Below are 115,343 nucleotides of genomic sequence, written 5' to 3'. Positions count from 1 at the left end.
CACCATACTTTCCTTTGCGCGCCCCCAGCAGAAGAACCCCCGCCAGGGCAGCGGCCGCTCCCGCCATGTGCACGATACCGGAGCCCGCATAGTCGCTATAGCTCAGCGCTCCAATCAATGGCACATCTTTCTCGCCCCAGGTCCAGCCGCCTTCGATCGGATAGATGAACCCGGTCATCACGACAGCGAAGGCGAGAAACACCCAGAGCTTCATGCGCTCGGCCACAGCGCCGGAGACGATCGACATGGCCGTGGCAACAAACACCACCTGAAAGAAAAAATCCGACGCACTGGAGTAGACCGAGTCGCCGTCGAAGCCCGCGTCCGCTGAATCCACCAGCACCCGGGCGACCGCGGCATCATCCATGGCGGCAACCGTGGTGATACCGGAGAGAAAGAAGCCACCGCCATACATGAAGTGATACCCACAGATGAGATACATCGTGGACGCGACCGAGAAAAGCGCGACGTTCTTTGTCAGGATTTCGGTGGTGTTCTTGGACCGGACAAGCCCTGCCTCGAGCATCGCAAAGCCGGCTGCCATCCACATGACAAGGGCCCCGCAGACAAGGAAATAAAAGGTATCGAGGGCATACTGCAGTTCAAATATCTGGTTTTCCATGAAAATCACTCTCGCGTCGAAGTCACCGTTGTGGCCTGCCAAAAAGCGTCAGATCGCCTCTTCCCCGGTCTCGCCGGTGCGGATTCTGATCACCTGCTCCAGAGTCGCAACAAAGACCTTGCCGTCGCCGATCTTGCCGGTATTTGCGGCGTTGGTGATTGCCTCGAGTGTCTGATCGACCAGAGCTTCCGAAACAGCCACCTCGATCTTGACCTTGGGGAGGAAATCGACCACGTACTCGGCCCCCCGATACAGCTCTGTGTGTCCCTTCTGACGGCCAAAGCCCTTGACCTCTGTCACTGTGATCCCCTGCACGCCAATGTCGGACAATGCCTCGCGGACATCATCCAGCTTGAATGGCTTGATCACAGCCGTTATCAGTTTCATGCAGCTCTCCCGGATGTCATGTCGGCGGCGGTCCCGCGCCACGCTGTTCCTGCCTGGTGATCGCCGCGTTGTGGCAACGGACCGCTCGGGTGTTGTCGCGCAGGCGACAGATTCTCTCTCCGGGTGAGTATAAGCAGAAACTGTGCCATGATTTTTTAAATATTTATTATCAAGCGGATAACCGCTTTCAACCGGGTCTTGCCATTATCCGACGCCTGCGTCACAGGGCCCGAACGCATTGATTTGGTGCAATGCACCGAAAAAATGCATACCTCTACGCTGTGCGCGCACCGGCATCATCCACTACACTCGCAGGACAGCATGAAACGGATAGGAAGGCATGGCACTGAAACCGCCACCATTTGGCGACATGATCCAGCAGGTCAACCAGCTGGTTGGCGGCGAAGGACTGCGCAGCGAGGTAGACCGCAATGCCCGCCTGCTGGTGCAATCTGCACTGCAGCGGCTCGACGTCGTGGCGAGGGATGAGTTCGATGCCCAGACAGAGCTGCTGGCAAGAACGCAGGAGCGGGTGCGGACGCTGGAATCCGAGCTCGCCGCTCTGACCGCCGCCATCGACGATCTCGAGGCTCAGCAGAAACGTTAGCAGCGGACAGCAATGATGTAACGCGCACAGGATGTGTCGCGGATCAAAGACAATGAGGCTCAGGGACGAGCATGCAATACGCCTTGGTCTACAGCCGCGGTAGCGATGGACTGAACGCGCCCCTCGTACGGGTGGAGACGCACCTGTCCAGCGGTCTACCCGCTTTTCACATCGTCGGCATGCCCGAGACCGCCGTCAGGGAAAGTCGTGATCGCGTGCGCAGCGCACTGCTCAATTCCTGTTTCGACTTCCCGGATCGCCGCATTACCGTCAACCTGGCGCCGGCAGACCTGCCCAAGGGCGGCGGACGTTTCGACCTGCCCATCGCTCTGGGCATCCTCGCGGCCTCTGCACAGCTGCCGATGCGGGGTCTGCAGGCATTTGAGTTCATTGGCGAGCTGGCGCTGGACGGCGGCATTCGCGCCGTGCGCGGCGCAGTGCCGGTCGCTATTGCCAGCGCCGGGGCGGGTCGCACGCTGGTGGTTCCCGCCGCCTGTGCCGGAGACGCCGCGCGGGCTCCGGAGAGTCGGGTGATAGGCGCCACGGATCTGCTGTCGCTCTGCGCCGGACTTCGCGGACGGCGTGCAATGACACCGGCTGCGCCGAACGAGGACAGGGACTGCAGGGCGATGCCTGACCTTGCGGATGTGGTCGGACAGGGCACCGCCAGACGGACGCTGGAAATCGCGGCAGCGGGTCGACACCACCTGCTGATGCGCGGTCCACCCGGAACCGGCAAGACCATGCTGGCTAGCCGACTTGCCGGCATTCTGCCACCGATGGATGCCTCCCAGCGACTCGTCTCGCTGGCGCTGCACAGCCTGACCGTGGAAAGCACCATCACCGGCGGGCATCCCTTCCGCGCGCCGCATCACAGCGCCAGTGCCGCGGCGCTCGTCGGTGGCGGCAATCTGCCGGCACCCGGAGAAATTTCACTGGCGCACGGCGGCATCCTGTTTCTTGATGAACTGCCGGAATTCTCCCGCCGGACACTCGATATGCTGCGGGAGCCCCTGGAATCCCGCAGCATCACGCTGTCGAGGGCCCGTCGCAAGGTTACCTACCCCGCGGATTTTCAGCTGGTCGCCGCCATGAATCCCTGCCCCTGCGGCTATGCGGGCGACCCCGACCACAGCTGCCGTTGCACGCCCGACAGGATTCTGCGCTACCAGCAACGCCTGTCGGGCCCCTTGCTGGACCGGATCGACCTGCATGTTGATGTTCCTCGAACCGATGCCAGAACGCTGCTGCTTGAGGCGGGCAGGGCCGAAACCTCTGAGTCAGTGCGACAGCGCGTGACACGCGCACGACAGCGGCAGCTCGCACGCCAGCGCAAATGCAACGCCGATATTGCCAGCAGCGAATGGCGCTCAGCCTGTCAGCTGGAAAGCGCCGCGACGCGCAGGCTGGAAGCCGCCATCAGCCGACTGAGACTCTCCGCCAGGGCAGCGCACCGGCTGATCCGTGTCTCGCGCACTATCGCGGACCTCGAAGAAAGCCTGTCGGTAACCACACGCCATATTGATGAAGCCATCAGCTACCGCCTGCCGCTGTGAAGCCGGCGCAGTGGTTCCACGATGCGCGCGTTCATGCGACGATGCGCGGCCGTCACCGACAGCAGCCCGAGGCCCTACCCAGCGCATGTCACGTCTGAACCCCCAGCAGCGCGAGGCCGTGCGCTATATTGATGGTCCACTCCTGGTGCTTGCCGGCGCCGGCAGCGGTAAAACCAGCGTCATTACCGAAAAAATCGCCTTCCTTATCAAACAATGTGGCCTGCGGCCCGATCGCGTCGCGGCGGTGACCTTCACCAACAAGGCAGCGCGCGAAATGCGCCAGCGCGTCGGCAACCTGCTATCAAAAGAAGCGGCCGAAAGCCTGACCATCAGCACCTTTCACCAGCTGGGGCTGACCATCATCCGGCGTGAACAGGCGCAGCTGTCCCTGCGCCGCGGTTTCTCCATCTTCGACAACCAGGACACGCTGACACTGCTGCAGGAACTGCTGCGGCAGGAAAGCAAGGCGGCAGCAGAGCAGGCCGGCGCCGTTGCCCAGCGCATTTCCGCGTGGAAAAACACGTGTACAGACAGTGAGGAAGCGTTGCGCGAGGCATCCGGCCCGGCGGATCTGCTGGCAGCGCGGAGCTACCAGCGCTACAGCGACGCACTGCGCGCGTTCAATGCGGTGGATTTCGATGATCTGCTGATGCTGCCGGCGCGCCTTCTGGAAGGCTGTTCCGACACGCGGCAGCGCTGGCAGGAGCGGGTTCACTACATGCTCGTGGACGAGTACCAGGACACCAATGAAGCACAGTACCGGCTGGTTCGGCAACTCACCGGGCTGCGCGCGGCGCTGACCGTGGTCGGCGATGACGATCAGTCGATCTACGCCTGGCGCGGCGCCCGACCGGAGAACCTGGCCCAGCTCCAGGCGGATTTTCCGGGGCTCAGGATCGTCAAGCTGGAGCAGAACTACCGCTCCACGGGCCGTATCCTGCAGGCGGCCAACCAGTTGATTGCCAACAATGCCCACCTGTTTGAAAAGCAGCTCTGGAGCGGTCTGGGGCCTGGCGATCCCTTGCGGGTCATCGAATGCGCCGACGAGGATGCCGAGGCCGGCCAGGTGGTGGCGGAGATTCTGGATCACCAGCTGCGGCGCGGCACCCGTCTCGGTGACTACGCCATTCTGTATCGTGGCAACCACCAGTCGAAACTGGTGGAGCTTGCCCTGCAGCAGCAGGGCGTTCCCTATCAGATCAGCGGCGGCACCTCGTTTTTCGCGCGCAACGAGATAAAGGATGTCATGGCCTACCTGCGTCTGCTGATCAACCGTGATGACGACAACGCCTTTCTGCGTATCGCCAATGTTCCGCGTCGCGGCCTCGGTACCGCAACCCTGCAGGCCATTGGCAGCCTCGCCGCGCAGCAACACTGCAGCATGGCACAGGCCTGCAGTGACGTCGGCTCCGACATCATTAATCCCGCCAGCCTGCGCCAGCTGCAGACGCTGCTCGGGCATCTGGATGAAGCAAGGCGGGCCGGTGATAGCGGCAATATCGCGGGTGTACATCAGCTGCTGCGCAACATCCGCTACGAGGACTGGCTGCACAGGAACAGCTCGAGCGAGGACGTGGCGCAGCGGCGCATGGGCAACGTTCACTTTCTTCTGGACAGCCTGTCGCGTCTGATACAGCGCGAGCAGCGCACGCTGCCCGACGCGATTGCGCAGCTGGTGCTCCGGGACCTGATGGAACAGCAGGAAGAAGAGAAAAACAGCGATACCTGTGTTCAGCTGCTGACCCTGCATGCGGCCAAAGGACTGGAATTCCCCCATGTGTTTATCGTGGGGATGGAGGAAAAGCTGCTGCCGCACCGCAACAGCGTGGAAAGCGGCGCCGTGGAGGAAGAGCGTCGCCTCGCCTATGTCGGACTGACGCGGGCGCAACAAACCCTGTGCATGACCTGGTCACGCACGCGGCGCCAGTTCGGCGAGCGGGTGGATTGCCAGCCGAGTCGCTTTCTGGATGAACTGCCAAGGGAGGACATGGAGTGGCTTGGCGGGACCGAAAAGGATGTAGAGCGCAATCTCGCCCGCGGCAGGGAAACGCTCACCAGCCTGCAGGCGCTGCTGGATTGAGATTGATATGGGGCCGACTGCCGGGATGCGCCCGCTCGGGCGAATCCCGCGGCCCCGCTCGGCTTATTGGCTGTTGTCGACCATGTAGTCGACCGCGGCCATAACCTGCTCGTCCGACAGGTCCGCGCGTCCGCCCTTGGCCATCATGCTGGTGCCCTCGACACCCTGCAGACCGCTCTGGTGCAACGCATCCCGGCCCTTGGCCAGACGTTCGCTCCACTGATCTACCTGTCCCACAATGGGGGCTCCACCGGCGCCGGAGCTGTGACATGCCATGCACGCCTGGTTGTAGACCGCCTCACCGGAAATGTCGCTGCCGCCTGCGGATGAATCCGCACTCGCCATGACGGCGCCGGCGCAGTTGGAATCGCCGCTGAGGCAGAGATCGCCGTGCGGCTTCAGACGCGCTTCGATGGCCGCACGCTGCTCCTCGGTCAACTCGACCGCCTGTGCTGACAGCGCCAGGCTGCCAAGTATGAACATTGCTGATAATTGCTTGAGCACGCTATCGTCTCCTTTTGTCGGGGCGCGCATTATAGCCAGTATCCTGCGCCTGGAAAACTCGAGGCGGTGTCTCCCGCTCTGTCGAGACTGCCAGCGACGCCGACCGGCAAGCAACGGCATAGAACGTCTGCTACCCTTTGTCCACGTTCCCACAGCCACAGGCAACGCCATGCATCTTTACACCTATGATCCTGCGCCGAATCCTCGCCGACTCGGTCTGTTCCTCGCCTGGAAAGACATCGATATCGACACCACTCAGGTCGACCTCATGCAGCTGGAACAGTTGGGCGAGGCCTATCGCGCCATCTCCCCCTCAGGCACCGTCCCCACGCTGATTCTTGACGACGGTACGCTGATGACAGAGGTCATCGCCATGTGCGACTACCTGGAGTCACTGTACCCCCAGAAGCCGCTGATGGGGACCACGCCTCTGGCACGAGCGCAGGTGCTCGGCTGGGACCATCATATCTACATGAATGCGTTCACCGCTGTCGCCGAGGTACTGCGCAACGGCAATCCCAACTTTGCGGACCGCGCATTGCCAGGGCCGGTGAAAATCCCCCAGATTCCCGCTCTGGTAGACCGGGGTCGCGAGCGCCTGCGGCGCGGCTGGCAAGCCTATGATGATGCACTCAGCGGGCGGGATTTTCTGGTGGGAGACGCGCTCACTCTCGCTGACATCGATCTGCTGGTTTGCACCGAGTTTGCAGGCTGGGTCAAGGAAAGCCTCCCGGAAGACTGCGAGTCTCTGCTGGCATGGCGCGAGCGCGTCCGGCAGGCGCTAGACGCCGGCTGATGCGGTGGCTGCCGCCGGCACTGTTGGCTGCGCTCATGGCTGGCTGCGGCAACCCCGGCCCAGAGCAAGCCTTTGATACCTACCTCTCGCGGCTGGAGAGGCCCCTGGGGACAGCGGCCCCGCCCTGGGAAAGGGAACCTGTTCCACGCCCACCCCGCGCCGCGAAACTGCACATACCGTTGGCACCAGGACGGCTTGCGGCACTCGACTTCCTGGCGTTGCGGGGCTGCGAACTCCAGGTCACCGTCGGCAAACGCAACAGCAGTCTCGGCCGCCTGGCACCACCATCCCAGGAACTGCTGCTGGAGCTGGAGTTCCTCCGTCTGGCACCCGCCTGCATCAAGTATCTGAAGGAGGAGGACCAGGAGACCCTGGCATCAGCGTTGAGCGCGGCGCTCGACAGCAAGCGCCGGGAGTTGCCCAGCCGCATCTACAACGCGACCCTGGCGACGGATGAATTCCGCAGCCTGTGGCAGGCGCCACAGGCCCTTGGCGATTACCCCGAATCCACCAGCAGCGCGCCACTGTCGGCTCTGGACGGCATCAATGCGCTGGCATCACGCTGGCTGTCAGGCGACTATTCAGCCAACAACCGCGATTTCGAGATGCTGCTCAGCGACGTCGCGAGAGGCGATGCCGGCTCGCTGCTCGCGGCACTCAACCTGCAGAAGGCGGCGCTCGAGGGTGCCAATGCGATGCTGCGCGAGCACCGGGACGGTGGCGGGTTCTGTCAGGGCAAACTGCTTTCGCCCGACCTGGATATCTTCAAGAATGTGGTCGAGAAATTTTTTATTCGCGGAATACAGCCCTGGTCCGCGGCACTCAGCCAGCGACTTCACGGCCTTCTCCCGCCCGTCCGACAACTCGAGACCCAGCTGTCAGCGGTACTTCCCCCCGCCTACCGCGAATGGCGGCGACAGCGCGAGAACGTGCTCGATACCGTCAGCGACGCGCCGCGACAGCATGTGCAGCAGGTACAGCAAACGCTGGAGAGTTGCCGGACGCAGTCGCCGGAGACGCCGCTGAAAACAGCGGCAAGTCAGCGCCGGCAGGCCGCTAACGAGTGGGCCGCTAGCACATCTGCCGGAACATCAGCATCAGGCGCTTGCTGCGGGTGAGGTGGGTAAACATTTCGCGCGGATCGGCATCCCGGCTGAGAAAGTCCGACACCCCCTCCAGCTCACTGACATCCACACCATCCAGCTCGACGAAGCCCATCTGCCAATCGCCAAACTCGCGTTCGGCGAGCGGCTCCTCGAACAGCACCTCGATCCGGTGATGACGCGCATCGGCGAAAACCCGCTCGAAAATCGCGTGCACATCCTCTTCGCGCCCCTCCAGAACCTGAAAGAACGAGTCGCCGCGAAGCAGCAGCAGCCCGGTGACCCCACGGATTTCGTTACAGGCCCGGGCGACGCGCAGCAGTTCAACAACCTCTTCAGCGGCCATGGGTGACACCAGGGTGCTGACGTAGGCCAGGTGATACAGTTCATCACCCCGGTCGTCGCGGTGACTGTCCGGCGTGGAATTGGATGCTGAGCCTGTCATTGAACTGTCTCCTGCCTGACACAGAGGCAATCCCTGTGCTGTGATGCCGCCTGCCGGCAATTCACCTTGAGCATCACAGTATAGTCACCTATACTTGACATGTGTAATGTCTAGTTTAGTTTACACTGCAACGTTGCCCGCCACAGCGTGGACATGAATGAAAGAGGTTACCTGACAATGACAGATGCGACAGCCGCCACCCCCCCCTCGACCAAAGCTCGAACCGCAGAGCAATCCAAAGCGAAGGATACACTGCTCACGCCGCGATTCTATCGCACTGATTATGCCCAGCTCGAAAAACTGGACATTTCTCCCGTGCGCCGTGAATGGGACCAGATGATGGCCGAATTCGAGCGCGACGAGAACCGCGATCACTTCCGCAAGGAAGTCGATTTCGATGCCGAAGGTGTAAACATCCCCGAACATCTTCACGATGAGTTCATCGATTTCCTGGTGAGCTCCGTCACGTCGGAGTATTCAGGCTGCGTTCTCTACCAGGAAATTCAGAAGAACATCGACAACAAGGATATCGCCGACCTGATGGGCTACATGGCGCGTGACGAGTCACGCCACGCCGGATTTATCAATCGCGCCCTCAAGCACCTCGGCTTTGCTGTCGATCTCGGATTCCTCAAGCGCGAGAAAAATTACACGTTTTTCAAGCCCAAGTACATCTACTACGCGACGTATCTGTCAGAGAAGATCGGCTATGCCCGTTACATCACGATCTACCGGCACCTCGAGCGCCACCCGGAACACCGCTTCCACCCCATCTTCAAATGGTTCATGGAATGGTGCAATGACGAGTATCGCCATGGCGAGGCCTTCGCCCTGATCATGCGCTCGAACCCGCACCTCCTCAAGGGCGTCAACAAGCTGTGGATCCGCTTTTTCCTGCTGGCGGTCTACGCCACCATGTATGTGCGAGATCACACCCGGCCACAGCTCTACGAGGCCTTGGGCATGGATCCCACCGAGTTCGACTATCGCGTGTTCGACATTACCACGGAGATCACGCGACAGGTCTTCCCGCTGACGCTGGATACGGATAATCCGGTGTTCCGGCGCGGACTCGAGAAGCTGCGGCACATCAACGTTGCGATACAGGAAACACGTGCCCGCGGCGGCATGATCGCGGGCCTGAAGCGCGGCTGGCTGACAGTGCGCGGCGCCACAGTGTTTGCGCGACTCTATCTCCTGCCCACCAAGTCCAACCAGCTGCCCGACACGGTCTGCATGGCACCCGCCTGGTAGCAACGGTCAGAAGCCAGGGTGCAGCCCTGGTAACCGACGATAGAGGCGCCCGGAGTTTCCGCGGCGCCTTTTTTCATTCTTTGCTTTTTTGCCAGACTGTCAGTGTCACCGCGATTGCCCTGCGGCAGGCGTCCCTGCGGCAGGCGTCCCTGCGGCAGGCGTCACGGGGGCAGGCCCACCTGCGGGCAGTGGCTTTTGCAGACAATCAATCCCGAGGTCATACCTGGATCAACGCTGCCAGCGCAGAACCAGTTCAGTGAGATGCGCAATCAGGGCAACCACCAGCGTCAGCGCGACCCAGTAGACAGCCGCATCGGACAGCACCAGCCTGAGAGCGAGGAACAGGCAGCCGCCGGCGACAAGATTGGGCAGCAGGACACCCGGCGGAATGCCGCGACCGCTGACACGATAGAGCACCAGCAGGCCTGCACCCTCCGCAAGCACGGCCAGCAGAATCAGATCAATGACCGGTGGCGAGACCAGCACAGCAAGCAGTGACTCCACTGCGCAGGTCTGGCTCAGGTCCGCGCCATACCCAGCAGGTGTGCCATATCCTTGAAGAAAATACGCAGGTGCGCCACAGGTTTGGCGCGCACCAGTTTTTTCTGCGTATAGGCCTGCCAGGTCAAATACTGCACGTCGGGGTCGCGGCAGATGGCAACAAACTTTTCTCTGCGCTTGTCGCTGGAATACCAGAAGCGCTGCAGGATGCCGAGCACGAAAAAGACACGGCCGTGCTCGCGTAAAAACCGCTTGCGTGCAGAGCGCAGAGCCGCGGGATTTTCGCTATGCAGAAACTCTGCAACGGCTTCCGCGGCAAGCCGGCCACCCAGCATGGCGTAGTAGATACCCTCGCCGGACGCCGGGGCAACCACACCCGCCGCATCACCCGCCAACAGCACGCGACGTCCGTCGTCCCAGCGCTTCAGAGGCTTGAGCGGAATGGGCGCGCCCTCTCGCCGAACGGTTTTCGCGTCCTTCAATCCCACGGTCTCGCGCAGAGCCGCTACCGAGGCCGGCGCGGAAAAGCCCTTCTGCTCACTGCCCACACCGATACTGGCCTTGTCACCGTGCGGGAACACCCACGCGTAGAAATCCGGCGACAGACGGCCCTGGTACCAGACATCACAGCGCAGGGGGTCGTAGTCCGCGCCCGTATCGGCGGCAGGCGCCTCGACGATCTCGTGGTAGGCGAACACGCAGCGCATGCGATCGCCACCGGGAACACACTGGGCGGCCACGCGGGATTTCGCACCATCAGCACCAATGACGGCGCTGGCCGTCACACAGCGATGTTCACCGCTGCTGTTCTTGTCCAGATAGGTAACGCGCGCCTGCCCGTCCTCAAGATATTCGAGCTGCTTGAATGTCGCGGTGCGCACTTCTGCACCGGCGCCGCGTGCCCGCTCCCGGAGCCAGGGATCAAACACATCGCGGTCGACCATGCCGACGTAGGTGTCACCCACCGGCATATCGACACGCGCATCCTTCGGTGAAATCATGCGTGCAGACTTGATCTTCGCCACGATGAGATGCGAGGGGATATCGAAGTCCTCGATCGCCCTCGGCGGTATCGCGCCGCCGCAGGGCTTTATACGAAACGCCCGCTCCAGCACCAGCACCCGCTTGCCGAGTCGCGCAAGATCTGTTGCCGCAGTCGCTCCCGAGGGACCGCCCCCGACCACGACTACATCAAAGTGTTCTACTGACTGCATGACTACCTCCCGTGCAGTACTTCCACCATGGCAACGTCGCCGAATCCCGGCGCAGCGTGGTGATCATTGAATGTCGCGGTGGTCCCGGAGCGCACTCCAGCACCCAGTACCGCCGCGTACAGGAAAACCACAGCTTCGCAGGCAAATACCAGTGCGTACGCATGCACCGGCTCCTGCAGGAGCTGTCGTGTAATATCGATGGCAACCGTGCCCAGCAGTCCGCCGAGACCAAAGGCTATCGCCTGAGCGCCACCCCAGAGCCCCATCCGAAGACCATCGCGACCGTGGCTTCCCCGGCTTGCGAGGGCCATCATGGAAGCGATCGCAGCGACGGCAAACGCACCGTTGGCGATGCCGAGCAGAAAAACATTCAGACGCAGCGGCCAGTCTGCTGACAGCATGCCGCCAAAGGCGATACCGAACAGGGCCAGCGCCGAGGCAATGCAACCGCCAACCGTCCACAGACGGAGGGCGTCGACCCCGGAACGGCGCCTGCCAGTCCCGGTAGCAGCCACCAGCAGCATTCCCAGCAGCACACCGCCATGCTGCATGCCTGCCATTTTCGTGGATTCGCCCGGCGTCATGCCAAAGACGGTGCCCGCATAGGGCTCCAGAATCAGATCCTGCGCGCTATAGGCAAGCATGGACACGAACACAAACAGGGTGAAGCGCCGCGCCGTCGGCTCGCGCCACACCTCTGACAGTGCAGCCCGAAAATCCACGCCCGCAGCCGGCGTCTGTGCCGCGTCGGCGGCCGGGACCTGAGTTCGGGGTGCCACACCCTCAATGCCGCGCAACGCGACAAGGGTGAGGCAGACAGCCAGCAGGGAAACCGTGCCGGTGACTGCCACCAGCCGCTCGGGCGTAAACGGGTCGAGGAACTGGCCGGCTACCGTGGCGGTAATGGCAAAGCCGGCGATCATCATGATCCAGACAATGCTGGCAGCGGCAGCGCGCCGCTCTTTGGCAACACGCTGGGACAGCAGGGTGAGCAGTGAGGTCCCGGCTGCACCAACGCCAAGACCAATGGCGATGAACGACAGCAGCGCCACCGTCAGCCCGACGCCAGGGGCATTTCCGGCAATGGCAGTCCCCAGGGCGGCGCCGACGCCGCCCAGAGCCAGCACCAGCATACCGCCAATGATCCAGGGGGTGCGCCGACGACCGATATCCGAACGGTGGCCGAAGTGGGGCCGCGACATCTGCACAAGATGGTGAATGGCAACCAGAAAACCGGGGATCATGGCCGGCAGCGCCAGCTCTACCACCATCACCCGGTTTATCGTCGAGGTGGTAAGAACAACGACCGCGCCGATGGACGTCTGCACCAGACCCAGGCGGACAATGCCGAACCAGCCCAGCGCCGGCAGGTTCATGCGCCGACTCCCGGCAGACCGCGCACCGCGAAGGCGGCCACGAGCATGCCCAGCACGTAGAGCGTTACGCCCGTACCGTTATACCAGGGCGCGAGGCCCTTGGGATCCGTCAGTAATCGACGCATCGCCCAGAGCTGAAGCAGCATGCCGACGCCGATAGCGGCCGCAAAGCCGCCTTTGTCCCAGGACAGCAGAAGAAGAACGACCACCACCTGGGGTACCAGCATGACCACACAGGCGAGACGCGCCGCTCGATCCGGCCCCAGTTGTGCCGGAATACTGCGCACGCCCAGCTGCAGGTCGCCCTCGATGGCCTTGAAATCGTTGAGGGTCATGATGCCGTGGGCGCCGAGGCTGTAAAGCACCGCGAGAATCAGAATTTCGTTGGCCGGCATGGCACCGCCAAGCATCACTGCGGCGCCGGTCACCCAGGCAAGGCCCTCGTAGGAGAATCCGACAGCGGCGTTACCCCACCAGCCGTTAAGCTTCAGCCGCGCCGGCGGCGCACTGTAGGCCCAGGCCAGCACCAGACCAAGCACGGTTGCCCAGAAGACCACGGCTCCCAGCGTCGCCGCGAGCAGCAGGCACAGCAGTGACCAGATGATGGCGTAATACAGACCAATCCTGCCGGGGACACGGCCCGAGGGAATCGGCCTCTCTGGCTCGTTGATGGCATCGACATGGCGATCAAACCAGTCATTCACGATCTGACTGGCTCCGCAGACCATTGGCCCCGCAAGAATCACCCCGGCAACGATCGCCCAGGGCATCTGTGCCGGCGACATGCCGGATGACACCACGCCACAGCCGAAGGCCCACATCGGCGGGAACCAGGTAATCGGCTTGAGCAATTGAAGAAGGCCCCGTGGGTCGAGTCGGGTCGGTCTGGTGAGCGCTGATTCGGGCGATTGCATTGCCTGAATATAGAAGGCCAGCAAACAAGTGTCAATTATTAATGACACTTTTTGAGGATATTGGTGTCATCTCGAGTTTACACCCCTTGGCCGCCGGTAGCCGCCTCAGGGCGACACCGGATCTGACTCGAAGCCGGAGATTTCGTAACGCCTCAACTTGGCATAGAGGCTCTGGCGACTCAGCCCGAGCAGCTCTGCGGCAGACGCCCGGTTATCCTGGGTCAACTCCAGGGCTGCCCGGATGCACATGGCTTCAATGACATCGGTGGACTCCCGCACGAGCTCTTTCAGGGGCAGGCGCCCCACCCGATGGGTAATCTGCTCAATGGTTGAAGGCAGGCCTGAACCCCCGGCCTGCTGGGCGCTGACCCGCCGGCTGACGTCACGTATAAAGAAGGCAAACATCGGACGCTGCGGCGATTCCGCCAGTGTCGCGGATACCTCGACATCGGTATGCACGCCGGAGTCACCGCGCAACACCGTACTGAACAGCTTGACCACCCCGCGCTCGCGCAGATTGCTCAACAGCACGCTGAGATCCACGCCGGAACGGCCGAGCCAGCGATCGGCAACGATGCCTACCGTCTGCTCTTCGTTGACCACCTGGGAGAGGTCGACAAACGCGCGATTTGCCGCCAGGACGCGACCCTCGGTGTCGGTCAGCAGAACTGCATCCGGCGCCTTCTGCAGCGCGGGCGGCAGCAGGGCATCACTGCCAGCGCTGGCCAGCTGCTCATGCGCCATTCGCACCAGGAACCGCGCTTCGTTGGCCTGCCGCAGATAACTGATGACCACCGTCACCAGGCTGCCATCGGCCTCGAGCTGCAGGCCCGATGCATGGGCACGCCCCACAGACTGTGCCTCGAGCATCAGTGAATTGATGGCCTGCGCACTGTCATTGCGCAGACCGAGCGGAAACGCCTTGCCAACGACACGCTGACCCTGACTCCCCAGCAGCTCTGCCGCCGCCGGGTTGGCCTCCAGAACGCGGTGGCTGACCGCGTCGAGCACCAGAATGGACTCGGACACCAGGTCAAAGAGCTGGCGATAGCGCGTCTCCACCTGCCGCAGGCGCCAGTAATCCGCCTCCAGTGCCTGCTGCGCGTTAAGCAACTGCTGGCGCAGACTGGTAACCGCGCGCATGTCCCGACCCACGGCCAGAATGCGGGTGTCCCCCGTAGGCGCAACCATGCGGTACTGCACAGGCAGCAGCGATGAGTCAGCCAGCAGATGATTGACGTCGGCGCGGATTGGCGTGTCGGGCTCGTCAATGGCCGCCTGCAGATACTCCTTGATACGACCGCGGCTTTCCGGGGCTACCGTGTCAACAAGATCCGCACCGATCCAGCTCTCATCGATGTAGGCCTGCAATTCGTCGCTGCTAAGAGCCAACTCGACAATCTTGCCATTCCTGTCCAGAACAAGGGAAAAGTCCGCTACTTTCTCAAGCAGGCTCGCCAGCGCTGATATGTCCAAATCGACAAACATGCATTTGGATCCGAATAAAAAATTTAGTTTTAATTACCTTCGCCTCTAAGGGCGCAGCGCGACGATTATACACTTCCTTATACCTGCTTCAGTTTCCCCCGTCCGCAGTCGTAAGTTAAAGCCAGAAAGTGACATTTGTCAATTTAAGTGGACTATACTTTGTGTAAGGTTTAGTTGACATACGCTTTCAGTGCGTCTAACTTTGATCCTGACGACACGATAACGACGACCGGATGCCGCCATGAACAACCCGCAAACAGCACCCAGCACCCACTCTCTCTACACGCCCGAGGAGCGCGCCCGGCGCGATGCCTCGCGCTGGACCATCGTGCAGGGCGTTCTCGCGCCCCTGCAGTTTCTGGTGTTCCTCGTCAGTGTCGTGCTGGTGGTGAACTTCCTGGCCAACGGCAGTGGGCTCGGTGCCGCTACCGCCTCGGTAGTTACCAAAACCCTTCTTCTCTACGCCATCATGATTACCGGTGCCATCTGGGAAAAAGAGGTGTTTGGCCGTTACCTTTTCGCACCGGCCTTCTACTGGGAAGACATGGTCAGCATGCTGGTCATTGCACTGCACACGGCGTATCTGGTGAGCTGGATGTTTGATCTGTTCTCCCCCGCCGGCCAGATGTGGATCGCACTGGCCGCCTACACCAGCTACGTCGTCAATGCGGCCCAGTTCCTGCTCAAACTCGGCGCCGCGCGTCGCGAGTCTGCCGCGGTGGCCTCGACCGACGACGCCGCCTGGGCGGGAGCAGCAGAATGACTGGCGCGGTACTGGCCAGTGACACGGCCCGGCAAGCCCGGTTTCCGGTGCAGCAGGAGCGCGGCCAGCGCGCGGTATTCTGCGGCCTCACCTCAATCATCTGGCTGCATCGCAAGATTCAGGATGCCTTCTTCCTGGTGGTTGGCTCCAGAACCTGCGCCCATCTTATCCAGTCTGCCGCAGGCGTCATGATCTTCGCCGAGCCGAGGTTTGCGACAGCGGTACTGCAGGACAAGGATCTTGCCGGACTTGCCGACGCCAATGAAGAGCTCGACCGGGTTGCGGCACAGGTCATCGCAAGACGCCCCGAGATTCGCACCATTTTCCTCGTCAGCTCCTGCCCATCGGAGGTCATCAAGCTGGACCTTGGCAACGCAGCGCAGCGACTCGGCGAGATCTACGGTGGCCGCGTCAAGTTTGTCGATTACTCAGGCAGCGGCATCGAAACGACATTCACCCAGGGTGAGGATCGCTGCCTTGAGAGCCTGACGGCGCAATTGCCCGCAGATACCAGCGACAAGCTGTCCCTGATGGTGTGCGGCACACTGCCCGACGTTGTGGAAGACCAGTTTGCCCGGATTTTCGAGCAACTTGGCATTGGCCCGGTGCGCTTTTTCCCGGCGCGCAACTCGGATGACATGCCTCCGGTCGGCAGCAACACGCGACTGCTGCTGGCGCAGCCCTATCTGGGAGACACCGCCCGCGCACTGATCAATCGGGGCGCACAGCTGCTTGCCGCTCCCTACCCCTACGGCGCTGAAGGCACCAGCGCTTGGCTGCAGGCTGCAGCCACCGAGTGGGGCATACCCGCATCAACCTTCGAGTCGGTCACCGCGGCGCCGCGCGCCCGGGCGGAACATGCGGTCGCGGTGCAAACGCGGACACTTGCCGGCAAGCGCATCAGTTTTCTTCCGGATTCGCAGCTCGAGATACCCCTGGCGCGCTTTCTCCAGCGCGAATGCCAGATGGAGCTCGGCGAGATCGGCACGCCATTCTTCGATCAACAGATTCTCGCCGGCGAATTGCCGCTGCTTCCGGAGGGCCTACGCATTACGGAAGGCCAGGAACTCGACGATCAGCTCGATCGCGTGCGGCAGCTGCAGCCGGACCTCACGGTATGCGGCATGGGTATCGCCAATCCCCTGGAAGCCGAGGGCCTGCGCACCAAGTGGTCCATCGAACTGGTATTCACGCCCGTACAGGGCTACGACCAGGCAGGCGATCTCGCGGGACTGTTCACGCGTCCGCTGCTGCGCAAGGCACAACTGGGAGCACAGATATGGAACTGACTTTCTGGACCTACGAAGGTCCACCCCACGTTGGCGCCATTCGTATCGCCAATTCCATGCAGGGAGTGCATCTGTTGCTGCATTCCCCGCAGGGCGACACCTACGCCGATCTGCTGTTCACGATGATCGAACGCAACAATCATCGGCCGCCGGTCACCTACACCACGTTCCAGGCCCGGGATCTCGGTGGAAGCACGGCAGAGCTGGTCACAGACACGCTGCGCAAAACCGTTGCGCGCTTCAAGCCAAGCCTGCTGATGGTAGGTGACTCCTGCACCGCAGAAATCATTCAGGATCAACCCGGTGCACTTGCCGAGGGTGCGGGTCTTGACATACCCGTGGTACCGCTGGAAATGCTCGCCTACGCCCGCAAGGAAAACTGGGGGGCCAGCGAAACCTTTTACAGCCTTGTGCGCGCCCTGCTCGTCCGTCAGGCGCCACCGGCTGGCGCGCAGCGCCCGGAGCGGCCCGAAGGCAAGCGCCCCAGTGTCAACCTGCTCGGGCCCAGCTCACTCGGATTCCGCTGCCGCGATGACATTATCGAGGTGCGCAAGCTGTTCGACACGATAGGCGTCGACATCAACGTCACGGCACCGCTGGGTGCATCGCCCCAGGACCTGATGCGTATCCCCGAAGCCGACGCCAATGTCTGCCTGTACCCGGAAGTTGCCGATGCCGCCTGCTCCTGGCTGCAGCGCACCTTCAAGCAGCCCACCATCAAGACCGTACCGATCGGCGTTGGCGCCACTGCCGACTTCCTGCAGGAAGTGGCCGACACCCTGCAGCTCGACATCAGCCCGCAAACCGCGGACGCAGTGTGCCGGCTGCCGTGGTACTCGCGCTCTGTGGACTCCACCTATCTCACGGGCAAGCGCGTTTTCATCTTTGCCGACGCGACCCATGCCATCGCCGCTGCACGGATTGCGCGTGACGAAATGGGTTTCGAGGTGGTGGGGTTGGGCACATTCTCGCGGGAACAGGCGAGGGATGTACGGGCCGTGGCCAAGGAATACGGCCTGGAAGCACTGATTACCGACAATTATGCGGAAGTGGAGAAAGCCGCTACCGAGCTGCAGCCGGAAATGCTGCTGGGCACGCAGATGGAGCGGCACATCGCCAAGAAGCTCGGCATTGGCTGCGTGGTTATCTCAACCCCCGCACACGTCCAGGATTTCCCGGCGCGCTATTCGCCACAAATGGGGTTCGAGGGCGCCAACGTCATTTTCGATACCTGGGTACACCCCCTGATGATGGGGCTCGAGGAACATCTGCTGGCGATGTTCCGCGAAGACTTTGAGTTCAACGACAACGCGACGCCCTCACACCTGGCCTGCGTCGGCGGTACCGGACATCGGCCCGAGCAGGACAGCGTCGCAAATGGCGTTGCCGTCTGGGATTCGGATGCAGAAAAAGAACTGAAAAAGATCCCGTTCTTCGTGCGCGGCAAAGCGCGACGCAATACGGAACAGTATGCGGCAGAACGCGGTGTCGCCAGCATCAATGTGGAGACGCTTTATGAAGCAAAAGCCCATTACAGCCGCTAGCACGACGCCTCTGAGCTTCGTCCTGGTCACGCTGGACAATCACGTCACCAGCAGCGTCGAGCGCGCCGCCGTCAATCTGGCTGCGGAACTGCCGGGCGTTACCGTGAAAACCCATGCGGCCGCCGCCTGGGCCAGCGAACCGGAAACCCTGCAGCGCTGCATCGATGATATTGCCACCGGAGACATCGTTGTCGTGACAATGATGTTTCTGGAAGAGCACATCAACGCAGTTCTGCCGGCGCTGACGGAACGCCAGCCCGACTGCGACGCCATGATCTGCTGCATGTCCGCAGCGGAAGTCATGAAGCTCACGCGGATGGGCAAGTTCACCATGGAAGGTGAGGCCAAGGGACCTGTCGCCCTGCTCAAGCGACTGCGCGGAAAAACCGGCAAGGCCAAGAGCAGCGCCGGCGCGCAGCAGCTCACCGTGCTGCGCCAGCTGCCGAAAATCCTTCGCTTCATTCCCGGCACCGCGCAGGATGTCCGTGCCTATTTCCTGACACTGCAGTACTGGCTGGCGGGCTCGGAGCTCAACCTGCAGCGTATGATGGCCTTCCTGATCGATCGCTATGCCGCCGGCGAGCGAAGCGCACTTCAGGGAAGCCTGAAACCGGCATCTCCCATCGAATACCCGGATACCGGCCTGTACGACCCGGGCATGAAAAAACGCATCACGGAAAAACTCAATGACCTGCCGCGCGCGAAGGGCAAGGCAAAGGGAACCGTCGGCCTGCTGATCATGCGATCCTACGCGCTGGCCGGCAACACGCAGCACTACGATGCCATGATCGCCGGTCTGCGCAGCCGTAATTTCAATGTCATCACCGCTTTTGCCAGCGGTCTCGACGCCCGACCGGCGGTTGAGAAATACTTTATTGCCAACGGCGAGCCGGTGATCGATGCCGTCGTGTCACTGACCGGTTTCTCCCTGGTTGGCGGGCCCGCCTACAACGATTCCCGCGCCGCCGAGGACATGCTGGCTACGCTCGACGTTCCCTACATTGCCGCCCACGCCCTGGAATTCCAGAGCCTGGAACAGTGGGAAAATTCCGATCACGGCCTGATGCCCATCGAAGCCACCATGATGGTGGCCATCCCTGAACTTGACGGCGCGACAGGGCCCTCCATTTTTGGCGGTCGATCTGACAAGGCCGAAGAAAACAACCGCCACGACATGCGCGCCCACCCCGAGCGGATCGCAATGCTGGTCAACCGGGTGGAAAAGCTGGTTCTCATGCGCAATACGCCGCGAGCCAAACGCAAGGTCGCCCTGGTCATCTTCAACTTCCCGCCACACGCGGGCAACACCGGCACGGCAGCCAACCTGTCCGTTTTCCGATCGATCTTCAACACGCTGCAGGCGATGCAGGCCCAGGGCTACAGCATCGACATGCCTGCCGATGTGGACGCCCTGCGCAGCGCCATTATCGAAGGCAATGCGGCGCAGTACGGCGCCATGACCAACATCCAGGCAACGATCAGCGCGGATGACCATGTCGCCCGCGAGCCCTATCTCGATGAGATCGAGGCCCAGTGGGGCCCGGCGCCCGGCAAGGACCTGACCGACGGCCGCTCTATCTTCATCATGGGTGCGCAGTTCGGCAACGTCATGGTTGGCGTGCAGCCCGGCTTTGGCTACGAGGGCGATCCGATGCGGCTGCTGTTCGAGCGCGGCTTTGCCCCGACACACGCGTTCTCGGCCTTCTATCGCTATCTGCGCGAGGACTTCGGCGCCAATTCGGTCCTGCACTTCGGCACCCACGGTGCGCTTGAATTCATGCCCGGCAAGCAGACCGGCATGGCGGGCTCCTGCTGGCCGGACCGCCTGATTTCCGATCTGCCGAACTTCTATCTGTACGCCTCCAACAACCCTTCGGAAGGCCTGATTGCCAAGCGTCGTTCAGCGGCAACCCTGATCAGCTACATGACACCGCCGATCACGCAATCGGATCTCTACCAGGGCATGCTGGAAGTGAAGGCGTCCATCGATCGCTGGCGCAGCGAGCAGGATCGCGGCAGCGTGGCGCGCGATGACCTCGCCGCATTGATACAGCTTCAGGCCAGTGAGCTCGACCTCTGCCCGGCGTCTCCCGCCTGGACCGAGAACAGCGGTGATGACATCGAAGCCCTGCGTCGTGAACTGCTGGAAGTCGAGCAGACACTGATTCCCCATGGCCTGCATGTGGTTGGCGATCTGCCCTCGCGCACCGAGAAGTCAGACCTGCTGCAGGCGATTGCACATGCCAGCCACACGCTGACGCTGGACGAGAACGCCTGCGAAGCCCTCCTCGAAGGCGCGACGCCGGAAGCTCTGGCGTCCATGATCGATGCCGGTGAAAAGTCGGAAGAGGACCTGTTGACAGCCTGCCGCGAACTGGCGCACACCGCCACGCTGCTCGACAACAGTGGCGAACTGGAGGCCATCCTGCACGCGCTGGATGGCGGCTTTATCCGACCCGCACCCGGCGGCGATCTGCTGCGCACGCCGGACGTGCTGCCCACGGGCCGCAACGTCCATGGCTTTGATCCCTTCCGTCTGCCGAGTGCGTTCGCCATGCGCGATGCGCGCCGCCAGACGCAGAACCTTCTCGATCGCCACGCCGCCGAAGGCAACGGCCTGCCGGAATCCGTCGCACTGGTACTCTGGGGATCAGACAACCTGAAAAACGAAGGGGGTCCGATCGGGCAGGCACTGGCGCTGCTCGGCGCGGAACCGCGCTTCGACGGCTACGGCCGCATCTGCGGCGCGACGCTGACGCCGCTGGAGGAACTCGGTCGACCACGTATTGATGTCGTGATCACCCTGTCCGGCATCTTCCGCGACCTGCTGCCGCTGCAGACCCGCATGCTGGCCGAGGCCACGTACCTCGCCGCTGCCGCCGATGAGCCTGCGGAGCTCAATTTCGTGCGCAAGCACGCGCTGGCTCACCAGGCCGCCCACGGCGTCGATCTCGAGACCGCTGCCCTGCGGGTCTTCAGCAATGCCGAAGGCGCCTACGGGTCCAACGTCAACCTGCTGATCGACAACAGCCGCTGGGATGACGAGGGCGAGCTCGCCGATACCTATACACAGCGCAAGTGCTACGCCTACAGCCGCAGTGGCCAGGCAGCACCGCAGCCGGCGCTTCTGAATGACATGCTTTCCACGGTTCAGCTCGCCTACCAGAATCTCGATTCCGTCGAGGTGGGCATCACGACTGTGGATCATTACTTCGATACCCTCGGCGGTATCAGCCGGGCGGTCAAGCGCTCACGCGGCGAGGACGTGCCGGTCTACATCTCGGACCAGACCACCAGCAATGGCAAGGTCCGCACGCTGTCCGAGCAGGTCGCGCTGGAAACACGCACACGGGTTCTTAACCCCAAGTGGTACGAGAGCGTTCTCGAGCACGGCTTTGAAGGTGTGCGACAGATCGAATCCCACGTCACCAACACCATGGGCTGGTCGGCCACCACGGGGCAGGTAGCGCCCTGGGTCTACCAGAAAATGTCCGAAACATTCATTCTCGACGAAGATATGCGCAATCGGCTGGCAAGGCTCAATCCGGCCGCCTCCGTGAAGGTCGCCAACCGGCTGCTGGAGGCGCACGACCGTAAATACTGGAACCCTGACGAAGCCACTCTGGACGCGCTGCGCAAAGCGGGCGAGGATCTCGAGGACTGGTTAGAGGGTGTCACTGAAGAGGTAGCAGCATGAGTTTAAGTAATAGCATACCCGTACAACTGGTTGATCCGTCACCGACGGCACCGCCGGATGGCGAGGGCAGCGAGCAGGTACACCTCGATCCCGAGATCAACATCGGCAAGGCCAAGGTATTCGCCATTTATGGCAAGGGCGGTATTGGTAAATCCACAACCTCCTCCAACCTGTCGGTGGCATTCTCGAAGCTGGGCAAGCGCGTAATCCAGATAGGCTGTGATCCGAAGCACGATTCCACCTTCACACTGACCAAGTGCCTGAAGCCGACGGTCATCGATGCGCTGGAAGCGGTGGATTTTCACGCCGAGGAACTGCGCATCGAGGATTTCGTCTTCGAAGGCTACAACGGTGTGATGTGCGTTGAGGCGGGCGGCCCCCCTGCGGGCACCGGCTGCGGCGGCTACGTCGTGGGCCAGACCGTCAAGCTGCTCAAGCAGTTTCACCTGCTGGAAGACACCGATATCGTGATCTTCGACGTTCTCGGCGATGTGGTGTGCGGCGGCTTCGCCTCCCCCCTGCAGCACGCAGAGCGCGCCCTGGTGGTCACTGCCAATGATTTTGACTCCATTTTTGCCATGAACCGCATTGCCACGGCGATCGAAGCCAAGGCCAAGAACTACGGTGTGCGATTCGGCGGGGTCATTGCCAATCGCAGCGCCAAGACGGATGAGATCGACCGCTTCAATGAACAGGTGGGATTCAACCGTATTGCGCACTTCCCCGATCTCGACATCATCCGACGCAGCCGACTGAAAAAGTCGACTCTGTTCGAAATGGAGAACTGCGAAGGTCTTGAAGCAGTGCAGGAGGAATACCTGAGCCTGGCCCGCAACCTTCTGGCTGGCCGCGAGCCGACACCGGTAACACCGATGAAAGACCGTGACCTGTTCGATTTTCTGGGATTCGACTGATGCGCGAAAACACCTACGAAGAGCGCCGCTCGGAGATCGAGACCTACTTCGATCGAACCGCTGCGGACGCCTGGTCACGATTGACCTCGGACGCACCGGTCAGCCGGATTCGGCAGACCGTGCGCGCGGGACGCGACGAAATGCGCAACACATTGCTCAGCTGGCTGCCCGGGGATCTGCGCGGATTGCGGGTTCTCGACGCCGGCTGTGGTACCGGCGCGCTGTCTGTCGAGGCGGCACGACGGGGAGCGCACGTGGTTGCCATCGACCTGTCACCGACGCTGGTTGAACTGGCCCGCGAACGTGTGCCTGCGGAAATCGGCGAGGGCAGTATCGACTTCCGGGTCGGCGACATGTCCGAACTGGATCTCGCCGACTTCGATCACGCCGTCGCCATGGATTCGGTGATTCACTACAACGCCAGGGATGCGGTCAAGGTCTTGACCCAGCTGGCGTCCAAGGTGTCTACCAGCATCGTGTTCACCTTTGCACCGCGTACACCGCTGCTGTCAGTCATGCATGCAGCCGGCTCACTGTTTCCGCGGGGCGATCGTGCGCCTTCCATCGAGCCGATTGGCGAGGAGAAACTGTTCCGGCAACTGGATACGGCAGAGTCTCTGCGCGCCTGGCAACGCGGCCGCGGACATCGGGTAAAAAGTGGTTTTTACACGTCTCAGGCGTGTGAGCTTCGTCGACAATAGGACGGCAGAATGAAGCGCTCCGTCGCATTTACCCAGACCTTTCTGGCACGAGTCGGGACTCGCTGGCTGCCGTTTGCCGACGCCGTAACCGAAGATCTCCCGCTCGGGCGCCTGCTGCGGCTGTCGCTGTTCCAGATCTCCGTGGGCATGGCGTTCGTGTTGCTCAACGGTACACTGAACCGGGTGCTGGTACTGGAGCTTGGCCAGGCGGCCTGGCTGGTTTCACTCATGGTGTCACTGCCTCTGCTGTTCGCCCCGCTGCGCGCGCTGATCGGGTTCCGCAGCGACCATCACCGATCCGCACTTGGCTGGCGCAGGGTGCCCTATATCTGGCTCGGCACACTGGCCCAGTTCGGTGGACTGGCGATCATGCCCTTCGCCCTGCTGGTACTGGCCGAGCCCTTCCAGGGACCCAGCTGGGTGGGCCCGGCAGCCGCCGCGCTCGCGTTCCTGCTGGTGGGTGCGGGCATGCATACCACGCAGACAGCAGGTCTTGCGCTGGCGACGGATCTGGGTACCGAAAAGACCCGCCCGCGCGTTGTTGCGATGATGTACGTGATGCTGCTGGTGGGCATGATCGGCAGCTCGTTCATGTTTGCACTACTGCTGGCGGATTTCAGCCAGCTGAGACTGATCCAGGTCATACAGGGGGCGGCGGCGCTGACGGCGCTGCTAAACGCCACCGCCCTGTGGAAGCAGGAGCCGCGCGACCCCACCCGCAACCGGGAAGCCCCTCGCCCTCCCTTCGCCGTGGCCTGGGCACAGTTCCGGGAACAGGGTCGCACACTGCGAATGCTGGTTGCCGTCGGACTCGGCAGCGCCGGCTTCGCCATGCAGGACATCCTGCTTGAGCCTTATGGTGGCGAAGTGCTCGGCCTGTCGGTGAGCGCCACCACCGGCCTCACCGCCATCTTCGCCCTCGGCATGCTCGCGGCGTTCATCATCGCGTCGCGCCAGCTGAGCCAGGGTGCCGATCCGATTCGACTGTCGGCCTACGGCGCCGTCGCCGGCATTTTTGCGTTCGCGGCGGTCATCCTGTCTGCGCCACTGGATTCTGCCATGCTGTTCCGCAGCGGCACGCTGGTCATCGGCTTTGGCAACGGGCTTTTCGCCGTCGGCACGCTGACGGCGGCAATGAACCTTGGCCAGCAGGGGGGTGCCGGCATGGCCCTCGGCGCCTGGGGCGCGGTGCAGGCTACTGCGACCGGCCTCGCCATCGCGGCGGGCGGCGCGATACGCGACATCGTTACGCACATGGCCGACGCAGGCACGCTCGGGGTTGCCCTGAGCGGTCCGGCGACCGGCTATGGCGTGGTCTATCATCTTGAAATCGCGGTGCTGTTTGCCGCACTGATCACCATCGGCCCGCTCGTACGCGGTCCTGGCGAGCTGGCGGTAAGGCAGCCGGCATTTTACCTAGCGGAGTTTCCCGAATGACAAGAGTCCAACTGGAGGTCTCGATATGACAGGTGCAATCACTGGCTACATTGACGTAGCACAACTGGCGCTCTACGCCTTCTGGCTGTTTTTTCTGCTTCTGGTGCTTTACCTGCACCGGGAGGGTAAACGCGAGGGCTATCCACTGCTCACCGACGCTCACCGCAATGTCCGCGTCGTCGGTTTTCCTGACCTGCCGGACACCAAGGAATACCTGATGCCGCATGGACAGGATTCGGTCATGGCGCCGCGACAGGATCCGGCGGAATACGAAATGGCGGCAAGCCCGCTAGACGGCACCTTTGGCTCAGCGTATCACCCCACCGGGGACCCGATGCGTGACGGCGTTGGTCCCGGAGCCTGGGCGATACGTCCACAGGTGCCGGACATGACCATTGACGGCCAGCCGAAAATCGTCCCGATGCGTGTGGCGACGGACTTTGCCGTCAATGAGAAAGACCCGGATCCCCGCGGCAAGGCGGTCTATGGCCTCGACGGTGAGAAAGCCGGCGAAGTCGTCGATCTGTGGGTAGATCGCGCTGAACCGCAGGTGCGCTACCTGGAGGTTGCCTGCAGTGGCTTCCACGCCCCGGTTGCCGACACCGAAGGTTACGAGGGTACCGCTGAAGCAGGCCCCCGCCGCGTACTGCTCCCGATCACGCTGGCGCGTGTCAGTGGCAAGGACGGCACCGTACGCGTGCGTTCCATCAAGGCTGAGCACTTCGCCAACGTCCCGACGCTGGCCAATCCTGACCAGATCACGCTGCAGGAAGAGGATCAGGTCTGCGCCTACTACGGCGGAGGTACCCTTTACGCAACGGCTGAACGCACGGAGCCACTGATATGAACGAGTATGAAATCGAACCGGTAAAAGGCCTGCCCGAGGAACTCCCGGCCGGCGAGCACATGACCTGGCAGGGTTCACCTGACTGGCGCAGCATGGCGCGGCGAACATTCAGAGTCCAGCAGTTCGGGCTCTACTTTGCCGTCCTCATCGGCGCGCACCAGGTGATCCACTACAGCGGCGGCGGCGACGTCGCCGGCGGCATTGCCAGCCTGGCCTGGCAGGCCGGGCTGGGCCTGTTCACCCTGGCGCTCCTGTCCGGACTGGCCTGGCTGTTCGCACGCAGCACCGTGTACACGATAACCAACAAGCGCGTGGTATTGCGCTTCGGCGTCGCGATACCGATGATGATCAACCTGCCCTTCGACCGGATGCACGCTGCGGACCTGCGTGCATTCAACGATGGCAGCGGTGACATTGCCCTGCGGCTCGAGGACGGCGAACGGATCTCCTACTGGGCGCTGTGGCCCCACGCACGCCCGTGGAGCATGTCACCCGTCATACCGATGCTGCGCAACGTACCGGATGCCACCCGGGTTGCCGGGGAACTGGCTGCTGCCGTCGCGGCGCATCGAGACGACGTTCGCACCAACGCGGCAGTCAGTGTCTCGAAACCGACCCGACAGCCCGACTCGCGCGAACTGGAACAGGCGGGAGCGCTGGCGTGAGTCTGCGCCACTGGTCACCGACGCGCTGGCTGGCAACCCTGGTCGGCGCGATTGTTATCATGACGGTGGCAACGGTGGCCGCCATGCGGCTCTCCGGCTTTACACCGGACACAACGGTCGACAGTGAAGTGGTACACCAGGTCGCGCTGCGCTTCGTTGATGTTGGCGGTGGTGAAGTGCACGTTTTCGAACAGAGCACTGACAGCCATATCGCCACGCTGGAGCCCGCCGAGGACAGCTTCATCCGCGGCGTCATGCGCAGCATGGCACGCGAACGTCGCAGTCGCGATATCGACATGACGCCGCCATTTCGTCTGGTCTCATACGCAGATGGCAGCATGGTAATAGAGGATCCGTCAGTGGGCACGTACATAAACCTGGTGGCATTCGGTCAAACCAATATCGGCTCCTTCAACACGCTGTTGAACAAAGCCGTCGCAGCTACCCGATAGCGACCGGTCAATGTCCAGCTATCTGCTCGCTGTTTCAATTTCCCTGCTGGGCTGGTGGCTCAGCACTGGCATTATTCTCTACCTGAATCTGCTGCCCAGCCGCAGCCACGCCTGGAGCGTGGGCGGCTTTGCACTGCTGGCACTTGCCAGCCTCGCCCTGCTGCCCGGCATTGCCGGACAGCACTCCCAGTCTGCTGCAATTGCCGGTTTCGCGGTGGCGCTGACCGTCTGGGGCGCGCTGGAGATCAGCTACCTGATGGGCTTCCTCACAGGCAACAACAGCCAGCCCTGCCCCGCCGGCATTAACGGCTGGCAGCGTTTCCGACTTGCGGTAGCGACCAGCATTCACCATGAACTGGCTGTCATCGCCTGCGGGATCGCGATCATCGCCCTGTCCTGGGAGGCTCCGAATCAGGTGGCAGCGGGAACCTACCTGACACTGTGGCTGATGCGCTGGAGCGCCAAGCTGAATCTGTACCTGGGGGTGTCCAATTTCAACGAACACTGGCTGCCAGAGCGTAACCGCTACCTGGTCAGCTATATGCGCACCCGGGCAATGAACTGGCTGTTTCCCTTTTCCGTGGGGCTGGCAACGATCGCGGCCACCCTGCTCGCCCTGGAGGCCTCCGGCGCGGACAATGCGGTGGACCGTCTTGCGGCCTCGCTGGTCTGTACGCTGCTCGCGCTGGCCATTCTGGAACACTGGTTCCTGGTCCTGCCGGTACGCGACAGTGCACTCTGGCAGTGGGCGATCACGGCGGCGGACCGGGTTCGCGCCCGCACCAGCCAGCGAACGACTGCCCGCAAGCCGCCTGCCTGCAAGGTGGCCGCCATGCCGGGTGCCAAAGCGGCGACAAACACAACATCGGGCCAGGGGACTCGCTCTCCGGCCTTTTGAGCGCAACGCCAAACCCTGCGCCAGCAGGAATAGTGTCAATATTATTTGACAGAACTATCAGCGGCTTCTACTCTGGAAAGTGAAAACAAACAGAAACCGGAAATTAACGTACCCACTGTCTAAAAACTGTTATCTGACACCTCTCTGCACCAGCAGAGGAGTCACTGCCAGACCAGTTGTACCGCAGCGTACACTAGGAGGTGCTCGATGAGCCCACTGGTCAAATTACCTGACTATCTCGCACGCTCAAGCGGCGATCTCGATCAATTGCCGCCGCTATTTGGCTCTGTTCATGCTCCCGGGCTTACCGCCGGCGAATACGCCGACGTGCTGTCCTCCTGGAGCGCCACGGGCAGCAGGAATATCGCCATTCACATACGCCTGCCATTCTGTCCGTCCCGCTGCCTGAGCTGTGATCACCACACCACCGTGACGCACAACGGCGACACCATTGACGACTATCTCAATTGCCTCGAGCAGGAAATCGAGATGGTCACCGACCGCATCGGCCGTCATCTACCGTTAACGCAGTTGCACCTGGGAGGCGGGACGCCAAATTACCTGAGCGATACCCAGCTGTCCCGGCTGATGGATATCGTCGACAAGCATTTCGGCGTTTCCAGCGAAACAGAAACCTCACTGGAGGCCAGCCCCAAGCGCTGCTCACCATCACAGCTGGCACTGCTCAAGGGCCTGGGATTCAAGATCATCAACTTCCAGGTCCGCGATATCGACAGCGCGGTTCAGCTGGCGGTGGGCCGGTCACATTCCCTGCCCATGCTGCAGGATGTACTCGGCAGTGCCCGCAGCGAGGGCTTTGACACCATCGGCATGGATCTGGTGTACGGGCTTCCCAACCAGACCCTCGGCAGTATTCAGGAAACCGTCGGGCGCATGGTAGAGCTAGCGCCGGAACGCATCGTCTGTCATGCATTTTCACGCAGGCCGGATATTTTCAAGCATCAGCGCGCTATCGATACCTCCAGCCTGCCGTCGCTGGCCGACAAGGTGGCCATGTTCAACAGCGCCTGTGAGGCCATGCTCGAGAACGATTACGACTGGGTAGGACTGGACTGCTTTGCACACCGTGACGACCCCCTGTCCATCGCCCGACTCGACGGCAAGCTTCACCGCAACTGGGTAGGCTACACGGCACAGCACGCCGGCGATCTGTTTGGATTCGGCGCCGACGCCATCAGCCAGATCGGTTCCGCCAACGTCCAGAATCAGGTGCAGCTCGATGATTGGCGACAATCCATCCAGAGCGGCAATCTGCCACTGCAGTCGGGAATGCTTGTCAGTGAGTCCGAGCGCAGACGCCGCCAGGCCATGAACGATCTCATGTGTAATCTGCAGCTGTCAGATTACCGCGATCTGCTGGAAACCAACGGCGAAACCAACACACTCGCGGAACTTGAGCGCGATGGACTGGTGCAGGTCACCCCGGAAAAAATCGAGGTGACGGAGTATGGTCGCTTTGCGCTTCACCAGCTCTGGGGCGATGCCTCACCGCACTTTCGCGGTCTCGCCGTCCTCTGATCGGGCAGCCATCGAGAGCCGTCTGCGCAGCACGTGCGCAGGCGGTTTTTTTATGCCTGTGATAAACGCGGCGGCTGCCCGGATATATCCGGGCGGCCGCAAAGACTCGCCGACGCTCTACTCACCGACGGCGTGGGGTCGTGAAGTCGAATTCCCAGCATCAGTAAACAGGGATCTGATATCTGCCGCATGGCGACCCCGCAGCTGCTGCCACTCGAGCTTGAACCAGGGTGTGAGCGTTTCCGGCGACGCTGCCAGCCACTTGTCCACGTCATCCACATGGAACCAGTCCCACCCAGAGATCTCACTGCGATTGACACGCAGCTCCTGCTCGTCGTCAAGCCTGCCGATATACACGGAACACAGCTCATGTTCAGAGCCGAGATCGCCAAAGGCTGCCTGATACTGGAAGCGGTAGAGATAGCGCAGCTCCGCCGACACGCCCAACTCCTGCTCCAGCCGGCGTGACGTGGCGATCCTGTTGCACTCGCCCCGCCGGGGATGACTGCAGCAACTGTTGGTCCAGTAGCCGGGCCAGAGAGGCTTTTCCGCGCTCCGCCGATGCAGAAGAACGTGTTCGGAATCGCGGAAAAGAAAAATGGAAAACGCGCGATGCAGCTTACCGGCACCCGCGTGAACATTGAGCTTGCTGTCGAAACCACAGGGTTCGTCCCGGGCATTGACCAGGATCAGGGGTTCCTCAGCAAAAGAGACCTGCTGCCATCGTGGCTTTTGCATACAGGGACTCCGCGCCGCATTGCGGCTTGAGAAATGAAGAAGCCCCGGCGTGTGACAGTCTGGTCGACACGCCGGGGCAGTAATGGGTCAGGAGTTGTGCCCGTCATCATGTGACGACGGGCCATACTCCTGAGTGGTCCCATGGGGACCGGTCTTTTAGCTAACTACGCGTCGCGGGAAGCGGCGCCATTTGCTGTGCAACCTGCGAACCGGCCGTCGGTCCTTCGATCCAATTGAAGCGCTCTGTGCTCAGCAGGATGAAGTGAATCAACAGTGCCAGCGTGAACAGGAACGCCGCAGTTGCGACCAGAATTCGACGGGGGTCAAAAAGCAGCCAAAGTCTGTACATATCGTTCTCCTAATTTTCGTTTGCGGTTCACCGGAACCATTTCCGGCTTTTCCGCCAGGTTACTACCGTGGTGCTACTGACTCAGCCGAGCCAGGGGCGCCACATCCACACCAGAATGTGAGCTACTACCGCTACAGCGGTGAAACCCAGAAATCCCTGCATGAAGAAAGTGTGGAACTCTTTGGCTTCGTCAGCAGAGAAGCCCGATACGCTTGTGTTGTCACTCATGGTTGTTTCTCCCAAGTGAGTTTTCAATTTGAGCACCCGATGCGGAATCGCCCGGGATACTCTCCACACCTGCCTGTCGATCCGTAGATCCTGGGCCGGTGATTACCCTTGACCCGGGCCGGCTGCGCCACGTGTGCGCAACTAACTCAGTAAGGATTTCCTGTAGACCAGCGGCGCGGTGCTGCCGCCACTGGCCGTTGCCGGGCAACATTGCCGGCATCATAGTCATCTCAGCCACCCTGCTTGTGCATGTCGACCGCAACACCGGTCTTCTTGCTCAGGCTGGGGAACTGGTCAATCATCTGCGCACCGTACATCGGCTTGTAGGCTCCCTGGTGACAGGTCTTGCAGTTCACCTTGAGGGGATCACCCAACGCCCCCTTACGGGAATCCGGCAGCCAGTCAGCCGTGGAATCGATGTAGGCATTGTTCATTTCACGAACCATGCGGATGGCGTGCCAGGCCTTCAGGCGTGCGGGTGAACTCTGCTCCCAATCCGACCATGCACGACTGTTGTGGCAGTACGTGCAGTTCGCATTCAGCGAGTCCGAGAAGTGCATCATCAACCCATAGGTCCACTCGGTCTGCTTGATCGACGTCCGGTTGCCGTTCGGCAATGCCGTATCCGAGGCCACGCGAATGTCATAGTCCTGGGACAGGAACGGGGTCAGCGGATCATAAGGCAGCGACGCGTAAGCGACCGTCGCCTTTCCGGCAATGTTCTGCTCAGCCCGGGCCAGGCCCTTGGCATGCGGACCACCCGGATCTTCCGCCCAGACGTACTCCGGTACCGGCTGTCCACGGTGACAGGTGTAGCAGGTCACGCCTGTCGGCGCGACGTGCTTGCTGCCCCAGTCCTCATTGGCACGCTGGGTCATGGCAAACATCACCCGTGAGACGCGCTTTGTGTAAGGCGCTTCACTGGCAAAGTTGTTGCCCTCGTGACAGTAGGCGCAACCGGCTTCCGGAGACACCCACTCGGTGATGGAAGCCATCACCCGGGTGAACTGCCCGACACTCAGGTCGCCGAGCACCTGCACGTTCTGGTAGATGTCACCTGCCCGCGGACCATCATCATCCGCTATCTGCGGGATAATGTCCGGCGGCATGTTTTCGGCAACACTCCTGGCGCGTTCGTCAGGATTGATGACCAGTTCCATACCCACACCGCGGTAGCCGCGCTGCACAGTGTCTACCGGTGGCGGCTCACAGGCCGCCAGGGTGAGCGTGGCAAGCGCAGCGCCGACCACAGGTAAACGAAGGTTAGGTTTCATTTTCATTGTCCAGCTCCCGTTGTCAGGGGATCTTGCAGCGGCATTGCCTCAAGCGCAGGGTAGGCCGGCGCAATACCGTGTTTGACACCCCAGAGATACCAGTTGTCCACAACCGTGCCGGTAAGCAGGATGCCGATACCACCGGTAATCACTGTCAGTACCGCGAACCAGAGACCCCAGCGGTGAATGGACTCCATCGTCGCGTTGAAGCCCATGGTCCAGCGCCAGAACAGTCCGGCACGCTCGGAGGCGGTACCACGGTAGGTGATCTGGTCGATCTCACGGTCACCACCGTAGCGGCTCGTTGCCAGAATAGTCGCACCGTGCATCGCGAAGAGCAGAGTCGAGCCATACAGGAAGGCAATCGAGAGCATGTGGAACGGGTTGTAGAACAGGTTGCCGTAGCGGATTGAGAATGCTGCAGTCCAGTCCAGGTGCGGGAAGATGCCAAAGGGCACTGCCTCACTCCAGCTACCCATCAGCACCGGCCGGATGAAGCCCAGTACCAGATAGAGCCAGATGGCACCTGCGAAGGCCCAGGCAATGTGCGTGCCCATGCCGTTCTTGCGAGCCAGATTGTAGGTTCTCACCCACCAGAGCAGGATCGATGCCGTCAGGAAGAAGCCCGCCATCAGCCACCAGCCACCATCGTGCAGCGGCGGAATGCTGAGACCGTACTCCGGCGGTGGTGGCTCAAGCGCCAGCCAGAACAGCTGCCGTATGAACTGCACCGGATCCCAGTTCACCGACGCCAACATGTTGAGGCCGATGATTTCAATGGCGATGAAGCCGAAAAGTATCGACAGTACACCCGTGGGTCCGAGATAGATCGGGCCGAGCTGGGCGTCACCAATCTTGCCAAGCCAGTAGTTTTCCGTAGCACCCGTGCGGTTGCTGGCGTCACTGCCGATGTCGGTACCCGAGTAGATCGGGGCCGTCACCTGGACGCGGGTAAAAATGTTTTGATATTCAGCCATGCTGTAATCCTCCGCTTAGTTCCAGATGGGCAGTTCGAGCCACCAGTTCCACCATTCCGGCCAGCCTCGGGTCCAGAAGGGTCCACTGATGATGATGCACACCGCACTCCAGAAACCGGCCGACAGAGCCAGGAAGAGGCCCAGACGGTGAATGCCGAGGGCACCGATGGAATAGCCGATGTCGTCGCGGAAGAACGAGTTTTCGTGCTCCGCTGTTTTGACTTGCTCACCCTTCTTTGGATTGGTGACTGACAGGATCAGGCCACCGTGCATGGACAATGCCAGCGTGGTCGTGAAGAAGAAGGTGATGGCGAGCATATGCGCCGGGTTGTAATGGAAGTGCAGGTACTGGTAGCCGACGTTGGACACCCAGTCGAGGTGGCTGAGAATCCCGTAGGGAAAACCATGACCCCAGGCACCCATCAGCAGCGGGCGGAAGATCACCAGCGTGAGATAGGCGAACACCGCGACGCTGAAGGCGAAGGGGATATGCAGCCCCATGCCGAGCTTGCGCGATATCTCTACCTGACGCAGCGCCCAGGAGATAAAGGCCCCCGTGGCACAGATGGTAATGATCTGCCAGAGACCGCCCTCCGCGAGAGGCGCCATGCCGAGGCCATAGCTCAGGTCCGGCGGCGCGATATTGATCTGCCAGATGTTCCAGGTCGTCCCCATGGACGCGCCGTAAATAATCAGAAGCGTACCGAGAATACTGAAGAAGGCCGTGGTCACGCCAAAAAAGCCGACGTAGAATGGACCCACCCAGAAGTCGAAAAGGTCGCCCCCGACGAGGGTCCCCCCCCTGACCCGGTATTTTTTCTCGAAACTCAGCATTGTCATAGTTTTTCCTCCGGCCCAGAAGCGGGACCTGCTAAATGAAACCAACACATCACCGGGACCCCGTCCCGACACCTGGCGTCGGTCATAGCAGACTGACACCGCCTGTTTTTTCTTGATCTTTGCATGAGCGCCTCCCCGGCCTTAACGCATGAAAGCGTAGGGAATCACCGTGTAAGCCGTGCGTCTGGCCTCGGCGAACAGGGACTCTCCACGGGCGGCACGGGATGACAGCGGCCGCAACTTGCGCGGCAGCAGTCGGCTCACCGCCGCCACTACCAGGAACCACAACAGCGACACCGCGATCAGCAGCCGGAATTCGATCCGGTCGTGCAGAGGCGTCGCATGGGATACGGCTTGCGTAGACGTCGACGTTTTCATAATGCTCCCCTGGCCCTGCAGTGAGGGCTCTTCGATACCCGGTGTGTCCAGCCCGACAGGGGGCGTCACACCATCAATCCGTGTTCTTGCAATGACAGTCATGCCACAACTCCGGCTGACAACACCTGCCGCGCAGCCTGCAGATGGCTGAGGGTGACCTGTTCGGCACCGCTGCCCCGCGCTGCATTTTCGGCAGCATCCCGCAGGCGTTTTGCCGCGGATATCCGCACCAGAATCGGCTCGGCAGCAACCAGCTTGTCGAGCTCGAGCTCCGCTGCGACTTCCCAGGCAATCGACGCGCGTTCGCGTGTCGGCGTCGCTGGTGCCCGATCGAGATCCGAGCCCAGCGGCAGGATATTGAACAACGCGTCAAACAATGCGTTGCAGACTTCCTGAATGAGATAACAGGCGCCGCCATACCCCATGAACGGTGTCCCGGTGTGCCGGCGGATCACTGTGCCGGGCAGCGATGCGGGGATATACACCCCACGCACGCCGGTCTCGGCCATGTACATGCGCTCGTTGTAGCTGCCGAACAGTATCAGCGGTGACTTGGTCTGCACCGCCTCTCGAATGGCGTTGTTATCCGGCTTGACGCCGGCGCGGCGCTCAAAGGCAAAGTTGCAGGGAAGCCCCATTTCCTCTTCCAGGAAATGGCGAATGCCGCGGGTGTATGTGGCATTCGCTGAAATACCGAAGCTCGCAGTGCCGAAGAAATCCTGGGTGACTGACCGCCACAGATCCCAGATCGGCTTGATCGTGGTGTGCTTCTCGCGCTCAATAAAGGGAGCCGGATCAAGATCCAGCAATTCACCCAGCTTCTCGAGAAACTTGGTGGTGCTGTGCAGGCCGATGGGCGCCTGCAGATAGGGACGGTCCAGCTCTTCGCAGAGCAGCCGACCGAATTCGCGATACATGCAGACGTTGACGTCGGCATCTGCGAGCTTGTAGACGTCATCAACGTGGCAGCCCAGTGGGAATACCATGTTGACTTCGGCACCGATGCCTTCAATAAGACGGCGGATTTCCGCGACATCGGACCAGGTATTGAACATGCCGTAGATCGGGCCGATGATGTTGACCTTCTTGGTCGCCGCGGCATCGGCTTTCTTTGCCTTGGCCATTTTCTTGGCTTTCTTGGCGCCGAAACGGGTCCACAGCCAGTTCATCGCGCGGTCCGCGCTCTGCCACTGGTCTTCATCAATCGTGCGCGGCAGAAACCGCTCAATGCCGGTGCCCTGGGGCGTGACACCGCCACCGATCATTTCGGCGATGGAGCCCGTGACCACGACACTTGGCTGATCCGGATCCAGCGTTTCGTGGGCCCGGCGCATGGCACCCTCGGTACCGTGCTGCCCGAGTTCCTCTTCACCGAGACCTGTCACCACCACCGGCAATTCGTGTGGCGGCAGCGCATCGGTATAGTGCAGGACAGAAGTCACCGGCAGGTTCTCGCAACCCACAGGTCCGTCGATGATCACCTGCAGACCCTTCACAGCCGTGAAGACGTAGACCGATCCCCAGTAACCACCAGCCCTGTCGTGATCAAGCACCAACATCAGGCACCTCCCGCAGACGCTGCGCGGCCGACCGGCGCATGCTTGGCATCGAGCATTTCCGGCTGCCAGATGCCGGCGTTGTCGCCGCTGCCGACACCGTGAAAAAACGCTTCCATTTCGTCGAAACGCGACTTGTTTGCCAGTGCCGCGTTGATGACCTCGGCAATGGAGCCGGGTCCGGCCGCGCCCATCAAGGGACGAGCCGAAATCAGGTTAGTGAAGTACAGGCTGGGAATCGCCAGCTCTTTGGCCTTCTGCACAACCGGCGTCGTACCGATCGCGATATCCGGCTTGTAGTGATGCATGGCGGCAACGTCGTCCTCGAGGGAGGCACGGAATTTCACCTCCACTCCACGCGCCTCAAGCCACTCACGATCAATCTCGGCCCAGCGTGTCTTCGGGCATGCGGAACCGACGTAGCAGAGCTCGGCGCCACTTTCGACCAGCAGGCGCGCGACCAGCAATTCGGAACCTTCGTAACCGGACAGCGTAATGCGGGCATCGATACGCGCGGTTTCCAGCGCGGCCTTGATCGCGGGCAGAACAGCGTCCTTGGCGGCATTGAGCCTGTCGTCATCAATTTTCAGCAATTTTGCGAGTGATTCCAGCCAGGCTTCGGTGCCCTCGTAGCCGACCGGCGCAGAGCCGACGCCAGGCCGACCCGCTGCTTCGAACTGACGGTAGCTGGCGGTGTAGAAAGGATGAATCATCGCCACTGCGGCGCAGTCGAGTGCGGCGTACAGTTCGCGCCACTCGCGCGTCGGGACCGTGGGACCCGCGCACAGACCCATCGGGGCCAGCAGTCGGGAAATCGTCATCGCGTCGACCGGAAACATTTCGCCGACCAGGGCTACTGAAGGCAGCTCGCTGCGTCCCTGCTCGGGTGCGGCAACCGGCCCGTTCTCGACCTCGGTGCGCGCATAGCGCAGCATGGCGCCGGCCAGGATGTCCTTGGCCTCGGCGTGGGTCGGCACACCAAACCCGGGAACGTCGATGCCGATAATGCGGACACCGTTAATGGCTTTCGGCAGCAGGTCCAGCGGAACGCCGGATGCGGTAGGCACACACAGGTTGATGATCACCACCGCATCGTACTTGTCGGGGTCGGCCAGTGTGTGGACAGACTCGCGGATATCCTCGAACAGCTTGCCGGTCACCAGCGTCTCGGAATCGAAGGGCACATAGCCCACCGTGCGCCGGGCGCCGTAGAAGTGCGAGGTGAAGGTCAGGCCGTAGACACAGCAGGCCGAACCGCTGAGAACCGTTGCCGTGCGTCGCATCCGCAGGCCCACGCGCAGTGAGCCGAAGGCCGGGCACATGCTCTGGGGCTGATCGTGCGGGCCCACCGGGTAATCTTTCTTGTACTGCTCGAGCACCGCACCCTTGCCGGACAGCGTCGCCTCGGCCTGCATGCGATCGGCACCGGCGTGGCAGCCGGCACCGGATTCCACGGCCTGCTCGACATCCGCCAGCGGAATGTCACCCGCAGGCGCGGATTCCGGGAGTCGCTCGGCACCGTTCAGGGCCGGTTTCTCCAGCGTGGCGTCTGTGTGATCAGACGGTGTCATAAATCACCTCCAGGGATTCCTTGTTCAGCACGGCTGCGCTGCAGAGATCTTCCTGGGTGGCGGGCTGCAGGACGACGTCGCGTCCGGTAGTGTCGCTGGAGAACAGGTCCAGCAGGCCGTCCGGCGTCAGCGGCGTCGGGTGGTGCGGCGGCGATTCGGCAACGTTCTTGGCGAGAAGGCCAAACAGCGACCCCCACTCACCCTCGGGGTAGCCGATAATCTCGTAGTTGGCGCTCTTTTTCCGGATGTCGTCGTGGGCAGGAATGCTGGCGAGCTCGGGAATGCCGACTGCCTTGCAGAAGGCCTGTGCCTCACCGGAACCGTCATCCTTGTTGGTCACCATGCCGGCGACACCAACGTTGCCGCCCAGCTTCCGGAAGTACTCCACCGCCGAGCAGACGTTGTTGGCCACGTAAAGTGACTGTAGGTCGTTGGACGCGACCACAATCACCTTCTGGCACATGTCCCGTGCGATGGGCAGACCGAAGCCGCCACACACCACGTCACCCAGGAAGTCGAGCAGCACGTAATCGAAGTCCCAGTCGTGGAAGCCGAGCTTCTCCAGGGTTTCAAAACCGTGGATGATGCCACGGCCACCGCAGCCACGGCCGACTTCAGGACCGCCGAGCTCCATCGCGAAGACGCCGTCACGCTTGAAGCAGACATCCTCGATGCGAACTTCCTCACCGGCTTCCTTCTTGCGCGAGGCGGTCTCGATAATTGTCGGGCAGGCCTTGCCGCCGAACAGCAGCGAGGTCGTGTCACTTTTCGGGTCACAGCCGATCAGCAGCACTTTCTTGCCCTGCTGGGCCATCATGTAGGACAGGTTGGACAGCGTGAAACTCTTGCCAATACCACCCTTGCCATAGATCGCGATGATCTGCGTTCCAGGACCATCTTTCGAGCTGGCAAGCATGTCGGTATCGTCAAGGGTTCCGTCCTTTTCCATATCCGGCGTAAACTGAGCGACAGACGCTTCCGTCATTTCGCAGACCTCCAATCCAGAATCATTTTCAGGCAGTCCGCATCCGCGAATGCCTGTTCGTAAGCCGGCTCGGCATTCGCCGCCGGCGAGCGATGTGTAATCAGTCCATCGAGTGACAAAGCGCCACTGGCGAGCAGTTCGGTCACCCTGATCAGGTCTGCCGGCTGCCATTCCGCCGAGATGCGAAGCTGTGCTTCACGCATGAACGCGGGCGGGAAGGCAAACGACACGGGCTCCTGGTAAAAGCCTGCGAGAATGACGCAGCCGCCGGGAGCCAGTCGCGCAACGAGCGTATCGAGCAGACCCGGCGCGCCGCTGGCGTCGCAGATCAGGCGGTAGTCGCTGCGCGTATCGGTCTCGGCGTCAATGACGCTGTAGCCCTCGGCGCCAGCGCGTCGTGATGCCTGATTTTCCCAGACAATCGGCGCCGCGCCGCCAAGCGCGAGAACCGTGCGCGCCGCGAGTCGGCCGAGGACGCCGTGGCCGATAATCAGATCCGGCAGGGACCCCTCAGGTCCGCGGGTAACCGCGCGGTACGCTGTTGCCGCGAGCGCCAGAAGGGTCGCTTCCTCGCCAAGGCTCTCGGCGAGTGGCGTCACACGTCCGCCATCCACGACCAGCCGCTGGGCAGCACCACCGAAAAGCCCCTGCACGTCCGTGAACCCTCGTGAGCCAGGCACGAACACGCGCTGGCCAAGCTGCAGGGCACAGTCGCTGCCTACCGCGCTGACGCGGCCGACAGACTCGTAACCCGGCACCAGAGGATAGGCGAGGCCGGGGAAAGCCGGCATGCGACCCAGCCAGAGCAGTCGTTCTGTGCCCGTGCTGATACCACTCCACTCGACATCCACGACGCAATCACTGTTACCCGGTGAGGCAAGACCCACGCTTCGTACGGCCAGTTCCCCAGGCTGCTCAAACACGACGGCGGCAACGCGATCTGTCATTGGGCGCCTCCGATACGTGTCTGCTGCAGGGAATGAATGACCATGTGATTTCTCGTTTCCATGGGTGTCAGTTTAAGTTTACATTCTGAGATGTCAAGTTTAATTAACAACATCAGCACCAATTTCTGCAACCAGCACCCGCACCAGCATCGGCTGTGATGTCTTGAGCTCACGGACGCCCTGGAATCCCGCGTCTCTCAGCATCGCGGAGAGTTCCTGGGCGCTGCGCGGACGACCGCTGCCCATGGCCAGCAGGTAGAATCCGAAGTAGCCGTCACCCACCGGCTCTGCGCCCGGCGTCTGCGCCATGGGCTCGGCAATCATGACCCGACCACCGGGACCCAGCGCCGCATGTGCGCGCGACAAAAGTTCCCGCACCGGCCCGTCGTCGTGATCGTGGAGAACGCGAACGAAGGAAATCAGGTCGGCACCTGGCGGCCAGGCATCGGCAAACATATCGACGGACGCTGCCGTGGCTCGCGCCGCCACGGCAGCGTCAGCCAGCCGGGTCGCGGCGCGCTCCGCAACCGCCGGCAGATCCATCACGGTGCCCTGAAGGTGCGGCCAGCGGCTGAGTGCGGCGGCGAGGAACACACCCTCACCCCCGGCAACGTCCAGCAGACGGGTCGCGGACTTCATGCTTACCGCATCGAGAATGTCGCTGGACAGCATGGCCTGAGAGGCCGCCATCAGCTCGCTGTAGGCAGCGACCTCATCGCCGCCGATGCCGCCGCGATTCTCATTGCCGGCATACGGCCAGTAGGCCGCCAATCGGGTTTCTCCGGGGTTCGCCAGCAGAGCCAGCGGATCCGTGAGGTCGGCATACAGCCGCTCGTGATGGTTCACCATGGCCGCGATGGAGGGATTGCCGAGCATGACGGCGCCGAGATCGCCGAGGCGGTAGTCGTCGCCAGCGGGCTGCACCAGTCGCAGGGACGCCGCCGCCCGCAGCAGGGTCAGGGCAGCGGACTCCGGCAGATCGATGGCACGCGCTATGCTGGCAACGCTGCGCGGTCCGTCAGCAAGCGTCTCGAGCAGACGCGACCGTACGCAGGCGAAGAGAATCTGTGAATAAACGAAACCGGCGCTTACGTCGAACAGGGTCCGGGCCCGACGCCGCGCCAGGGGGCGCGTCAGCGGAAAACGTGCCGCGGCGCGCTGGAACCGCGGACTGCCCAGAAGGCGATCACGCCAGGTGAGCATCCATTCCCCCATGCCGCGTAACCTTTGCTGCGTCGTTTCTGAGGAACCCTCCCCGGCACTCACCTCTGTACGCATCAGGCCGCCTGCACCACCAGCCCCTTGGGCAGAAAGCGTCGCGACTGATTGCGCACCAGCGCCTGCAGCTGCTCCCGGCCGGGGCAGGCGGGCACCGCATCAACACTGGCATCGACCAGCTCACGCAAGTGCTGTACCGCACCCTCGAGACCGAACTGACGCACCGCACTGGGCCTGTCCAGCGCGACATCCTGCCCGGTCGGCTTGCCGATAACGCTGGCATCCGCTGCCGCATCCAGAATATCGTCGGCAACCTGGTAACTGTGTCCGATTGCATCACCCAGCGGTCGCCACAGCGCAGGATCCGCTCCGGCAACCGTCGCACCCGCACAGGTAGCCGCAATGAACAGGGCACCGGTCTTGGCCTGATGGTAGCGGGCGAGGTCTACCTCCGGCTCACATTCCCAGGCCTGACCGGCACAGATCCCCATCGGCGCACCGACGCCGCCGGCGATGCAGGCCATCAAGGCCGGCAGTCGATGCGCCTGCTCCGTGGCCACCGCCGCTCGCGTCAGACTGCTGAAGGCCTCGACAATCAGCGCATCACCGCAAAGCAATGCCAGCTGTTCGCCGAATTTGTGATGCACGGATGCCTTGCCGCGACGCTCGTGCGCGTTATCGAAACAGGGCAGGTCGTCATGCACCAGCGACGCGCAGTGCAGCAGCTCTATCGCGGCCCCCGCCGCACCGGCCAGGCCGGCATCGTAATCGCCGGTAGCAGCCGCAACCGCCAGGCACAGCTGGGGACGCACCCGCGCGCCACCCGGGAATACGGCATAGTGCATCGCTTTTGCAAGACGTGGTGGACAACCCTCCGCCGTGGCGTGATCCAGTGCAGCATGCAGAGCGCGCTCGTACACCGGGAGAGAGGAATTTCCGCTTGTCGTTATACGAGGTTCAGCCATGCGATCCACCTGAATTGCTGCTCCTGCAAGGCCTTTGCAGATTACCTGCAGGACCCACCGGAACATCGCCTTATGTCTAATTTATTTGACACCTTTATATGTAATTTAGATTAGACACTGATAAACTGCAAGCGACTTTGCGGACTTTTCACCCCGGCCGCGCCGAATTCCAGGCGGAACACGACATGCTCCAATCCGAAATCCTGCCCCACTCACCCAGCACTGGCTTTGCCGGCGCGGTAGGCATCAATGGCTACCAATGGTGGTATATCGATGCGCTGAGCGACGACGGGCGATTCGGGCTGACGATTATTGTCTTCGTGGGCAGTGTCTTTTCGCCCTACTATGCCGCGGCCAGGCGCCGGGGCCCCACCGACCCGGGTAACCACTGCGCGATCAACGCCGTGCTCTACAACCCGGGAGGTAAAAAGGTGTGGGCGCTGACCGAGCGCGGTCGCAGGAACCTGATCCGGGATGAGACGCACCTTCAGGTGGGTCCGAGCGCGATACACTGGGACGGCAAGCAGGTGTCTGTCGCCATCGACGAGATTACGGTCCCGCTGCCGCGACGTCTGCGCGGCCAGGTGCGCCTGACGCTGCCGTGCATCAGTCGCGAGGATTACGCCATTGATCACCATGGGCGGCACCGCTGGTGGCCCATCAGCCCGGCGTGCCGGGTGTCGGTGGAGCTCGAGGCTCCCCGACTCTCGTGGCAGGGCGAGGCCTACTTCGACAGCAACCGTGGCAGCGAGCCGCTGGAGGCCGGATTCACGGACTGGGACTGGTCCCGGGCAACCCTCGCCGACGGCAGCAGTATTGTGCAGTACCACACGCGCCCACTGGACCCGAGCACAGCCGCAACTGCCCTGGCCCTGCGGTTTGATGCACAGGGGAACGTACAGCCGATCACGCCGCCGCCGGGGATGACACTGCCCACAACCGGAATCTGGCGCATTCCCCGCCAGACCGGGGCAGACACAGCGAGCGGGACACGGGTGCGACGCACCCTGGAAGACACACCTTTCTATGCCCGGTCCATGCTGGAGACACAGTTACTGGGAGAGACCGTCACCGCGTTCCACGAAAGCCTGTCGCTGGATCGCTTCCGCCAGCGCTGGGTACAGACCTTGTTGCCCTTCCGCATGCCTCGAAACACACGCCCTGTCCGGGGCGGTGCCGGCTGAAGCCCGACATCCGGACGAGGAAACCGCGGGATCAACCGCTGCCGACTCCCTCAGCCGGCCGCTGAACGGCGCTCGTTGTCGCGGGCATCCAGTGTGCCTGACGATCGTTCGCGGCGCTCCAGGTCCTGAAGCAGTGCCAGCATCCAGGCAACCTTGCCCTCATGCTCGACCAGTGAGCTTACGCGGGGACCGGGGTGCGAATTGACCGCCTCCACCAGGAAACGGTTCTCCCTGAGGACAGGTGCCGACACCGCGCCGGCGTCCAGCAACGGCAGGCCCGCGAGTCGCGTAAGGTGCCAGAGCTTGCGCTGTGGCGGGACCACAGCGCGCTGGTTAACGCTGTCGTAATCCAGGCGCTGCACCTCATTGCCAATCGCCGAGTACAGCAGGCGCGCCGCGTACATGCCGGGGCGGCAGCGCAGCGGCAGACAGGTCAGGCCGGCATCCGCGCGCCGGTAGAGCTTGTCGGCCACGGTAAGAACACGGCGGGTTACGAGAGTGAGCCCGGCACTGTGCTGTGGCGCCCGGACAAACGCCGCCGGATCGATTCCCGCCTCGCGCAGCCACGACGCGGGCAGGTAAAGCCGTCCGTTGCGGGCGTCCTCGCCCACGTCCCGGCTGATATTGGTCAGCTGCATGGCGACACCCATGTCCGCGGCGCGCGCCAGAACGCTGGCATCACGTATTCCCATGATGACCGCCATCATGACACCGACAGAGCCGGCTACCCGCGCCGCATAGTCGAGCACATCCGACAGCGTCTCGTATTCACGCTCCGCCGCATCCCAGGCAAAACCCTCCAGAAGGGCATCGAGCAGGCCCCGGGGCAGACCGTAACGCACAACAACGGAGGCGAGCGCGCGATCCGCAGCGTAATCTTCGGGAGCGCACGCGTAAATGGCGTCGAGGCGACCGTGCAGCATTTCCAGTGCCAGATGCGGGGCGCCGCTGTCGTCGACCGCATCGTCCGCCTGGCGACAGAATGCATAGAGCGCGGTGGCAGCGTCACGACAGTGGTATGGCAGAAAGCGGGATGCCGCGTGGAAGGAACGCGACCCGGTCTTCAGCAGGCCGCGGCAGGCGGCCATGTCGGCTTCGCGCAGCGGCGGTGGGGTATCAGCGGAAGGTATTGACATGCGGCACAATGGTATCAAGAACACGTGCAGAGGACAGTACGCCGGGCATTCCTGCACCGGGGTGGGTGCCTGCACCCACCAGGTACAGATGCCTGACATCCTCGCTTCGATTATGCGGCCGGAACCAGGCGCTCTGCCAGAGCACCGGCTCGAAACTGAACCCGGCACCCCGGAAGGACAGCAGCCTTTCTTCGAAATCCAGCGGCGTCATGACGCGGGACGTCACAACAGCGTCGCGCAGACCGGGGAGCATTGTCTCCTCCAGCCGGGCCTCCACCGCCTGCCGATAGGTTTCCGCATGCTCCCTCCAGTCGACGTCCGCATCCAGATGCGGCACCGGCGCCAGCACGTAGAAACAGTCATGCCCCTCCGGCGCCATTGACGGATCGGTGGCACTGGGCCGGTGCAGGTAGAGGCTGAAGTCCGCGGTGAGCTTCTTGTGCTTGAACACGTCTTTCAACAACGCCTTGTAGCGAGGACCGAGCACAATGGAGTGGTGCGGCACCTCCGGGTACTGCCGCTTTGTGCCGAAGTACCAGACAAACAGCCCGTTGGAGGACCGCGAGCGCTCGATACGCTTGTTGGTCCAGTGACGGCGGTGCTGCTCCGGCACCAGGTGCCGATAGGTCCATGCCGAATCGGCATTGGAAACCACCAGATCTGCCGGGACGACCTCACCGGAACGCAGTCGCACACCCTTTGCAGCGCCCTCCTCCACCAGAATCTCTTCCACCTCTGCATTCATCCGCAGCTGGTTGCCCTGTCCGCGAATCAGGTCGACCATTCCGTTGATGATGCTGCCGGTGCCGCCCATTGCGGAGTGCACGCCCCACTGCCGCTCGAGAAAGGAAATAAGCGTATAGACAGACGTCACGGCGAAGGGGTTACCGCCAACCAGCAAGGGGTGAAAACTGAGCACAATGCGCACGTAGGGATCGCTGACGTGTTTTGCTACCTGGCCATACACGCTGCGGTATGCGCGCAGATGCAGCATGTCCGGCAGAAACTTCAGCAATTCGGCGAAAGTATCGAAAGGCAGGTGCCCCACCTTCTCGAAACCGACCGCATATGCCTCTTCGCTGGCTTTCATGTACGCGTCATAACCCGCGACGTCGTCGGGGTTGAAGCGCGCAATCTCGGCTTTCACGGCCTCCGGATCGCCGCCGTAATCGAACACTTTGCCGTCGTCAAAACGGATGCGGTAGAACGGCGACATCATGCGCAGATCGACATCGTCCTCGAACCGGCGACCACACATGTTCCACAGTTCGCGCAGCAGGAAAGGCGCAGTGACAATTGTGGGGCCGGCGTCGAAAGTAAATCCGTCCTGGCGGAAAACGTAGGCGCGGCCGCCAGGGGCATCCAGCTTGTCGACCACGGTAACGCGAAAGCCTCGCGCGCCAAGGCGTATGGCTGCGGCCAGGCCGCCAAAACCACTGCCGATAACAACGGCGTGGGGTGCATCGGGACTGGCAAGCGGAACTCGTGGCGTTTCAGGAAGAGGGCTGGTCATGGGCTAGGCACTGCATCGTACGGAGTCGGGAAGAGAATAGCAGCATGGTGCGGGGTTTCACACCCGGTTTGGGCTGGGGCGTAGCTCCCGGGTATTTTTGCGCCCTGCCGCCGCCCTCTCACGCGCCCTCCCGGGTATTTTTCGCTCCGATCCTGGCGTCTCACGCCGTCCCCCTTTTCCCGCGGACTCGCCGAAATCCCATCCATGGGGGCTCGGCTGCGGCCGTCCTGGCCGCAGACGGTCCGCGGGAAAAGGGGGACGGCGTGAGACGCCTGACACGGTGCAATGCGGGGCTGCATGTGCTGAAGTTGGAGTTGCCTGCCACGGAAGCGACGCGCAGCGGATGCGAATCCAACGTGCGGGCGTGAGGTCTGGCGGGGGCGGGGCGGTGGACCGCCCGATCAGGTCGCGGGTTGCGGCGGGGACGATGGCGGGGGTTTCCGCGAGCACTGTTCGAGTCCCGGCAATCGCGCAGCGATTGCGGTCGAGTTGCGCAGCGGCCGTCATCGTCCCCGCCGCAGCGACCCGGGCAGCCCACCGCCCCGCCCCGCCCCGCCAGACCGGGAACAGTGCTCCACAACCTGTAAAGCAGGGCATCAGCCCAGCAACCCGACTTCCGCCGCCGCCTCTTCCACAAATCCGACAAACTGCGCCGGATCCTCCTCGTGCCCAAGGTGCCCCAGCTCGTGCACGATACGCAGACGGGCACAGGCAAGGCGCGCCTTGAGAAAGCGAGCCTGCGCAGCGGGCACCGCGCGGTCGTTCACGCAGGCCACCAGGTACAGTGGCGTGTCGAGTTCAAGAAGATCCTGCTCCAGCGTCGCGAGGTCCCAGTTGGCCATCATCGCGAGCACCCCGCGTATGTGACGCGGCGACTGCGACAGGCTCTGGTAGTGAACGAGGTCCAGCGAGGCGCTCTGTGAGCCGGTCTGCTCAATCAGCCTATCGACCATCGGTGAACGCCTGGCGCGTCGTGCCAGCAATCCCGGCAATATGGGCAGGGCGGCGAGCGCGCGTGCCGCGCGCGGGAATACCTTGCCCATCAGGCCTTCGAAGGGCAGTAAGGCACCGTTGAATGACACGATCGCGGCGGGCCGAATCAGACCATCCAGCGTCATGCGGATCAGGACTGCCGCGCCGGCCGAGTGCCCGACCACCAGCTTCGGCTCCACTCCCAGCGCATCGAGCAGACTGGCCACCAGCGCGGCCATGCCGGGCAGTGACTGCTGTCCGCGCGCGGCGGGATCGGTGTAGCCGTGTCCGGGAAGGTCCGGCGCGATCACGCGAAAGTGCTGCGCCAGCAGTGGCGCCATGCCCGCCCAGGAGTGGGTGGCAGCACCGGTACCGTGCAGCAGCAGGAGCTCGGGGCCTTCGGTGCCGAGCTCCTGCACATGCCAACGCAGTCCACCCGCCTCCACGTAGCGACTTGCCGTGCGATTGGGCCACTCATCGTGAATCTCGGCGAGATCCCCGCTCATCGGCCGGACGCCAGCTGCACGCTGTCGCGCAGCATCGCTGCGTCTGCATGGGGCAGCGGCAGGTAGCGGCCATCCAGCGCGCGAGCCAGGGCTGCGGCATTCGGGTGCGGACGCGGCGAGGTATCAATCACCATGGTCGGGACACGGTAGCTGCGTAACACCGCGGCAGCCGCCAGCGCTTCCTCAAAGGCCTGCTGACGGCCCGGTTTCCCGGCGCGGGTAATATTGGCGCGAGCATCGGTGAGCAGAACCACACTCGGCGTGCCGCCGCGTCGCTGGATCTGCACGGCGAGTTCACCCGCCGCGTCAATCGCACTCGCGAGAGGAGTGCCGCCGCCTCCCGGCAACGCCGAAAGATTGCGCTTGGCGCGAACCAGCGATCGCGTGGGCGGCAGCAGCATCTCGGCAACCTCGCCCCGGAACGCAATCAGGGCCACCTGATCGCGGCGCACGTAACAGTCATTCAACAGAAGTTCCACCGCACCCTTGGCTTCCGCAAGGCGATGCAGCGCCGCGGAACCGGAGGCGTCCACAGCAAAGATAATCGTGCTCTCGGTTCTCTCGCGGAATCGGGTGACACGGAAATCCGAGCGCCGCACGATGATCCCGGGACCCTCAGCATTGGCCGCGGCATCCTGTTCGGCGCGACGCAGGCGCTGCCAGGGCGCCGCCGTCCTCAAGGTGTCGATCAAACTGAGACGCGCGCCGCTGCGTGGATCGCCAGGCATGGTACCCATGGGACGCCCGCGGGCGTTGGAGCGCTGCTGGACACCCGAGCGCCCTGAGGTCGAGTTGCCGCGACTGCGCTGCACCAGCCCGGATTCAATGCTGGCGAGCAGGGCCGCAGGGATGGCCGCCGTTGCGGCCTCGAGAATACGATCCTCCAGCGGCTGCTGCCCGGGCTGGTCGTCATCGTTTTCTCCGTCACTGTCCTCGTCATGGTCCTGATCATCGTCATCCGGGTTTTCTGGATCATCGGCCGAGTCATCAGCAGGATCGTCCTCCGGCGGCTCGGGTTCCGGCGGCGACTCATCCGGCTGTTCCTCCTCTTCATTTTCCTCTGGCGGCGGCGCAGGAGCCCGCGTCGCACGTGGCGCCAGCACAAGGCGCGCCGCGGCGTCGAGATCGCTGGCCTCGACGATTTCACGATCCGACAGCGCCGCGACCGCGCGCGCGCACGCCAGCGCAAACTGACAGGCCCGCAGGGAGTCGATGCCCAGCATGGCGGCGGTGGCGCAGATGGCTTCCAGGGCGTCATCGTTGACCATGACCCGGGGATAACGCTCACGTGCCTCGGCGATGGCCTCGGCACTGAAGCCCGAGGCGTCGAGGTCCCGTATGCTCAGGGGCGTAAGATCAAGGTGGAACGCCAGGCGATCGCGCAGGACGGGAGACAGCGCCTCGTCATCGGCCTGGCCTTCATCCAGGGCAATCAAGGCGAGGCGAGCCGCGACGTCGCCGTTCACACCTTCACGTGCCAGCGTCAGCTCGCCCCGGTCCAGCGCGGTTGCCAGGTGGGCAACGGTGCTGCGCGTCGCGCGCTCGGCCATTGCCAGCAGAGCGAAGCCGCCATCACACTCGGCGAGCAGGCCGCGTTCGGACACCGGCAAGCCGGCCCGCAGCGTCGCCGCCAGGTCGAGTCCGCCAAGCAGCCGGGATTCCGCGATATGCAGGGGAATACGCCGCACCGGTCGCTCCGGCGGCAGGCCCTCGCGCCAGGCTTCCAGCCAGGTATCGCGAACCGGGCCCGGACAGGCGCGCAGGGCAACGCCCCCCAGGGTATTCGGTGCCACTGCAGTGGCGGCGGCGGCAAGCACGGCGTCTTCCCACAGCGCCGCCATCCCGGCGGTGGGCGTCATATCGGGCTGACTGGGAACTGCCGCGGTCACGCTGCGAACAACTCCTCCATGGCGCGGGTGATGCGGGCACCGGAACCGGCCTCATCCAGCGGGTCGCGGCGCAGGCGGTGGCGCAACACCAGCGGGGCAACGGTCTGCAGATGCTCGGAAGTCACCTCTTTTGCCCCCTCAAGAGCGGCCAGCGCGCGGGCGGCGCGTATCAAAGTCAGCTCGCCGCGAAGCCCGTCCGTGCCCAGCGCAATACACAGGCGCGCCGCCAGCTCGACGACGCTGTCGGGCAACTCCACCTCACCCAGATGCTCGCGGGCATTCTGTATCTGCTTGCGCACCTTGCCTTCCTTGCGCTGGAAACGCTTGATGAAGGCCGCCCGGTCGCGATCGAATTCATCGCGGGAGCGCACAATGCTGATACGGGACGTGAGTTCTGTCGGCGTCGCCACATCCACCGAGAGACCAAAGCGATCCAGCAGCTGTGGCCGCAGTTCGCCCTCTTCCGGGTTGCCGCTGCCAACCAGGACGAAGCGGGCCGGATGGCGGATGCTCAGGCCTTCGCGCTCGACCACGTTCTCCCCGGAAGCCGCCACATCGAGCAAGGCGTCGACAATGTGGTCCTCAAGCAGATTGACCTCGTCGATATAAAGAAAGCCGCGGTGGGCACGCGCCAGCAGCCCTGGCTCAAAGGCCTTTTCACCGTCGCGCAGGGCGCGCTCCAGGTCCAGCGCGCCGATAACGCGATCTTCCGTGGCGCCCAGTGGCAGGTCGACCACCGGCATGGGTTCGCTGCGGACTTTTTCCTTCCCTGCATCCTCACCCGGCCGGCACTGTGCACACAGCCCAGGGCGCTCTGCGTCGGGAGCGCAGTTATAGGGGCAGCCCCCCACTACGTCCATTTTTGGCATCAGTGCCGCGAGTGCACGAATCGCGGTGGATTTGCCGGTGCCGCGATCACCGAACACCAGAACGCCGCCGACTTCCTGGTCGACCGATGCAATCAGCAGCGCGCGTTTCATATCGTCCTGGCCGACAATGGCCGAAAAGGGGTAGGCAAGCGCCATAATAGAAAGAGTATCCCTGTTGCTTGTGACTGAAGCCGTGGTGTATTGGCCGGGTTTCCGCCATGCAAGGTGGCGATTCCGGCAGCTCGGACTGTCAACCTGGCGCAACACCCCTCGGCGTCCTGATCTTTTACCCGCAGCGCCGCCGAAACTCAAGCGCCGTCGGCAAACATCGGCGTTTTTCCCTCACACGGAAAATCCCATGCGGGCCCGAAGGTTATTATTTGCTATCCTGTTGAGTTCACTGTGTCCAGGTTACGCCCAATGTCAGAACCGCTGCCACCCGCATTCGATGCCGACACCAGCGACTGGACGTCGCAAGGCTGTGGACGCGTTTCCTATTACAGCGACACGTCTGCCCCCGCGGGCAGGCCTTTGCTGCTGTTGCACAGCATCAATGCGGCGCCGAGCGCGATGGAAATGAAGCCGCTGTTCGAGCACTACCGGGGCAGGCGTCCGGTCTACGCACCGGATCTTCCCGGCTTCGGCCAGTCTGAGCGCGGAGATCGCGACTATTCCCCGGCGCTTTATGCCGACACTATTCGCGGCTTTCTTGCTGAGGTCATCGGTGAGCCCGCGGATGTCGTGGCGCTGTCGACCAGCTCGGAATTCGCCGCTCGCGCGGCGCTGGCCAGCAATCACGTGAGGAGTCTTGCGCTGATCTCTCCCACCGGCTTCGGCGCCCGCCCGCGTCCCTCAAAAAAAACCCGCGATCGCCTGTTCCGTTTTTTCAGCACACCGATTGTCGGCAGCGGGCTGTACAAGGCGCTCACCGTCAAACCCAGCGTGCGCTATTTCCTCAACATGGGGTTTGAGGGGCGGCCCCCTCGAGAGCTCGTCAACTACGCACACCGCACCACCAATGTGGCGGGAGCGCAGTTTGCGCCGTTCTGCTTTCTCTCCATGCGCCTGTTCACCGATGATGCCCCAGGCACGCTGTATCACCGTATTGCCGCGCCGGTGCTCGTACTGTACGATCGCGACCCGAATATCAGCTTCGAGCGCCTGCCCGAGGTGCTGGATCAGCACGACAACTGGCGCTCAGTACGCATCAGTCCGACGCTGGGACTGCCGCACTGGGAGCAACCTGAGCAGACCTTCAACGCGCTGGACGAATTCTGGAATACCCCCGCGGGGGAGTAGACGCCCCGGTGGCCCCCACCGGGCAGATCGTGCAGGACATCGCTGTAATGCGATGCTAGGCTTTCGCATCGACCCGACCGATCCGTCCGTCAGAGATCTTCCATGACAGCACAGCTACCCGGCTCGCCGCAGCGACAGCAGCGTATTGCACTGAGCAACGAATGGCATGCGCGACCCAATCTCAGCCTGCCACCGCCCTTCCGCTGCGCCCACGTTGTCGCGTTGCGCAGCGAGACCACCATCGAAGAAAGCCGCCAGGCGTTCGGAGCGTTCTGCAGTGAGCACGGCCAGGGCCAGCCCGCGGCAGACAGTCGGCACCACTCCGTGCAGATCGGTTCCTGCCTGATCAAGTGGGAGGGCCACACAGAGGCTAACAGCCATACCCTGCTCGTACCGGGAAACGGCCAGCCACCTTTCTCCGAATCCGCGATCGACTTCCTTGACGGCGGCAAGCGTCGGGAATTGCTGGAAAACATGTTTATCGGCGTCAAGATCGAGGTGCTGGGCAGCGGCGCCGGCGATGGCAAGGACAATGTCGCACTGGCGCAATCACTCCTCGGGGCGCAGTCAATCTATGGCGGCGCCATGGCCGAGAGCTGTGCCGAGGTATGGTCGGCCTTCCGCCTTGATGCCGAGGGCTTCGTACGCATCGTGGTTATCGACCGCGGGATCAGCGAGGAGCGCCTGGCGCGCCTGCTGCAGCGCCTGCTGGAGATGGAAACCTACCGCATGCTCGCCATGATGGCCCTGCCCCGGGCGCGGGAGGTGATGGCGGCGCTGGGCGACCTGGAGCCACAGCTTGATGACGTCATGCGGCAGCTGGCGCGCAGCACCGTGGACGATACGCAGGAAGAGCTGCTGCGGCGAATCACCACGATCTCTGCACGGGCAGAGCACATCGCCGCAGCGAACGCCTACCGCTTTGCCGCAGCAAGAGCCTACTACGGTATCGTCGATCGGCGTATCAGGGAAACCCAGGAGCAGAAGCTCGGCAGCCACCAGCGCTATTCGAACTTTCTGTTGCGATCCCTGCAGCCCGCCATGCGCACCTGCGATGCCGCCGAGCGCCGCACCCATGAAGTGGCGGAACGCGTCGCGCGGGCAGCCAATCTGCTGGGCTCCATGGTCGACATGGTGCAGAAAAAGCAGAACCAGGACATCCTGGAAACCATGGCCGAGCGTGCCACGCTGCAGCTACGGCTGCAGCAGGCGGTGGAAGGCTTCTCGATCTTCGCGATCAGCTATTACGCCGTCGGGCTGCTGAGTTATGCCCTGAAATCCGCCAAGTCGGTCGGTGTGAAAATCGACCCGGATCTCGCCACCGGCATTGCCGCACCGCTGGTCTTTGTCGTTGTCTGGCTAACCGTTCGCCGGGTGCGGCGCCGTCTGCACAATAACGCATGAAAACCTGCGACGTTCTGATTGTGGGGGCCGGCATCATCGGCCTGTCCATTGCCTGGCAGCTCCGCCGCCGCAGCCACCTGCGCATTGTTGTGTGCGATCGCGGACCGGGGGTTGGCGCTGGTTCGACCGGCGCCTCCTCGGCGATCTGCCGCTACCGCTACTCTGCCGACAACATGGTGCAGCTGGCGCGGGATGGCATTGGCGTTTATCAGCAGTGGAATGCCTACCTCGGCCAGACTGACACGCGCGCCATATTCCAGCGGGACGGCGTTCTGTGGATGCCCGGCGAGGACGCCGGCTGGGCCGAGCGGGAACACACGCGACTGTCCGCACTCGGTGTGCGCACGCGCATGCTCAGCGACCGTGATCTGCAGACGATGTTCCCCGCGCTGAATCCCTGCCCCTTGTGTCCCGACCTCGCTACCGCGGAAGCCCACGACTGCAAAGCGGGCAACCGCCATCTGCTGGAGACTGACGGCGGCTGGATGGATCCCGTGAGTGCCGCGCAGGACACCGCCGACGCCCTGCGCCGCGCCGGTGTCGGGCTGCACTACAACACAGAAGTCACCAGTATCCGCTCGCAGGGCGGCCGCGTGACCGGCGTCACTCTCGGCGACGACGAGAATATCGACACCGATCTCGTGATCAACGCCGCCGGCCCGTGGTGCAACGCGGTCTACCGGGCAGCGGATGTAGAGGCTCCCATGCAGATGGATCCAGTGCGCATACAGGTTGTCCACCTCGACCGACCGAAAAGTCTGGCGGGCAAACTGCCGGTCACCGTGGACATGGCAGCGGGCATGTATTTCCGCACCCAGAACCGGGGGCAGCAACTCCTGGTCAGCTCGGTGCGCGAGGAGGACGAGCGGGAAACCGTCGACAACCCGGATGATTTCCTCACCGTCGCTGACGATCGCTTTCGTGCGGAAAAGGTTCACCTTCTGCAGCACCGACTGCGCGGTTTTTCGGTCGACGGCAACGTCCGGGATTACTGCGGCCTGTACACGGTCAATCAGGTGGACGTGCATCCCGTGGTCGGGCCCTGGGCGCTGGATGGTTTCTGGGTGGCCAATGGCTTCAGTGGCCATGGCTTCAAGCTGGCGCCGGCGATCGGAGCACTTGTCGCGCGCGCACTGGTCGGCAGCTGCGGCGACTTTGACTGCGCGATGGACCCGGCATACCTGTCACCCGACCGCGAGCCGATCCGGGCGGATTCACGCTCGGTGCTGGCCTAGGCAATCCCGACACACCTCGTTCGCAGAGACCAGCGAGGCCACCTCAGCGCACCACAAAAACCGACAGATCCGTGTGGCTGGCGAGCCAGCCGGCATTCGAGGCAAACACATAATCGCGCAGCCCCGGAACATGCGATGCGACCACCAGCAGATCAACCTCCAGCTGGTGGAACGCGGCTGACAGAGTCCTGTCGAGCTCGACCGCCGGATCATCGCAAACGCGGACATGAGGCGTGAATATGACACCATGGCGGGCGCTGCACTCGTCGGCATAAGCGGTGAGGCGCTCGGCAAATGCCTGCGGGTTCCGTGCCACGGCGCCGGGCGATGGCGAGGTCACGGCCACCAGATGCAGCGACGCGCCGAAGGCGCTCGCCAGCGTCGACGCCGTGGCCATGGCCTTGGCCAGCGTTTCCGGATGCTCGAGATCCACGGGGACGCCGATGCGTTGATACACGGCTCATGCCCTCCCGACGGGGTCAAGCAGCTTCAGCTCTGCGCGCAGTCCGCGATGCAGACTCACCACCATCAGCAGCATGATCGCCGCGAACGGAAATGCCGACGCGAGCGCCAGCGCCTGCAGGGAGCTGAGCCCGCCGCCAAGCATCAGCGAAACCCCCAGCAAACCGAGAAAAATGCACCAGAAAATTCGCTGTCCTACCGGCGTTTCGATCTTTCCGCCCGCCGTCATGGTATCGACGATCAGCGAGCCCGAATCCATGGAGGTCACAAAGAAGATAATGACCAGCACAACGCCAAGCAGGGATGTGGCCAGGGTGAGCGGAAACTCCTCGAGAAAAACGAACAGCGTCAGTTCAGGCTGGAACTCCCGCACCGTGGCCGCGACCTCCTGAAGACCCTCCAGAAAGTACTGGTCCATGGCGGTCTCGCCGAAAATCGTCATCCACAACACGAATATCGCCGATGGCGCGAGCAGGGCCGCGACCACAAACTCCCGCACGGTGCGTCCGCTGGAAATGCGCGCGATGAACATGCCCACAAACGGCGAGAAGGCGATCCACCACGCCCAGTAAAACGTCGTCCAGTCGTGCATGTAGTAATTGTCTTCACGGCCTACCCAGTTGCTGAGCTCCGGCAGATAACGCACGTAGGCAGCGCCGTACTGGAAAAAACCACCCAGAATATCCCCGGTCGGCCCAAGCACAAGGATATAGGCACCGAGAACACCCGCCGCCAGCATGTTCAATTCACTCAGCCGCTTGATGCCCCCGTCGAGCCCCCTGAGGATCGAAATTAGCGCAATGGCCGTAATAAAGGCGATAACGGCTACCCGCAGCCAATTCTCGTTGGGCAGGCCAAAGAGATAGGCGATGCCACCGGAGGCCTGCTCGGCGCCAAAGCCGAGCGATGTGGCCAGCCCGAACAGGGTCGCGAGGACCGCCAGCACATCAATCATGTGCCCGGGCCAGCCCCAGATGCGATCACCGAACAGGGGGTATAACGCCGAACGAATCACCAGCGGCAGACCCTTGTTGAAGCTGAAAAATGCCAGCGACAGCCCCACCAGTGAATAGATGGCCCAGGGGTGAAAGGCCCAGTGATAGATGGTGGACGCCATCGCCAGCTCGCGGCGCGCGCCTCCGGTAATGCCCTCGGACGACAGCGGCGGCGTCAGCGCATGGCTCATGGGCTCGAGCACCCCGTAAAACATGATGCCGATGCCGATACCGGCGGCAAACAGCATTGCAACCCAGCTCGGATAGCCATAGCGAGGACGCGCCTGCGGGCCACCGAGGCGGATGGAACCCAGCGGCGAGACCACCAGATACAGACAGAAAAGCAGCGCAAAGTTGGCAACTGCCATGAAAAACCAGTCCAGCCGCGTGGTCAGCGCGATGCGCCACTGCCCGAACAGCTCCGCCGCGAGCTCGGGGTACGACAGCGCAAAGGCAACGAAGACCACAATGGTCGTGCCAGACACGGCGAACACCGGATTGTGTACATCGAGGCCGAAAGCGCGGATGTTGTCCTCGCCCACGCGATGATCGGAGGTGTAATCCGCGACCCCCTCGGCCCGGGCAATCGCGGAAATCTTTTCGCTATGCAGCATATACGGGGCGCTCTTTGTTGCGAACCGGTGCCCACGATAGCGGTTTTTTTCCAGCGCGGCGATTCCGACCAGAAAGTTCGGTATTCAACTGACCTGGCAGATTGCGGCACCTGGCAGCGATCACAGATTGATAGGGGAGTGCGGGGTTTTTCAGAGAAGCGGTGAGCGCGGGGGTTGCCCGCGCTCATCAACTGCTCAAGTGTTGTTACTTATCCGTTACTGACGATGGACACCGTAAAGACAGCAGTGGTCCCGCTGACCTCATTGCCCACGATCAACAAAGGCTCGCCACTCGGACTGTCATCCGCGGAAATAAACTTGATAGCCTCAGGGCCGAGGTCACCGACAGCGCTTAGGTTTCCGGCGTCCACTTCCTCCTCGATGTCTAGGCTGAAATCGCGTGTATTGATATATTGTACAAACGTAGCCGCTTCCGGGTTGGTGATATCGTAGACCATGATTCCGCCAACACGCTCAAGACCAATGAAGGCATAGGTACGGCCTTCGAGGGTTGCGATTTCCACGGCCTCCGGCTCAGGACCCTTGTCGTCAGAGCGGTCATCCCCCTCGTTATCATCGTTACTGGCGTTGAAGCCCTCACCCAGACGCTGGGCCGTGATGGTCTCGAAGTCGCTGCCGCTGTCGAAAACCAGTTCCCCGGTTCCACCATTCCAGATACTGAATGAGCGCGCACCGTAGGAATACAGACCCTCGTACACACATCCCGGCCCGGGCTGGCCGGTTATAGCAATGGAGTTCCCGCTGCAGCCAGTAACACCGAGATCCCCCACTACCTTGATGCGCCCCAGATTCTCATTGGACACCAGAGTCTCAAGATCCGGCGCAAATCGTGTGAGGTTAGGCAGGTCGATGGTGGCACCGGTGTCGAGAATATCACCGACACGGATCTCATCGAGGTAGTGAAAGCAGTCGCCATCATCGAAATCGAAACCACCCTGCGCGTTGCATTCAGCGAGGTCTGCAGCATCCGTGAGGTACTCGCGCGCATCACCCTCGTTGGCCGTCACCAGATAGGTGACGCCGGCATATTCATAGCTGTCAAAACCGTCAGGCATGAACACGCCGCGCAGGGGCCATTCGCGAATATTGATACCGCCATCGCGATTGCTTGCATCGAGTTCATTACCCAGCAGTGCATGGTCCTTGAAACCCAGCCCGAGCACGGCCGTGATTTCACGCCCCGGGATATCGATAACCGCCAGTGCATTGTTTTCCTGGAGAACGGCCCACGCGGTTGTGCTGTCAGAGGACACCGAGATGTATTCGGGCTCCAGATCCTGGGCAACGCTCGCCGCTTTGGCGGCAACTCTGACATTCGAACCCAGAGACTTGCTGCCACCCGAGTTGAAATCCGTGAAACGCAGGTGAGTGACATTTGCCGCGGTCAGGGCGCCCTCACCGCCAGAGACGTCAATCAGCGTAATGGAACCCTCGGGATCAACGCTGTAATCGCCGTTGGGCTCTCCTTCATTTGCCACGAGCACGGTATTGCCGTCGGGGCTGTAGGTCACCATGTCAGGCAGCGCGCCGGCAACCACGGCACTCAGGAAAGTACCATCAGTCTGGTAGAAAGCCACATAACCGTTGTCCTGCCTGTTAGCTGCCTCTATCGCTACCGCTAAGGCGTCGCCATGCACGGCAACACTGTTCACACCGCCCAGGGCAGGGACAGTTCCCGAATCACTGTTGTCAGCGATGTCCGCGGCTACGTCCAGCGAACGCGCGAGTGTCGGCGTGCTCGGTGACGACAAATCCAGGATATCCAGACGTCCTGAGTTGGCGTTGACCACAAATACCTGTTCCGTCGATGGGTCATAATCGATAATTTCCGCCGCCGACTCGTCGAACTCACCAGTCTCGTAGCGGCCGAGAAATCGCAGAGCAATCGTCGAGACTGTCGCGTCAGTGCCGGAGGCTCCTGCAGGTCCCGCTGGGCCCGCAGGCCCTGCCGCACCGTCCGAGCCATCGTCACCCTCGCAGCCAGCGAGGATAAGGGAAAGGGCAAGTATCGATCCAAACAGCATTGAGCGAAACAGGGTCGTCATCGTGCATTTCTCCTCGGTGCGGTAACGGCTATTGCCACAGTGATGCCTACGATGTGTCAGCAATATTACGAGTGCATGAAGGAAACATGACCGTTAAATGAATAAATCGTGACAACCGCACGAAGGCCTGCCTGGCGCTGGTGTCTACCCCGATGGATGTCGCCCAGTTTTCCCGAGGCCGTGAGGTCAAGCCCCTGCAACACGGTGGTGAAAAACCCAGTACCATTGTCGCGGGACCTTCACGCGACACGACTATTATGCTCATTGAAGCCAGCAACCTCAGCTACGCCTATCGGGAGGCCGGGCAGTCTCACAGCGTTCTGCAAGACGTCTCGGCGGCAATCGCGGCAGGCGAACGCGTGGCTCTGCTGGGCCGCAGCGGCTCGGGCAAGTCGACGCTGCTCAATCTGCTCGGCGGCATAGACCATCCCACCTCCGGACAGGTGACGCTGAACGGCGAGCCCATGGGTCTTCTGCGAGAGCCGGCGCTCACTCACTTCCGCCGACGCCATATCGGCTATGTCTACCAGCGCTTCAATCTCGTCCCGACACTGACCGCGGCCGAGAATATCGCTCTTCCGCTGGATCTCGCCGGCGTATCGCGTAAGGAACAGGACGCGGAGGTACTGCGATGGCTGGATGCCGTGGGCCTCGCGGGGCGCGGCAATACGTTCCCCGATCTGCTGTCCGGTGGTGAACAGCAGCGCGTCGCCATTGCCCGTGCACTGATTCACCGACCCGCCCTCGTACTGGCAGACGAACCCACTGGCAGCCTTGATGCCCAGACCGGCGAGCAGGTGCTGGAACTCCTGTTCAACCGCGCCGGCGACGACCAGCAGGCATTGCTCGTGGTGACCCACAGCGATGACGTCGCCGCACGCGCCGATCGCGTCCTGGTGCTGGAGGACGGTCATCTGCGCAATAACGGGGAAGAGCCGCCGGCATGAGTCCACTGCTGCTGCGCTCCAGCCGACGATTCTTCATTCGCCATCCGTGGCAGCTTGGCCTCACGCTGCTCAGCATCGCCCTGGGCACCGCGGTCATGGTCGCCGTGGATCTCGCCAACAGCGCCGCAACCCGCTCCTTCGACCGCTCTATCGATGTCCTCTCTGGGCCGATGAGCCATGAAATCACCGCGGCGGACGGAAGCATCGCGGAGGATGTCTACCGGACGCTGCGGCTGGACCGGCGTCTGCGTCGCACGCTGCCGCTGGTGGAGGGACGGATCGAGATCAACGGTGACAGCCAGGAGGTCGTCGGCACCGACCCCTTCGCCCTCACTGGCATGGATCTCGGCGCCAGCGCACCGTCCGGACTGGAGGGAGACACGCTGCGGACGCTGCTGACAGAGCCCGGCGGCGTGGTGATACCGCAATCCCTGGCCCGGACCCTCGGCATTGGCAAGGGCGATACACTGACCGCCACCACCAACGTCGGGACTGCCCGGCTCCGCGTTCTCGCCATCACAGACCCCGGCCCGGGCAGCTGGCTCGCTGATCGCATCCTCGCGGACATCGCCACGGCGCAGGACGTACTGGGAAAGCCGGGCAGCCTGAGCCGCATACAGCTGAAGCTGACGGATGCAGAAGCGGCAGCGCTTGACGACAGCCTGCCGGCTGCACTGCAGCTGGAGGCCTATCAACAGAAGCAGGCGACGTTTGCCGAGATGACCGAGGCCTTTCGCGTGAATCTCGCGGCGATGAGCCTGCTCGCAGTGCTGGTGGGCGTATTCCTTGTCTATAACACCATGACCTTCGCCGCGCTGCAGCGGCGCCAGGCATTTGCGGTTATGCGCATGACCGGCGCGAGCGGCGGCCAGCTGTTCCGCCTGCTGCTGGTCGAGGCGGGCGCCCTCGGTCTTATCGGCAGCGCTATCGGCGTGGCTCTCGGCATGGCCCTCGGCCAGGGTCTGCTGGTGCTGGTATCACGCACTATCAGTGACCTTTACGTGGAAATCTCGCCGACTCAGATCGACCTCGCACCGGCAATGGTCCTGCGCAGCGTTGCCATCACCCTGTTCGCCGTCCTTGCGGCGACACTCGTGCCCGCCCGGAGCGTGGCGCGCGCGGCTCCGGTCATTGCCGAACGACGCTCGCAGCAGGAAACCGGCGGACGCACGCCCTGGCTGCTGCTGTCCGCGGGCGTGGCGGGCATGCTGGCAAGCCTTGTGCTGATCGCGCTATCGGGCCAGTCGCTGGTGGCTGGCTTCAGCGCCCTGTTCGTTTTCGTGGTTGGCTACAGTCTGTGCATACCGCCGCTCATGCTGGCCCTGCTGCGCGGCTGTGAACCGCTGCCGCTGTTTCGTCGCAGCATCGGGCGGCTCGCCCTGCGCGGCGTGCAGTCTTCCCTCAGCCGGACCGGCCTGGCAACGGTCGCGCTGGCCATCGCCGTGTCCGCCACGGTGGGCGTCGGCCTGATGACGGGCTCTTTCCGTGCCAGCGTCGCCGACTGGCTGGATACCACCCTGGGCAGCGACCTGTACGTATCCGCAGCCGCCGACAGCCAGGGCGAACGACGACTCGATACCGCGTGGCTGAAGGCCGCGAACAACGTGCCCGGCGTCAGTGACGTCAGCACCGGCAGCAACCGCGACCTGCAGATCAACGGGGAAACCGTTCGCGCCCTGGTGCTGGGCGCCGCCCGCCACAGCGCGCGCGGCTTCGAATTCATCGGCGGCAATCCCGAGGCCGCCCGGCAGCAGTTCAGCGAGGGCAGGGCCCTGATTGTCTCGGAACCCCTGTCCTATCGCCAGGGCATCAGCGCCGGTGACCGGGTACGCGTGCGCAGCGTGACATCGGGTAACATAACGCTGCCCGTGGCCGGTATCTATCGCGACTACAGCTCGTCCCGCGGCATGGTCGTCCTGCCCCGTCTGCTCTACGAGCGTCACTGGCCGGACCGCGACGTCAGCAACCTGGGTATCTCGCTCGCGGCGGATGCCCGCATCGATGACGTGATCGGTGCCCTGCAGGCGCTGGCGGCGCGATTGCCGGGCGATGCAGAGGTCATCTCCAACCGGGCGATTCGCGACAGCTCACTGGCTATTTTCGATCGCACCTTCGTGATTACCGATGTGCTGAAAGTCCTGGTTATACTGGTCGCTTTTATTGGCGTATTCAGCGCGCTCATGGCGCTGTTTCTGGAGAAGGGTCGCGAATTCGCCGTGCTTCGAGCCACCGGCATGACGCCGGGTCAGCTGCAGCGCCTGGTGCTGAGCCAGGCAGCGCTGGTGGGTCTGCTGGCCGGACTGCTTTCGGTTCCGTTGGGAGGGGTTCTGTCGGAGATTCTCATCGACGTCATCAACCGGCGCTCCTTCGGCTGGACCATGCAGAGCCATTTCTTCCCCGCTATCGCCCTGGAAGCGGTGCTGCTGTCCATCGTCGCCGCACTGCTCGCCGCCCTTTATCCCACCCGACGTATCGGTACGGCGTCGCTGCGCGACCGGCTGGCAGGCTTGTGATGCGCGGTCGCATAACACATCTCGCCAGGTTGACGGCGCTGTTGCTGACGGTGCTGTTTGCCGCCTGCGACAACAGAACAGCGGAGGATTCCATGGCCGTGGGCGATGCCCTCGGCGGCATTGCGGCAACCGGCTTTGCCCGTGCGGACAGCCCACGGCAGTTCGTGTTTCCCGGGGATCACGCGGCCCACCCCGATTTTCGCAATGAGTGGTGGTATTTCACCGGCAACGTTGAGGCGCCGGATGGCGATCGCCTCGGCTATCAGCTGACGCTGTTTCGTATTGCACTGGCGCCGGGCTCCCCCGAAAGCCAATCGGCCTGGGCGACGCATCAGGTCTGGATGGGCCACGTTGCCGTCACCGACGTCGCCACTGCCGACCACCGCCATGCCGAGCGCTATGCGCGCGGTGCCGCCGGGCTGGCCGGCCAGTCAATGCAGCCCTTCCGTGTCTGGCTGGAAGACTGGCAGATACGCGGCGATGCAGATGGCAGCTTCCCCTGGACCATTGACGTCGATACTGGCGAATTCGCCCTGCAGTTGACCGTCGACCCTGTCCGGGAGGTCATTCTCCAGGGTGACAAGGGCCTGAGCCAGAAAAGCGCCGCCCCCGGCAATGCCTCCTACTACTATTCAATCACCCGCCTCGCCACACGCGGCGAGATCCGCATCGACGACAGCACCCGCGCCGTCTCCGGCATGAGCTGGCTGGACAGGGAGTGGAGCACCAGCGCCCTGGGGAACGATCAGGCCGGCTGGGACTGGTTCTCCCTGCAGCTCGACAGCGGTGAAGACCTCATGGTCTATCGTCTGCGGAAAACGGATGGCAGTACGGATGAGCACAGTGCCGGGGCCTGGGTTGACGCACAGGGGGTGTCCGAAACCCTTCAGGCAAGTGATTTCAGCCTGCGCGAGGAACGCTTCTGGACCAGCGGCTCCGGTCGCCGCTACCCCGTGGCGTGGACGCTGGAAACTGGCGGCCGCTCACCCACCTTGCGCATCGAGGCCCTGCTGGACGATCAGGAGATGCGCACCAGCGTACGCTACTGGGAAGGCGCCGTGCGCATTGAAGCGGCCGCAACCGGCGAGCACCTTGGCCGCGGCTATCTTGAAATGACCGGTTACTGAGGCTCACGGCATGCGCAGGAAGCGAGCCACCCGGTCACGCCCATCGCCGGCCCGAGAAGCGACAACGGATAGCGGCGGCATTCGCATAGGCGATGAATTCACCGGTACCGTACGCGACATCAGCGCCGCTGGCAGCGGTGTTGTGGAACACCCGAGTGGACGCGTGTTCTTTATTCCCGGCGTGTGGACGGGCGAACAGGGACGGTTCCGGGTTACCGACCTGAAGGGCCGCTTCGGCCACGCCAGGCTTGTCCAGCTTACTGAGGCCTCCCCGCATCGCGTCGCGCCAGACTGCCCACATCATGGCGTTGGCGCCGGGGATTGCGGCGGCTGCCCCTGGCAGTTCGTCGACTATAACGCCCAGTGCGCGGTCAAGGAGGCGCGCGTGCGTGGCGCCATGCAGCCACTTGGCGCCGGTGACGCGGTACAGCCGCTGTGGCCGTCGCCGCACAGCTACGGCTATCGCAACCGCGCCCAGTTCAAGACGGACGGACAGCAACTGGGCTATGTCGCTGGCGGATCGAATACCCTGGCCGCCATCAATGACTGCCCCATACTGACGCCGCCGAACCGGGATACCCTGCAGGCGCTCCTTCGGCGACTGCCGGAACCGGCGTGGAAGCCGTCGCGCAAGCACCTCTGGACGAGTCTTGATATCGACGAGCAGGTGACTGCGGCAGGCGTCGTCCCCAACCAGCGACGCCCTTTCCGCCAGGGCAACACGGCACAGAACCGGCGCATGCAGGAATGGCTGTCAAGCGCGCTGCAGCCCCTCGATCGGGACGAACCTGTACTCGAACTGTTTTCCGGGGACGGCAACTTCACAACCGTGATGGCACAGCTGGGCTTCAGCCACATCACCGCCGTCGACAGCGCCGAGGATGCGATTGCCACACTGGCGGCACGCGATCTGCCCGGCATTACAGCCATTGCCCACAACCTGTATGCGGAAGACGCCTATGACAGCTTGCGCCTGTCGCTCAAGCAGGCGACTGTCCTCGTGCTGGACCCGCCAAGGGACGGCCTCCGGCATATCGATTCACTGCTCAGGCACGGCCGACGCCTGCGCCACGTTTTCTACATTTCCTGCGACCTGGCCACCTTTACCCGCGATACCTCACGCTTTCTTGATGCCGGTTTCAGCGTCAACACGCTGCAGCCACTGGACCCGTTTCCGCATACGCCACACATCGAACTGCTCGCGCATCTGGCAAGGTGAGACGTCTGCCGCAAGGCAAACCGGTACTTTTTCCTGTTACCCTCCCCGCCTTCGTGCTAACCTCCGCCGCCCTTTTCGACGTACCGTGGTGTCCACCGCGTATGGACCACAGTCCTGCAGGGATGTGTGCTCCCGCCGCCTTGCGCCTCCCATAATGCCGACGCGCTGGCCTGCGTACTGGGTAACCAGAGCCACAGGGCCCCGGCATCCAAAGAGGAAAACTCTGGCATGAATACCCTCAAGCAGGAATGGCTGTCCAACGTACGCAACGATCTGCTCGCGGGGTTGGTCGTTGCGCTCGCGCTGATCCCCGAAGCCATTGCGTTCTCGATCATTGCAGGCGTCGACCCCAAGGTCGGCCTTTATGCCTCGTTCTGTATCGCCACCATAACGGCCATCACGGGCGGGCGGCCGGGCATGATTTCCGCCGCCACGGGCGCGATGGCGCTGCTCATGGTCATGCTGGTGAAAGAGCACGGCCTGCAGTACCTGCTTGCGGCAACCGTCCTCACCGGCATACTGCAGATCATCGCCGGCTGGATCCGCCTCGGCACCCTGATGCGCTTCGTCTCGCGCTCGGTGATTACCGGTTTCGTCAATGCGCTTGCCATACTCATTTTCATGGCACAGATACCGGAACTCACCGGCGTCACCTGGCATGTCTATGCGATGACCGCCGGAGGCCTGGGCATTATCTATCTGTTTCCCTACCTCACCAAGGCCGTGCCGTCACCGCTGATTGCGATTGTGGTGCTGACCGCCATTGCCGTGTATCTGGGTCTGGATATCCGCACGGTAGGCGATATGGGGGACCTGCCGGACAGCCTGCCGGTATTCCTGCTGCCCGACGTACCCCTCAACTTCGAGACGCTGCAGATTATCTTCCCGGTGGCCGCGACGCTTACCGTGGTCGGCCTGCTGGAATCGCTGATGACCGCCTCGCTGATCGATGATCTCACCGACACCGGTAGCGACAAGAACCGCGAGTGCATCGGCCAGGGCGTAGCCAACATCACCTCCGGTTTTATCGGCGGCATGGCCGGCTGCGCCATGATTGGCCAGTCGGTGATCAACATCAAATCCGGGGGACGCGGGCGCCTGTCATCCTTCTCTGCCGGCATCTTCCTCCTTGCCATGCTCATGCTCGCCGGCGACTGGGTCGCACAGATCCCGATGGCGGCACTGGTCGCCGTCATGATCATGGTCTCGATCGGCACGCTGAACTGGCAGTCCATTCGCGAACTCACGGTGAACCCGAAAAGCTCCAGCCTTGTCATGCTGTCCACGGTGGTCGTAACGGTAGCCACGCATGACCTCGCCAAGGGCGTTCTCACGGGCGTATTGCTGTCAGGTTTCTTCTTTGCCCACAAGGTCGGTCAGATTCTCGTTATCCGCTCGCACTCCGAAAACGAAGGGCGCGTACGCACCTATCACGTGGTGGGTCAGGTGTTCTTCGCCTCGGCAGACCGCTTCAATGCCTCCTTCGACTTCAAGGAAGTGATCGAGAAAGTGGTCATTGATGTCAGCCGCGCGCACTTCTGGGACATCACCGCCGTGAGTGCGCTGGACAAGGTAGTGATCAAGTTCAGGCGCGAGGGTACCGACGTCGAGGTGATCGGCCTGAACGAGGCCAGTTCGACGCTGGTCGACAAGTTCGCCATCCATGACAAGGATGGTGCCGAAGACCTGATGATGAGCCACTGAGGGAGGTCGCAATGAAGATTGAGGAAAAAGTCCTCGCCTGTGTCGACCAGTCGCATTTTGCGGACCACGTCACCGATTACGCCGCCTGGGCCGCACGTCGCATCGAAGCGCCACTGGAACTGCTGCATGTCATTGACCGACATCCCGAGATAGCCACCAACACCGATCACAGTGGCGCCATCGGTCTCGGTGCGCAGACACAGCTCCTGCAGGATCTCTCGGAGCAGGATGAATCGCGCAGCAAGGAAGCCCGCGAGCGCGGCCGCCTGTTTCTCAATCGATTGCGTGAACGGGCGATGACCGCCGGCGTTGCGGAACCCGACATGCGCCAGCGTCTGGGCGAGATCGAGAGCACGCTGACGGAACAGCAGGACGACGTTTGCCTGTTCGTCCTCGGCCGGCGAGGCCGTTCCGCGGAGGCGACCCAGCGCGACCTCGGCCGCAACGTGGAGCGCGTGGTACGCGCCCTGCGCAAGCCGATTCTTGCGGTTACCGACAATTTCACCGAGCCCAGGCGTGCCCTGTTCGCCTTTGACGGCGGCAGCATCACCCGCCGCGGCGTGCAGACCATCGCCGCCAGCAGGATGTTCCGGGACATGCCGATTCAGCTGCTGATGTCCGGCAAGGAAAACAAGGACTCGGGTAAGCAGCTGGAGTGGGCGGGACGCACGCTGACAGAGGCGGGCCTGGACGCCACCACCACACTGATCCCGGGGGATGCCGAGCGCATCATCGGCAGCCAGGTAATGGACAACGGCATCGACATTCTCATCATGGGCGCCTACAGCCACTCACCGCTGCGCACGCTCCTGCTGGGCAGCAAGACCTCCGACCTGCTGCGATCGGCGCGGGTGCCGACCTTGCTGCTGCGCTGACGGATGCTGACGTCGGCCTTTCGCGACAGATTGACAGTCACTGTACTGGCAGGCGGCGGGCTTTCAGGCAGGCAAAGCGCAACGGCGGCGAGTGCGAAAACCCAGCAGCAGCAAACCCAGGGCAAACGCTGACAGGGTTGATGGTGCGGGGACATCCATGAATCGGTAGTTGTTGAACTGCAGGGTGTAATCCCCGGTGAGCGCTCCGTTTTCGTTTACAGGGCGTAACAGCGAATTGCTGATGAAGTTTCCGTCAATATGGCCATTGAAGGCCGTGACATCAGCCCGCGGGGCGAGAATGCTGCCCTTGAAGCCGATGCCGCTCATCGTGATTTTCGTTGCATTGACGAAGTTGAACAGTATCCGGTTGGTCAGACTTCCATCGTGGCGAAACACATCGGGGTCGTTATCCGGCATCTTGTTGTCGCCACTTCGTAACTTCCCATCCGCGTCGACACCGGCAATCGCCATATGGTGGAAGCCGAGGTTGCTCAGATTCACCTCCTGATCGAACACATTGATGACTGCCGTCGTATAGCGCGGCATATCAAACAGAAAGCTGCTGACGTTTGCCAGGCGACCCAACTCCAGATTGAAAACTGCCTTTTTGCCCGCGCCGGTAAACTGTACGTTGCCGTAATCATCGCGTGAGACCTCGCCACTGCTCTGCCAGGTTCCCCAGTCACTTGACTTCGCTTTCAGCTCATCACCGATAGCTGAAAAATTCAGGGGGAGCGCACCGACTCTAGCATTGCCCGATGCGTCATCAGGATTATCACCGTTGTAGAAACCGACGTTTTCAGGGTGGATTGCATTGGTGCCGCCAATGACGGCGTTGCCGCTATACATCCTGCCATGCTGGAAATCTGCGCTACCGCCGACAACAAGGTCATCCCGTGCCCCACGTGAATTGCTGAGCTGCATTCCGACGGCATAGTGTTCCAGCGTAAGGTTGCCACCCACCGCCAGGCGACCCTCGACGTCCGAGTGATAACCCTGCATATCGCCCAGAATAAAAGCGTTGAACGTACCCGCAACACCAAGATCCGGCATCATGAGCGTTGCGTGCTCTGCTGCGCAATATCCTGTTATGGCGGGTACGGGTCAACGAGCAGGGGCCGGCAGTCTCCGGAAATGCGAGCTGCGCCACACCTTTGCGGCCACAGCGAAGGGGAAGTACATCCTGATCCGGCAATGAAGGCAGAGAAGGTGCGCAGCGAAACAGGCATGGGGAGCTGTTACGGCTACATGCTATTCTTCATCCCATGTGGTCACAGCACACACTGCAAACGCGAACCCGTGGACGAGGCACCTATGACGTCACGGCTGAGATTGACCAGGGCATCGCCGACAGTGGCATCACCACCGGTCTCGCGCATGTCTTTCTGCAGCACACGAGCGCATCGCTCATCCTCTGCGAGAACGCGGATCCGGATGTCAGGCACGACCTTGAGGGCTTTCTGTCGCGCCTTGCACCCGATGGAGACCCACATTACCGACATGACCAGGAGGGGCCGGACGACATGGCTGCGCATCTGCGCACCGTGCTGACATCCAGTTCACTGACACTCCCCATCGCACAGGGACGACTGGCGCTTGGGACCTGGCAATCTGTCTATATCTACGAGCATCGCACGGCGGCGCACACGCGATCTATCGTGATCACCCTGCAGGGAATTGGCGACTGATATCGCTTCAGACGTCTTCCAGCCGGAAGGACAGCGTGGACAGACCTCCCGGCGCTTCCCGCTTGCCAAGGCCGATGTAGCCATTGCGAAGCAGCGGCAGTTCGCCGCGATGCACCTGCACAGGCGACTGCCCTTCCAGCGCGAGCCAGGTACCGTTGGTAGATTGATCGACCAGAACATAGAAGCCATGACGGAACTCAATGCGGGCGTGATGCCGGGATACACACTCCCCGTCCACGACGATGCTGCTGTCCGCGTCGCGGCCAAGGGTCACCAGGGAAGCGTGGTCCGACACGGTCAACTGAACTGCCGCATGCTCCAGAACCAGCTGACGGGGAACCACTGAGTGCGCTGCGGCTGGACCCGTGGGCACTGCCGTCACGTCGGAGGTATCCTGCTCCCAGGTAACGCTGACAATGTCCAGCGGCGCCTCGCGTCCGGGGATGGACGTAGCACCAAGGTCACGACAGCGCTCCTGAAGACTCATACCCACCGCATCCCGGGTGCTGCGACTCGTGACAATCTGCCCACTACCGGCGAGTGCAACCATTCTGGCAGCCGTGTTCACGGTACTGCCAAAAACGTCGCTTTCCTCCGCCAGAACATGGCCATGATGCAAGCCTACGCGCAGCCCCAGGGCCTGCTCGCACATTTCCCGATCATCGTGAGCCCAACGCTGCATGCCGATGGCCGCATGCATGGCGAGATCGGCGCCTGGAAAGGTCGCCATGACCTCGTCGCCAATGGTTTTGACGACCTGACCCTCATGCTGAGCGATAACGTTTGCGCAGCTGTAAAGCGCATGCTGGATGATCTTGCGCGCAAGTTCATCGCCGCGGCCCTCAAACAGGCGTGTGCTGCCGGTGACATCGGCGAAGACAACAGTGCAGTGTTCTTTGATCATGCCGCAGGATGATAGGCCATCGGGGCGGCGGGCTCCACAACACGGGTCGACGTAGCACCTGCCAGTATTGAGGGGTTCCCTGCGCTTTGCTATTCTTTACCAGGCGTCGACAAGGTTTTTTGGGCCTCTGTCTCGTCTCATTCCTCGTCGTGTTTTCCGCCCGTAGCTCAGCTGGATAGAGCGCTGCCCTCCGGAGGCAGAGGTCGCAGATTCGAATTCTGCCGGGCGGGCCATGTTTTCGGGTCCGGTGTGACGAGGCCCCCGGCCATGTAGAGGTCCCGTAGCGACCCCTGTAGGCACCTCAGATCGGCACCATAACCACCGCAAGTCACTGATATCATTGCCGATGTGGTTAAACCCATATAGACGAGCGGTCTCCGCCGTGGTATCCTGCTGGCATCGTCGAGCGACATAGACGACACACAAAGGCATAGGCAAGGACGCCGCCGCCGCATGACCGGATTAGTGGATGCTGGCTACGAGCCATAAGCCGTCCTTTCGTAATTGTTAGCACAGCCGACTCTTACGCTTGCGCTTCCGGTATACAAGAAAGCGTGAAGTCATGCTCAGGACTGCTGGAATGGCAGTTCGTGGAGACTTCGAACCCTTACTTTTAAAAGTTTGGGGGAGAAGTCTCTGCATCTAGAAAACACGGGCTCTCCCCCGCCGTTAACAGGAGAGATTCGTGATGTATGATGCTCAAGATTTCGGGCTCATTGATTTTAATGCCCTCCCCCTTCGTGTTGTAGCCAGTCAGCTAGTTAGAGCAGCGCAAGTTGGCGACAACTATGAGCTCTCCCGCCGCACGTTCTATCGAATGCTGCATAACGGGAACATCCTTCCCCCGCAAATGAATCAGGGAACAGGCCGAAACCCGGTTTATACCTGGTATCGCCCCATGTTTGAGGATCACGTTAATCTGCTGATCATCAAAGATGCCAACGGTCGCTGGTACGACGTCCGCAATCCTGACCGTTACATTCCGATTGCCCCAGGCTTTCGCCCGAAGAACGAATGCGAGGCTCACTTGCGAGCCTACGACGACGTAGCGTAAGGGAGGGGGCAGACATGATTCAGTATTTAAGACTCACAGTCGTAGAAATCTATGGTTCAGGTCCAGAAGCACCCGCAGGCGCAGTGGTTATGCCCGAAAAGGTGGCAGTTCACATTAGTCGGGTTTGGGTTTGGCGTCCGATTAGTGAAGAGTACCGCAGCAAATTCGGGGGGAAAGCAGATAGCTATTTCGCTACCGCCCGTGTGGCTGAGGGCACCTTCCGCGAAGGCACAATGCTAGACCAGCCAACTTGGGTAAATGATGGAAAGCCTTCGAGGGGGATTCACTGGTGGCTGACAGAAAGCCAGTATGACTACCTCATGGAGGTGACCCTATGAACCCGAAACCCATTGAAGTAGTGGGGCCCGACCGGGCCCCATCTAACAATCGCGAATTCCTCGAATTTATCTTCGATACAGGTTCATGGGTTTGGGGTTGTTCTTTCTCGTCGGACCCGCACGGCGTCGATGCCAAGTTCAAAGGCAGGTTTGCACAACTGCCTGCGATGCCGATCAAAGATAACGCGCACCTCTGCAATACCTATTTCTGCGTGTCGCAAATTCGAGAAAAAGGAGGTCAGCGGCAGCGCCAGGAGTCTTTCTTTGATGGCTTGATGGTGCTGGTGATCGACGACGTAGGCGAGAAGGGGCGAAGCCTCGAGGAAATATGCCGAGTTTTGACGCCAACTTATGTAATTCACACAAGCGACAAGCTCGTAGGAGAACGCACGGTCGCCTCTTATCAAGTCGGATACGTGTTCAAAGAACCGGTGACCGATCCAGATACAGCGAAGCTACTGCTCAAATGGATCGCCGCCAAGGAGGGCGACAAATCCGGCCACAACCTAGTGAGGGTTGTCCGACTTCCGTATGGAATGAACACCGCTGGTAGTGAACCAGCGCAAGGCCAGTTAAAGCGGCAGCCCAACAAAGTCAGGCTTCATGACTGGAGCGGCGTGAAGTACTCAGCTGAGGACCTAACTGATGCCTACGGAATCAAGGAACTCCCCGACAACGTAGCCCCGCTCAGCGTTACCGCATTTGGAAAAACAGTGGCAAACCGCAACGGGCCTGGACGCGGTAATGAAGAGGTAAACGAGTCCGACGTTTATCGCAAGCTCTCCCTGGATGAAATCGAGGAGGCCCTGAGCTTCATTGATCCAGGCCAGCTTCCTTATGACGGAAACGATCCTGATCACGAGGATAGCGCGCCGCACTGGCTTGGCATTCTTATGGCAATTCACTCCCAATACCCTGGTGCGGACGGGAAAGCGGTTGCCGATGAATGGTCGAAACGCGGCGGTGGTAAATACGTCCCCGGCGAGGTTGATAAGCGCTGGGGCGGATTCGGCAACAAGCAGGGTTTCACCATTGCGACGCTGATCAAGTTCGCCAGAGAGGCAGGGTGGCATCCAAAAAAGGGGCTCACTGAGCGGGACCAGTTGCTCGCTCAGTGGGGCGCGCCTTACGCCGTGGTTCAGGTTGGCAATAAGGTGCGCATTCTTGAAGAAAACGTATCGGGGCGACATACGCCTGAACAGTCTCCCTACAATCTTCCGACCGTTGAAGACTTCAAGAAATGGACGCATACGCAGCGATTTGTCGATCCTCAAGACAGCAAGGAGAAGCGCTATGCGGACGCCTGGTTTAACTGGCCGTACCGGCGGCAGTACCGTGGCATCGGTTGCTACCCGCCCGGCGCCGGGCCGCCGCCCACCGGTTACTACAACAGCTGGCGAGGCTTCGCGGTCGAACCAATACCGGGCGACTGCTCACTATGGCATCGCCACGTCCGCGACGTTTACTGCGACGGCAACCATGAGCACTACGAATGGGTCTTGAAGTGGCTTGCCGCACTGGTGCAGTACCCAGGAAAGCCGGTGGGGACCGCACTTGCCTGCCGGGGAGAGGAAGGCACAGGTAAAAACGCTTTCTGGCACCCATTTATAAAGATCTTTGGCTACCACTGTGTCCAGTTTACCGACCAGCAACACATGGAGACTCAGTTTACCGGCATTCTCGAAGGCAAAGTCCTGGTGCTGAACAATGAAGCCTACTGGGGCGGAAACTCCAAGACGGCAGGCAAGTTGAAGGGACTGATAACCGAGCCCTATGTCGTATCGGAACGCAAGGGCATTGAAGCATGCACGGTGTTCAATCCGCTCTGGTTCGGTTTTATGTCCAACAGCGAGTATTTCATCCCGGCAGATAAATCCTCGCGACGCTTCATGGCTACCGAAATTAGCGACTGTCACAAGCAGGACTCGGAGTATTTCATCGCGCTCTTTGACCAAATGAACTCCGGCGGCACTGAAGCCTTGCTGTATGAACTGCTGTCTATGGAGCTGTCGGAGGAGGACCTGCGCAATACCCTGAAAAACCCGCCAACGACCAAGGCGCTATTGAAGCAGGGCAACCGAACCCATGAGGATTTCGCTAGCTGGGTGCAGCAACTGGCGCTTGAAGGAAATATACCCCATAGGTCAGGCGAGGGGGCTACCTACTTCTTTTATCCGAGCAAGCAAGCATTCGACGACTTTGTGACATTCCGAAAAGCTGCGGGGCTCTATCCTGCCACCGTGGGCCACGCTGGTTTCGGAAAATTGGTACGAGCTCTTGGAGTCACGCAAGCAAAACCGCGTATCGATGGCTCGCAGATGCGCTGCTACAAGTTGCCACCGTTGGGCGAATTTCGGCGGAGAGTGGTAGAAACCTACCCCTGCGACGAGCTTGAAGAAGTCGATGCCGACGAAGAGTGGCGCGTACCGGGGGAGGGGTTTACCAATGAGGTCTAAACAACTCGGCTGGTCGCGACAGACGCATAGCACCCAGCAACGTGGTGCAGAGAACTTCCATCCCGGGACGGGTGAGACGACCGCCACGGGGGTACCCGTCTCGTCTAGAGGCCGCGTCCGACACGGGCTGGGACGGGTGAGACGTATGAGACATATAGAAAAAAATAAAAAAATAAAAAAGTACCACCGGACCATGGGGGTAAAGGTGGAGGTATCCCCACCCCGCGCGAGCCGCGAGCCATACGTCCCACCGTCCCACCCGTCCCACGCGCCTCGGCGGCTGTCTCTGATAGCGCACACCGGAGGCATTCGGAGCGAACAACGACGGCACAGCCAGCGAACAGCGGCGAGCCCACTTGTGGCAAATCTACCCGTCCCACGTACCCGTCCTAGACAACAAGGAGCATAGTCATGTTTCCAAAACCCGTACCAGCCACCCGTCTTGCGGAAATGCGAGCAGCGGAGAAGGAGCGCGAAGAGCAAACGCGCATCGAATCTCATGCACCCTCGTATGGGATTTCCAAGGCCATGAAGAGGCAAAACCAGGAGCGTTGGTTGGAGCTGTTTGGCAAATGCTTGAGCCCAAAACTCGCCTGCAAGCAGGCTGGGATTTCTATGGCAACGTATAACAAGTGGCGTACCAACGATGTTTGGTTTGCAGAGCAGTTAAACCAGGTTATGGAAGACTGGCGGTCCGAACTACTGTCGTCCGCCGTCACCCGAGCTATCGGTTACGTTCAGCGCGACGAGGACACCGGGAAGGTTGTCACCGACGCCGACGGCAAGGTGGTTTACCACGGAGCATCCGACTCGCTCACACGCGCCTTGTTGAACATGGACCAAGCGGACGCCACCGGAGCCGGGGCGAACGTCAACGTGACCATCAACCTCAAGGCATTTGGACTGGAAGAGCAGTCGATGGTCGATGCGGAGTGGCGAGAAGTAGACGCGGGGGCGTCGCCGGGGGACCCATAATGCCCGATATATCTCCGGTCGCACGGGAGGCCCACGACGGGCCGCGAGACGGTGCCCCGCACATCGGTGGCGGGTCGGTCCAGCGTGTCTCCCGTGGCCGTCCGTGGCCTCGGAGAGGTGGTGATAGCGCGCTTTGCTCAAAAGATATCGAAGCTACTATCTGACACTATAAACGTATAGACCTCCTCAGCGAATTCACTGGGAGGTTTGCCTGCAGCCTTCGCCGCATTGATGCTGTTGAGCATCTTTTTGTTGCGAGCCCGTCCGTAACGAAGTTCCAAAATACCCATGAATGTTTCGACTACTCGGTTGGGTGTGCCTTGCGCCTCCATGGCACCAATAACTCGTTCGATGTAGGATTTGCAGCGCAGGTAACCAAACAAATTCCATAGCCACACGATACCGAAGACAACTGCGCCCACCCAAAGTATCGAAATAAGAATGTCCATCCTTCCTCCACCGGTACTTTAAGCGTGACTCTGAATGCGGATTTCTTTCAGCTGCGCCATATCTACATTTCCTTTCTTCACAGAAGCGCGGATTCGGTTTCCTGCGTTCATCCGCTGCTGCCCTGGATTTAGGTGCCCGTAGCGCTGCATGTGGTAACCCTCGCCAGTTTTCAGCACCTCGTCTGCCAGATTACAGACCTCCTGAGGTTCCAGCCCTCGAAGTAGGCTAGCAAGCTCGTCGCCGCAGTCCATGGTGATCTCCCCGGACGAAAGCTTTACTCGCTGATAGCGCGTTTTCGCCTCGGCCATTTGGTTTTTGAGACAGCGTTCACGCAGCAGGGAGACGTCTTTTATCCTGGCCTTGGCTCTCGATCCGTCTTGGTCGAGGAGTGTTAGCCAGCCGCGCTTGATTTCAATGATCGTGTACTGCTGGTCCTTGAATTTAACTTCCTGGTTTACTCGGTAGTCCATTTTCAAACCCTCTGATTTCCACGGCTCATGCCGTAAGAAAATTAAAACAGGGCAGAATATGGGGCCACAATTATTGCCGACTTATAACGAAAGCGACCTGCATTTTTCGACAAAATGGTCACTGTTCCCAACACTAGACAAGGCACTATTGGTGCGCAAGGACGTGGAGCAGACGTCTGCAGACGGGCCTCATATTATGGTGGTCAGTGCATTTTCGAGCGCTGAACGCGTCTCACGGTTTCACGGGTAATCGGATGGGGAACCAGGTCCCGGTGTTCAGATGCTATGTGTGAAACCACTGGGAACACTTCTCTATGGTTCCCGCCCTGCGAGCCGGAGGTTCCGGCTGCAGCACACAAAGAGCAACTTGTCGCTGCCTTATATGTTGGGTCCTCCCTTGAACGTTGGTTCCAGGGGTATTATTAGTAGTACGACCCGCGATTTTCGCGGGTCCTCCCTCGTCACCTCGTCCTCATTCCACGCCGAGCGAGACAAAATGACGTGGCCCCAGGTTACCGGCAGACAAATTTTCTCTTTGTGTATAAATCCTTGTTTCAAGTTTCGTCGCGTCGGTTTATTCGACGAGTGACTTACAGATAATTGACGAAAAATATCTCGCCGTGTTTTCCTTTTTCTGTGGACCCTCGTGGCCACTCGTTCATTGTCTGCCCCACAGGAATGAATGCCAACCCTCCGTCTGTGGGAGTTCACTATCTCCCGTGGCCGGAGGGTTTTTTACGTTATGGAGAAATCTATTGAGACCCGGCCCTGCAGCAGGTGTGGCATTCGTAAACCGCTCGCCGCGTTTACCCCGCGTCATGATCGCCCCAGCGGTTACAAGTCACAGTGTAAATCCTGCCATAGAGAGGCAGTACGCAGGTACCGATCTTCGAAAATATCTGAAATACGAGGAATAACACAATGACGATTCTAGAAAGCATGGCCAACGAGCGCGAAATACAGGAGCACCTTTCGATTGTTCGGCAGCGAATCGAGTCGGAAGGTTTGTCTCGACTGGAACTGAAGCTACGCTACCGACAACTCGTAGAAGAGCACCAGGATAGTGGACTGACAGATGACGCTCGCGAACTTGCGCGAGCGGAATCGGAGTTGGTGCGTGAAATTATCCACGAATCCACACCACCGCAGCCGACACCCGCTGAGGTGGTGGAGCGGCTGAAACACGAGAACCCTGCGGCGGCAGAGTCGCTGGACTGGCAACTGAAACTTGAGGCTAAACGAAATACCGTTGCGGAGGCTGAAGCTGCTCTCGCGGAGGCTGAAGAGCGAGGCTGGGCAATCGATTCGGAGGGGTATCGGCGGCGTGCGGCTGCACTTTCCAGCGCCCAGGAGGCACTGGGTGAGATGGAAGCCAGAGTTCCGCCTATGTTAGAACGTGAAGCTCAGGCAATCAGCTACGAGCAGGAAGCGACTGAGCTCATGTATTCAGGCAGTATGCTTGAGAACAGCGCTGATGACGGCGTACAGCGTAACGCACAAAAAATGCTCGGACGTGCCGACGAGCTTTTCGAGAGGGCGGGGCAACTTCGAACGGCCAGACCCTTCAGTAATGAGAGTGCCGTATCGTAAACTCTGTCGGGAATTATGATGAATTAGGAAGGGAATGTTATTACATTAGTAATTTGAATTTTGAGAGGTAGAAGTCATGAAAAGATGGGTGGCGAGTTGTATTTCAAATGCCTAGTTTAATGAGGCCTTGAGTATTGCGGCTGCCTGCGTCGAGAGCCACAATCTGTTAAATTTACGAAACTAGGCCTGCGAGCGACTCACCGTGCTTGTCACTTATATTGATGATTGTGGACAAAAGCACCGACATACGATAGCAGGCCTTGGAAAACTCCGCGGTTACGGTGCTCTAATTTTCGATATTAATAAAGTCCGCGAGCTTGAGTTAAGTGTCGCAAAGCTCCTTGAATCAAAGGGGTTAGACGCTGAAACAGAACTGAAGTGGTCACCCGATGCAGGGTCTCGGCTTAGAACATTTACGGGTCGCGAGCATTTGTTTCGCGAGGTTATCGAGCTTTACGCTGCTGAGGGCGCAAAAGCTATAGTCGTGATTTGGGACGAAGGACACGGCACGCTTGAAGGCGAGAGCGCAAACGACGAACTGATGAAATACCTGTTTGAGCGTATTGTTACGCACATGGGCGCAGAGCGGAAAACACTGGTGATATGCGATCAGCCGGGTGGTGGTCATAAGAGCATTTCACGGCTTATCGAGAAGTTCTCGTTTAACTACCTCCAGGGCACACCTTATGTTCGGCCTGAAGCATGTGTCCATAACATCCTGACTACCCCAAGCCATCTTTGCAGAGGAGTGCAGGTTGCAGACCTTATAGGTGGTTCTACTCTACAAATGGTTGCGGGCAATCACACTTACGCATCGGTGCTTTTCCACTCTGTAAAGCCCATGTTGATCACAAACTGGGCCGGCGTGATATCAGGGTCAGGACTTAAGCTGGGCCCAGACGTTATCAGGAATCTGTATCATTGGGTGCTCGGTGAGGAGTGGCTGTATCGCGGTGGCACTGCATGTCACTTACCCGTCGCATCCTGGCCATTCTCTGAAGATCCATATAACCCTTAGATGTGAACCCATCGGCCACTATGAGGCTAACCTCACGTAGCATTAACAGGCGTGATCGATTCACAGGAGCGCGCAAGCTCCTGATCGGCTCGGAGATCGGAAAGCTCGATGGTCTTCATGATTCGGTCCGTTTCTGCCAATATTTTCAGGATACGTTGGTAATGCCTGATATCATCAAATGATAAGCTACGACCCTTGCGATCCTTCAGCCATTTTTCGGCAGGTTGATACCCACCAATAAAAAAGCCCCACGCGACCTCTGGCGCGTTATCGAAGTACTGAGTTTCGTTTATCCATACTTTGCCTTCATTAAATGCTGGCTTCATAACAACACCACTACCCTCCCCAGTAAAAGGGTAAGGCGTTTCGCCAACGGTAGCACGATCCATTAAGTGAAGATTTCGCAGTTCGGCCCCCTTGGATGAGAGATCCCAGAAATCTTCAGGTGATATAGGCCATGGGATTCGCGGAAAATCAGACTTGAGGAATTCGGCATAAGTCTCTCGGTAAGCGGGGCAGTGCAGGACCCCATATACGTAATCGAAGATTGCCACCTCATCGGGAATGCCTTTATCGGGATGTGAGCCGAGTTCCTGCATATGCGCAAAAATCTTTCGGTCGAAGTTTACTTGGCGGGACTTATCGAAGCCTTCATCGTCGGGATAGATGTAAAGGGGATAGACAGCATTTTGCTCCTTGGTGCGATTAGAAATCGCGCACATTTCTGAAATAGTATTTGTCACAAGAGCATGTTTGTAAGGAAGGGTCGCTAGCTGCCTTGGGAAAAGAATAGCTAAGTTTTCATGGCGGAGAAACTGAACCATTATTTTCTCTCGCGGCCAATCAAGGAGCTCTTTGGAGAAGTAAGTGAATCGCAGATCAAATGGTCGGTAATTGATTGCAACTAATAACTCTGGATTTTTTCGCACATCGATCTTCTTTCGCGCCGCCGAAAGCGACCACCCTCTGCTATCGCCCGGAAGATACTTGCCTGCCTTTTTGTGCCCAAAAAATCGCCAACGAATCTCATCGTCCGAAGCTTTAGGGTCACAGAAAACCTTCAAGCGCTCTTCCAATTCGGTTCTAGTATGTGCAATTGCAAGGGCGTCTCTGCTGGTTTGAACGCCCATTGAGCCTTCAACGAAGAGGTCGGTTACTTTGAATCCGCCTGAATAAGCTTCAGTCTTACTGGCTGACTGTGGGATGAAGGCGTATTGTGGTGCGGCGCAGGCTACTCGCTCAGTGATCGTAGTGCTAACGCAACCTCTATCCAGAGTTTCATATTTGGCGTGGCGCGTACCTCTTAGATCACCATGCCAGACCTCAGCCAATCGTTGTTTTTTTGTACCTGTCTTCGCAGCGATAATAATCGCGACACCCTGCTGGATGTCGAATACGTTCTTGTCGCTCTTGCCCTCCTCCGTTAATTCTTTCTTTTTGACGCTGCCGTGCAAGTCGAGTACGTAAATACGATCAAATGTATTTAACAGGTGCCATCGCATGCCTCGAAACGTTGGGTTGTCTAAATAACCGTTATTCGTGATGAACCCTAAAATACCTTCTTTATTCTTCTCGATTAGGGTCTCTGCAAATCGCATAAACTTCACGTAGTCATCGTGAAGCCAGTGCTTTCTTTCACCGAAGTGCTGCCCATCAACGTATTTGTAATCCTCAATTAAGCTGGAGATCCAATCTCCCATGTTCTGCGAAACGCCGGAGTATGGCGGATTGCCGATTACACACATGATGGGCATGTCGCGCTTGATAGAGTTTGCACCTTTTGCCTCGCGGCTGATCCACTGGGAAAAAGGAAGCTCCTGGTTCGGTGGCTCACCTTCCTCTAGGCTATTGGTCAAATAGACGGACAATCTAGGCGGGTTCTTGGTGGGTATATAACCAAGTTCGCTGAGAATCATTTCGAGCTTCATGTGGCACATTGCGTAGGATGCCATCAATAGCTCGAAACCGTGTAGCCGAGGTATCAGTTCCTCTTCAATATACTGCGACCAGTTACCTGGCGCGACCTTGCGCACCTTGGGTTCGATCTGCTTCATTACCTCCGCTAGGAAGGTGCCGGTTCCCACGGCCGGATCGAGTATTTGAACCTTGTGAACCTCGCGCTTCTCTATTAAGTTACGGCCGTCTTTATAAAAGTGGCCTTTGCTCGTCCGCTTTCGCTGACCAGTATCCCAATTAATTGCCACTCTCGAAGTATCGGCCAAGCCATCCGGGAGGCCGAATTCAGTTTGCAAAACCTCGTCTACGGCCCTGACTATAAAGCTCACAACTGATTCTGGTGTGTACCATACCCCCCTAGCTTTCCGTTTTTTAGGGCTGTAAACGGAGAGAAAGGTTTCATAGAAGTGGAGGAAAGGGTCACTGCGGCCTGTGAGCTTTCCAAATCCTTGCATTAACTTCGCCACATCACAAGCTTGAAAAACTTTGGCAAGATCATCAATGATCCATGATATTCGGTCGTCGAGGTTGTAACCTGCGACATATGTGAAGAGTGATTTAAGGAAAGGGTTGGATTTCGGGAGAAGCTCTAGTGCTTCCTGGCGACTGAACGTATCAAGAGTCTCATCGTGCAGTCGGGCGGTGAACATGCCATAGGCAATAGTTTCCGCGTAGACATCGGCAAACTCTCCTGGCGTTGTATCGTGAATTAGGTTTTCTTTAAAACCTTCATACTGCCCTTTTAGATCGGGATCGGGGTCTGTCTCGTCAATAAGTATCTTATGCAGAACATCTTTAATCAGCCGAGCTTTACCCGCCATTCGAATCGCGAGGTCACGCGGGCTAGTGATAGTTTGCGGTCGTTGAACTGCGAATTCTGAAAGTAGATTTAGGAGTGTCCCGTACTGGCTAGGGTCGGTTATTAAGGTCTTTTCGAGCGTCGCGATATCTACTGATGCAACGAGCTCTCTGTCGCGGTAGAAGTCCCACTCTAGGCAGTTTGTATAAATTAGGTTAGGCAAAGCATCGCGGTACCGGTCGCGCTGCTCCTTATTGTTTCCTTTCAGGCCGCGCACTGAGACGCTAAGGTCTTTAGCCTCAATATGCCCGATAACAATATCCCCAACAGACACGATGAAGTCGGGCGCACCACATTCGACCCGCTTTGGCTCGTTTAGCGCCTTCACCCCGAGCCCATCGAAAAGCGACTCTATTGCAGACCGGTAGGAGTTTTCGGTTGCCTTACCAGTGTCGTGAATGGCCTGTACGGTTGCAATGAAGTCTTCGATCAAAGCCAAGGCGGACTCTTCCTTGTGGTTTCTACTGCACTCTGATCGTATCTTTGTTTTGTGTTGGTGCCCAGTCTTCGTGGTTATTTACGGCAGGTATGGCGCGATCGCTGTAGCCCCTCAGCGCGTCACATAAGATTTCATCCCAGGCGTCAGCAACCACTTTCAGCTCCCGGACCCGGTGCGCGCGGTCGTATGCCTTGGTGCCAATACCGCTGACCGTTTTAATGTGTCGCTGGTGCGCGAGGTCGATCAGGTGACGGTCGATGCCGTAGTTACCAAGTTCTGTGACCGCGCAGGCCCTGCAGTAGCGTGGTGAAAAGTCGCCCATTTCAGGGTGATCCTCTCTTACCTTGCGAGCAGCCGCTCCGAGGGCGATCAGCGACAGGGGCGTCTTGGTGCCGGTCCGCTGCGGGAACACGCATTCCTGATGACTAGTGTAGTCGTGCACCTCGTCGAGAACTTCCAAGGCATGACGGGTTAGGGGGATGATCTGAGGTTTACCAGATTTGGTGCGGCCCTCCGGTAGCGAGATGCAAGTGATGCCATCGACGTCGATGATTTCTTCCCATCTTGTGTACAGTGTATCTTTGACTCGTCTGCCGTACATCGCGATGTGAAACCTGATCGCTAGCCAAGTCACGGGGCTGTTGTACTCGGGAATGTGAGTCCAGGCTGCGGCAAGATTTTCCATCGTCAGCCTTACCTCTGCTGGCCTTTCCGCCGCACTGATCGGCTTGATATTCCGGAGTGGGTTGTCCTTCACCCCAAAGGACAGGTCTCGGTCGCGGGTGAGGTCGTACTCAACGTCTATGCCGAAGTTCCAGATTGTCCGAAGGTATGTCAGCACTCTATTAGCCATCGTCGGTGTTGCCTTTGCAATGGGTCTCAGCACTTCGTGGCAGTCGTCGATGGTGACATCGCAGGCAAGCTTCTTCTCGAACCAAGCTGGTACCTTCTTTCGATATGACTTCATGAGCTTGTAGGACTTGGCTTCGGTTTTCGAGGCCATGTACGCGTCAATTAATTGCTTGACGGTAGATGCGTCCGCCTTCGGTCTCGCCCTCGGGTTTTCGCCATTCGCGATGCCGGTTTTCTTCTCCCTTGCCTTGTCACGTGCGGCGGCTATACCGAGGGCTGGCCACTGGCCAAGCTTTAGATATTTTCGTTTGCCGCGCTCGTCGCGGTAGCGAAGCGTCCATGCCTTGTTGCCGCCGGGGCTGATCTGGATATTTAGCCCTGGTACCAGTTCGTCCGAGATTCGGTAGGGGCCGCTGCTCTTAGGCTCAAGGCCGTTTATCATCTTTACTGTGAATGCCATCATTCATCTCCTAGTGCTCTGTGTAGTGCCTCGCGCCCCGACACTCGGGGACACAGGGCGTACACAAAAGGAGAACACCGCGATGTATGGCAGCACAATATAAAGCCTTGTATCTTAAGGACTTTTAGGCGCAGCTGGTCACAGTAGTGTCCCAGCCATGACACAGGTAGAGTCGGCGACTAGGATGCCGGGCGGGCCATTAACATCAAGCATGCGGGATTTTTCAACCTTCCGCCTCTTCGCACAATCTCCTGCTGAGTCCAGATCGGATCTAGCTTTGATCGCTGCTCGCGCTCGCGAGATGCTCTAGCTGCTCCTCGAGCTCGCCGCTCAAGACGGAGAGTCATGGTTTTGGACGTAATACGCTCAGCGTTGAAACCCGACATAGATTCAGGGCACGTCTCCGCGGAGACGCTGATTGACCGGTCGCGCGCTGATCCTATGGTCAGAGCAACGAGCGCTTCCTGGCGGCATCACTTGCCCGGGCAATCCCGACCCCCCCCACCTTGCGTCTGCCCTCGGCAGAACGTACCGTCTCCAGGATGTCAACGCACGTCACCGGACAGCGGCAATGCTCGTAGGCGCCACGATCGGCTTCATCGAACGCGCGATCATTATTCTGATCGTGATACTCACCGTTGGCGCCGTCGGCCTGGAGGTTCTCAATATCTGGGATCGCCGGACCATCGTGATTGCCGATATTCTGCTGCTGTTTCTCTACACCGAGGTCATTTCCATGGCCAGCGTGTTCTACACCAGTCGGCGTATTCCTGTGGTCTATCCCCTGCTGATCGCTATCACGGCGATCTCCCGCCTGATCGTGCTGCAGAGCAAGGACATGGATCCGGTTTCCATCCTGTATGAGGCAACCGCTGCCTTGATTCTCGGCGTGGCGGCTGTCCTGCTGACATGGTCGGAGCGGACCGCAAAACACAACACAGACCACACCCCTGACAACGACAACAGCTGAAGCCCGCGGATTCGGCGCGACTTTCGCCTATCACGGATAAAAAGCACGGATAGAAAACACGGATTCGCTGTCCAAGGATGCATGACACAAGCTCAGATCATTCATGAAGACCCGCTCAACGATCGCCACAAGCCGAACGGCTTTTCGGACAGGGTCGCCTTTTCACTCACCCGTGCGCTGCGTTTCGTGGCCGACAGCTTTTTTGCAAAACGCTACGGCCATCGTGCAGTAGTGCTGGAGACAGTCGCTGCGGTACCCGGCATGGTTGGCGGCATGATGCGGCATATGCGCTCCCTGCGGCGCCTGGAGGACGATCGCGAGTGGATACACACGCTGTTGTCCGAGGCCGAGAACGAGCGTATGCACCTGATGACGTTTATTGAAATTGCGCGGCCCAGCTGGTTTGAGCGCATGATCATTCTCGGAGCGCAGGGAATCTTTTTCACCAGCTTCCTGCTGCTTTACATCATCTCAGCGCGCACGGCACACCGGCTGGTTGGTTACTTCGAAGAAGAGGCTGTCTACAGTTACAGCGAGTACCTGCGTGAAATCGACAGTGGCCGCCTTGAGAATGTCCCTGCACCGCGCATCGCCATTGACTACTGGCAGCTGCCGGAAAACGCGACCCTGCGCGACGTCGTGATCGTCGTCAGGCAGGACGAGGCCGGCCATCGCGATGTCAACCACCGGCTTGCCGACAGCTTTGATGAGCCTACGGACTAAAGTACGCGCTCTTCCTCAGTCATGAAGAAAGCGGTTTTCTCCATGTCGGCAAACTTGAATTCGTCGGGCTGCACCTGCGCCAGGTAGTCAGGGTCTGAAAAGAACGCATTCTTGTCTTCCACAGAATCGAACCAGAGTTCGGCAGTGCCGTCGTAAGCCGGCTCGCCCTGCGCGTATTCGGCGGGCAGCGTGTGGAACTGTGAATACCGGCGCACATATCTGTCGCTTGCGGCAATCGCTCGCACCTTCGCGGAGTGGCTCTCGCGCCAGTAGGCGTGAAAGGCTTCCGGAGTCATGTCAGGATGTCTTTTTACCGCTACAACCAGCTTGATCATCGTTTTTTGGCTCTCCTGCATTCATTCATATAGCGCTCCATGCGGTCCAGCGCGGGGGCCAGCACCTCGACCGGCTGACACAGTGACACACGCACGAATTGACCGCAGCCCGGTCCGAACCCGGCCCCAGGGAGCACAGATATGTCATGCCGGTCGAGAAGTTCTCGCGCAAACATCGCGCCATCGCGGCCACTGCCCGACACATCCATCATCACGAACATGCCGGCCTCCGGCGTGACACAGCTTAGCCCTTCCACGGCGTCTATGCGTCCGCAGAGGTAGTCGCGACGCTTGCGGTATTCGTCGCGAACGTCGGCAATATAGGCTTCGTCGTTGGTCAGGGCAAACGCTGCGGCATCCTGGACAAACTGACAGCACCCGAAAACCGTGGCGCTGGTGAAGTCCAGCAGGCGTTCCGCCATATCGAGACTGGATACGGTCCAGCCAAGCCGCCAGCCGGTCATGGCGTGTGACTTGGAGAGGCTGTCAATTACCACAACGTTATCGAGCGCTGCCGCCGCACGCCGCAGCGATACGTGGCGGCGCTCGAAAGTGATCATCGAGTACACCTCGTCACACACCAGCCATAGCCCGTTGTCCCGGCACCAGGACGCCAGCGATGAGAGGGTTTCCGCGTCAATCATGTTGCCCGCCGGATTCCCGGGCGTATTTAGCAGGACAGCGCGGGTGTCTGAGGTGACTGCCGCCTTTACCGCCTCCGGGTCGAGACGAAAGCCGGCTTGGGCGTCCAGCGGAACGACAGATTTCGCAATACCCAGCGCCTTGAAAATACCGTCGTAGCCAACATACATCGGTTCGGCAACCACAACGGCGTCGCCGGGATCGGTGATACAGGCCAGCGTGGTGTAAATGGCGTTTGTGGCGCCGGGAAAAATGATGATCTCGTCGGGATCACAGGCCCGGCCCGAAGCGCGCGCCTCGATATCGGCAATCACGCGCCGCAGCCGCAGTTCTCCGCGCCCGGGCGCGTAATGCGTACGTCCGTCGCGCAGGCTGTCGATGGTGGCTTCAATCGTGGAAGGCAGCGTGGGCAGGTCCGGATCACCGATTGACAGCAGATAGATGTTCTCACCCTTCGCGTGTCGTTCGCAGGCGGTGTCGTGCACGGCCCAGACACCATCTTCATCGTCGGCAAACGCCCTCATACGGTGGCTGAAGCGGGCGGCAAAGTGTTCGGCTGGCATCAGCACGTCGTTGTTCCTTCTCATCCAGGGTAACGCAAGGGGCATGGCTGATGGACCACGCTACCTGCAGAGTCTATCAGCCGCAAGAAGCTGAAGGACGTGCCATACACCGGCTCCGACTTTCGCTCAGCGCCTCGCGGGGCCAAAAAAAACTGGCACACTGTTAGCCTCATGCGTCAATCGGATCTGACAGGACACAGGGACTATCATCATGCGCGTTTTCTTTGGCATTGAGCCGGGCCTTGAGGCCCGTCAATCCATTGCCGACTGGCGAGATCGCTACGGACTTGCCGCGGGCAGACCCATCCCGCCTGCGAATTTCCATATCACGCTGGCGTTTATCGGCGACATCAATGATCGCGATCTGGAAATGCTGTGTAACACGGTCGATGAGCACCAGCGCGGACAGGAGTTTGTCGCCGGTGCGCTCGCTCTTGATCGTGTGGGCTACTGGCCCGGCCCCGACATTTACTGGATCGGCACGTCGCGGGAAGCGCCGCAGATCAAACGACTCGCACGAAAGCTGCAGTCCCTCGGCGGGCGGGTCGGCGCACGATTGACCAAAAAAACGTTCACGCCACATGTCACGCTGTATCGCAACTGCAGCGAGCCGCCACCTGCGCCGGTCGTCCTGCCGGACATCGAGCTTGCCTACAGGCAGGTCACACTGTTCGAATCGAAGCCGGGACGCGCGGGCGTCAGCTATCACCCGCTGGCCGAGTGGGACCTTGGCCGGGCGCTCGGGTTACCATAGATCGCCACGCTGTCCAGACTTTGGGGCCAGGTCCGAATCGGACCTGGCCCCGGAAGGACACCACCGGCAAAAAGAGAAGGAAACGACAGATGACCAACGCCATCATACCGTTACTCGCCGCAGGCGCCATGATCGTTACACTCAGCCATGCCGTCGCGGCAGACACCGGGCAGAGCAGATCCGGGGAGGATGCCAACCGCATCACCCAGGCGAAGGAGATCCTCGAGCGCGTGCCACTGTTCGACGGCCACAACGACCTGCCTTGGCAGTACCGTGGCCGGGTAAATTACCGCTTCAGCGAACTGGACGTTCGGGACACGACAAAACAGCCCGCGGACTCCACCGACAACCCGATGCACACGGATATCACCCGTCTACGGGAGGGAAAGGTCGGCGCACAGTGGTGGTCCGTGTACACCGCAGCAAACACCAGCGAACCGGAAGCGGTGCTGGCCACGATGGAGCAGATTGATTTCGTCCATGGCATGATTGGCCGCTTCCCGGAAACCTTTGCCCTTGCACTCACCGCCGACGATGTTGAAGAGGCCTTCGCCGACGGCAAGATCGCGTCATTGATGGGCATGGAGGGCGGTCACTCCATCGCCAACTCCCTCGGCGCACTGCGCATGTTCCACCGGCTGGGTGCCCGCTACATGACGCTCACCCACTCGCGCACCCTCGACTGGGCGGATGCCGCTGGCGACGATCCGCAGCACGACGGCCTCACCGCCTTTGGCGAGGAGGTGGTACGGGAAATGAACCGTCTCGGGATGGTCGTGGATATTTCCCACGCAGCACCGGCAACCATGCGCGATGCCATGGCCATCTCGGAAGCGCCGGTAATGTACTCGCACTCCAATACGCTGGCGCTAAACGGACATCCGCGCAACGCACCGGACGATATGCTGGAATTGCTGAAAGAGAATGGTGGCCTGATCATGGTCACCTTTGTCGAGAGCTTCACCTCGGAGGAGGTCAGACAGGCGGGTGCCGACCGCAGCGCGGAGCTGGCGCGTGTTACCGCCCTGAACCCCGGTCGCCCGGCGATTATCGAAAAGGCCATGGCGGACTGGGACGCCGCCAACCCCATGCCAAAGGCAACACTTTCACAGGTGGCGGATCACATTGACCACATTCGCGCCCTGATCGGTGTGGATCATATTGGCATCGGCGGGGATTTCGATGGCGTCTCAACACTGCCGCTCGGCCTTGAGGATGTATCCACCTATCCGGCGCTGTTTGCGGAGCTGCTCAAGCGCGGATATACCGAGCAGGAGCTCGAGAAAATCGCGGGACGCAACATGCTTCGCGTACTGCGCGGCGTCGAGAAAACGGCGGCAAGACTGCAGAATGAGCGGGAGCCGTCCGAAATGGTGTTTGAGGACTGAGAACACTCCGGCGCCTCAAGGGCGCCTTTCACTGAAGACAGCATCGCCTAGGGCACCCGAATGGATTAGGATGGGGCTTCGGTGAATTGACGAGACCGCGAGACGGTCCATGGGGTAGTCATCATGAGTTACCGGAAAAACCTCCAGCCAGCGCTGCTGGCCCTCTTTCTTGTGTGCATGGCGCAGGCAGCCTCAGCCCACCACGGCTGGTCCGGCAACACGGCAGGCGAGATAGAAATCACCGGCGTTGTGGAGACCGGCGTCAGCCTGTCGGGACCCCACGGCACTATGCAGATCCGCGACGACGAAGGCCAGCTCTGGGACATCACGTTGGCACCAGGACCGAGAACACACCGGTCGGGGCTGAAGGAAAGCACGGTGCCGCTGGGGGAGACCGTCACCGTGCAGGGCCAGCGCAACGAAGACATGGAGATGTACGAAGCCAAGGTGCGTCGCGTTATCTGGAACGGCAAGGAATTCGACGTTTATCCGCCGAAGTAAGGTCGCAACCACCGCCTCATGAGGGCCGCACATGTATGAACTGATGGCGTGGCTCGAGGCTTCGGCCCTTGCCGAGTTTCTGCGCGGGCTCGGTGTCTGGACTTACGGCCTGGTGAATCTGGTGCACATCCTGGGCATTGGAACACTGCTGGGATCGGTCCTTCTGCTGGACCTCCGCCTTCTCGGCGCCTGGAACAGCATCCCCCTGCCGACGATCGCGCGGCCTACCGTGCCACTGGCGGCGACCGGGTTCGTGCTCGCGGTGTGCAGCGGCGTCGCCATGCTGTCGTTCAACACCACCGAGTACCACGGCAATCCCTTTCTTTACATCAAGCTCCCGACGCTTGTTGTTGCGCTGGCGAATGTCGCCATTATCCAGCGCCTCTCTGCCTGGCGGCGCGGCATGGCCGGCAACGCCTCACAGCCGGGAGACCGGGGCGTACTGGCTGTTGCCGGTGCTGTCTCCCTGCTGCTGTGGCTGACGGTTGTCGCCTGTGGCCGCATGATCGGCTACTGGTAACCGCCGTCACTCAGGTTTCAGTCGTCCCGCGTACACAGCGCCTGACCGTCCTCGAAAATATGCACGGCGTAGTAAAAATGCCCGCCGTCGAACATATAGCCCCAGCGATACATCGCGGGCTCGCCCGCAATTTCATCACCATCCTCCGCCGCCCGGTCCTCCAGTGAGGTACTGCTCCAGAGACAGCAGCCGTCCAGGCTTATCGGCTCGCGAATCCCGGACGATGACTCAGGATCGTACAGCGCCTCCAGTTCAACCAGCGTCGGTAGCCGCCAGTCGTCGTGACCACCCAGCGACAGATCAGCGCAATACGTCTCTGCCTCAGGCCATTTGATATCCGTGCCATTGGTGACCGTCGCCCACTGGCGATTATCCAGCGTTACGGTGTCCGGTGGGGGGACGTCCAGCGCGTTTGCGCATACGCTGATGAAACCGGACATCAACAGAAAGGCGGCGATGACGCGGCGCGTTGCGAGAGATTCAGGCATGGGGCAATGACTCCATTAGCAGAAAGTCGAGTATCGAGTGCGTTTTGAGTATACGCCGCCTGTAAGAACCTCGCACCGATGCTGTCCAGCTCAAGGCGCCATGGAACGGCTAAGCATTTCCAGCGTATACCCGACAAGTGCATCCGGCGCAGGGTGCCCCGGATTGATCTCAGACAACGACCGGCACTGCATGATGACGCCGTGTACCGCGCCACGCAGGTAGTAGGCTGTGGTCATGGGATCACTTACACGCCGAGCGCAGAGGCTGCCTCGGCGAAGCCGCGCTGAAGTGCCGACACCATCAGTCGCATGGTCTGGGCCGCGCTCTTTCCCAGTTCGGCATCGATCGATTCCGGCGCGTGTCGATGGTTCATGCTGCTGGCATCTGTCATGGCGTCGACGGTCATGACACTTCTGGTGATACCCGCTGTCACCCGGCTGTGCCTGCACGAGGCCAGAGCATGATACGGTTATGCCTAAGGCGTTGAGACAAGGACAGATAACAATGCGTCACCCGACTTTCTCGCACTCCCACCTGTTCCGCTCACGTGCAGCGGGCACGCTCTCTGCCCTGCTGCTCCTGCTGGCCAGGGCGACGATGGCCGCCGACGGCAACCCGCCCTGCGAACCCGCCGGAGGATTTACCCCCATCTGTGGCGTTGTTGCACCCGAGGACCTGGTGCGCGCCCCGCAGGACGGACAGATCATTTTTGGCCAGATGGAGAACCCCGGGGGCATTTACCTGCTGTACACACGGGAGCCGCGTGTAGAGCCCCTGTTTGCGGCGGCCACGCGCGACATCGAACCCACTCCTGGCTGGGGCAGCGCGGACTGCCCGGCCCCTGCCACAGCGCTGCACGCCCACGGCATCGACCTGCACAGGCTCCCGGATGGTCGCTGGCGACTGCTGGCGGTGAACCACGCCGGCCGCGAATCGGTGGAGTTTTTCGAGCTCACCTACCGCGATGAGACGCCGACGCTGGTCTGGCGTGGCTGCACCGAAGCCCCGGACGATGGCAATTTCAATGACGTTGCCGGCCTCGCCGACGGCGGCTTCCTGGTCACCCACATGGGCAGTCGCTCCCGCGGCACCTGGGAGGCGATACTGGCGCGGCTGGGTGTCAGGACCGGTGTCGTCTATCACTGGCGGCAGGACCGAGGCTTCAGCGAGGTACCCGGAACCGCTAGCCGCTTCCCGAACGGACTCATTCTGTCGGCGGACCAGCAGACGCTCTACCTCAACGAATACTTCGGCAAACGGGTGCTGGCCATTGACTGGCGCAGCGGCGAGCGCCTTGGCGAGGCCCGCGTGGAAAAACCGGACAACCTGAGCTGGACCCGTGACGGCCAGCTGCTGGTGGCATCGCACCACGCCGGTCTTCTCGCGCTGGCCCGATCCCTCGATCAGGCACCAGAGACGGTGAGCCTGCTGCCCTATTCGATTCTCGCCATCGACCCGGTAACCATGGCCACACGTACCCTGTTCAGACACGAGGGCTCACCGATGGGTGCCGGTACCGTCGCCCTCGACGTGGGCGATCGCCTTTATATCGGCTCTTACCGCGGCGACCGTATTGTGCACACTGCCCTGCCCGAGTGACGCCCGTCGCCGGGCGGCCATCGGCGCCGTCGTCAAGCTGGCAGCGACAGCGTCCCAGACAGGAACAGCTGGCATTTCCCGGACAGCCGCACGCGGTCACCCTTCGCTTCACAGCGCACCGTGCCGCCGCGGCGGGATGCCTGGAAACCCACCAGCGACGATCGCTGCAGCCGCTCGGCCCAGTATGGCATGAGAGTGCAGTGCGCGGACCCGGTAACGGGGTCTTCATCGACGCCCTTGAGCGGCGCAAAGAATCGCGAGACAAAGTCGTGTCCGGCGCCCGGCGCACCCGGCGCACTGGCGATCAGCCCCCAGGCCTCTGCAGCTTCAAGAGCCGGCACCAACGCCGCGGAGTAGCGCAGCGCGCGCAAGGTCTCCTCGCTATCGAAAACTGCCAGCAGATTCACCGCCCGATGTATCTCCAGCGGCCGGTGGCCAAGCGCCGCCTCGAGGGCGCCGGCGATGACGGACGCCTCGTCACCCCTCAGCTCGCGTGCCGGCCAGGCGGGAAAGTCCATGCGCAGGGCGCTGCCTTCGGTCCGGGTTACCGTGAGCTCGCCGCTGCGGGTGTGAAAATGCAGCGAGTCACCCGCGTGCGCCAGCACCTCGAAAATCACGAAGGCCGAGGCCAGCGTGGCATGCCCGCAGAGGTCGACTTCCGCGTCCGGCGTGAACCAGCGCAGGGCGAAGTGATCGGCACGCTGGCTGTCGGCGACAAAGAATGCGGTTTCGGACAGGTTGTTCTCGAACGCGATCTGCTGGAGGAGCTCGTCATCGAGCCACTCCGCGAGAGGACACACTGCTGCGGGATTCCCGGTAAAAAGTCGATCGGCGAAGGCGTCAACCTGGTACAGCGCTATCGGCATGACAAAAAATTCCTGTAGAGGGCGACGGCTGCTTCAGTCAGTAGCGCTGGCAAAGTACTGCAGCGAGAAATAGCCGCGCGGATCCGTCCACACCTGTCGGCGCTGCCAGCCCGCCTCTGCGGCAAGCGCGGCGAAGCTATCGAGACTGAACTTGTAGGAGCACTCGCTGAGAATGTGCTCACCGCGGGCGAAGTGAAAGCGGCATCCGCCCACCTGCACCTGCTGGTCCGACTCGCTCACCAGATGCATTTCAATTCGGCTGTCCTGCGCATTCCACAGCGCACGATGGCTGAACTGCGACAGATTGAAGTCCGCCGACAGTTCGCTGTTGATACGCTGCAGCAGGTTGAGGTTGAACGCTGCCGTAACGCCCGCAGCGTCGTTGTAGGCGCGCTCGAGAACCGCCGCGTCCTTCTGCAGATCGACACCGACAAGAAGCCCGTCGCCGGAAGCCACGGTGGCGCGCAGGCTGGCGAGTAGCGTCACGGCGTCGGGAGGCGAAAAATTGCCGATGGTGGAACCCGGGAAGAATATCACCCGTTGCCGCGATGGCTGCTCTGTCTGCGGAATGTCGAAAGGCGCGGTAAAATCGGCACACACCGGAAGCACCGGCAGGTCGGGAAAGGCCTCGCGCAGACTGTCCACGGCCTCCATGAGATGCTCGCGCGAAATCTCCACCGGGACATAGCCGGCGGGATCATCCAGCGCGGCGAGCAGCGTGCGTGTTTTCAGGCTGCTGCCGCTGCCGGGCTCGATGATCAGCGCGCGGGAGCCCACCACGGCAACAATCTCGGACAGCCGGGTATCGATGATCTCCAGCTCCGTGCGCGTGGGATAATACTCTTCCTGCTCACAGATACGGTCAAACAGCTGCGAACCCGCCGCATCATAGAAGTACATGGGGGACAGCCATTTCTGGGGCGCATCCAGACCTTCCAGCACATGCGCCAGAAAGTCCTGCTGGTCGGGCTGCTGGTCACTGAGCGGTTCTGCCTGCGTCATTCTGTGAATCCCCTAGTGCGCGAGCCGGATACCGGAAAACTGCCAGCGGTCCGACGGATAAAAGAAGTTGCGATAGGTCGTGCGGGCATGGCCGTCCGGCGTTGCGCAGGAGCTTCCCCGCAGCACCATCTGATTGCACATGAATTTGCCGTTGTACTCGCCGATGGCACCGGCGGGAGGCCTGTAACCCGGGTAGGGACTGTAGGCGCTTGCGGTCCACTGCCAGCACTGACCGAACAGCTGCTGCATGCCGGTGCTGTCGTCACCCCCCGTGGGATGCCAGTCGCCGGTATCGAGCCCGAGGCCGCTCTCGGGCAAACTGGCGGCGGCTGCCAGCTCCCACTCGGCTTCTGTCGGCAGTCGGGCTCCCGCCCAGCGGGCATAGGCATCAGCTTCGTAAAAGCTCAGGTGGGTTGCCGGTGCATGCGGATCAATCGGCTGGCGTCCGGCCAGGGTAAACTCGGTTTCCAGCAGGCTATCCCAGTACAGCGGCCGCTGCCAGCCAGCGTCACACTTCAGCGCCCAGCCGTCGGACAGCCAGAGGGCGGGATCGTCGTAACCGCCATCGCGAATAAAGTCGCGGTACTCGGCGTTGGTCACCAGGCGGTTGGCCAGCCTATGTGAGTGCAGGAACACGCGATGCCGCGGACCCTCGTTGTCAAACGCAAAGGCGTCGCCCGCATGCCCTATCTCGCAGACACCCTCGGGGCCATCGAGAAACGCCAGCGCCGGCGGTGGCGTCGATACCCGAGGCGCATTGCGGGTCCGTAGCGCCGGCTCCAGGGGATTGGCCGCGAGAACCTGCTTGATGTCCGTCAGCAGCAGCTCCTGATGCTGCTGTTCGTGATGCAGACCGAGTTCGACGAGCTGTCGCAGCGCCGGTGTCAGCGGCGACGCCAGCAGGTCCTGCAGGGCGTCGTCGACATGCTGGCGGTAGGCAAGCACGTCGTCTATCCCCGGCCGGCTGAGAAATCCTCGCTGCCCGCGCGGATGCATGCTGCCCGCGGTCACGTAATACGAGTTGAACAGGTAATCGAAGTCGGCATGAAACACCCGATAGCCCGGGGTTTCCTGCGTCAGGATGAATCGCTCAAAAAACCAGCTGGTGTGTGCGAGGTGCCACTTGGTAGGGCTGGCGTGCTCCGCTACCTGCACCTGCATGTCTTCCGCGCTGAGCCCGCGGATCAATGCCAGACTGCGCTGGCGGACGCGATGGGCGCGCTCTGACAGCTCACAACTGTCCACTGTCGCCCGTGCGGCGGTCGTCGGCATTGCCTGTCCTCTCTTTTCAGGGAGTGGCGGGGCCGCATGGCGGCACCGCCGGAATTACGATAACCGGACTGACCGGCGGGTGCAAAACCCGATAGGCTGTCTGCGACTCGCCATCACGATTCAAGGGCGGCGAGCACCGCGGCGGCAAATTCGTCAACCCGGAAGGAGTCGCCGCCGGCCATGTCGTAACCGCGACGCACAATCACCAGATCCCTCGACGGCACCACCACGAGAGACTGTCCACGGTTACCCAGTGCGGCAAAGGTATCTGGCGGTACGCCGGGCGAGTTGTCGTACAGCCACCACTGCGCCCCGTAGCCACGCCGTGCGCGGGTCTCACCCTCCGCCGGCGGCGGCTGCGAGGAGGCCGGCGTGGCCACGTAGTCCACCCAGCCTTCCGCGAGTATGCGCTCGTTCTCCCAGACGCCATCGGCGAGGTGCAGCAGGCCCAGCCGCGCCAGATCCCGCGATGTCGTCCAGACCTGGCTGGAGAGGATGAAATCTCCGCCCCAGTCTGTTTCCAGCCGGGTGTGCGTCATGCCGATCCGGTGGAGAAGCGCCTCGAAAGGAAATCGCAGGAAGGCCTCCTGCGAGTCGAAACGTTGGCGCAGCGCATACACCGCCAGCATCGTATCGTTGTTGGCATACTTCCAGCGAGCGCCCGGCTTGGCCTCGAGGGAACCCGATATCGCGTTATCCCGGACCAGTCCGCCGCCCATGTACACGCGATCAGTGCGGTTACCCGCCGCATTGCTGTCAAGGCCGGACGCCATCTGCAGCAGATTCTCGACGGTGATCGTGCCCCGCGGGTCCGCCGGCTGCGACCACTCGGGTAGCCCTGCCGGGTCCGTGACATCGAGCATGCCCCGATGCACGGCGGCGCCGATCACGCTGGCCGCAATACTCTTGGCGACGGACCAGGTTCGCTGGGACGTCACTGCGGTGTAGCCTTCCACATAGTGCTCCGCCAGGATGGCGTCCGGCGACGCGATAAGCACAGCCGTGGTCCTATCGTCGCCGCCGAAACTGCCGGAGAATGCGTCCTCGATCACTGCATCGAGTGCGGGATTGCCGGAGGACTGATTGACGCCGATGCGGGTTTTCCAGGGCCGCGCATCGTCGATGGCGCTGTCCGCATCAAATCCCGGCAGGGTGATTCCGGGTATGAGCTCTGCCGCCTCTGCGGTCGCACCCACCGGCAGATCCACACAGCCCAGATGGGGACGCCACTGCGAGATTCGGGGCGGCAGGCTCTCATCCCAGGTCACGCTGACGCGCCGTGCGTCACGGTCTATCGACATCGGCATATCGGGAACGAGCCCCGCTACCAGCGGATAGATCCCGGTCAATTCATGGACCTCAATCTGCTCCACCGTCTTGCCGGCGTTGAAGGTCGCGCTGCACACGAAACCCGCCTTGTATCCGGCCGCGTAAGCTTTCACGGTCGCATCGGTTTCACGGTCACTGAGGGGCCCCGCTGCCACGGCGCAGGACGCCACTGCCAGGGACAGGGCAATGCCGGTTGATTTCCACATAGGCTAGTCTCTCTTTGAAGTCAGCATTTATTTCACGAAAGCATCGTATACCGCGCGCACCGCCAATGCATAATCATCCGGGGACACGCCCACGATAATGTTGAGTTCCGAAGCGCCCTGATTAATCAGGCGCACATTCACCCCGGCACCGGCAAGCGCCGAGAAAACCTTGCTGGCGATCCCCGGGGTGCGCGCCATTTCCTCACCGACAATCGCAATCAGGGCGATCGCGGCGACGTAATCCAGGTCATCCGGCTCCAGTGTGCGCCGTATTTCGTCAAGCACTTCCTCAACCCGGCCTTCCAGCCAGCGCGACTCCACGATCACGCTGACGCTGTCAATGCTCGACGGGCAGTGCTCGAAGGGAATGCCGTTGTGTTCGAGCACGCCGAGCAGCCGGTAAACGAAGCCTACCTCGCGATTCATGAGGTTCTTGCCAATGGTGATCATGGCGAAACTGGTCTTGCCGGCGATGCCCGCAATCTGCGTGCTCTGGATAATCTCGGGCGACAGCTCCGCCACGATGCGGGTTCCCGGATCCGCCGGCGCATTGGTGTTGCGGATGACGATGGGAATGCCGACCTCGCGCACCGGCGCCATGGCCTCGTCGTGCAGCACGCTGGCCCCCATGTAGGAGAGCTCGCGAATCTCCGCGTAGGTGACTTCCGCCATGGGACGTGGATTGTCGACGACGCGCGGGTCGGCCATCAGCATCCCTGAGACGTCGGTCCAGTTCTCGTACAGCGCGGCACCGGCGGCCCTTGCGGCAATGGCGCCGCTGACGTCGGAGCCACCACGGGAAAAGGTGCGAACCGCGCCAGTGGCATCGCGCCCGTAAAAGCCCGGCATGACATAGCGGCGGGCGCCCGTGGCGAGGCGTGCGCCCAGTGCATCCCAGGTACTTGCCTCCACCACGCCGTGACTGCCGATGTGCACGCAATCCACCGGGTCGATGAACTCCGCCTCCAGAAATGCCGCCAGCAGGACGCCGCTGAAGTACTCGCCGCGCGAAGCAGCGTAGTCGGCACTCACACCGGCGGTCAGTTCGCGACGGAAATCCTCGAACCGGTCCGCGATGGACGGCAGCAGGCCCAGCTCCCGCTCGATGTCGACGAAGCGCTCAACCACCTGCCCAAAGGGCGCCGTGAAGTCAGCACCCACGCTGCTGGCATGGTGGCACAGGTAGAGGAGATCGGTGACCTTGGTATCGGAGGGAGAGCGCCTGCCAGGCGCCGAGGGCACGATGATGCGACGGCTCGGGTCACTTTCCACGATGTCGCGCACCTTGCGCAGCTGCGCAGCACTGGCAAGGCTCGAGCCGCCAAACTTGCAGACTGTAACGGACGCCTGCGCGTCATCGCTCGTCCCGGTGTTGATCACGACGCCTTCCCCTGCGGTTACGGTCGCTGCAGGATAACAGTCCGTACCCCGTTACCGGAACCGCAGGGCGCAGCCTGCGGAGGACGCTGTCAGCGCGCGAGAAATGCCGACAGCGGGGTGCGATCGAAGAAGCGCTGAACATCGCGGTCATGGCCAGTCATCTCGTAGCGAATCAGCGACATCGGGATGCGCCCTTTCGACATGAACTCGTCATGGAAATCCCGCAGCACGAATTCGTCGCGCAGTTGACGCTTGCGCTCACCCAGTAGCTGGAACATCTCGATATTGCCAATAGTGTATTCCAGACCATGGCCCGGACTCGGTCGCAGGTAGGCGTATTTACGCGCAACGTCCGGGTCCAGCAGCGGCGTCAGGCTCTGCCAGTACTTGGCGACTTCCAGCGACGTCATGTCGTTCCACTGATTGTAGATATCACCGAGGGATCGCGCCGCCCGCCAGATCCCGAACAGGTAGATCAGCTCGCGGGTGCGGGCACGTTCCTTGAAGATGCCAAGCTGCAGCGGCGCCTCTTCCAGGTAAACCGCCCAACCCTGCCAGCGCGCCCCGAAGTTCACCTGGCCGCGAATGGGATGGCTGTTATTTTCCGCCATCAGGGCATCGAAGCGGTGCCCGGGTATCACGGCATGCAGGTGATCCGGCGCCGGATCGCGGAATTGCACCTGCTCCCAGTAGTTCGGCGGCGTGGCGCGCTCGATCCACGGCACGTTGTAGCCCATCTCCCGCCAGTCCGTGGGAATGAAGTCGGGGATGGAGATGATCTCCTCGTCCCGCAGCCAGTCGCGCACCATGCGATCGGTTCCGGCGATGCGCGCCTGGTACTCCTCGCGGGAGTCGGCCAGCTCCAGCTCAGGCAGATCGCGATTGCGATGACGCTCAAGCGCGTAGAACGCCCAGAGACGGTCCAGCTCGCGCTGGGACAGCACAGCCATTTCCGCCGAGGTATAAGGAAGCAGCAGCGCATTCTGCACAAACCAGTCCAGCGCCTCTTCACCGACGCCATTCTCACCCTGCATGCCCGCGCGGTTAGCCATCAGCCAGGCGTGAAAATCGCGCAGGGCGACAAGCGCCTTCTGGATATCATCCTCGAGTTCCGGCTGTGCCTCTGCTCGCTGCAGCAGATCTTCATACCAGCCGATAACCCCGTCCGGCGGATCCGCGCGATAGGGATAACCGTTCTCCACACCGTCGGACAGCGTCAGCGATCGTATGGCGAGATCCGCGTAATCCACCGCGACATCCGTCAGGTTTTCCCGCGCAGCGTCAAGATACCCGGGCAGCGCCCTGAGTGTCTGCTGCAGCCCGGACAGTGCCTCTCCGGTAACCGGCAGCTCGGTAAACGCCACGGGCAGCAGCCGGGAGACATAAAAAACCGGGTCGCGCTGCCAGGGGCGCGTCACCCGCAGGATGAAATCCTGCCTGTCCATCTCGGCGCGCACCGTAAGATAATCAACCTGCCCGGGCACGGACCACTGCCGGGCATCCATGGCGCCCAGCCGCGCCTGCAGCAACTCCAGCTCGGCAATGTTGCGGCGCACGCGCCCGGCATCATACTGTCCGAGACCCTCACCCCAGGCAGCGTCACGCCAGCCCTGGAAATCCTCGAATACCGCAACCAGCGAGGCGTGCCCGGCATCATCTGCCGCGCCTGCCGTCCGCACTGCCAGCACCAGTGCCAGTGCGAGGCCAATGGCGGCCATTACAGTGCCGCTGCGCCTGTTTCTTATGCTTATCATGATGTCATCCTCTCGTCGGGAGAACAGGCCACGGGACTTGGCTGCCCTGTGGCAGGAAAGTGCCGGTGGGCCACTAACGCATCGTTGCGATCTCGTCATCACGGCCCGTCATCTGCCAGCGGATCAGCGCAATCGGTATGCGGCCGATCGCCAGAAAGTCATCGTGGAACTGCTTGATATCGAAGTCCCGACCCTGCTCCGCCGCCACCTCGGCAAAGAGTTTCTCCAGCTCCACCTTGCCCATGTAGTAGCCGATACCGTAGCCCGGCTGACGCAGGTAGAGCTCGAGGTCGAAGCGCGCAATGGCGTCATCCGGCCCCATCCAGTAGGGCGTCCGCGTGGTCAGGGAGGTCAGCGCCTCATCATAGGTCCAGGCATTGGCCTGCATCATCAGCTCGGGCTTGACCCGCGCGGCGCGCTTGGCCTGGAGGATATAGTTGATCTCACGGGCCTTGGGCCGGTCCTCGAGGAAGCCCAGTTGCTGAATCATCTCCTCCAGGTAGAACGCCCAGCCCTCTGCGCGGATACCGTCAATAAAGAACAGCCGCCGGTCGCCGCGGATGGGACGCTCGTCGCGCTGCACCAACAGCGAGTCGAGCAGGTGGCCGGGCACATTGTGCGCCCGCAGGGGACGCGGGTCGCGGTCCTCGGTCTGGCGGAAAAAGTGCCGCTGTATCGGTGCCTCGAAGGGCCCGGCGCGCTCCGGATCGCGATCCGCCGGCAGCAGGTAAGGGCCCTCGCCGGCAACGGGGACCAGATAGTCCGGCACGGTCATGACCTCGTCGTCACGCAGGAAGGCCAGAAGGTCCGCGTCGGCCTCTGACCGTCGTCGCTCGAACTCCTCCATGCTCTCGGCCGGCTCTATCATGGGCAGCGCCCGGTGCCGGTGCTCCTCCATCTTCAGAAAGACCATGGAGCGCTGATACTCTCGCTCGGCCAGGGTCATGAGCTCATCCGCCGTATAGGGAAAAAGCATGACGTGGCGCAGGTACCAGTCGTAGTCCTCGGCACCGACGCCACCGTGGGGCGGAAGATCCGCTTCTATTGACTGCAGCCAGCGCATGAAACCCTCGGCCGCCGCTGCCGCGCCGGCGGCAAGCCCGGAAAGCCCGGGGTCGCTGGCAGCCAGGCCATCCGACAGGCGCTTGTAGACATTGCGTTCAATGCGCTTCTGCTCGATTGCCAGACGGGCAAGATCACCGCGGGGATCCGTCAGGTTTTCGCGCGCTGCCTCATAGATGGCGGGCACGGCTGCCAGCCGTGCCCGCAGCCCCTCGGCTTCATCGGCAGACAGTGGCAAGGCGGGTATCCGCAGGGCGCCATGCATTTTCGGTCCGAAACCGAGGTTGGTGCTGCTGTAGAAAGCCGGATCACGCTCCCAGGGACGCATCACGCGGTGCATGAAATCGAGGCCGCGCATTTCCGCCAGCACCAGCATGTAGTCGACGCGACTCGGTATCGGCCAGGCGCTGTCGTCGATGCCATCAAGCCGCGCTCGCAGCACCTCCAGCTCAGCGGCCTGCGCCTGCATCGCTTCCGGCGAGTAATCGGGCACGCCGTTGCGCACGACGGGGACCGCCAGTTCCCGGAAGTCCCGATACAGGGTCAGCAGGCGGTCATAGCCGGGCGGAGGATCTTCCGTCGCCGCTGCCGGCAGCGTTAGCATGGGCGCAAAGAACAGCAACAGGATGACAATCCCTGCACGATTTACAGCACTGGACATGCGTTACCCCCTGCCGCTGTGCGGCTTACTGGCGCGATTTGCGCGCGACTATGGCATCGGCGTGGCAGCACCCTGGCATCACGACAGGGACGGTGCCTCGATGGTCTTGAGATCCTCCGCCACCGCCAGCGGCGCGTCCGTGAGCTCCCGCAGCTCTTCCACCGTGACACCCGGCGCCGTTTCGCGCAGCAAAAAGCCCTCTGGGGTGATATCCAGCACGGCGAGATTGGAGTAGATGCGCTGGATCACGCCGGCTCCCGTCAGCGGATAGGTGCAGCGGTGCAGAAATTTGGGCTCCCCCCGGGACGTTACGTGATCGGCAATCACGTAGACACGCCTGACACCGGCCACCAGATCCATGGCGCCACCGACTGCAGGCACCGCGTCTTTGGCACCGGTGGACCAGTTGGCGAGATCACCGTTGTCGCCGACCTGCAGAGCACCGAGGATGCAGATATCGATATGTCCACCGCGAATCATCGCGAAACTGTCCGCGTGATGAAAAAAGGAGGCGCCCGGGTTCAGCGTGATCGGCTTCTTGCCGGCGTTGATCAACTCCGGCACTTCCTCGCCGGGCTCCGGTGGCGGCCCGAAGCCAAGAACCCCGTTTTCCGTGTGATAGATGACTTCACGGCCCTCGGGCACGAAGCGCGCCACCATCTCCGGGATGCCGATACCAAGATTCACGTAGGCACCGTCGAAGATGTCCTGCGCCGCGCGCCAGGCCATCTGCGGGCGCGTCAGTCCACGGCGCTCTTTTGTGGTGCTCATGGCTGCAGTGTTATCACTCATGGGTAGGTTGCTCCCTGCGCAATCAGCGCCGACTCCAGCTGCGGCGTTTCCACCTGCAGCACACGCTTGACGAAGATCCCCGGTGTCACGATGTGCTCGGGATCGAGCGCACCGGCCTCGACGGTTTCACTGACCTGCACGATCGCGGTCGCTGCCGCCATGCACATGATGGGGCCGAAATTGCGCGCCGCCTTGTTATAGACCAGGTTGCCCAGGCGATCACCGCGCTCTGCCTTGACCAGGGCAAAATCCGCCGTCAGGCAACGCTCCATGACATATTCGCGCTCGTCGAAAACCCGGTGCTCCTTGCCCGCTGCGAGGGGCGTGCCGGCTGAGGTGGCGGTAAAGAAGGCGGGGATACCGGCGCCGCCCGCGCGAATGCGCTCGGCCAGGGTGCCCTGCGGCACGAGTTCCAGTTCGATCCTGCTGCGCCGGTAAAGATCGGGAAATGCCGTTTCCGACGTGCCGCGTGGAAAGGAGCAGATCATTCGTCGCACGCGACCGGCGGCGATCAGCGCCGCAAGGCCAACCTGACCGTTGCCCGTGTTGTTGTTGATGACGGTTAGATCGGTGGCGCCCTGATCAATCAGCGCGTGAATCAGTTCAATCGGCGAACCCGCCTCGCCGAAACCCCCGATCATTACCGTGGCGCCATCGCCGATATCGGCCACCGCTTCCGCTGCGGATGCGACCCGCTTGTCGATCATGAATGCACTCTCCTGTCTGCTGCCCTGAGGTCGACGGTGTCGGAAAGAACCGTCAACCGGCGCGCTTGCGGCCATCATTTTTGGGAAATTCAGTGTACGCCAAACGCCCGGCGGTTCGCAAAGAGAACAGAAAGGTTTGAATTTAACCCGGCAATCCCCTATTTTGGCGCAAGCTTTCCGCATTTTACCGACGAGCTCTCCCGTGGCCCGGCGTTGCTCTACCGGACAAGCGGACGCATCAGAACCGTCGCATAAGACTTACCCACAAGAGGACAACCACGCATGTTATCTGCTTCACTTTATGCGCCACTCCAGCGCATCCTTGTCAGCGCGTTTGCGACAGGCCTGGTGCTGATGGGTGCCATCGGGGCGAACGCCAGCAACAGCGATGATTACTCGACGCTGGTATCGCTGTTCGAGGAATGGCGTGAGCTGGAGCAACCGGCCCTGCGCAATGGCGCCCCGGATTACACGCCAGGCGCCGTGAAGCAGCGCCACAGCGGTATGAAAAAACTGCGCAGGCGTCTCGACGCCATCAACACCGACGACTGGAGCGTGGAAGAGAAAATCGACTGGCATCTGGTGCGCGCCGAGATGAACGGCCTCGACTTCTACAGCCGCGTCCTCAAACCCTGGGTTCGCGATCCGGCCTACTACGCCTCGGTGAGAAGCAGCCAGAGCGACACGCCGGCCGAGGAGGCGCCGACCATTCACAACGCGCTTCGGCTCTGGGAATACTCCATCTGGCCGCGAACCGCCCTGTCGACCCCGTCACCCCTCGACGCAGAGGCACAGCGTGCGCTGACCGCTGAACTGCAGACCATCGCGCCCCTGCTGGAGCAGGCACGCGGCAACCTGAAGAGCAACACGCGCGACCTCTGGCTGCCCGCCATCATCAGCTTCCGCAATCAGGAAGCCACGCTGGAGACACTGGGCGAGAAGCTTGACGGCTATGGCGATTCTCTGCGCAGTGCCCAGCAGGAAGCGCTGGCCGCCACCACGGCATTCCGCGAGTGGCTGGAGGTGGAAGCACCGAAGAAAACCGGTCCGTCGGGCATCACCCGCGAGGAATACACCTGGCACCTGCGCAACGTCCTGCTGGTGAACTCCTCCTGGGAAGAGGAAGTCACTATCATGCAGCGGGAAATGGCCCGCGGCTATGCCTCGCTGCAGGCAGAGGAAGTGGCGAATCGCGACCTGCCGCCGCTGGAGCCCGCCGGCAGCGCCGAGGAATTTGCGCAGCTGCAGGAAGACTCCATCAACAACTATATGGCCTTCATGGAAGACAGGGACATTCTCACCGTGCGGCCGTGGATGAAACGCGCCCTGCGCGAGCGGGTTTTCCCCTACGATCCACCGGAGGGACGCAACTTCTTCGGGCAGGCCACCCACCGCGATCCGCGCACGCTCTGGACCCATTTCTATCACTACTGGGATCTGGAGCAGATGCGGGAAGAACCGCACAGCAGCCCCATCCGCCGCAATGCACTGCGCTACAACGTGTGGATGAGCCGCGCCGAGGGCACCGCCACCGGCATGGAAGAGTGGATGATGCACGCCGGCCTGTTCGAGGATAATCCCCGGGCACGCGAAGTCGTCTGGATCATGCTTATCACCCGGGCTGCCCGCGGACTCAGCTCGCTGCAGGCGCACGACAACCAGATCACCCTGGAAGAGGCGGCTGACATGCACGTGAAGTGGACGCCGCGAAACTGGATGAACCGCAACCTGAACCTGCTTGGCTTCGAGCAGCACCTGTACCTGCGCCAGCCGGGCTATGGCTCCACCTACGTGACCGGGGCCCGCATGCTCGACATGATCATCGCGGAACGCGCGCGTGAGGCGGGTAGCGACTTCAGCATGAAAGACTTCTTCGATGACATGAATGCGGCAGGCATGATCCCGGTATCGCTGCTGCGCTGGCAGCTCACCGGCAATGATGTCGACATCCGCGCCATCATGGACAGACCCAACGGCTGAAAGTCGTGACGGCTGGTGGACACCGCTTGGTGGCTCACCAGGCGCGCGTCGCAGAAATCACCGAACCGAGGTGATTTCCCGTCCCGCTGTCGGCCAGCGGGGACATGACGACATCCCGCCAGCCCGACACCGCAAGAGACTCCCGGACCCGACTCTCGCGCTCCGGGGTCAATTGCGCCGCCAGCAGGTCACGCAGACGTCTGCGGTAAAACCGCATTTTTTCCCGGTTCTCCTCCACCAGAGTCGCAATGTCCTCAGGGTGATAGCGCTGGTTCTCGATGGCCATATGCATGAAGCTGCCACAGATCTGCTGCACCAGCTCCGAGGGTGGATTCTTCAGGCAGTAGGTCCGCGCCACTTCGAGAGACGCCTGCAGCCGATCCCGGGCTCTGGCAATGCGGCGCCCCTGCAGCAGGGCTCGCGTGAAAAACGCCATGGCGGCGAAAGGGCCATCCTGCGCGAGCAGAAAATCCATCTGCGCTACCCGTTCGGCGCTTTCAACGACAACGGCGCTGGACGCCCCGTGAGCCAGCCAGCGCAGGCAGCCTCCGGGGGCCAGCACCCGCTCCACCTCCGAAAGAGAGACGTCCAGGTCGCTGTATTCGAGGCCGAACTGCGACACAACGACATCAAAGGCAGCGTCCCCGAAGGGCAATCGCTCTGCAGCCACGCCGCCATGGAAAGCAACACTGCGCAGCGCCTCCTGCTCGGAAGTGACGAAACGCAAGGGGTCGATCTGGGCCGCGTCGATGCCGGTAAGCGCCAGCGCGAGACCGCGATCCGCTGCACTCTGCGCAGCCCAGGCCAGCAGCACCCCATTGCCGGTGGCGACATCAAGCACGCGGGCACCGGACGACAGGCCGGAAAATTCGCCTTTCCAGTAGCGCTCGATTTCGGCCGCCGCCGCGGGGTTGTCGGGCATGCAGGCCGCGAGACGATCAGACTGCCAGTAACGCTGCCAGGCCCGGCGCGACAGATCGACGTCAGTACTTGCAGAAGCCATGTGGACAGTTGTCGGCAAGTCAGGCGGAGTTGCGCACCCAGCGCGCGAGGTCCGCATGCGTGGTGAACCAGGGTTTGCCAAGGCTGCGGGCGTGCTCAATAAGACGATCCATGATCCACAGGCGCGACCGGTAGCCGATCACGAAAGGATGCATCACCAGCTGAAACACCCCACCCTCCGCGGCGGCTCCCTCCAGCTCGAGGCGGAATATCTCGAACACCTCCTGCGGTGACAGCCAGGGGCGCGTTGCCGGCTGGCGGTTGAACATCAGGTAGACCGCATCATCGCGCATCCACTCTACCGGAATTTCCACGACCCCGGTGGGCTTGCCGTCAACGTTGAGTTCGTAGCAACTGTCGTCGGCCATAAGTGAAGAGTCGTACTCAAGCCCCAGCTCTGCGACCAGCGAAATCGTGTTCTCGCTCAGGTCCCAGTTGGCAGAGCGGAAACCCACGGGGGCGCTGCCTGCGGCGGATTCCAGAACATCCCTGGCGCGCAGGATCAGATCGCGCTCCGTGGACGCCTCGAGCAAGGAATTGTTTTCGTGAATCCAGCCATGCAGACCGATTTCGTGACCGGCGTCCACAATGGCGCGGGTTTCGTCCGGGTCGATCAGGGCGCACACGGCGGGCATGAAAAAGCTGGCCGGCACAGACTGCCGCTTCAGCAGCTCGAGAATTCGCGGCACGCCGACGCGACGCCCGAATTCGCCCCAGGCGAGGCGACCGACCGCCTGCCTGCCCATCCCCAGTTCAAAGGTCTCGTGATCGCAGTCAAAGGACAGCGCAACCGCGAATCCGGCGTCATCCGGCCAGCGGGATGGCTTCAGCGAACGCCCGGCGCGCACCCGGCCAACGATCTGTCGCCACTCCTCCTCGCGCAGCTTCCAGGGCTCGGCTATCGGGCCGGCGGAGGGGATGGTCGGCGCATCACGCATGTTCGTTTCCTTTTGCGAAAAGTCCTGAAAAAAAGCGGTTTCAGTATACATCAGTGCCTTTTACAGCGGGTTTGTTTCTGGTTTTTTTGCACCGTTCGCGAGACAATATCAGGTCTACCGCGTGACCCGCGACGCGGCACTCGACATTCGATGTTCGCTACTCGAAACAGGAGAATTTTTCATGCGGGAGTTCCCTGCGCACCGACTCCGCTGTCTTCGCGCGCTTCTGATCTGCATACCTCTGTGCTTAATGGCCGGCTCGGCCCGAGCGGATGCCTTCCCCACCGAGCGACCCATCCGATTGCTGACACCCTACGGCGCCGGTGGAGGCATCGACATCGCCGCACGCATACTCTCGGCGGTGGCAGAGCCGCACCTGGGAACGCGGGTCGACGTGGTCAACATGCCGGGAGCTGGCGGACTCAATGCGGCCATGTTCACGCTGGATGCAAAGCCCGATGGCTACACCCTGATGATCAGTGACTACGGCCCTCTGATCACGCTACCGCTGCGGGAAGACACCGATTACGGACCTGAGGACTGGACGCCCGTTTTCCAGATTACGGAAATAGCGCCAACCTTTGTTGTGCATCCCGACTTTCCCGAACCCACGCTGCCCGGCGTCATGGCGGCCGCGGCACGCGAGCCGGGACGCCTGCACGCCACCCACGGCGCCTTCATGAGCTCCAGCCACCTGCCCCTGCTGCGCCTGGAGCAGATTTCAGAGTTGCGCATGAACCACGTGCCGACCCTTGGCGGCGGCGAAACGCTGCAGTTCCTGCTCGCCTCGATTGTCAGCCTGGCGGTCACCAACTCCAGCTCGATTGCCAGCGCCGTGGAGGGGGGCAGCGTGGCACCGGTCGCGGTGGCCACGCGCCAGCGCATTCCGGAGTTGCCGGAGACGCCAACCCTGCTGGAACTGGGCTACGACGTTGTCATGCCCGTCTGGTACACCATTTTCGCGCCCGCTGACGTGCCCGAACCGCGCCGTCGTGAACTGGCCGCGCGCATCGCCAGCGCCTTTGACACCGAACGCGCCCGCTCACTTGCCGCACGCGCCAGTATCACCCTGTCAGGCACGGACTACGACAGCCTGCAACAGGCCTATGCCGATACGGTGGCCACGGTGACGGCAACCATCTCGGCGCTGCAGAATCCGTGATTGCCGCAGGCGGGGAGAAACGCAAGGATGCTTGAACTGCTCATCTCGGCGCTCGACGTTGCGCTGTCGCCCACAGTCCTGATCGCCGTTCTGCTCGGCGTCATCCTCGGGGTGACCGTGGGTGCCATACCCGGTATTTCCGGCGACATGGCCATGGCTCTGATGCTGCCCTTTGTTTTCACCATGGATATCGCGCCGGCCATTGGCATGCTCATGGGCCTGTACAAGGGAAGCCTGTTCGGCGGCTCCATCTCGGCCATCATGTTCGGTGTTCCGGGAACGCCCGGCGCGGCGGCCACGATACTCGACGGCTTCCCGCTGAAGCAGGCGGGCTTTCCCAATCGCGCGCTGCACACGGGGCTGTATTCCTCGATCATCGGGGATTTCACCAGCGTTCTGGTGCTCATCTTCATCGCCACGCCCCTCGCGGTACTGGCGCTCCAGTTCGGTCCGCGCGAGTTTTTTGCGCTTTACGCCGTCTCGATCGTGATTATTGCCGCCCTTGACAAGGGCAGGGTCGCCCTCGGCTTCAGCGCCGCCGCAGTCGGCATTCTGCTGTCGATGGTGGGCCGCGATCCGTTCAGCGGCGCCGCGCGCTATGCGTTCGGTTCGACCGATCTTGCCGGGGGGCTGGGCCTGGTGCCGGTGCTGATTGGCCTGTTTGCCGTTTCCGAAATCATGCTGCAGGCAGGCCGGATTTTCCGCGAACGCTTTGCGCATCTTGAGGCCGGGGTCAGGCAACGCACTGCCGGTGAGGGCTACGACCCAGACGCAGACAGGCTGAGCCTGCGCGAATACGCCACACTCTGGCGCGCCGTAGTCACCGGGGCCGCGACCGGCACCTTTGTCGGCGCACTGCCTGGCGCGGGCGCGACGCTGGCGGGCTTTCTCAGCTACGGGCTGGCAAAGCGGGTTTCGCGCAATAGCGACCGATTCGGCAAGGGCTCGCTTGAAGGGGTGGCGGCACCCGAGGCGGGCAACAGCGCCACGGCCGGAGCCACACTCATTCCGCTGTTCGCTTTCGGCGTGCCGGGCAGCGGCAGCGCGGCGCTGATCGGTGCCGCCTTCATTATCCAGGGCATCACGCCCGGGCCGATGATGATCGAATCCAACCTCACCATCGTCTACGCCATTTTCATACTGCTGCTCTACGGCAGTATTTTCACCCTCATTACCAGCAAGCTGCTGCTTCCTCATTACGCCCGCCTGTCGATGCTGCCACCGCGCTACATCCTGCCGGTCGTTCTCGCGCTGGCCATACTTGGCACTTACGCAATCGGCAACTCGACCTTTGATGTCTGGGTGCTTCTGGCGGCCGGCATCGTGGGGGTTGCCATGCGCGGGGTCGGCATGCCCATTGCGCCGGTGGCGCTAGGCTTCATTCTCGGGCCGGGACTTGAGCGCGCGCTGCGCCAGAGCCTGATTCTGGGCTTCAACGAACCCGGGTATTTTTTCAGCGGCCCCATTGCGCTATCCATCTATGGCATCGCGGCAACGCTGCTGCTGGTCTTCGTCCTGGTGGGGCGGGAATGAGCCTGCCGACACAGACACCCGAAGGCGCCGTGCCGGACACGCCAGCGCCCGGGAAGGGCCTGGTGATAGCCCTGAGTGTGCTCGCCTGCTCGGTGATCGCTCACGCGGTCGTGACCGACTGGAGACCAAGCCCGGGCGGCAATCCCTGGCTGGTGCCGGTCATCGCCAGCGGCCTGATACTGGGCTGCGCCCTGCTGCTTGCCCTGCGTCTGCGTGGCCACGCTGCGGGCAGTGATAATCTGACCGCGGCCCGCATGCACAGGGGCCGCGATATTGCAGGGGCAACCCTGTGCACGGGTCTGTGGGGACTGGGGTTCTTCCACGCGGTTCAGGAAATGGGGCTTGTCACCGCAACGTTCCTTTTCACTGCGGTGGGTATGCTGGCCCTGTCACCGGATCCGCGCCGGGCACTGCGCGTCGTGCTGCCGTTGACGCTGGCAGTGGCCATCAGCTTCTGGCTGCTGTTCACGCGACTGGCACCTATTGTGCTGAGCGACCCGCTGTTCTGGTGATGAGCGCCGCTAGCGCTCCCGCGCACCCGCTCCCACGTGCCGGTCAAAGAACGCCCGCATCTTGCGGAAGGTATGAACCGCGTAGTGCTCCGGGTAAGCCCACCAGTGTGCGGACTGCGGCGGCACAACCATGTCGAAGTCCTTGCCCAGCAGCATCAGCTTCTCGATCATCGCCGCGGTGGTCTTCCAGGGCACGATATCGTCGTGCAGGCCGTGGATGATCATCAGCGGATCCTCGAGCTTTTCACCGTAGTTGAGCAGCGTCGAATCCCGGAATGTCTCCGGATGCGTATGCGGCCGCCGCGACAGATGCTGGTCGTTCTGGGTGAAGTAGTTCACGTCGATGGCCGGCGATCCCGCCACTCCGGCAGCGAACATGCCCGGTCGCTCGAACAGCGCAAACAGCGCCATCATGCCGCCGTAGCTGTTGCCCCAGATACCGATGCGATCGGCGTCCACGTAGGGCAGGGTTTTCAGGTAATCCACCGTGCTGTGCAGATCCTCCAGGTCACCGCCGCCCCAGTCGCCCTGGAAGGCCTCGCGAAAGTCCACGCCGTAGCCTGAGCTGCCGCGAAGATCCACCTGCACCGTGATGTAGTCGCCGTCATGCGCCATGGCATGCTGCAGCAGACTGACCGGTCGCGGCCAGGTCCACTGGTTGCGCGCCGTGGCCGAATACACGTTGCCGATAATCACTGGGTAGGACTTTTTCGGATCGAGGTCTGCGGGTTCGATAATCCGGGCGCGCAGCGTGAAATCGTCGATACGGCTCGGGAAACTCACGTAGCGCACGTTTGCCATGGGAAAATCGGCAAATGCGGGCAGTGGCGAGTGCGTGACCTGCCGGCTGTCGCCGCCACCGGCATTCACGATATACAGCTCTCCGGGCCGGGTGTCACCCGACACAATGCTGGCAAGGTGGTTGCCGTCCGGCGACAGCGCCGCGCTCCCATGGGTTCCCGACACCGACGTCACCTGTCTCGCACCGCCACCATCTGCCGACATGCGATAGACCTGTCGTTCAGCGGGATCCGCCTCACTCGAGGTGTAGAAGATGTCGCCGCTGCCCGAATCTACCTGCAGCATGGCCGACGAGAACCCCGGACCGGTGACATCGAAGTCGCCGCGGGTGAGGATCGTGGGCTTGCCGCCGTCTGCGGAGACCGAATACAGACGGTACCAGCCATCGGTATCGCCGACATAGATGATGCGTGAGCCCTCGCGGTCCCAGGCCGCAGTAAACAGCGCGTAAATACGGCGTGGGCGGTAGTCGTGATGCACCTCTCGCACATCGCGGGTAGCGGCGTCCGCCACGAACAGCCAGCGGTGTTCACCGTCGTAGGTATCCTGCTGCACCAGCAGTTCCGGCGCCGTCGGCGACCACTCGAGGGTCATGACCGTACGCCGGGTTGGCTCTTCCAGATCGAGGAAGCTGACCACCCCATTGCTGACATCGTAGATACCCACCCTGCGCACCACACCCTCCTGGCCCGGATAGACGCGACGCACCTTGTGCAGGAGTGGCTCGTCGTGCAGGTAGGACGGAATCTGCATGATGTGCGCATCGCGTCGATCCACGTATTCCAGCGCGATGTAGCGGGAATCGGCAGACCAGCGGTAGCGGCTGTACTCGCGATCGCGTGTGTTGTAGGCACCCATGGGTACGCCGCCGATTGCGGGGACGCCGACGTGCGTGGCGCGCATCAGGAAACCGCCGTCGAAGCGATATAGCCACAGATCGCCGTCCTGCAGGAAAGACAGGTGCGAGCCATCCGGCGACAGCGCCAGGCTGGAGCGACCCGCCGGCTCATCGATCAGCGTCTCCAGCCTGCCATCGGGCAGACTGACGCGCTGCAGCTTGCCCGCATAATTGAAATACAGACTGTCGCCCTGCGCCGACCAGATCATGCTGCCGACGCCGCTTGCGTGTCTGCGCGAAGACGCCTGCTCCAGCGCCTCCAGTGACGTATTTTCGCCGAGGTGATCGCCGAAGGTCGCCTGCTCTGAGGCTCCCGGGGAGAGGTCCGTCAGCTGCCGTGGCTCGCCGCCAGCGGCATCGACAACGTAGATGTCACGGAACGGAAAGCCGCTGTCGTTCCAGAGAAAGGCCAGGTGGCTGCCATCCGGGGACCAGAGGGGCCGGGAGGGCGGGGTTCCACTGAGGGTGGGTAACGACACCAGCCTGTCGATATCCGGCACCCGGGAGTCATCCGCGTCGGCCAGGTTCGGCGTTAAAGCAAACATCGCGACAGCCAGGGTGGATTGCATCAGTCGCGCCAGCGTGGTGCCTCGTCGCTTCGCCATGGTTCTACCTCAGAAGTGCCAACTCAAAAAAAAGCCCATCTGGCAGTATAACCTGCTCGATGGGCCAAGGGGTTTACCGTAAAAACCGATAAGTGAGGTCACCTCTAGTGTTTGGTAAGGGCGGCATTTACACCGCAAGACGGCAGACTGACTCTCTTTTTCGGTTGCATTACGCACAGATGTGCGCAAATTGATAACGCAAAAATAGTCAGCAGCGCGACTTTTGTCAACAAGAAAACGAGAAAGCCCGGTGCAGAGCGCAGGAATACCACCCTGTCCACGTTCTCAAGGCGTACCAATGTTGCGCCCAAGAAGTAAAATACTGACGCAGCAGACCGTCAGGCAGGTTCCGTATCCGCATCGATCACCCTGCACAGCGTCTGTCGTGCACTACCCGTGAGAACCGGCAGATAACCCGCGAGCGACGCATTCACCGCCGGATCGCCGGTATCGACCCGCAGTACGCCACCCGGCAGGCTGGCCAGTTTCGCCGCCGATGACACCACGTCGATGTTCTGTCGCCCGACGCGCGCCAGGACGCGGGCGCTGATCTGCTGATTGCCGCGACCGAAGAGAAAGCCCTGGCCGCCGATGACGCCAACAACGATCCGGGCCTCCCGATCGCGCACCAGCGACCAGAGCTGCCGCTCATCGACGTCGCAGGCAACGCACCTGCCGTGGTCAAAGACATCGACGCCGAGCAGGGTGCCCGTTGCGCCGAGCAGGTTTTTCAGGCGCAACAGCGTGGCGCCCGGGCCCAGAACGCACAGCCCGTCCCGCTGAACCTGATCTGCGAGGCGCTGCAGTGCCCCACCGAGGGCCGCGTCATCACTGGCGCCCACCGCCTTGGCAGCCTGCATCAGTCGGGGCATCGCCGGGACACGGAGATAGCCATACAGCACCGGGGAGCCCACCGGCTCGCCATTCTCCCCCGGCTCGCGGTCCATAACCTCCGCCGGTATCAGCGCCGTCTCGGGACAGCCGCTATCGAGAAACGCCCGCGCCGCATCCCCCGCCGTCATGGCGGTGACCCCAAACACGGCAGAATGCATTTTTACGCCGGCCGGAATGCCCAGCACGGGCGTATGAGCGGCCGCCGACGCCATGACCTCCCGCGCGGTGCCATCGCCGCCGGCGAACAGCAGCAGTTCCACATTCTCCCGCAGCAGCGTAGTTACGGCATTACGCGTATCCGCCGCACCCGGGGGGTCATCAGGGTGGAACACAACGCGGTGCGGAAGGCCCGCCGCCCCGGCCGCATCGGCGCCCATGCTTCCGGCGCAGGTCAGAACCTCGATGGTTTGCTCAGCCCGCTGAAGGGCTTCAAGCGCAGTGACCGCTCGCTTCTGCGCCATTGGCTGCGCCCCGCGGCGACGCGCTTCCTCGACCAGAGCCCCGTCCGTGCCTTTCAGGCCCACCGCACCGCCCATCCCCGCTACCGGGTTGACCACCAGGCCCACGCGTTTCCTGTTACCGTTCATGTGTCTTCGCCCGCTGCGTGCACAGGATCTGCCCGACATGATTTGACGACGGCGACCATCATCATTGTCAACAGGAACAGAAAAAGGCACTATCTGGTTAATACGCATCAATTGTGCGTTATGCGCACAAAATCCACTTTACGCTGGGAGATACCAGAATGAAAGAGGCAGTTCGCCGAGCGCATCCCTTCATGCCCAACTCGGTCGACAGCATCAAGCAGGAGCTGCTGCAGGAACTTGGCATCGACTCCGTCGAGGCACTGTTCGAGCAGATACCGGCTTCACACCGGGTTGCTGGCACCTTCAATTTTCCGCCGACACTGAGCGCCGAGGTCGAACTCAACCGACATATCAGCACGCTGCTGGCAAAGAACCAGTCCTGCGAGAGCCACCTTAGCTTCCTCGGAGGTGGCTGCTGGCAGCACTATGTGCCGGCCGTCTGCCAGGAGATCATGTCGCGCAGCGAATTCCTGACGCCGGTGTGGGGCACGCCTTCCTCGGATCACGGCCGCAATCAGGTCTGGTTCGAGTTCAACAGCCAGCTGGGTGAGCTGATTGCCGCCGACATGGTGGGCATGCCCGTGTACAGCTGGGGCTGCGCCACCGGTCACGCCATCCGCATGGCGTCGCGACTGACCGGACGCCACAAGGTGCTGCTGCCGCGCATTCTCGATCCCGAGCGTCGCGCCGTCATCGCCAACTATTGCGAGCCGGAGGAAATGCCCTCGCATATCGCCATGGTCGACATCGCCAGCGATCCGGCCACCGGCGCGCTTGACCTGGCCGACCTGAAGAAGCATCTGGATGAGAGCGTTGCGGCGGTTTACCTCGAAACGCCGAACTATCTGGGCATCATCGAGACCCAGGCTGAGGAAATCGCAGCCATGGCCCGCGCGGCGGGAGCCGAAACCATCGTCGGCGTCGACCCGCTTTCCCTCGGCATTCTCAAGGCGCCGGGGGACTATGGCGCCGATATCATCGTGGGCTCGACTCAGCCCATGGGCGTTCCCATGAGCTGTGGCGGCGGGCTCGGCGGCTTTATCGCCTCGCGGGACGAGCCCCGCTACGCCCACGAGTACCCGACCCTGATGCTGAGCATCGCCGACACCGCGCGCGAGGGCGAAGTCGGCTTCTCAATGGCACTGATGCACCAGAGCTCCTACGGCTCTCGCGAGGATGGCAAGGACTGGACCGGCAACTCCACCTACCTGCACGCCATCGCCGGTGCCGTATACCTGTCACTGCTGGGCCCGGAGGGCATGCGCGAACTCGGCGAGCTGATCATTCAGCGTGCACATTATGCGGCGCAGCGCCTCAACACCGTTGAGGGCATATCCGTGCCACGACAGCAGGGCTTCTTCAAGGAATTTGTGGTCAATTTCGATGGGGTCGGGAAGTCCGTCGCCGAGATCAACGCCGCGCTCCTCGAGCGGGGCATCTTCGGTGGCATTGACCTGACAGAGACCTTCCCCGAGCTGGGCAGAAGTGCGCTTTACTGCGTGACCGAACTGCACACCCAGACCGATATCGACCACCTCGCCAACACTCTGCAGGAGGTATGCAGCTGATGTCCAAACCCGTCAAACTCCGCCGTTTCCAGGCGCCGATCTGGGACGAACCTGTCATCATGGAAATGGGCGTGCCGGGACGACGCGGCGCACATTTTCCCGTGGCCGAGGACGCCGTGGCCGAGGCCGTCGGTGGTGCCGCGGCCCTTGTGCCCGCAGCCATGGCGCGGCCCGAGCGGCCGGCCCTGCCGGAGCTCTCAGAGCCCGATATCCTGCGCCACTACCTGCATCTGTCCCAGGAAACCCTGGGCATGATGGGTATCAGCCTGTTCGGCACCTGCACCATGAAGTACAACCCGCGGGTGAACGAGCGCCTTGCGGCGCGTCCGGAGATGGCCCAGCTGCACCCGAAACAGGACCCGTCAACCCTGCAGGGTCTGCTGGAGGGCGTGCACAACTTCGACCTCATGCTGCGCGAGCTGTCGGGCATGGACCAGTTCGTCTTTCAGGCCGCCGGTGGCGCGGACGCCGCCTATACCCATACCTGTATTACCCGCGCCTACCACGCCGCACGCGGCGAACTGAAGCAGCGCGACCAGATTATCACCAGCATACAGTCCCACCCCTGCAGTCCCGCCACGGCCAACACCGCCGGCTTCGAAGTGATCACCCTGCCGCTCGATGAAAAGGGCTACCCCTCACTCGACGCATTGAAGGCCGCGGTTTCGGACCGTACGGCGGCGCTGATGATCAACAATCCCGACGACATGGGCCTGTACAACCCGGAGATCAAGGAGTGGGTGCGCATCGTGCACGAGGCGGGCGGCCTCTGCTTCTACGACCACGCCAACTTCAACGGCGTGATGACCAAGATCCGCGCCGCCGAGCTGGGATTCGATGCCTGCATGTTCATGCTTCACAAGACCTTCGGCGTGCCCAAGGGCGGCGGTGGCCCCGCGGTGGGCGCCTACGGCTGCAGCGAGAAGCTAAAGCCCTATCTGCCCGGCCCGCTGGTGACGCTGGACAACGGACGCTATGCGCTGACTGACCCCGGCCCACACTCCATCGGCAAGGTGCGCGAGTACTACGGCAACCTGCAGCAGGTCATGAAGGCCTACGCCTGGACACGGGCGATGGGACTTGAGGGCCTGAGCGAGGCGGCCGACATCTCGGTTCTCCTGAACAACTACATGGAGAAGGAACTTCTGAAAATCCGCGGCGTGACACGCTCGCACCCGGACATAGACGGCTGGCGCCTGGAAATGACGCGCTACAGCCTGGAAGAGCTGTACGAGGATACCGGCGTCACCGTCGCCGACGTGCAGAACCGCATGGTGGATTTCGGTATCGACGCCTTCTGGATGGCCCATGAACCGTGGCTCGTGCCGCATCCGTTCACGCCGGAGGCCGGCGAGATGTGGTCACTGGAAGATATCGACTACTGGATTGCGGTGCTCAGGCAGGTGTCGGATGAAGCCTACAGCAACCCTGAAATCGTGCAGACCGCGCCGCACAATCAGGCGGTACAGAAAGTGAAAGTGGAGCCGCTGGAAGAGCCGGATCACTGGGCCATGACCTGGCGGGCGTGGAAGCGCAAGCGCGGCGTGGCCTGACAAGGCCCCAGATTGCTTGAGGATCGGGGCGGTGGCGTGACGTGACGTGACGCCAGCCCCGATCCCCCCTCCGAACTCTCCTTAACCTGACCAGTCGCCGCTGGCCTTCAGCTCGGCGGCCACTTCATCCACCGCCTC

General features: G+C 61.6%; 103 protein-coding genes and 1 tRNA gene (2 of these 104 only partly in view). 49 read left to right on the top strand and 55 right to left on the bottom strand.

Annotation, left to right across the window (positions count from 1 at the left end; genetic code table 11):
• Together EV688_RS05155 and glnK are read right to left on the bottom strand one after the other, a co-directional pair.
• A protein-coding gene (locus EV688_RS05155) for an ammonium transporter (protein WP_117317530.1) crosses the window boundary here: on the bottom strand, window positions 1-622 show its beginning. 650 nt of this gene lie to the left of the window's left edge; only the first 622 of its 1,272 coding nucleotides appear in the window; its start codon is at window positions 620-622; its stop codon lies off the left edge, out of view.
• Between the two features lie 48 nt (window positions 623-670).
• A complete protein-coding gene (gene glnK / locus EV688_RS05150) occupies window positions 671-1,009 on the bottom strand; it encodes a P-II family nitrogen regulator (protein WP_117317134.1) in 339 nt (112 codons plus the stop codon).
• Between the two features lie 340 nt (window positions 1,010-1,349).
• Here glnK and EV688_RS05145 point away from each other — a divergent pair, with 340 nt between their 5' ends.
• The 3 genes from EV688_RS05145 (at window position 1,350) to EV688_RS05135 (ending at window position 5,252) form a co-directional block, all read left to right on the top strand.
• On the top strand, window positions 1,350-1,616 hold the full coding sequence (locus EV688_RS05145) for an accessory factor UbiK family protein (RefSeq protein WP_117317137.1): 267 nt from the start codon (window positions 1,350-1,352) through the stop codon (window positions 1,614-1,616).
• A 71-nt stretch (window positions 1,617-1,687) separates the two neighbouring features.
• Window positions 1,688-3,172 carry a YifB family Mg chelatase-like AAA ATPase gene (locus EV688_RS05140; protein WP_117317139.1) on the top strand — a complete coding sequence of 495 codons (1,485 nt, stop codon included), beginning with the start codon at window positions 1,688-1,690 and terminating at the stop codon, window positions 3,170-3,172.
• 85 nt (window positions 3,173-3,257) lie between these two features.
• On the top strand, window positions 3,258-5,252 hold the full coding sequence (locus tag EV688_RS05135) for a UvrD-helicase domain-containing protein (RefSeq protein ID WP_117317142.1): 1,995 nt from the start codon (window positions 3,258-3,260) through the stop codon (window positions 5,250-5,252).
• A gap of 63 nt (window positions 5,253-5,315) precedes the next feature.
• On the opposite strand, the gene EV688_RS05130 is transcribed toward EV688_RS05135, so the two are convergent.
• A complete protein-coding gene (locus EV688_RS05130; RefSeq protein WP_240624330.1) occupies window positions 5,316-5,756 on the bottom strand; it encodes a c-type cytochrome in 441 nt (146 codons plus the stop codon).
• Between the two features lie 169 nt (window positions 5,757-5,925).
• Here EV688_RS05130 and EV688_RS05125 point away from each other — a divergent pair, with 169 nt between their 5' ends.
• Both EV688_RS05125 and EV688_RS05120 read left to right on the top strand, forming a co-directional pair.
• Entirely contained in the window at window positions 5,926-6,552 is a 627-nt protein-coding gene (locus tag EV688_RS05125) for a glutathione S-transferase family protein (RefSeq protein WP_117317147.1), read from the top strand.
• Window positions 6,513-7,670, top strand: a complete 1,158-nt coding sequence (locus EV688_RS05120) for a DUF3080 family protein (RefSeq protein ID WP_117317532.1) — start codon at window positions 6,513-6,515, stop codon at window positions 7,668-7,670. Before EV688_RS05125 ends, EV688_RS05120 begins: the two co-directional genes overlap by 40 nt.
• Here the strand turns inward: EV688_RS05120 and EV688_RS05115 are convergent.
• Window positions 7,624-8,100, bottom strand: a complete 477-nt coding sequence (locus tag EV688_RS05115) for a BLUF domain-containing protein (RefSeq protein ID WP_117317149.1) — start codon at window positions 8,098-8,100, stop codon at window positions 7,624-7,626. The two genes, EV688_RS05120 and EV688_RS05115, sit on opposite strands and share 47 nt — an antisense overlap.
• A gap of 177 nt (window positions 8,101-8,277) precedes the next feature.
• Here EV688_RS05115 and acsF point away from each other — a divergent pair, with 177 nt between their 5' ends.
• The gene (gene acsF / locus EV688_RS05110; protein WP_117317151.1) at window positions 8,278-9,354 is read left to right on the top strand and encodes a magnesium-protoporphyrin IX monomethyl ester (oxidative) cyclase; all 1,077 of its coding nucleotides are present in this window, start codon (window positions 8,278-8,280) and stop codon (window positions 9,352-9,354) included.
• A gap of 228 nt (window positions 9,355-9,582) precedes the next feature.
• On the opposite strand, the gene EV688_RS05105 is transcribed toward acsF, so the two are convergent.
• From EV688_RS05105 to ppsR, 5 genes are all read right to left on the bottom strand, one after another.
• Complete coding sequence (locus EV688_RS05105) at window positions 9,583-9,858, bottom strand: hypothetical protein (RefSeq protein WP_205686602.1); 276 nt, start codon at window positions 9,856-9,858, stop codon at window positions 9,583-9,585.
• 14 nt (window positions 9,859-9,872) lie between these two features.
• Complete coding sequence (locus EV688_RS05100; protein ID WP_117317153.1) at window positions 9,873-11,069, bottom strand: geranylgeranyl diphosphate reductase; 1,197 nt, start codon at window positions 11,067-11,069, stop codon at window positions 9,873-9,875.
• A 2-nt stretch (window positions 11,070-11,071) separates the two neighbouring features.
• Window positions 11,072-12,445 (bottom strand): BCD family MFS transporter, encoded by a 1,374-nt coding sequence (locus tag EV688_RS05095; RefSeq protein WP_117317155.1) that lies wholly within the window; start codon window positions 12,443-12,445, stop codon window positions 11,072-11,074.
• Complete coding sequence (chlG, locus tag EV688_RS05090; RefSeq protein WP_117317536.1) at window positions 12,442-13,359, bottom strand: chlorophyll synthase ChlG; 918 nt, start codon at window positions 13,357-13,359, stop codon at window positions 12,442-12,444. The genes EV688_RS05095 and chlG overlap by 4 nt, the downstream gene beginning before the upstream one ends.
• 105 nt (window positions 13,360-13,464) lie before the next feature.
• Window positions 13,465-14,847: a transcriptional regulator PpsR gene (ppsR, locus tag EV688_RS05085; RefSeq protein WP_117317157.1), complete on the bottom strand. Its 1,383-nt coding sequence runs from the start codon at window positions 14,845-14,847 to the stop codon at window positions 13,465-13,467.
• Between the two features lie 241 nt (window positions 14,848-15,088).
• On the opposite strand from ppsR, the gene bchF reads away from it, so the two are divergent.
• The 12 genes from bchF (at window position 15,089) to EV688_RS05025 (ending at window position 29,593) form a co-directional block, all read left to right on the top strand.
• On the top strand, window positions 15,089-15,610 hold the full coding sequence (gene bchF, locus EV688_RS05080) for a 2-vinyl bacteriochlorophyllide hydratase (protein WP_117317159.1): 522 nt from the start codon (window positions 15,089-15,091) through the stop codon (window positions 15,608-15,610).
• Window positions 15,607-16,899 (top strand): ferredoxin:protochlorophyllide reductase (ATP-dependent) subunit N, encoded by a 1,293-nt coding sequence (locus EV688_RS05075; RefSeq protein WP_117317161.1) that lies wholly within the window; start codon window positions 15,607-15,609, stop codon window positions 16,897-16,899. Before bchF ends, EV688_RS05075 begins: the two co-directional genes overlap by 4 nt.
• Complete coding sequence (gene bchB, locus EV688_RS05070) at window positions 16,890-18,443, top strand: ferredoxin:protochlorophyllide reductase (ATP-dependent) subunit B (protein ID WP_117317163.1); 1,554 nt, start codon at window positions 16,890-16,892, stop codon at window positions 18,441-18,443. Before EV688_RS05075 ends, bchB begins: the two co-directional genes overlap by 10 nt.
• Window positions 18,415-22,140: a magnesium chelatase subunit H gene (locus tag EV688_RS05065; protein WP_117317165.1), complete on the top strand. Its 3,726-nt coding sequence runs from the start codon at window positions 18,415-18,417 to the stop codon at window positions 22,138-22,140. The genes bchB and EV688_RS05065 overlap by 29 nt, the downstream gene beginning before the upstream one ends.
• Window positions 22,137-23,054: a ferredoxin:protochlorophyllide reductase (ATP-dependent) iron-sulfur ATP-binding protein gene (bchL, locus tag EV688_RS05060; RefSeq protein WP_117317167.1), complete on the top strand. Its 918-nt coding sequence runs from the start codon at window positions 22,137-22,139 to the stop codon at window positions 23,052-23,054. The genes EV688_RS05065 and bchL overlap by 4 nt, the downstream gene beginning before the upstream one ends.
• Window positions 23,054-23,755: a magnesium protoporphyrin IX methyltransferase gene (bchM, locus tag EV688_RS05055; protein ID WP_117317169.1), complete on the top strand. Its 702-nt coding sequence runs from the start codon at window positions 23,054-23,056 to the stop codon at window positions 23,753-23,755. Before bchL ends, bchM begins: the two co-directional genes overlap by 1 nt.
• A gap of 9 nt (window positions 23,756-23,764) precedes the next feature.
• A complete protein-coding gene (locus EV688_RS05050; protein WP_117317171.1) occupies window positions 23,765-25,192 on the top strand; it encodes a BCD family MFS transporter in 1,428 nt (475 codons plus the stop codon).
• A 25-nt stretch (window positions 25,193-25,217) separates the two neighbouring features.
• The gene (gene puhA / locus EV688_RS05045) at window positions 25,218-26,039 is read left to right on the top strand and encodes a photosynthetic reaction center subunit H (protein ID WP_117317172.1); all 822 of its coding nucleotides are present in this window, start codon (window positions 25,218-25,220) and stop codon (window positions 26,037-26,039) included.
• Window positions 26,036-26,704, top strand: a complete 669-nt coding sequence (gene puhB, locus EV688_RS05040; RefSeq protein WP_117317174.1) for a photosynthetic complex putative assembly protein PuhB — start codon at window positions 26,036-26,038, stop codon at window positions 26,702-26,704. The genes puhA and puhB overlap by 4 nt, the downstream gene beginning before the upstream one ends.
• The gene (gene puhC / locus EV688_RS05035) at window positions 26,701-27,156 is read left to right on the top strand and encodes a photosynthetic complex assembly protein PuhC (protein ID WP_117317176.1); all 456 of its coding nucleotides are present in this window, start codon (window positions 26,701-26,703) and stop codon (window positions 27,154-27,156) included. Before puhB ends, puhC begins: the two co-directional genes overlap by 4 nt.
• Window positions 27,157-27,166: 10 nt before the next feature.
• Window positions 27,167-28,054 (top strand): putative photosynthetic complex assembly protein PuhE, encoded by an 888-nt coding sequence (gene puhE, locus EV688_RS05030; RefSeq protein ID WP_117317178.1) that lies wholly within the window; start codon window positions 27,167-27,169, stop codon window positions 28,052-28,054.
• A gap of 207 nt (window positions 28,055-28,261) precedes the next feature.
• Window positions 28,262-29,593 (top strand): radical SAM protein, encoded by a 1,332-nt coding sequence (locus tag EV688_RS05025; RefSeq protein WP_117317180.1) that lies wholly within the window; start codon window positions 28,262-28,264, stop codon window positions 29,591-29,593.
• 117 nt (window positions 29,594-29,710) lie between these two features.
• Here EV688_RS05025 and idi read toward each other — a convergent pair whose 3' ends face one another.
• The 13 genes from idi to EV688_RS04960 all read right to left on the bottom strand — a co-directional run bounded on the left by idi (window position 29,711) and on the right by EV688_RS04960 (window position 41,619).
• On the bottom strand, window positions 29,711-30,331 hold the full coding sequence (gene idi, locus EV688_RS05020; RefSeq protein ID WP_117317182.1) for an isopentenyl-diphosphate Delta-isomerase: 621 nt from the start codon (window positions 30,329-30,331) through the stop codon (window positions 29,711-29,713).
• Between the two features lie 160 nt (window positions 30,332-30,491).
• Window positions 30,492-30,680, bottom strand: coding sequence for a light-harvesting antenna LH1, alpha subunit (gene pufA, locus EV688_RS05015; protein ID WP_117317184.1), 189 nt, complete (start codon window positions 30,678-30,680; stop codon window positions 30,492-30,494).
• 81 nt (window positions 30,681-30,761) lie between these two features.
• Window positions 30,762-30,908, bottom strand: coding sequence for a light-harvesting antenna LH1, beta subunit (gene pufB, locus EV688_RS05010; RefSeq protein ID WP_117317186.1), 147 nt, complete (start codon window positions 30,906-30,908; stop codon window positions 30,762-30,764).
• A gap of 230 nt (window positions 30,909-31,138) precedes the next feature.
• The gene (pufC, locus tag EV688_RS05005) at window positions 31,139-32,188 is read right to left on the bottom strand and encodes a photosynthetic reaction center cytochrome PufC (RefSeq protein WP_117317188.1); all 1,050 of its coding nucleotides are present in this window, start codon (window positions 32,186-32,188) and stop codon (window positions 31,139-31,141) included.
• Window positions 32,185-33,159: a photosynthetic reaction center subunit M gene (pufM, locus tag EV688_RS05000; RefSeq protein WP_117317190.1), complete on the bottom strand. Its 975-nt coding sequence runs from the start codon at window positions 33,157-33,159 to the stop codon at window positions 32,185-32,187. The genes pufC and pufM overlap by 4 nt, the downstream gene beginning before the upstream one ends.
• A gap of 15 nt (window positions 33,160-33,174) precedes the next feature.
• Window positions 33,175-33,999, bottom strand: a complete 825-nt coding sequence (gene pufL, locus EV688_RS04995) for a photosynthetic reaction center subunit L (protein WP_117317192.1) — start codon at window positions 33,997-33,999, stop codon at window positions 33,175-33,177.
• Between the two features lie 141 nt (window positions 34,000-34,140).
• The gene (locus EV688_RS04990) at window positions 34,141-34,479 is read right to left on the bottom strand and encodes a hypothetical protein (protein WP_117317194.1); all 339 of its coding nucleotides are present in this window, start codon (window positions 34,477-34,479) and stop codon (window positions 34,141-34,143) included.
• Window positions 34,476-35,936 (bottom strand): chlorophyllide a reductase subunit Z, encoded by a 1,461-nt coding sequence (gene bchZ / locus EV688_RS04985; protein WP_117317196.1) that lies wholly within the window; start codon window positions 35,934-35,936, stop codon window positions 34,476-34,478. Before bchZ ends, EV688_RS04990 begins: the two co-directional genes overlap by 4 nt.
• Window positions 35,936-37,504 carry a chlorophyllide a reductase subunit Y gene (gene bchY, locus EV688_RS04980; RefSeq protein ID WP_117317198.1) on the bottom strand — a complete coding sequence of 523 codons (1,569 nt, stop codon included), beginning with the start codon at window positions 37,502-37,504 and terminating at the stop codon, window positions 35,936-35,938. Before bchY ends, bchZ begins: the two co-directional genes overlap by 1 nt.
• The gene (locus EV688_RS04975; RefSeq protein WP_117317200.1) at window positions 37,491-38,489 is read right to left on the bottom strand and encodes a chlorophyllide a reductase iron protein subunit X; all 999 of its coding nucleotides are present in this window, start codon (window positions 38,487-38,489) and stop codon (window positions 37,491-37,493) included. Before EV688_RS04975 ends, bchY begins: the two co-directional genes overlap by 14 nt.
• Window positions 38,486-39,436 (bottom strand): chlorophyll synthesis pathway protein BchC, encoded by a 951-nt coding sequence (gene bchC / locus EV688_RS04970; protein ID WP_117317202.1) that lies wholly within the window; start codon window positions 39,434-39,436, stop codon window positions 38,486-38,488. Before bchC ends, EV688_RS04975 begins: the two co-directional genes overlap by 4 nt.
• 99 nt (window positions 39,437-39,535) lie before the next feature.
• On the bottom strand, window positions 39,536-40,714 hold the full coding sequence (locus EV688_RS04965; RefSeq protein ID WP_240624332.1) for a methyltransferase: 1,179 nt from the start codon (window positions 40,712-40,714) through the stop codon (window positions 39,536-39,538).
• On the bottom strand, window positions 40,714-41,619 hold the full coding sequence (locus tag EV688_RS04960; RefSeq protein ID WP_117317538.1) for a polyprenyl synthetase family protein: 906 nt from the start codon (window positions 41,617-41,619) through the stop codon (window positions 40,714-40,716). The genes EV688_RS04965 and EV688_RS04960 overlap by 1 nt, the downstream gene beginning before the upstream one ends.
• A 185-nt stretch (window positions 41,620-41,804) precedes the next feature.
• On the opposite strand from EV688_RS04960, the gene EV688_RS04955 reads away from it, so the two are divergent.
• On the top strand, window positions 41,805-42,803 hold the full coding sequence (locus tag EV688_RS04955) for a carotenoid 1,2-hydratase (RefSeq protein WP_205686603.1): 999 nt from the start codon (window positions 41,805-41,807) through the stop codon (window positions 42,801-42,803).
• A 50-nt stretch (window positions 42,804-42,853) separates the two neighbouring features.
• Here EV688_RS04955 and EV688_RS04950 read toward each other — a convergent pair whose 3' ends face one another.
• From EV688_RS04950 to bchI, 5 genes are all read right to left on the bottom strand, one after another.
• Window positions 42,854-43,939 carry a phytoene/squalene synthase family protein gene (locus EV688_RS04950; RefSeq protein ID WP_117317206.1) on the bottom strand — a complete coding sequence of 362 codons (1,086 nt, stop codon included), beginning with the start codon at window positions 43,937-43,939 and terminating at the stop codon, window positions 42,854-42,856.
• Window positions 43,920-45,452, bottom strand: coding sequence for a phytoene desaturase (locus EV688_RS04945; protein WP_117317208.1), 1,533 nt, complete (start codon window positions 45,450-45,452; stop codon window positions 43,920-43,922). Before EV688_RS04945 ends, EV688_RS04950 begins: the two co-directional genes overlap by 20 nt.
• 596 nt (window positions 45,453-46,048) lie before the next feature.
• A complete protein-coding gene (gene bchO / locus EV688_RS04935) occupies window positions 46,049-46,930 on the bottom strand; it encodes an alpha/beta fold hydrolase BchO (RefSeq protein ID WP_117317211.1) in 882 nt (293 codons plus the stop codon).
• Window positions 46,927-48,819, bottom strand: a complete 1,893-nt coding sequence (locus tag EV688_RS04930; RefSeq protein ID WP_240624333.1) for a magnesium chelatase subunit D — start codon at window positions 48,817-48,819, stop codon at window positions 46,927-46,929. Before EV688_RS04930 ends, bchO begins: the two co-directional genes overlap by 4 nt.
• On the bottom strand, window positions 48,816-49,844 hold the full coding sequence (gene bchI, locus EV688_RS04925; protein ID WP_117317212.1) for a magnesium chelatase ATPase subunit I: 1,029 nt from the start codon (window positions 49,842-49,844) through the stop codon (window positions 48,816-48,818). The genes EV688_RS04930 and bchI overlap by 4 nt, the downstream gene beginning before the upstream one ends.
• A 264-nt stretch (window positions 49,845-50,108) precedes the next feature.
• Between bchI and EV688_RS04920 the strand changes: the two genes are divergently transcribed.
• From EV688_RS04920 to EV688_RS04910, 3 genes are all read left to right on the top strand, one after another.
• On the top strand, window positions 50,109-50,987 hold the full coding sequence (locus EV688_RS04920) for an alpha/beta fold hydrolase (protein WP_117317214.1): 879 nt from the start codon (window positions 50,109-50,111) through the stop codon (window positions 50,985-50,987).
• 102 nt (window positions 50,988-51,089) lie between these two features.
• Entirely contained in the window at window positions 51,090-52,391 is a 1,302-nt protein-coding gene (locus tag EV688_RS04915; protein ID WP_117317216.1) for a DUF3422 domain-containing protein, read from the top strand.
• On the top strand, window positions 52,388-53,626 hold the full coding sequence (locus EV688_RS04910) for an NAD(P)/FAD-dependent oxidoreductase (protein WP_117317217.1): 1,239 nt from the start codon (window positions 52,388-52,390) through the stop codon (window positions 53,624-53,626). The genes EV688_RS04915 and EV688_RS04910 overlap by 4 nt, the downstream gene beginning before the upstream one ends.
• A gap of 43 nt (window positions 53,627-53,669) precedes the next feature.
• On the opposite strand, the gene EV688_RS04905 is transcribed toward EV688_RS04910, so the two are convergent.
• From EV688_RS04905 to EV688_RS04895, 3 genes are all read right to left on the bottom strand, one after another.
• Window positions 53,670-54,083, bottom strand: coding sequence for a universal stress protein (locus tag EV688_RS04905; RefSeq protein ID WP_117317219.1), 414 nt, complete (start codon window positions 54,081-54,083; stop codon window positions 53,670-53,672).
• 3 nt (window positions 54,084-54,086) lie between these two features.
• Window positions 54,087-55,697: a BCCT family transporter gene (locus tag EV688_RS04900; RefSeq protein ID WP_117317221.1), complete on the bottom strand. Its 1,611-nt coding sequence runs from the start codon at window positions 55,695-55,697 to the stop codon at window positions 54,087-54,089.
• A 209-nt stretch (window positions 55,698-55,906) separates the two neighbouring features.
• Window positions 55,907-57,763 carry a choice-of-anchor I family protein gene (locus tag EV688_RS04895; protein ID WP_117317223.1) on the bottom strand — a complete coding sequence of 619 codons (1,857 nt, stop codon included), beginning with the start codon at window positions 57,761-57,763 and terminating at the stop codon, window positions 55,907-55,909.
• Window positions 57,764-58,020: 257 nt separating this feature from the next.
• Here EV688_RS04895 and EV688_RS04890 point away from each other — a divergent pair, with 257 nt between their 5' ends.
• From EV688_RS04890 to EV688_RS04865, 6 genes are all read left to right on the top strand, one after another.
• The gene (locus tag EV688_RS04890) at window positions 58,021-58,710 is read left to right on the top strand and encodes an ABC transporter ATP-binding protein (RefSeq protein ID WP_117317544.1); all 690 of its coding nucleotides are present in this window, start codon (window positions 58,021-58,023) and stop codon (window positions 58,708-58,710) included.
• The gene (locus tag EV688_RS04885; protein WP_117317225.1) at window positions 58,707-61,223 is read left to right on the top strand and encodes an FtsX-like permease family protein; all 2,517 of its coding nucleotides are present in this window, start codon (window positions 58,707-58,709) and stop codon (window positions 61,221-61,223) included. Before EV688_RS04890 ends, EV688_RS04885 begins: the two co-directional genes overlap by 4 nt.
• Window positions 61,223-62,350, top strand: a complete 1,128-nt coding sequence (locus EV688_RS04880) for a lipocalin-like domain-containing protein (protein WP_205686604.1) — start codon at window positions 61,223-61,225, stop codon at window positions 62,348-62,350. Before EV688_RS04885 ends, EV688_RS04880 begins: the two co-directional genes overlap by 1 nt.
• Window positions 62,351-62,360: 10 nt before the next feature.
• A complete protein-coding gene (locus EV688_RS04875; protein ID WP_117317227.1) occupies window positions 62,361-63,569 on the top strand; it encodes a class I SAM-dependent RNA methyltransferase in 1,209 nt (402 codons plus the stop codon).
• Window positions 63,570-63,797: 228 nt separating this feature from the next.
• Window positions 63,798-65,273, top strand: a complete 1,476-nt coding sequence (locus EV688_RS04870) for a SulP family inorganic anion transporter (protein ID WP_117317229.1) — start codon at window positions 63,798-63,800, stop codon at window positions 65,271-65,273.
• An 11-nt stretch (window positions 65,274-65,284) separates the two neighbouring features.
• Window positions 65,285-66,148: a universal stress protein gene (locus tag EV688_RS04865; protein ID WP_117317231.1), complete on the top strand. Its 864-nt coding sequence runs from the start codon at window positions 65,285-65,287 to the stop codon at window positions 66,146-66,148.
• Between the two features lie 63 nt (window positions 66,149-66,211).
• Here EV688_RS04865 and EV688_RS04860 read toward each other — a convergent pair whose 3' ends face one another.
• A complete protein-coding gene (locus tag EV688_RS04860) occupies window positions 66,212-67,204 on the bottom strand; it encodes a choice-of-anchor A family protein (RefSeq protein WP_117317548.1) in 993 nt (330 codons plus the stop codon).
• 209 nt (window positions 67,205-67,413) lie between these two features.
• Between EV688_RS04860 and EV688_RS04855 the strand changes: the two genes are divergently transcribed.
• Window positions 67,414-67,836 carry a secondary thiamine-phosphate synthase enzyme YjbQ gene (locus EV688_RS04855; RefSeq protein WP_117317233.1) on the top strand — a complete coding sequence of 141 codons (423 nt, stop codon included), beginning with the start codon at window positions 67,414-67,416 and terminating at the stop codon, window positions 67,834-67,836.
• A 7-nt stretch (window positions 67,837-67,843) separates the two neighbouring features.
• Here the strand turns inward: EV688_RS04855 and EV688_RS04850 are convergent, their stop codons facing one another.
• Window positions 67,844-68,740 carry an adenylate/guanylate cyclase domain-containing protein gene (locus EV688_RS04850; protein WP_117317234.1) on the bottom strand — a complete coding sequence of 299 codons (897 nt, stop codon included), beginning with the start codon at window positions 68,738-68,740 and terminating at the stop codon, window positions 67,844-67,846.
• Between the two features lie 156 nt (window positions 68,741-68,896).
• Between EV688_RS04850 and EV688_RS04845 the strand changes: the two genes are divergently transcribed.
• The 5 genes from EV688_RS04845 to EV688_RS04825 all read left to right on the top strand — a co-directional run bounded on the left by EV688_RS04845 (window position 68,897) and on the right by EV688_RS04825 (window position 73,563).
• A tRNA-Arg gene (locus EV688_RS04845) sits at window positions 68,897-68,973 on the top strand.
• 455 nt (window positions 68,974-69,428) lie between these two features.
• Window positions 69,429-69,794 (top strand): hypothetical protein, encoded by a 366-nt coding sequence (locus EV688_RS04840; RefSeq protein ID WP_117317236.1) that lies wholly within the window; start codon window positions 69,429-69,431, stop codon window positions 69,792-69,794.
• Window positions 69,795-69,808: 14 nt separating this feature from the next.
• A complete protein-coding gene (locus tag EV688_RS04835) occupies window positions 69,809-70,132 on the top strand; it encodes a hypothetical protein (protein WP_131917555.1) in 324 nt (107 codons plus the stop codon).
• Window positions 70,129-72,588 carry a DUF5906 domain-containing protein gene (locus EV688_RS04830; protein WP_117317239.1) on the top strand — a complete coding sequence of 820 codons (2,460 nt, stop codon included), beginning with the start codon at window positions 70,129-70,131 and terminating at the stop codon, window positions 72,586-72,588. Before EV688_RS04835 ends, EV688_RS04830 begins: the two co-directional genes overlap by 4 nt.
• Before the next feature lie 411 nt (window positions 72,589-72,999).
• Complete coding sequence (locus EV688_RS04825) at window positions 73,000-73,563, top strand: hypothetical protein (protein WP_117317241.1); 564 nt, start codon at window positions 73,000-73,002, stop codon at window positions 73,561-73,563.
• Window positions 73,564-73,700: 137 nt separating this feature from the next.
• On the opposite strand, the gene EV688_RS04820 is transcribed toward EV688_RS04825, so the two are convergent.
• Window positions 73,701-74,012, bottom strand: coding sequence for a hypothetical protein (locus EV688_RS04820; RefSeq protein WP_117317243.1), 312 nt, complete (start codon window positions 74,010-74,012; stop codon window positions 73,701-73,703).
• Window positions 74,013-74,030: 18 nt separating this feature from the next.
• Entirely contained in the window at window positions 74,031-74,489 is a 459-nt protein-coding gene (locus EV688_RS04815) for a hypothetical protein (protein ID WP_131917554.1), read from the bottom strand.
• A gap of 915 nt (window positions 74,490-75,404) precedes the next feature.
• On the opposite strand from EV688_RS04815, the gene EV688_RS04805 reads away from it, so the two are divergent.
• Window positions 75,405-76,073 (top strand): hypothetical protein, encoded by a 669-nt coding sequence (locus tag EV688_RS04805; protein WP_117317247.1) that lies wholly within the window; start codon window positions 75,405-75,407, stop codon window positions 76,071-76,073.
• 202 nt (window positions 76,074-76,275) lie between these two features.
• Window positions 76,276-77,091 (top strand): DUF3800 domain-containing protein, encoded by an 816-nt coding sequence (locus tag EV688_RS04800; RefSeq protein ID WP_117317250.1) that lies wholly within the window; start codon window positions 76,276-76,278, stop codon window positions 77,089-77,091.
• A 32-nt stretch (window positions 77,092-77,123) separates the two neighbouring features.
• Here EV688_RS04800 and EV688_RS04795 read toward each other — a convergent pair whose 3' ends face one another.
• Both EV688_RS04795 and EV688_RS04790 read right to left on the bottom strand, forming a co-directional pair.
• Entirely contained in the window at window positions 77,124-80,345 is a 3,222-nt protein-coding gene (locus tag EV688_RS04795; protein WP_117317252.1) for a type ISP restriction/modification enzyme, read from the bottom strand.
• A 22-nt stretch (window positions 80,346-80,367) separates the two neighbouring features.
• A complete protein-coding gene (locus tag EV688_RS04790; RefSeq protein WP_117317254.1) occupies window positions 80,368-81,660 on the bottom strand; it encodes a tyrosine-type recombinase/integrase in 1,293 nt (430 codons plus the stop codon).
• Window positions 81,661-82,228: 568 nt separating this feature from the next.
• On the opposite strand from EV688_RS04790, the gene EV688_RS04785 reads away from it, so the two are divergent.
• The gene (locus tag EV688_RS04785) at window positions 82,229-82,627 is read left to right on the top strand and encodes a phosphate-starvation-inducible PsiE family protein (RefSeq protein WP_117317256.1); all 399 of its coding nucleotides are present in this window, start codon (window positions 82,229-82,231) and stop codon (window positions 82,625-82,627) included.
• Window positions 82,628-82,708: 81 nt separating this feature from the next.
• The gene (locus EV688_RS04780) at window positions 82,709-83,350 is read left to right on the top strand and encodes an alternative oxidase (RefSeq protein WP_117317258.1); all 642 of its coding nucleotides are present in this window, start codon (window positions 82,709-82,711) and stop codon (window positions 83,348-83,350) included.
• Here EV688_RS04780 and EV688_RS04775 read toward each other — a convergent pair.
• On the bottom strand, window positions 83,347-83,685 hold the full coding sequence (locus tag EV688_RS04775; protein WP_162883878.1) for an EthD domain-containing protein: 339 nt from the start codon (window positions 83,683-83,685) through the stop codon (window positions 83,347-83,349). The genes EV688_RS04780 and EV688_RS04775 overlap by 4 nt on opposite strands.
• The gene (locus EV688_RS04770) at window positions 83,682-84,890 is read right to left on the bottom strand and encodes a pyridoxal phosphate-dependent aminotransferase (RefSeq protein WP_240624342.1); all 1,209 of its coding nucleotides are present in this window, start codon (window positions 84,888-84,890) and stop codon (window positions 83,682-83,684) included. The genes EV688_RS04775 and EV688_RS04770 overlap by 4 nt, the downstream gene beginning before the upstream one ends.
• A 211-nt stretch (window positions 84,891-85,101) precedes the next feature.
• Between EV688_RS04770 and thpR the strand changes: the two genes are divergently transcribed.
• The 4 genes from thpR (at window position 85,102) to EV688_RS04750 (ending at window position 88,053) form a co-directional block, all read left to right on the top strand.
• Window positions 85,102-85,644: an RNA 2',3'-cyclic phosphodiesterase gene (gene thpR, locus EV688_RS04765; RefSeq protein ID WP_117317262.1), complete on the top strand. Its 543-nt coding sequence runs from the start codon at window positions 85,102-85,104 to the stop codon at window positions 85,642-85,644.
• An 89-nt stretch (window positions 85,645-85,733) separates the two neighbouring features.
• Complete coding sequence (locus tag EV688_RS04760) at window positions 85,734-87,032, top strand: dipeptidase (protein WP_117317264.1); 1,299 nt, start codon at window positions 85,734-85,736, stop codon at window positions 87,030-87,032.
• 123 nt (window positions 87,033-87,155) lie between these two features.
• On the top strand, window positions 87,156-87,533 hold the full coding sequence (locus tag EV688_RS04755; RefSeq protein WP_117317266.1) for a DUF6152 family protein: 378 nt from the start codon (window positions 87,156-87,158) through the stop codon (window positions 87,531-87,533).
• Window positions 87,534-87,564: 31 nt separating this feature from the next.
• Entirely contained in the window at window positions 87,565-88,053 is a 489-nt protein-coding gene (locus EV688_RS04750; RefSeq protein ID WP_117317268.1) for a DUF6644 family protein, read from the top strand.
• A gap of 17 nt (window positions 88,054-88,070) precedes the next feature.
• On the opposite strand, the gene EV688_RS04745 is transcribed toward EV688_RS04750, so the two are convergent.
• The 3 genes from EV688_RS04745 to EV688_RS17360 all read right to left on the bottom strand — a co-directional run bounded on the left by EV688_RS04745 (window position 88,071) and on the right by EV688_RS17360 (window position 88,948).
• Entirely contained in the window at window positions 88,071-88,541 is a 471-nt protein-coding gene (locus EV688_RS04745) for an Lcl domain-containing protein (RefSeq protein ID WP_117317270.1), read from the bottom strand.
• A gap of 90 nt (window positions 88,542-88,631) precedes the next feature.
• Window positions 88,632-88,778 carry a hypothetical protein gene (locus tag EV688_RS17365; RefSeq protein ID WP_162883879.1) on the bottom strand — a complete coding sequence of 49 codons (147 nt, stop codon included), beginning with the start codon at window positions 88,776-88,778 and terminating at the stop codon, window positions 88,632-88,634.
• Window positions 88,779-88,786: 8 nt separating this feature from the next.
• Window positions 88,787-88,948 carry a hypothetical protein gene (locus EV688_RS17360; RefSeq protein ID WP_162883880.1) on the bottom strand — a complete coding sequence of 54 codons (162 nt, stop codon included), beginning with the start codon at window positions 88,946-88,948 and terminating at the stop codon, window positions 88,787-88,789.
• Between the two features lie 98 nt (window positions 88,949-89,046).
• Between EV688_RS17360 and EV688_RS04740 the strand changes: the two genes are divergently transcribed.
• Window positions 89,047-90,141: an SMP-30/gluconolactonase/LRE family protein gene (locus tag EV688_RS04740; RefSeq protein WP_162883881.1), complete on the top strand. Its 1,095-nt coding sequence runs from the start codon at window positions 89,047-89,049 to the stop codon at window positions 90,139-90,141.
• Between the two features lie 32 nt (window positions 90,142-90,173).
• On the opposite strand, the gene EV688_RS04735 is transcribed toward EV688_RS04740, so the two are convergent.
• The 9 genes from EV688_RS04735 to EV688_RS04695 form a co-directional block, all read right to left on the bottom strand.
• Window positions 90,174-91,007, bottom strand: coding sequence for a PhzF family phenazine biosynthesis protein (locus EV688_RS04735; protein ID WP_117317273.1), 834 nt, complete (start codon window positions 91,005-91,007; stop codon window positions 90,174-90,176).
• A 33-nt stretch (window positions 91,008-91,040) separates the two neighbouring features.
• Entirely contained in the window at window positions 91,041-92,009 is a 969-nt protein-coding gene (gene egtD / locus EV688_RS04730; protein WP_117317275.1) for an L-histidine N(alpha)-methyltransferase, read from the bottom strand.
• Window positions 92,010-92,021: 12 nt separating this feature from the next.
• A complete protein-coding gene (gene egtB / locus EV688_RS04725) occupies window positions 92,022-93,281 on the bottom strand; it encodes an ergothioneine biosynthesis protein EgtB (RefSeq protein WP_117317276.1) in 1,260 nt (419 codons plus the stop codon).
• Window positions 93,282-93,394: 113 nt separating this feature from the next.
• A complete protein-coding gene (locus EV688_RS04720; RefSeq protein ID WP_117317278.1) occupies window positions 93,395-94,816 on the bottom strand; it encodes a serine hydrolase domain-containing protein in 1,422 nt (473 codons plus the stop codon).
• A 27-nt stretch (window positions 94,817-94,843) separates the two neighbouring features.
• Window positions 94,844-96,196: an aspartate kinase gene (locus EV688_RS04715; protein WP_205686605.1), complete on the bottom strand. Its 1,353-nt coding sequence runs from the start codon at window positions 96,194-96,196 to the stop codon at window positions 94,844-94,846.
• 89 nt (window positions 96,197-96,285) lie between these two features.
• Entirely contained in the window at window positions 96,286-97,950 is a 1,665-nt protein-coding gene (locus EV688_RS04710) for a DUF885 family protein (RefSeq protein ID WP_162883882.1), read from the bottom strand.
• 73 nt (window positions 97,951-98,023) lie between these two features.
• The gene (locus EV688_RS04705) at window positions 98,024-99,673 is read right to left on the bottom strand and encodes a DUF885 family protein (RefSeq protein WP_117317282.1); all 1,650 of its coding nucleotides are present in this window, start codon (window positions 99,671-99,673) and stop codon (window positions 98,024-98,026) included.
• A 78-nt stretch (window positions 99,674-99,751) separates the two neighbouring features.
• Window positions 99,752-100,465, bottom strand: a complete 714-nt coding sequence (locus EV688_RS04700) for a 3-oxoacid CoA-transferase subunit B (protein WP_276309868.1) — start codon at window positions 100,463-100,465, stop codon at window positions 99,752-99,754.
• Complete coding sequence (locus EV688_RS04695; protein ID WP_117317284.1) at window positions 100,462-101,172, bottom strand: 3-oxoacid CoA-transferase subunit A; 711 nt, start codon at window positions 101,170-101,172, stop codon at window positions 100,462-100,464. Before EV688_RS04695 ends, EV688_RS04700 begins: the two co-directional genes overlap by 4 nt.
• Before the next feature lie 282 nt (window positions 101,173-101,454).
• On the opposite strand from EV688_RS04695, the gene EV688_RS04690 reads away from it, so the two are divergent.
• The gene (locus tag EV688_RS04690) at window positions 101,455-103,152 is read left to right on the top strand and encodes a DUF885 domain-containing protein (protein ID WP_117317285.1); all 1,698 of its coding nucleotides are present in this window, start codon (window positions 101,455-101,457) and stop codon (window positions 103,150-103,152) included.
• Window positions 103,153-103,186: 34 nt separating this feature from the next.
• Here the strand turns inward: EV688_RS04690 and EV688_RS04685 are convergent, their stop codons facing one another.
• On the bottom strand, window positions 103,187-104,155 hold the full coding sequence (locus EV688_RS04685) for a methyltransferase domain-containing protein (protein WP_162883883.1): 969 nt from the start codon (window positions 104,153-104,155) through the stop codon (window positions 103,187-103,189).
• Between the two features lie 19 nt (window positions 104,156-104,174).
• Window positions 104,175-105,092: a polysaccharide deacetylase family protein gene (locus tag EV688_RS04680; protein ID WP_117317558.1), complete on the bottom strand. Its 918-nt coding sequence runs from the start codon at window positions 105,090-105,092 to the stop codon at window positions 104,175-104,177.
• A 250-nt stretch (window positions 105,093-105,342) separates the two neighbouring features.
• Here EV688_RS04680 and EV688_RS04675 point away from each other — a divergent pair, with 250 nt between their 5' ends.
• The 3 genes from EV688_RS04675 to EV688_RS04665 are packed head-to-tail and all read left to right on the top strand — an operon-like array spanning window position 105,343 to window position 108,299.
• Window positions 105,343-106,254, top strand: a complete 912-nt coding sequence (locus EV688_RS04675) for a Bug family tripartite tricarboxylate transporter substrate binding protein (RefSeq protein WP_162883884.1) — start codon at window positions 105,343-105,345, stop codon at window positions 106,252-106,254.
• A 27-nt stretch (window positions 106,255-106,281) separates the two neighbouring features.
• Complete coding sequence (locus tag EV688_RS04670) at window positions 106,282-107,787, top strand: tripartite tricarboxylate transporter permease (protein ID WP_117317290.1); 1,506 nt, start codon at window positions 106,282-106,284, stop codon at window positions 107,785-107,787.
• Window positions 107,784-108,299, top strand: a complete 516-nt coding sequence (locus EV688_RS04665; protein WP_117317291.1) for a tripartite tricarboxylate transporter TctB family protein — start codon at window positions 107,784-107,786, stop codon at window positions 108,297-108,299. The genes EV688_RS04670 and EV688_RS04665 overlap by 4 nt, the downstream gene beginning before the upstream one ends.
• Window positions 108,300-108,308: 9 nt before the next feature.
• On the opposite strand, the gene EV688_RS04660 is transcribed toward EV688_RS04665, so the two are convergent.
• Together EV688_RS04660 and EV688_RS04655 are read right to left on the bottom strand one after the other, a co-directional pair.
• Window positions 108,309-110,603, bottom strand: a complete 2,295-nt coding sequence (locus EV688_RS04660) for a prolyl oligopeptidase family serine peptidase (RefSeq protein WP_117317293.1) — start codon at window positions 110,601-110,603, stop codon at window positions 108,309-108,311.
• Window positions 110,604-110,941: 338 nt separating this feature from the next.
• On the bottom strand, window positions 110,942-112,084 hold the full coding sequence (locus EV688_RS04655) for an ATP-NAD kinase family protein (protein WP_162883885.1): 1,143 nt from the start codon (window positions 112,082-112,084) through the stop codon (window positions 110,942-110,944).
• A gap of 158 nt (window positions 112,085-112,242) precedes the next feature.
• On the opposite strand from EV688_RS04655, the gene gcvPA reads away from it, so the two are divergent.
• Window positions 112,243-113,652, top strand: a complete 1,410-nt coding sequence (gcvPA, locus tag EV688_RS04650; protein WP_117317297.1) for an aminomethyl-transferring glycine dehydrogenase subunit GcvPA — start codon at window positions 112,243-112,245, stop codon at window positions 113,650-113,652.
• Window positions 113,652-115,205 (top strand): aminomethyl-transferring glycine dehydrogenase subunit GcvPB, encoded by a 1,554-nt coding sequence (gene gcvPB / locus EV688_RS04645; RefSeq protein ID WP_117317560.1) that lies wholly within the window; start codon window positions 113,652-113,654, stop codon window positions 115,203-115,205. The genes gcvPA and gcvPB overlap by 1 nt, the downstream gene beginning before the upstream one ends.
• Before the next feature lie 81 nt (window positions 115,206-115,286).
• Here the strand turns inward: gcvPB and EV688_RS04640 are convergent, their stop codons facing one another.
• Window positions 115,287-115,343: the 3' end of an aminotransferase gene (locus EV688_RS04640; RefSeq protein WP_240624335.1), read on the bottom strand. 1,359 nt of this gene lie beyond the right edge of the window; only the last 57 of its 1,416 coding nucleotides appear in the window; the start codon falls outside the window, past its right edge; it ends in the stop codon at window positions 115,287-115,289.

The organism is Chromatocurvus halotolerans (assembly GCF_004340525.1).
In the GTDB taxonomy this organism is placed as follows: Bacteria; Pseudomonadota; Gammaproteobacteria; order Pseudomonadales; family Halieaceae; genus Chromatocurvus; species Chromatocurvus halotolerans.
Note: the sequence above shows the minus strand (reverse complement) of the source record. Positions and strands in the feature narration are given on the sequence as shown.

Coding starts and splice junctions, on each gene's coding strand:
- glnK (WP_117317134.1), bottom strand. CDS start 1,009: ATGAAACTGATAACGGCTGTGATCAAGCCATTCAAGCTGGATGATGTC.
- EV688_RS05145 (WP_117317137.1), top strand. CDS start 1,350: ATGGCACTGAAACCGCCACCATTTGGCGACATGATCCAGCAGGTCAAC.
- EV688_RS05140 (WP_117317139.1), top strand. CDS start 1,688: ATGCAATACGCCTTGGTCTACAGCCGCGGTAGCGATGGACTGAACGCG.
- EV688_RS05135 (WP_117317142.1), top strand. CDS start 3,258: ATGTCACGTCTGAACCCCCAGCAGCGCGAGGCCGTGCGCTATATTGAT.
- EV688_RS05125 (WP_117317147.1), top strand. CDS start 5,926: ATGCATCTTTACACCTATGATCCTGCGCCGAATCCTCGCCGACTCGGT.
- EV688_RS05120 (WP_117317532.1), top strand. CDS start 6,513: ATGGCGCGAGCGCGTCCGGCAGGCGCTAGACGCCGGCTGATGCGGTGG.
- EV688_RS05115 (WP_117317149.1), bottom strand. CDS start 8,100: ATGACAGGCTCAGCATCCAATTCCACGCCGGACAGTCACCGCGACGAC.
- acsF (WP_117317151.1), top strand. CDS start 8,278: ATGACAGATGCGACAGCCGCCACCCCCCCCTCGACCAAAGCTCGAACC.
- EV688_RS05100 (WP_117317153.1), bottom strand. CDS start 11,069: ATGCAGTCAGTAGAACACTTTGATGTAGTCGTGGTCGGGGGCGGTCCC.
- EV688_RS05095 (WP_117317155.1), bottom strand. CDS start 12,445: ATGAACCTGCCGGCGCTGGGCTGGTTCGGCATTGTCCGCCTGGGTCTG.
- chlG (WP_117317536.1), bottom strand. CDS start 13,359: ATGCAATCGCCCGAATCAGCGCTCACCAGACCGACCCGACTCGACCCA.
- ppsR (WP_117317157.1), bottom strand. CDS start 14,847: ATGTTTGTCGATTTGGACATATCAGCGCTGGCGAGCCTGCTTGAGAAA.
- bchF (WP_117317159.1), top strand. CDS start 15,089: ATGAACAACCCGCAAACAGCACCCAGCACCCACTCTCTCTACACGCCC.
- EV688_RS05075 (WP_117317161.1), top strand. CDS start 15,607: ATGACTGGCGCGGTACTGGCCAGTGACACGGCCCGGCAAGCCCGGTTT.
- bchB (WP_117317163.1), top strand. CDS start 16,890: ATGGAACTGACTTTCTGGACCTACGAAGGTCCACCCCACGTTGGCGCC.
- EV688_RS05065 (WP_117317165.1), top strand. CDS start 18,415: ATGAAGCAAAAGCCCATTACAGCCGCTAGCACGACGCCTCTGAGCTTC.
- bchL (WP_117317167.1), top strand. CDS start 22,137: ATGAGTTTAAGTAATAGCATACCCGTACAACTGGTTGATCCGTCACCG.
- bchM (WP_117317169.1), top strand. CDS start 23,054: ATGCGCGAAAACACCTACGAAGAGCGCCGCTCGGAGATCGAGACCTAC.
- EV688_RS05050 (WP_117317171.1), top strand. CDS start 23,765: ATGAAGCGCTCCGTCGCATTTACCCAGACCTTTCTGGCACGAGTCGGG.
- puhA (WP_117317172.1), top strand. CDS start 25,218: ATGACAGGTGCAATCACTGGCTACATTGACGTAGCACAACTGGCGCTC.
- puhB (WP_117317174.1), top strand. CDS start 26,036: ATGAACGAGTATGAAATCGAACCGGTAAAAGGCCTGCCCGAGGAACTC.
- puhE (WP_117317178.1), top strand. CDS start 27,167: ATGTCCAGCTATCTGCTCGCTGTTTCAATTTCCCTGCTGGGCTGGTGG.
- EV688_RS05025 (WP_117317180.1), top strand. CDS start 28,262: ATGAGCCCACTGGTCAAATTACCTGACTATCTCGCACGCTCAAGCGGC.
- idi (WP_117317182.1), bottom strand. CDS start 30,331: ATGCAAAAGCCACGATGGCAGCAGGTCTCTTTTGCTGAGGAACCCCTG.
- pufA (WP_117317184.1), bottom strand. CDS start 30,680: ATGTACAGACTTTGGCTGCTTTTTGACCCCCGTCGAATTCTGGTCGCA.
- pufB (WP_117317186.1), bottom strand. CDS start 30,908: ATGAGTGACAACACAAGCGTATCGGGCTTCTCTGCTGACGAAGCCAAA.
- pufC (WP_117317188.1), bottom strand. CDS start 32,188: ATGAAAATGAAACCTAACCTTCGTTTACCTGTGGTCGGCGCTGCGCTT.
- pufM (WP_117317190.1), bottom strand. CDS start 33,159: ATGGCTGAATATCAAAACATTTTTACCCGCGTCCAGGTGACGGCCCCG.
- pufL (WP_117317192.1), bottom strand. CDS start 33,999: ATGACAATGCTGAGTTTCGAGAAAAAATACCGGGTCAGGGGGGGGACC.
- EV688_RS04990 (WP_117317194.1), bottom strand. CDS start 34,479: ATGACTGTCATTGCAAGAACACGGATTGATGGTGTGACGCCCCCTGTC.
- bchZ (WP_117317196.1), bottom strand. CDS start 35,936: ATGTTGGTGCTTGATCACGACAGGGCTGGTGGTTACTGGGGATCGGTC.
- bchY (WP_117317198.1), bottom strand. CDS start 37,504: ATGACACCGTCTGATCACACAGACGCCACGCTGGAGAAACCGGCCCTG.
- EV688_RS04975 (WP_117317200.1), bottom strand. CDS start 38,489: ATGACGGAAGCGTCTGTCGCTCAGTTTACGCCGGATATGGAAAAGGAC.
- bchC (WP_117317202.1), bottom strand. CDS start 39,436: ATGACAGATCGCGTTGCCGCCGTCGTGTTTGAGCAGCCTGGGGAACTG.
- EV688_RS04965 (WP_240624332.1), bottom strand. CDS start 40,714: ATGCGTACAGAGGTGAGTGCCGGGGAGGGTTCCTCAGAAACGACGCAG.
- EV688_RS04960 (WP_117317538.1), bottom strand. CDS start 41,619: ATGGCTGAACCTCGTATAACGACAAGCGGAAATTCCTCTCTCCCGGTG.
- EV688_RS04955 (WP_205686603.1), top strand. CDS start 41,805: ATGCTCCAATCCGAAATCCTGCCCCACTCACCCAGCACTGGCTTTGCC.
- EV688_RS04950 (WP_117317206.1), bottom strand. CDS start 43,939: ATGTCAATACCTTCCGCTGATACCCCACCGCCGCTGCGCGAAGCCGAC.
- EV688_RS04945 (WP_117317208.1), bottom strand. CDS start 45,452: ATGACCAGCCCTCTTCCTGAAACGCCACGAGTTCCGCTTGCCAGTCCC.
- bchO (WP_117317211.1), bottom strand. CDS start 46,930: ATGAGCGGGGATCTCGCCGAGATTCACGATGAGTGGCCCAATCGCACG.
- bchI (WP_117317212.1), bottom strand. CDS start 49,844: ATGGCGCTTGCCTACCCCTTTTCGGCCATTGTCGGCCAGGACGATATG.
- EV688_RS04920 (WP_117317214.1), top strand. CDS start 50,109: ATGTCAGAACCGCTGCCACCCGCATTCGATGCCGACACCAGCGACTGG.
- EV688_RS04915 (WP_117317216.1), top strand. CDS start 51,090: ATGACAGCACAGCTACCCGGCTCGCCGCAGCGACAGCAGCGTATTGCA.
- EV688_RS04910 (WP_117317217.1), top strand. CDS start 52,388: ATGAAAACCTGCGACGTTCTGATTGTGGGGGCCGGCATCATCGGCCTG.
- EV688_RS04900 (WP_117317221.1), bottom strand. CDS start 55,697: ATGCTGCATAGCGAAAAGATTTCCGCGATTGCCCGGGCCGAGGGGGTC.
- EV688_RS04895 (WP_117317223.1), bottom strand. CDS start 57,763: ATGACGACCCTGTTTCGCTCAATGCTGTTTGGATCGATACTTGCCCTT.
- EV688_RS04890 (WP_117317544.1), top strand. CDS start 58,021: ATGCTCATTGAAGCCAGCAACCTCAGCTACGCCTATCGGGAGGCCGGG.
- EV688_RS04885 (WP_117317225.1), top strand. CDS start 58,707: ATGAGTCCACTGCTGCTGCGCTCCAGCCGACGATTCTTCATTCGCCAT.
- EV688_RS04880 (WP_205686604.1), top strand. CDS start 61,223: ATGCGCGGTCGCATAACACATCTCGCCAGGTTGACGGCGCTGTTGCTG.
- EV688_RS04875 (WP_117317227.1), top strand. CDS start 62,361: ATGCGCAGGAAGCGAGCCACCCGGTCACGCCCATCGCCGGCCCGAGAA.
- EV688_RS04870 (WP_117317229.1), top strand. CDS start 63,798: ATGAATACCCTCAAGCAGGAATGGCTGTCCAACGTACGCAACGATCTG.
- EV688_RS04865 (WP_117317231.1), top strand. CDS start 65,285: ATGAAGATTGAGGAAAAAGTCCTCGCCTGTGTCGACCAGTCGCATTTT.
- EV688_RS04860 (WP_117317548.1), bottom strand. CDS start 67,204: ATGATGCCGGATCTTGGTGTTGCGGGTACGTTCAACGCTTTTATTCTG.
- EV688_RS04855 (WP_117317233.1), top strand. CDS start 67,414: ATGTGGTCACAGCACACACTGCAAACGCGAACCCGTGGACGAGGCACC.
- EV688_RS04850 (WP_117317234.1), bottom strand. CDS start 68,740: ATGATCAAAGAACACTGCACTGTTGTCTTCGCCGATGTCACCGGCAGC.
- EV688_RS04840 (WP_117317236.1), top strand. CDS start 69,429: ATGTATGATGCTCAAGATTTCGGGCTCATTGATTTTAATGCCCTCCCC.
- EV688_RS04835 (WP_131917555.1), top strand. CDS start 69,809: ATGATTCAGTATTTAAGACTCACAGTCGTAGAAATCTATGGTTCAGGT.
- EV688_RS04830 (WP_117317239.1), top strand. CDS start 70,129: ATGAACCCGAAACCCATTGAAGTAGTGGGGCCCGACCGGGCCCCATCT.
- EV688_RS04825 (WP_117317241.1), top strand. CDS start 73,000: ATGTTTCCAAAACCCGTACCAGCCACCCGTCTTGCGGAAATGCGAGCA.
- EV688_RS04820 (WP_117317243.1), bottom strand. CDS start 74,012: ATGGACATTCTTATTTCGATACTTTGGGTGGGCGCAGTTGTCTTCGGT.
- EV688_RS04805 (WP_117317247.1), top strand. CDS start 75,405: ATGACGATTCTAGAAAGCATGGCCAACGAGCGCGAAATACAGGAGCAC.
- EV688_RS04790 (WP_117317254.1), bottom strand. CDS start 81,660: ATGATGGCATTCACAGTAAAGATGATAAACGGCCTTGAGCCTAAGAGC.
- EV688_RS04785 (WP_117317256.1), top strand. CDS start 82,229: ATGCTCGTAGGCGCCACGATCGGCTTCATCGAACGCGCGATCATTATT.
- EV688_RS04780 (WP_117317258.1), top strand. CDS start 82,709: ATGACACAAGCTCAGATCATTCATGAAGACCCGCTCAACGATCGCCAC.
- EV688_RS04775 (WP_162883878.1), bottom strand. CDS start 83,685: ATGATCAAGCTGGTTGTAGCGGTAAAAAGACATCCTGACATGACTCCG.
- EV688_RS04770 (WP_240624342.1), bottom strand. CDS start 84,890: ATGCCAGCCGAACACTTTGCCGCCCGCTTCAGCCACCGTATGAGGGCG.
- thpR (WP_117317262.1), top strand. CDS start 85,102: ATGCGCGTTTTCTTTGGCATTGAGCCGGGCCTTGAGGCCCGTCAATCC.
- EV688_RS04760 (WP_117317264.1), top strand. CDS start 85,734: ATGACCAACGCCATCATACCGTTACTCGCCGCAGGCGCCATGATCGTT.
- EV688_RS04755 (WP_117317266.1), top strand. CDS start 87,156: ATGAGTTACCGGAAAAACCTCCAGCCAGCGCTGCTGGCCCTCTTTCTT.
- EV688_RS04750 (WP_117317268.1), top strand. CDS start 87,565: ATGTATGAACTGATGGCGTGGCTCGAGGCTTCGGCCCTTGCCGAGTTT.
- EV688_RS04745 (WP_117317270.1), bottom strand. CDS start 88,541: ATGCCTGAATCTCTCGCAACGCGCCGCGTCATCGCCGCCTTTCTGTTG.
- EV688_RS17365 (WP_162883879.1), bottom strand. CDS start 88,778: ATGACCACAGCCTACTACCTGCGTGGCGCGGTACACGGCGTCATCATG.
- EV688_RS17360 (WP_162883880.1), bottom strand. CDS start 88,948: ATGACCGTCGACGCCATGACAGATGCCAGCAGCATGAACCATCGACAC.
- EV688_RS04740 (WP_162883881.1), top strand. CDS start 89,047: ATGCGTCACCCGACTTTCTCGCACTCCCACCTGTTCCGCTCACGTGCA.
- EV688_RS04735 (WP_117317273.1), bottom strand. CDS start 91,007: ATGCCGATAGCGCTGTACCAGGTTGACGCCTTCGCCGATCGACTTTTT.
- egtD (WP_117317275.1), bottom strand. CDS start 92,009: ATGACGCAGGCAGAACCGCTCAGTGACCAGCAGCCCGACCAGCAGGAC.
- egtB (WP_117317276.1), bottom strand. CDS start 93,281: ATGCCGACGACCGCCGCACGGGCGACAGTGGACAGTTGTGAGCTGTCA.
- EV688_RS04720 (WP_117317278.1), bottom strand. CDS start 94,816: ATGTGGAAATCAACCGGCATTGCCCTGTCCCTGGCAGTGGCGTCCTGC.
- EV688_RS04710 (WP_162883882.1), bottom strand. CDS start 97,950: ATGATAAGCATAAGAAACAGGCGCAGCGGCACTGTAATGGCCGCCATT.
- EV688_RS04705 (WP_117317282.1), bottom strand. CDS start 99,673: ATGTCCAGTGCTGTAAATCGTGCAGGGATTGTCATCCTGTTGCTGTTC.
- EV688_RS04700 (WP_276309868.1), bottom strand. CDS start 100,465: ATGAGTGATAACACTGCAGCCATGAGCACCACAAAAGAGCGCCGTGGA.
- EV688_RS04695 (WP_117317284.1), bottom strand. CDS start 101,172: ATGATCGACAAGCGGGTCGCATCCGCAGCGGAAGCGGTGGCCGATATC.
- EV688_RS04690 (WP_117317285.1), top strand. CDS start 101,455: ATGTTATCTGCTTCACTTTATGCGCCACTCCAGCGCATCCTTGTCAGC.
- EV688_RS04685 (WP_162883883.1), bottom strand. CDS start 104,155: ATGGCTTCTGCAAGTACTGACGTCGATCTGTCGCGCCGGGCCTGGCAG.
- EV688_RS04680 (WP_117317558.1), bottom strand. CDS start 105,092: ATGCGTGATGCGCCGACCATCCCCTCCGCCGGCCCGATAGCCGAGCCC.
- EV688_RS04675 (WP_162883884.1), top strand. CDS start 105,343: ATGGCCGGCTCGGCCCGAGCGGATGCCTTCCCCACCGAGCGACCCATC.
- EV688_RS04670 (WP_117317290.1), top strand. CDS start 106,282: ATGCTTGAACTGCTCATCTCGGCGCTCGACGTTGCGCTGTCGCCCACA.
- EV688_RS04665 (WP_117317291.1), top strand. CDS start 107,784: ATGAGCCTGCCGACACAGACACCCGAAGGCGCCGTGCCGGACACGCCA.
- EV688_RS04660 (WP_117317293.1), bottom strand. CDS start 110,603: ATGGCGAAGCGACGAGGCACCACGCTGGCGCGACTGATGCAATCCACC.
- EV688_RS04655 (WP_162883885.1), bottom strand. CDS start 112,084: ATGAACGGTAACAGGAAACGCGTGGGCCTGGTGGTCAACCCGGTAGCG.
- gcvPA (WP_117317297.1), top strand. CDS start 112,243: ATGAAAGAGGCAGTTCGCCGAGCGCATCCCTTCATGCCCAACTCGGTC.
- gcvPB (WP_117317560.1), top strand. CDS start 113,652: ATGTCCAAACCCGTCAAACTCCGCCGTTTCCAGGCGCCGATCTGGGAC.